The sequence below is a fragment of the Roseibium sp. FZY0029 genome (assembly GCF_036350355.1).
Taxonomy (GTDB): Bacteria; Pseudomonadota; Alphaproteobacteria; order Rhizobiales; family Stappiaceae; genus Roseibium.
Map to the genome: position 1 here is coordinate 459,040 of NZ_JAZDVZ010000003.1, position 114,460 is coordinate 573,499.

109 protein-coding genes and 2 tRNA genes (2 of these 111 running past the window's edge) are annotated in these 114,460 nt (G+C 58.1%); 53 read left to right on the forward strand and 58 right to left on the reverse strand.

Annotation, left to right across the window (positions count from 1 at the left end; genetic code table 11):
* Positions 1-165, forward strand: the 3' end of a protein-coding gene (locus V1T76_RS10460; RefSeq protein ID WP_442970105.1) for a TIGR00730 family Rossman fold protein. Its footprint begins 471 nt before the window's first position; 165 of the gene's 636 nt are visible here — the last part of the coding sequence; its start codon lies off the left edge, out of view; its stop codon occupies positions 163-165.
* A 125-nt stretch (positions 166-290) separates the two neighbouring features.
* A complete protein-coding gene (locus V1T76_RS10465) occupies positions 291-1,544 on the forward strand; it encodes a GGDEF domain-containing response regulator (protein WP_330560602.1) in 1,254 nt (417 codons plus the stop codon).
* Between the two features lie 45 nt (positions 1,545-1,589).
* Here V1T76_RS10465 and rarD read toward each other — a convergent pair whose 3' ends face one another.
* From rarD to cysS, 6 genes are all read right to left on the reverse strand, one after another.
* On the reverse strand, positions 1,590-2,513 hold the full coding sequence (gene rarD / locus V1T76_RS10470) for an EamA family transporter RarD (RefSeq protein WP_330560603.1): 924 nt from the start codon (positions 2,511-2,513) through the stop codon (positions 1,590-1,592).
* Positions 2,514-2,552: 39 nt separating this feature from the next.
* Positions 2,553-4,148, reverse strand: coding sequence for a citramalate synthase (gene cimA / locus V1T76_RS10475; protein WP_330560604.1), 1,596 nt, complete (start codon positions 4,146-4,148; stop codon positions 2,553-2,555).
* 31 nt (positions 4,149-4,179) lie between these two features.
* A complete protein-coding gene (locus V1T76_RS10480) occupies positions 4,180-4,677 on the reverse strand; it encodes a GFA family protein (protein ID WP_330560605.1) in 498 nt (165 codons plus the stop codon).
* Entirely contained in the window at positions 4,674-5,168 is a 495-nt protein-coding gene (locus V1T76_RS10485) for a GFA family protein (RefSeq protein ID WP_330560606.1), read from the reverse strand. Before V1T76_RS10485 ends, V1T76_RS10480 begins: the two co-directional genes overlap by 4 nt.
* A complete protein-coding gene (locus tag V1T76_RS10490; RefSeq protein ID WP_330560607.1) occupies positions 5,168-5,536 on the reverse strand; it encodes an endonuclease domain-containing protein in 369 nt (122 codons plus the stop codon). Before V1T76_RS10490 ends, V1T76_RS10485 begins: the two co-directional genes overlap by 1 nt.
* Positions 5,537-5,832: 296 nt before the next feature.
* Positions 5,833-7,248: a cysteine--tRNA ligase gene (cysS, locus tag V1T76_RS10495; RefSeq protein ID WP_330560608.1), complete on the reverse strand. Its 1,416-nt coding sequence runs from the start codon at positions 7,246-7,248 to the stop codon at positions 5,833-5,835.
* A gap of 379 nt (positions 7,249-7,627) precedes the next feature.
* Here cysS and V1T76_RS10500 point away from each other — a divergent pair, with 379 nt between their 5' ends.
* The 3 genes from V1T76_RS10500 (at position 7,628) to V1T76_RS10510 (ending at position 10,139) form a co-directional block, all read left to right on the forward strand.
* Positions 7,628-9,298, forward strand: a complete 1,671-nt coding sequence (locus tag V1T76_RS10500; protein ID WP_330560609.1) for a L,D-transpeptidase family protein — start codon at positions 7,628-7,630, stop codon at positions 9,296-9,298.
* A gap of 139 nt (positions 9,299-9,437) precedes the next feature.
* On the forward strand, positions 9,438-9,626 hold the full coding sequence (locus tag V1T76_RS10505; RefSeq protein WP_006931740.1) for a hypothetical protein: 189 nt from the start codon (positions 9,438-9,440) through the stop codon (positions 9,624-9,626).
* A gap of 171 nt (positions 9,627-9,797) precedes the next feature.
* Positions 9,798-10,139 carry an ArsR/SmtB family transcription factor gene (locus tag V1T76_RS10510; protein WP_330560610.1) on the forward strand — a complete coding sequence of 114 codons (342 nt, stop codon included), beginning with the start codon at positions 9,798-9,800 and terminating at the stop codon, positions 10,137-10,139.
* Between the two features lie 32 nt (positions 10,140-10,171).
* Here V1T76_RS10510 and V1T76_RS10515 read toward each other — a convergent pair whose 3' ends face one another.
* Together V1T76_RS10515 and V1T76_RS10520 are read right to left on the reverse strand one after the other, a co-directional pair.
* A complete protein-coding gene (locus V1T76_RS10515; protein ID WP_330560611.1) occupies positions 10,172-10,687 on the reverse strand; it encodes a CreA family protein in 516 nt (171 codons plus the stop codon).
* A gap of 134 nt (positions 10,688-10,821) precedes the next feature.
* Complete coding sequence (locus V1T76_RS10520) at positions 10,822-12,078, reverse strand: MBL fold metallo-hydrolase (RefSeq protein WP_330560612.1); 1,257 nt, start codon at positions 12,076-12,078, stop codon at positions 10,822-10,824.
* 370 nt (positions 12,079-12,448) lie between these two features.
* On the opposite strand from V1T76_RS10520, the gene V1T76_RS10525 reads away from it, so the two are divergent.
* Both V1T76_RS10525 and V1T76_RS10530 read left to right on the forward strand, forming a co-directional pair.
* Complete coding sequence (locus V1T76_RS10525; protein WP_330560613.1) at positions 12,449-12,949, forward strand: MarR family winged helix-turn-helix transcriptional regulator; 501 nt, start codon at positions 12,449-12,451, stop codon at positions 12,947-12,949.
* Between the two features lie 170 nt (positions 12,950-13,119).
* Positions 13,120-14,457, forward strand: a complete 1,338-nt coding sequence (locus V1T76_RS10530) for a DUF2865 domain-containing protein (protein WP_330560614.1) — start codon at positions 13,120-13,122, stop codon at positions 14,455-14,457.
* On the opposite strand, the gene gltX is transcribed toward V1T76_RS10530, so the two are convergent.
* From gltX to V1T76_RS10555, 5 genes are all read right to left on the reverse strand, one after another.
* Positions 14,420-15,781 carry a glutamate--tRNA ligase gene (gltX, locus tag V1T76_RS10535; protein ID WP_330560615.1) on the reverse strand — a complete coding sequence of 454 codons (1,362 nt, stop codon included), beginning with the start codon at positions 15,779-15,781 and terminating at the stop codon, positions 14,420-14,422. The two genes, V1T76_RS10530 and gltX, sit on opposite strands and share 38 nt — an antisense overlap.
* A gap of 52 nt (positions 15,782-15,833) precedes the next feature.
* Entirely contained in the window at positions 15,834-17,051 is a 1,218-nt protein-coding gene (locus V1T76_RS10540; RefSeq protein WP_330560616.1) for an MFS transporter, read from the reverse strand.
* A gap of 245 nt (positions 17,052-17,296) precedes the next feature.
* Positions 17,297-18,964 carry an NAD+ synthase gene (locus V1T76_RS10545; protein WP_330560617.1) on the reverse strand — a complete coding sequence of 556 codons (1,668 nt, stop codon included), beginning with the start codon at positions 18,962-18,964 and terminating at the stop codon, positions 17,297-17,299.
* 144 nt (positions 18,965-19,108) lie between these two features.
* A complete protein-coding gene (locus V1T76_RS10550) occupies positions 19,109-19,642 on the reverse strand; it encodes a response regulator (protein ID WP_330560618.1) in 534 nt (177 codons plus the stop codon).
* Positions 19,643-19,803: 161 nt separating this feature from the next.
* Positions 19,804-21,186: a class II 3-deoxy-7-phosphoheptulonate synthase gene (locus V1T76_RS10555; RefSeq protein WP_330560619.1), complete on the reverse strand. Its 1,383-nt coding sequence runs from the start codon at positions 21,184-21,186 to the stop codon at positions 19,804-19,806.
* 251 nt (positions 21,187-21,437) lie between these two features.
* On the opposite strand from V1T76_RS10555, the gene V1T76_RS10560 reads away from it, so the two are divergent.
* Positions 21,438-22,196: a VIT1/CCC1 transporter family protein gene (locus V1T76_RS10560; RefSeq protein ID WP_330560620.1), complete on the forward strand. Its 759-nt coding sequence runs from the start codon at positions 21,438-21,440 to the stop codon at positions 22,194-22,196.
* Between the two features lie 14 nt (positions 22,197-22,210).
* Here the strand turns inward: V1T76_RS10560 and V1T76_RS10565 are convergent, their stop codons facing one another.
* Complete coding sequence (locus tag V1T76_RS10565) at positions 22,211-22,807, reverse strand: gamma-glutamylcyclotransferase (RefSeq protein WP_330560621.1); 597 nt, start codon at positions 22,805-22,807, stop codon at positions 22,211-22,213.
* Positions 22,808-22,860: 53 nt separating this feature from the next.
* Between V1T76_RS10565 and V1T76_RS10570 the strand changes: the two genes are divergently transcribed.
* From V1T76_RS10570 to V1T76_RS10580, 3 genes are all read left to right on the forward strand, one after another.
* Positions 22,861-24,054 carry an aminotransferase class V-fold PLP-dependent enzyme gene (locus tag V1T76_RS10570; protein ID WP_330560622.1) on the forward strand — a complete coding sequence of 398 codons (1,194 nt, stop codon included), beginning with the start codon at positions 22,861-22,863 and terminating at the stop codon, positions 24,052-24,054.
* A gap of 136 nt (positions 24,055-24,190) precedes the next feature.
* Complete coding sequence (locus tag V1T76_RS10575; RefSeq protein WP_330560623.1) at positions 24,191-25,681, forward strand: sensor domain-containing diguanylate cyclase; 1,491 nt, start codon at positions 24,191-24,193, stop codon at positions 25,679-25,681.
* A gap of 198 nt (positions 25,682-25,879) precedes the next feature.
* On the forward strand, positions 25,880-27,427 hold the full coding sequence (locus V1T76_RS10580; protein ID WP_330560624.1) for a sensor domain-containing diguanylate cyclase: 1,548 nt from the start codon (positions 25,880-25,882) through the stop codon (positions 27,425-27,427).
* Between the two features lie 49 nt (positions 27,428-27,476).
* Here the strand turns inward: V1T76_RS10580 and gor are convergent, their stop codons facing one another.
* From gor to rpiA, 3 genes are all read right to left on the reverse strand, one after another.
* Positions 27,477-28,853 (reverse strand): glutathione-disulfide reductase, encoded by a 1,377-nt coding sequence (gene gor, locus V1T76_RS10585; protein WP_330560625.1) that lies wholly within the window; start codon positions 28,851-28,853, stop codon positions 27,477-27,479.
* Between the two features lie 257 nt (positions 28,854-29,110).
* Positions 29,111-29,626: a DUF2059 domain-containing protein gene (locus tag V1T76_RS10590; RefSeq protein WP_040438797.1), complete on the reverse strand. Its 516-nt coding sequence runs from the start codon at positions 29,624-29,626 to the stop codon at positions 29,111-29,113.
* Between the two features lie 54 nt (positions 29,627-29,680).
* Positions 29,681-30,373: a ribose-5-phosphate isomerase RpiA gene (rpiA, locus tag V1T76_RS10595; RefSeq protein ID WP_330560626.1), complete on the reverse strand. Its 693-nt coding sequence runs from the start codon at positions 30,371-30,373 to the stop codon at positions 29,681-29,683.
* A gap of 354 nt (positions 30,374-30,727) precedes the next feature.
* Between rpiA and V1T76_RS10600 the strand changes: the two genes are divergently transcribed.
* Together V1T76_RS10600 and V1T76_RS10605 are read left to right on the forward strand one after the other, a co-directional pair.
* Positions 30,728-32,371: a methyl-accepting chemotaxis protein gene (locus V1T76_RS10600; protein WP_330560627.1), complete on the forward strand. Its 1,644-nt coding sequence runs from the start codon at positions 30,728-30,730 to the stop codon at positions 32,369-32,371.
* A gap of 186 nt (positions 32,372-32,557) precedes the next feature.
* Positions 32,558-33,220, forward strand: coding sequence for an HAD hydrolase-like protein (locus V1T76_RS10605; protein WP_330560628.1), 663 nt, complete (start codon positions 32,558-32,560; stop codon positions 33,218-33,220).
* Between the two features lie 18 nt (positions 33,221-33,238).
* Here V1T76_RS10605 and V1T76_RS10610 read toward each other — a convergent pair whose 3' ends face one another.
* Positions 33,239-35,194: a DUF4139 domain-containing protein gene (locus V1T76_RS10610; protein ID WP_330560629.1), complete on the reverse strand. Its 1,956-nt coding sequence runs from the start codon at positions 35,192-35,194 to the stop codon at positions 33,239-33,241.
* A gap of 416 nt (positions 35,195-35,610) precedes the next feature.
* Between V1T76_RS10610 and V1T76_RS10615 the strand changes: the two genes are divergently transcribed.
* A tRNA-Val gene (locus V1T76_RS10615) sits at positions 35,611-35,685 on the forward strand.
* A gap of 208 nt (positions 35,686-35,893) precedes the next feature.
* Here V1T76_RS10615 and V1T76_RS10620 read toward each other — a convergent pair.
* Positions 35,894-36,679 carry an ATP-grasp domain-containing protein gene (locus tag V1T76_RS10620; RefSeq protein WP_330560630.1) on the reverse strand — a complete coding sequence of 262 codons (786 nt, stop codon included), beginning with the start codon at positions 36,677-36,679 and terminating at the stop codon, positions 35,894-35,896.
* A gap of 261 nt (positions 36,680-36,940) precedes the next feature.
* Between V1T76_RS10620 and V1T76_RS10625 the strand changes: the two genes are divergently transcribed.
* Positions 36,941-37,429 (forward strand): hypothetical protein, encoded by a 489-nt coding sequence (locus V1T76_RS10625; protein ID WP_330560631.1) that lies wholly within the window; start codon positions 36,941-36,943, stop codon positions 37,427-37,429.
* Positions 37,430-37,553: 124 nt separating this feature from the next.
* Positions 37,554-39,410, forward strand: a complete 1,857-nt coding sequence (locus V1T76_RS10630) for a tetratricopeptide repeat protein (protein WP_330560632.1) — start codon at positions 37,554-37,556, stop codon at positions 39,408-39,410.
* 86 nt (positions 39,411-39,496) lie between these two features.
* On the opposite strand, the gene V1T76_RS10635 is transcribed toward V1T76_RS10630, so the two are convergent.
* From V1T76_RS10635 to V1T76_RS10665, 7 genes are all read right to left on the reverse strand, one after another.
* Positions 39,497-40,399: a class I SAM-dependent methyltransferase gene (locus tag V1T76_RS10635; RefSeq protein WP_330560633.1), complete on the reverse strand. Its 903-nt coding sequence runs from the start codon at positions 40,397-40,399 to the stop codon at positions 39,497-39,499.
* 99 nt (positions 40,400-40,498) lie between these two features.
* On the reverse strand, positions 40,499-41,680 hold the full coding sequence (locus V1T76_RS10640; protein ID WP_330560634.1) for an acylneuraminate cytidylyltransferase: 1,182 nt from the start codon (positions 41,678-41,680) through the stop codon (positions 40,499-40,501).
* A 31-nt stretch (positions 41,681-41,711) separates the two neighbouring features.
* Entirely contained in the window at positions 41,712-42,461 is a 750-nt protein-coding gene (locus tag V1T76_RS10645; RefSeq protein ID WP_330560635.1) for a class I SAM-dependent methyltransferase, read from the reverse strand.
* A gap of 63 nt (positions 42,462-42,524) precedes the next feature.
* Positions 42,525-43,388: an N-acetylneuraminate synthase family protein gene (locus tag V1T76_RS10650; protein ID WP_006931682.1), complete on the reverse strand. Its 864-nt coding sequence runs from the start codon at positions 43,386-43,388 to the stop codon at positions 42,525-42,527.
* A gap of 243 nt (positions 43,389-43,631) precedes the next feature.
* Positions 43,632-44,444, reverse strand: a complete 813-nt coding sequence (locus V1T76_RS10655; RefSeq protein WP_330560636.1) for a ferredoxin--NADP reductase — start codon at positions 44,442-44,444, stop codon at positions 43,632-43,634.
* Between the two features lie 232 nt (positions 44,445-44,676).
* A complete protein-coding gene (locus V1T76_RS10660) occupies positions 44,677-45,417 on the reverse strand; it encodes a TylF/MycF/NovP-related O-methyltransferase (protein ID WP_330560637.1) in 741 nt (246 codons plus the stop codon).
* A gap of 169 nt (positions 45,418-45,586) precedes the next feature.
* Positions 45,587-46,027: a hypothetical protein gene (locus V1T76_RS10665; RefSeq protein WP_330560638.1), complete on the reverse strand. Its 441-nt coding sequence runs from the start codon at positions 46,025-46,027 to the stop codon at positions 45,587-45,589.
* Between the two features lie 108 nt (positions 46,028-46,135).
* On the opposite strand from V1T76_RS10665, the gene V1T76_RS10670 reads away from it, so the two are divergent.
* Together V1T76_RS10670 and V1T76_RS10675 are read left to right on the forward strand one after the other, a co-directional pair.
* The gene (locus V1T76_RS10670; protein WP_330560639.1) at positions 46,136-46,981 is read left to right on the forward strand and encodes a LysR family transcriptional regulator; all 846 of its coding nucleotides are present in this window, start codon (positions 46,136-46,138) and stop codon (positions 46,979-46,981) included.
* A 117-nt stretch (positions 46,982-47,098) separates the two neighbouring features.
* Positions 47,099-48,133 (forward strand): GlxA family transcriptional regulator, encoded by a 1,035-nt coding sequence (locus V1T76_RS10675; protein WP_330560640.1) that lies wholly within the window; start codon positions 47,099-47,101, stop codon positions 48,131-48,133.
* Between the two features lie 137 nt (positions 48,134-48,270).
* On the opposite strand, the gene V1T76_RS10680 is transcribed toward V1T76_RS10675, so the two are convergent.
* Both V1T76_RS10680 and V1T76_RS10685 read right to left on the reverse strand, forming a co-directional pair.
* Positions 48,271-49,038, reverse strand: a complete 768-nt coding sequence (locus V1T76_RS10680; protein WP_330560641.1) for a sulfite exporter TauE/SafE family protein — start codon at positions 49,036-49,038, stop codon at positions 48,271-48,273.
* 38 nt (positions 49,039-49,076) lie between these two features.
* Positions 49,077-49,853 (reverse strand): substrate-binding periplasmic protein, encoded by a 777-nt coding sequence (locus tag V1T76_RS10685; protein ID WP_330560642.1) that lies wholly within the window; start codon positions 49,851-49,853, stop codon positions 49,077-49,079.
* A 240-nt stretch (positions 49,854-50,093) separates the two neighbouring features.
* Between V1T76_RS10685 and V1T76_RS10690 the strand changes: the two genes are divergently transcribed.
* On the forward strand, positions 50,094-51,311 hold the full coding sequence (locus V1T76_RS10690; RefSeq protein ID WP_330560643.1) for a winged helix-turn-helix domain-containing protein: 1,218 nt from the start codon (positions 50,094-50,096) through the stop codon (positions 51,309-51,311).
* Positions 51,312-51,384: 73 nt separating this feature from the next.
* On the opposite strand, the gene V1T76_RS10695 is transcribed toward V1T76_RS10690, so the two are convergent.
* On the reverse strand, positions 51,385-52,791 hold the full coding sequence (locus tag V1T76_RS10695) for a nicotinate phosphoribosyltransferase (RefSeq protein ID WP_330560644.1): 1,407 nt from the start codon (positions 52,789-52,791) through the stop codon (positions 51,385-51,387).
* A 56-nt stretch (positions 52,792-52,847) separates the two neighbouring features.
* Entirely contained in the window at positions 52,848-53,912 is a 1,065-nt protein-coding gene (locus V1T76_RS10700; protein WP_330560645.1) for an NUDIX domain-containing protein, read from the reverse strand.
* Between the two features lie 254 nt (positions 53,913-54,166).
* Here V1T76_RS10700 and V1T76_RS10705 point away from each other — a divergent pair, with 254 nt between their 5' ends.
* Positions 54,167-54,370, forward strand: a complete 204-nt coding sequence (locus V1T76_RS10705) for a YgaP family membrane protein (protein ID WP_330560646.1) — start codon at positions 54,167-54,169, stop codon at positions 54,368-54,370.
* A 124-nt stretch (positions 54,371-54,494) separates the two neighbouring features.
* On the opposite strand, the gene tdh is transcribed toward V1T76_RS10705, so the two are convergent.
* The 3 genes from tdh to V1T76_RS10720 form a co-directional block, all read right to left on the reverse strand.
* Complete coding sequence (gene tdh / locus V1T76_RS10710) at positions 54,495-55,535, reverse strand: L-threonine 3-dehydrogenase (RefSeq protein WP_330560647.1); 1,041 nt, start codon at positions 55,533-55,535, stop codon at positions 54,495-54,497.
* Entirely contained in the window at positions 55,532-56,719 is a 1,188-nt protein-coding gene (locus V1T76_RS10715; RefSeq protein ID WP_330560648.1) for a glycine C-acetyltransferase, read from the reverse strand. The genes tdh and V1T76_RS10715 overlap by 4 nt, the downstream gene beginning before the upstream one ends.
* A 235-nt stretch (positions 56,720-56,954) precedes the next feature.
* The gene (locus V1T76_RS10720) at positions 56,955-57,515 is read right to left on the reverse strand and encodes a helix-turn-helix domain-containing protein (protein ID WP_330560649.1); all 561 of its coding nucleotides are present in this window, start codon (positions 57,513-57,515) and stop codon (positions 56,955-56,957) included.
* 132 nt (positions 57,516-57,647) lie between these two features.
* Here V1T76_RS10720 and V1T76_RS10725 point away from each other — a divergent pair, with 132 nt between their 5' ends.
* Complete coding sequence (locus tag V1T76_RS10725) at positions 57,648-58,016, forward strand: hypothetical protein (protein ID WP_330560650.1); 369 nt, start codon at positions 57,648-57,650, stop codon at positions 58,014-58,016.
* A 144-nt stretch (positions 58,017-58,160) separates the two neighbouring features.
* Positions 58,161-59,831: a formate--tetrahydrofolate ligase gene (locus tag V1T76_RS10730; RefSeq protein ID WP_330560651.1), complete on the forward strand. Its 1,671-nt coding sequence runs from the start codon at positions 58,161-58,163 to the stop codon at positions 59,829-59,831.
* Positions 59,832-60,092: 261 nt separating this feature from the next.
* On the opposite strand, the gene V1T76_RS10735 is transcribed toward V1T76_RS10730, so the two are convergent.
* Entirely contained in the window at positions 60,093-60,602 is a 510-nt protein-coding gene (locus V1T76_RS10735; RefSeq protein ID WP_330560652.1) for an anthrone oxygenase family protein, read from the reverse strand.
* A gap of 87 nt (positions 60,603-60,689) precedes the next feature.
* On the opposite strand from V1T76_RS10735, the gene V1T76_RS10740 reads away from it, so the two are divergent.
* The 7 genes from V1T76_RS10740 (at position 60,690) to V1T76_RS10770 (ending at position 67,437) form a co-directional block, all read left to right on the forward strand.
* A complete protein-coding gene (locus V1T76_RS10740; RefSeq protein ID WP_330560653.1) occupies positions 60,690-61,307 on the forward strand; it encodes a TetR/AcrR family transcriptional regulator in 618 nt (205 codons plus the stop codon).
* Positions 61,308-61,485: 178 nt separating this feature from the next.
* Positions 61,486-62,190: a corrinoid protein gene (locus V1T76_RS10745; RefSeq protein ID WP_330560654.1), complete on the forward strand. Its 705-nt coding sequence runs from the start codon at positions 61,486-61,488 to the stop codon at positions 62,188-62,190.
* A gap of 5 nt (positions 62,191-62,195) precedes the next feature.
* Entirely contained in the window at positions 62,196-62,864 is a 669-nt protein-coding gene (locus V1T76_RS10750; RefSeq protein ID WP_330560655.1) for a DUF1638 domain-containing protein, read from the forward strand.
* Positions 62,865-62,977: 113 nt separating this feature from the next.
* Positions 62,978-63,280: a virulence factor gene (locus tag V1T76_RS10755; RefSeq protein WP_040438943.1), complete on the forward strand. Its 303-nt coding sequence runs from the start codon at positions 62,978-62,980 to the stop codon at positions 63,278-63,280.
* The gene (locus V1T76_RS10760) at positions 63,273-64,166 is read left to right on the forward strand and encodes a methylenetetrahydrofolate reductase (protein WP_330560656.1); all 894 of its coding nucleotides are present in this window, start codon (positions 63,273-63,275) and stop codon (positions 64,164-64,166) included. The genes V1T76_RS10755 and V1T76_RS10760 overlap by 8 nt, the downstream gene beginning before the upstream one ends.
* Positions 64,167-65,123, forward strand: a complete 957-nt coding sequence (locus V1T76_RS10765) for a methyltetrahydrofolate cobalamin methyltransferase (protein ID WP_006931643.1) — start codon at positions 64,167-64,169, stop codon at positions 65,121-65,123.
* 277 nt (positions 65,124-65,400) lie between these two features.
* Positions 65,401-67,437 (forward strand): ASKHA domain-containing protein, encoded by a 2,037-nt coding sequence (locus V1T76_RS10770; protein WP_330560657.1) that lies wholly within the window; start codon positions 65,401-65,403, stop codon positions 67,435-67,437.
* A gap of 54 nt (positions 67,438-67,491) precedes the next feature.
* Here the strand turns inward: V1T76_RS10770 and V1T76_RS10775 are convergent, their stop codons facing one another.
* Positions 67,492-68,379: a DUF1194 domain-containing protein gene (locus V1T76_RS10775; protein ID WP_330560658.1), complete on the reverse strand. Its 888-nt coding sequence runs from the start codon at positions 68,377-68,379 to the stop codon at positions 67,492-67,494.
* Positions 68,380-68,475: 96 nt separating this feature from the next.
* Between V1T76_RS10775 and V1T76_RS10780 the strand changes: the two genes are divergently transcribed.
* Positions 68,476-69,297 carry an enoyl-CoA hydratase gene (locus V1T76_RS10780; protein ID WP_330560659.1) on the forward strand — a complete coding sequence of 274 codons (822 nt, stop codon included), beginning with the start codon at positions 68,476-68,478 and terminating at the stop codon, positions 69,295-69,297.
* A 35-nt stretch (positions 69,298-69,332) separates the two neighbouring features.
* On the forward strand, positions 69,333-69,767 hold the full coding sequence (locus V1T76_RS10785; RefSeq protein ID WP_330560660.1) for a hypothetical protein: 435 nt from the start codon (positions 69,333-69,335) through the stop codon (positions 69,765-69,767).
* Between the two features lie 53 nt (positions 69,768-69,820).
* Here the strand turns inward: V1T76_RS10785 and V1T76_RS10790 are convergent, their stop codons facing one another.
* Positions 69,821-70,693, reverse strand: a complete 873-nt coding sequence (locus V1T76_RS10790) for an AraC family transcriptional regulator (protein ID WP_330560661.1) — start codon at positions 70,691-70,693, stop codon at positions 69,821-69,823.
* 182 nt (positions 70,694-70,875) lie between these two features.
* Between V1T76_RS10790 and V1T76_RS10795 the strand changes: the two genes are divergently transcribed.
* The 5 genes from V1T76_RS10795 (at position 70,876) to V1T76_RS10815 (ending at position 73,662) form a co-directional block, all read left to right on the forward strand.
* Positions 70,876-71,406: a CoA-binding protein gene (locus V1T76_RS10795; protein WP_330560662.1), complete on the forward strand. Its 531-nt coding sequence runs from the start codon at positions 70,876-70,878 to the stop codon at positions 71,404-71,406.
* Positions 71,407-71,511: 105 nt separating this feature from the next.
* Positions 71,512-71,697: a hypothetical protein gene (locus V1T76_RS10800; RefSeq protein WP_330560663.1), complete on the forward strand. Its 186-nt coding sequence runs from the start codon at positions 71,512-71,514 to the stop codon at positions 71,695-71,697.
* Positions 71,698-71,831: 134 nt separating this feature from the next.
* Entirely contained in the window at positions 71,832-71,963 is a 132-nt protein-coding gene (locus V1T76_RS10805) for a hypothetical protein (RefSeq protein WP_330560664.1), read from the forward strand.
* 134 nt (positions 71,964-72,097) lie between these two features.
* Entirely contained in the window at positions 72,098-72,223 is a 126-nt protein-coding gene (locus V1T76_RS10810) for a hypothetical protein (protein WP_330560665.1), read from the forward strand.
* A gap of 158 nt (positions 72,224-72,381) precedes the next feature.
* Positions 72,382-73,662, forward strand: a complete 1,281-nt coding sequence (locus V1T76_RS10815; RefSeq protein WP_330560666.1) for an O-acetylhomoserine aminocarboxypropyltransferase — start codon at positions 72,382-72,384, stop codon at positions 73,660-73,662.
* Positions 73,663-73,931: 269 nt separating this feature from the next.
* On the opposite strand, the gene V1T76_RS10820 is transcribed toward V1T76_RS10815, so the two are convergent.
* Positions 73,932-75,026 (reverse strand): COX15/CtaA family protein, encoded by a 1,095-nt coding sequence (locus V1T76_RS10820; RefSeq protein WP_330560667.1) that lies wholly within the window; start codon positions 75,024-75,026, stop codon positions 73,932-73,934.
* A gap of 150 nt (positions 75,027-75,176) precedes the next feature.
* Here V1T76_RS10820 and V1T76_RS10825 point away from each other — a divergent pair, with 150 nt between their 5' ends.
* Complete coding sequence (locus tag V1T76_RS10825; RefSeq protein WP_006931629.1) at positions 75,177-75,392, forward strand: DUF2842 domain-containing protein; 216 nt, start codon at positions 75,177-75,179, stop codon at positions 75,390-75,392.
* On the opposite strand, the gene V1T76_RS10830 is transcribed toward V1T76_RS10825, so the two are convergent.
* On the reverse strand, positions 75,352-76,446 hold the full coding sequence (locus tag V1T76_RS10830) for a polysaccharide deacetylase family protein (RefSeq protein ID WP_330560668.1): 1,095 nt from the start codon (positions 76,444-76,446) through the stop codon (positions 75,352-75,354). The genes V1T76_RS10825 and V1T76_RS10830 overlap by 41 nt on opposite strands.
* Before the next feature lie 277 nt (positions 76,447-76,723).
* On the opposite strand from V1T76_RS10830, the gene V1T76_RS10835 reads away from it, so the two are divergent.
* The gene (locus V1T76_RS10835; protein ID WP_330560669.1) at positions 76,724-77,821 is read left to right on the forward strand and encodes a GNAT family N-acetyltransferase; all 1,098 of its coding nucleotides are present in this window, start codon (positions 76,724-76,726) and stop codon (positions 77,819-77,821) included.
* 28 nt (positions 77,822-77,849) lie between these two features.
* Here the strand turns inward: V1T76_RS10835 and V1T76_RS10840 are convergent, their stop codons facing one another.
* Positions 77,850-80,348, reverse strand: coding sequence for an exopolysaccharide transport family protein (locus V1T76_RS10840; RefSeq protein WP_330560670.1), 2,499 nt, complete (start codon positions 80,346-80,348; stop codon positions 77,850-77,852).
* Positions 80,349-80,545: 197 nt separating this feature from the next.
* On the opposite strand from V1T76_RS10840, the gene V1T76_RS10845 reads away from it, so the two are divergent.
* The 6 genes from V1T76_RS10845 to V1T76_RS10870 all read left to right on the forward strand — a co-directional run bounded on the left by V1T76_RS10845 (position 80,546) and on the right by V1T76_RS10870 (position 86,808).
* Positions 80,546-81,103, forward strand: a complete 558-nt coding sequence (locus tag V1T76_RS10845; RefSeq protein WP_330560671.1) for a polysaccharide biosynthesis/export family protein — start codon at positions 80,546-80,548, stop codon at positions 81,101-81,103.
* Between the two features lie 106 nt (positions 81,104-81,209).
* The gene (locus V1T76_RS10850) at positions 81,210-82,439 is read left to right on the forward strand and encodes a glycosyltransferase (protein WP_330560672.1); all 1,230 of its coding nucleotides are present in this window, start codon (positions 81,210-81,212) and stop codon (positions 82,437-82,439) included.
* Positions 82,439-84,046: an undecaprenyl-phosphate glucose phosphotransferase gene (locus V1T76_RS10855; protein WP_330560673.1), complete on the forward strand. Its 1,608-nt coding sequence runs from the start codon at positions 82,439-82,441 to the stop codon at positions 84,044-84,046. The genes V1T76_RS10850 and V1T76_RS10855 overlap by 1 nt, the downstream gene beginning before the upstream one ends.
* A complete protein-coding gene (locus tag V1T76_RS10860; protein ID WP_330560674.1) occupies positions 84,043-85,347 on the forward strand; it encodes an O-antigen ligase family protein in 1,305 nt (434 codons plus the stop codon). Before V1T76_RS10855 ends, V1T76_RS10860 begins: the two co-directional genes overlap by 4 nt.
* A 43-nt stretch (positions 85,348-85,390) precedes the next feature.
* A tRNA-Pro gene (locus V1T76_RS10865) sits at positions 85,391-85,467 on the forward strand.
* A 288-nt stretch (positions 85,468-85,755) separates the two neighbouring features.
* Positions 85,756-86,808: a hypothetical protein gene (locus V1T76_RS10870; RefSeq protein ID WP_330560675.1), complete on the forward strand. Its 1,053-nt coding sequence runs from the start codon at positions 85,756-85,758 to the stop codon at positions 86,806-86,808.
* An 11-nt stretch (positions 86,809-86,819) separates the two neighbouring features.
* Here the strand turns inward: V1T76_RS10870 and V1T76_RS10875 are convergent, their stop codons facing one another.
* The 9 genes from V1T76_RS10875 to V1T76_RS10915 form a co-directional block, all read right to left on the reverse strand.
* Complete coding sequence (locus tag V1T76_RS10875; RefSeq protein ID WP_330560676.1) at positions 86,820-87,467, reverse strand: hypothetical protein; 648 nt, start codon at positions 87,465-87,467, stop codon at positions 86,820-86,822.
* Between the two features lie 315 nt (positions 87,468-87,782).
* Entirely contained in the window at positions 87,783-89,633 is a 1,851-nt protein-coding gene (locus tag V1T76_RS10880; protein WP_330560677.1) for a glycosyltransferase family 2 protein, read from the reverse strand.
* Between the two features lie 83 nt (positions 89,634-89,716).
* A complete protein-coding gene (gene rfbA / locus V1T76_RS10885) occupies positions 89,717-90,586 on the reverse strand; it encodes a glucose-1-phosphate thymidylyltransferase RfbA (RefSeq protein WP_330560678.1) in 870 nt (289 codons plus the stop codon).
* 37 nt (positions 90,587-90,623) lie between these two features.
* Positions 90,624-91,514: a dTDP-4-dehydrorhamnose reductase gene (rfbD, locus tag V1T76_RS10890; protein WP_330560679.1), complete on the reverse strand. Its 891-nt coding sequence runs from the start codon at positions 91,512-91,514 to the stop codon at positions 90,624-90,626.
* On the reverse strand, positions 91,511-92,593 hold the full coding sequence (gene rfbB / locus V1T76_RS10895) for a dTDP-glucose 4,6-dehydratase (RefSeq protein WP_330560681.1): 1,083 nt from the start codon (positions 92,591-92,593) through the stop codon (positions 91,511-91,513). Before rfbB ends, rfbD begins: the two co-directional genes overlap by 4 nt.
* Complete coding sequence (gene rfbC / locus V1T76_RS10900) at positions 92,590-93,168, reverse strand: dTDP-4-dehydrorhamnose 3,5-epimerase (RefSeq protein ID WP_330560682.1); 579 nt, start codon at positions 93,166-93,168, stop codon at positions 92,590-92,592. The genes rfbB and rfbC overlap by 4 nt, the downstream gene beginning before the upstream one ends.
* A 158-nt stretch (positions 93,169-93,326) precedes the next feature.
* The gene (locus V1T76_RS10905; RefSeq protein ID WP_330560683.1) at positions 93,327-94,421 is read right to left on the reverse strand and encodes a M24 family metallopeptidase; all 1,095 of its coding nucleotides are present in this window, start codon (positions 94,419-94,421) and stop codon (positions 93,327-93,329) included.
* Between the two features lie 92 nt (positions 94,422-94,513).
* The gene (locus V1T76_RS10910) at positions 94,514-96,100 is read right to left on the reverse strand and encodes an ABC transporter substrate-binding protein (protein ID WP_330560684.1); all 1,587 of its coding nucleotides are present in this window, start codon (positions 96,098-96,100) and stop codon (positions 94,514-94,516) included.
* Between the two features lie 24 nt (positions 96,101-96,124).
* The gene (locus tag V1T76_RS10915) at positions 96,125-96,799 is read right to left on the reverse strand and encodes a cupin domain-containing protein (RefSeq protein ID WP_330560685.1); all 675 of its coding nucleotides are present in this window, start codon (positions 96,797-96,799) and stop codon (positions 96,125-96,127) included.
* A 223-nt stretch (positions 96,800-97,022) separates the two neighbouring features.
* Here V1T76_RS10915 and V1T76_RS10920 point away from each other — a divergent pair, with 223 nt between their 5' ends.
* From V1T76_RS10920 to V1T76_RS10940, 5 genes are read left to right on the forward strand one after another with little or no spacing between them, the layout of a single operon-like run.
* Positions 97,023-98,099, forward strand: a complete 1,077-nt coding sequence (locus V1T76_RS10920) for an ABC transporter permease (protein WP_330560687.1) — start codon at positions 97,023-97,025, stop codon at positions 98,097-98,099.
* The gene (locus V1T76_RS10925; RefSeq protein ID WP_330560688.1) at positions 98,096-98,992 is read left to right on the forward strand and encodes an ABC transporter permease; all 897 of its coding nucleotides are present in this window, start codon (positions 98,096-98,098) and stop codon (positions 98,990-98,992) included. Before V1T76_RS10920 ends, V1T76_RS10925 begins: the two co-directional genes overlap by 4 nt.
* On the forward strand, positions 98,989-99,834 hold the full coding sequence (locus V1T76_RS10930; protein ID WP_330560689.1) for an ABC transporter ATP-binding protein: 846 nt from the start codon (positions 98,989-98,991) through the stop codon (positions 99,832-99,834). Before V1T76_RS10925 ends, V1T76_RS10930 begins: the two co-directional genes overlap by 4 nt.
* Complete coding sequence (locus tag V1T76_RS10935; RefSeq protein WP_330560690.1) at positions 99,831-100,583, forward strand: ABC transporter ATP-binding protein; 753 nt, start codon at positions 99,831-99,833, stop codon at positions 100,581-100,583. Before V1T76_RS10930 ends, V1T76_RS10935 begins: the two co-directional genes overlap by 4 nt.
* A gap of 32 nt (positions 100,584-100,615) precedes the next feature.
* Positions 100,616-101,122 (forward strand): GAF domain-containing protein, encoded by a 507-nt coding sequence (locus V1T76_RS10940; RefSeq protein ID WP_330560691.1) that lies wholly within the window; start codon positions 100,616-100,618, stop codon positions 101,120-101,122.
* A 67-nt stretch (positions 101,123-101,189) separates the two neighbouring features.
* Here V1T76_RS10940 and V1T76_RS10945 read toward each other — a convergent pair whose 3' ends face one another.
* Both V1T76_RS10945 and V1T76_RS10950 read right to left on the reverse strand, forming a co-directional pair.
* Entirely contained in the window at positions 101,190-102,263 is a 1,074-nt protein-coding gene (locus V1T76_RS10945) for a DUF389 domain-containing protein (protein WP_330560693.1), read from the reverse strand.
* Between the two features lie 165 nt (positions 102,264-102,428).
* Positions 102,429-102,617 carry a hypothetical protein gene (locus V1T76_RS10950; protein ID WP_006931582.1) on the reverse strand — a complete coding sequence of 63 codons (189 nt, stop codon included), beginning with the start codon at positions 102,615-102,617 and terminating at the stop codon, positions 102,429-102,431.
* Between the two features lie 276 nt (positions 102,618-102,893).
* On the opposite strand from V1T76_RS10950, the gene V1T76_RS10955 reads away from it, so the two are divergent.
* From V1T76_RS10955 to V1T76_RS10965, 3 genes are all read left to right on the forward strand, one after another.
* Positions 102,894-104,129, forward strand: coding sequence for a cytochrome P450 (locus V1T76_RS10955; protein WP_330560695.1), 1,236 nt, complete (start codon positions 102,894-102,896; stop codon positions 104,127-104,129).
* 77 nt (positions 104,130-104,206) lie between these two features.
* Entirely contained in the window at positions 104,207-105,406 is a 1,200-nt protein-coding gene (locus V1T76_RS10960; protein ID WP_330560696.1) for a glycerophosphodiester phosphodiesterase family protein, read from the forward strand.
* Between the two features lie 107 nt (positions 105,407-105,513).
* Positions 105,514-106,893: a hypothetical protein gene (locus V1T76_RS10965; RefSeq protein ID WP_330560697.1), complete on the forward strand. Its 1,380-nt coding sequence runs from the start codon at positions 105,514-105,516 to the stop codon at positions 106,891-106,893.
* A gap of 12 nt (positions 106,894-106,905) precedes the next feature.
* On the opposite strand, the gene V1T76_RS10970 is transcribed toward V1T76_RS10965, so the two are convergent.
* From V1T76_RS10970 to V1T76_RS10995, 6 genes are all read right to left on the reverse strand, one after another.
* Positions 106,906-107,505: a MerR family transcriptional regulator gene (locus tag V1T76_RS10970; RefSeq protein ID WP_330560698.1), complete on the reverse strand. Its 600-nt coding sequence runs from the start codon at positions 107,503-107,505 to the stop codon at positions 106,906-106,908.
* Positions 107,506-107,525: 20 nt separating this feature from the next.
* Entirely contained in the window at positions 107,526-107,840 is a 315-nt protein-coding gene (locus V1T76_RS10975) for an integration host factor subunit alpha (protein WP_023003819.1), read from the reverse strand.
* Between the two features lie 141 nt (positions 107,841-107,981).
* Positions 107,982-108,959, reverse strand: a complete 978-nt coding sequence (locus V1T76_RS10980) for a beta-ketoacyl-ACP synthase III (RefSeq protein WP_330560701.1) — start codon at positions 108,957-108,959, stop codon at positions 107,982-107,984.
* Positions 108,956-110,020 (reverse strand): phosphate acyltransferase PlsX, encoded by a 1,065-nt coding sequence (gene plsX / locus V1T76_RS10985; RefSeq protein WP_023003817.1) that lies wholly within the window; start codon positions 110,018-110,020, stop codon positions 108,956-108,958. The genes V1T76_RS10980 and plsX overlap by 4 nt, the downstream gene beginning before the upstream one ends.
* 214 nt (positions 110,021-110,234) lie before the next feature.
* Positions 110,235-110,807: a YceD family protein gene (locus tag V1T76_RS10990; RefSeq protein WP_330560702.1), complete on the reverse strand. Its 573-nt coding sequence runs from the start codon at positions 110,805-110,807 to the stop codon at positions 110,235-110,237.
* Between the two features lie 55 nt (positions 110,808-110,862).
* Entirely contained in the window at positions 110,863-111,411 is a 549-nt protein-coding gene (locus tag V1T76_RS10995) for a ubiquinol-cytochrome C chaperone family protein (protein ID WP_330560703.1), read from the reverse strand.
* A 113-nt stretch (positions 111,412-111,524) separates the two neighbouring features.
* Here V1T76_RS10995 and V1T76_RS11000 point away from each other — a divergent pair, with 113 nt between their 5' ends.
* The gene (locus tag V1T76_RS11000) at positions 111,525-111,962 is read left to right on the forward strand and encodes an outer membrane protein assembly factor BamE (RefSeq protein WP_006931570.1); all 438 of its coding nucleotides are present in this window, start codon (positions 111,525-111,527) and stop codon (positions 111,960-111,962) included.
* Between the two features lie 64 nt (positions 111,963-112,026).
* On the opposite strand, the gene V1T76_RS11005 is transcribed toward V1T76_RS11000, so the two are convergent.
* Positions 112,027-114,162 carry a sodium-translocating pyrophosphatase gene (locus V1T76_RS11005; RefSeq protein WP_330560704.1) on the reverse strand — a complete coding sequence of 712 codons (2,136 nt, stop codon included), beginning with the start codon at positions 114,160-114,162 and terminating at the stop codon, positions 112,027-112,029.
* A gap of 219 nt (positions 114,163-114,381) precedes the next feature.
* Positions 114,382-114,460 carry the 3' end of an MFS transporter gene (locus V1T76_RS11010; RefSeq protein WP_330560705.1) on the reverse strand. Its footprint extends 1,145 nt past the window's final position, so 79 of the gene's 1,224 nt are visible here — the last part of the coding sequence; its start codon lies beyond the right edge, outside the window; it ends in the stop codon at positions 114,382-114,384.

The window sequence follows — 114,460 nt, forward strand, 5'->3', positions numbered from 1 at the left end:
GAACTTCTGGATCATATGCGGGCACAGGGATACATCCGGCCCGATACGGAAGTTCCCTATCTTGTCGCCCGGTCCGTCGACGACGTCCTGCCCATGCTGCGCCGGGTCATCAACGGCGAACCTCTGTCAACCGACGAAGCCTGCGCAACGGTAACCGATCTCTAAAGTTCTACCCTGTATAGAGTATTGCAAGATTTTCCCTCGACTGTGACTGTCGGAACCCGTTCTAGGTACAGTGCTCGAAGTTGAATGGGACCGTTGTATAAGGCGCTGACGGAACAGGCTACTCAATGCAAACTACCCTTCTTGTTGAAGATGCAGCGTTTTTCGAGAAGGCAATCGTCAAGAAACTGCATGAGGTTGGCCGTCACCAGATCATGGTGGCGCGAAGCTATGAAGAAGCTGAGAACTGCCTCAATCTGCCCATTGGCGAACCTGACCTTGCGCTTGTCGATCTGACCCTGCCGGACGCACCGGATGGGGAAATCGTCGATCTGTGCGAAAAGTGGAACATTCCCACCATCGTTTTCACCAGCCGGTTCGACCCGAAAACCCGCAGCAAGTTTCTGGAAAAGGGCGTCATCGACTATGTCCTGAAGGACTCGCCCGGCAGCTTGAACTATGTCGCGGACCTGATCCGAAAACTGGCCCAGAACCCGAAGATCGGCATCCTCGTGCTGGACGATTCAGCCGTCGAACGGGAGATGATTTCCCAGATCGTCGGCAAGCATCTTTACAAGATCTATCAAGCAGGCTCCACCGACGAAGCTCTCGAAACCCTGAAGCAGCACAAGGACATCAAACTGGTTTTGGCAGATTACTTCATGCCGGAAAAGGACGGCTTTGCCTTTCTGAAGGCGGTGCGCAGAGTGCACGACCCGGAAAAGGTCGGCGTTATCGGCATGTCGTCCTACGCCAATCCGGACAACCGGGTCCGGTTCCTGAAGTACGGCGCAGCGGATTTCGTCGACAAGAACTGCCCGCCGGAAGAACTGCTGCTGCGGGTGTCGCAGAACCTCGATTACATCTACCGGATCGAAGAACTCAACAACATGGCGATGCGGGATGCTCTTACGGGGCTCTATAACCGCCGCTATCTGCTGGAACAGGCGACAAAAGCGGTAGCAACCTGGCCGACTTCGGAAGGGCGGGCGCACTGGCTGGCCCTGCTGGACCTCGACTCCTTCAAGGCCATCAACGATTCACTCGGGCATGATTTCGGCGATGCGGTTCTGGTCAACTTTGCCCGGCACATGATGAAGCTCGCCAAGGAAGACGACATCGTCTCGCGGCTCGGCGGCGACGAATTCTGCATCGTCTTTAGGGACAAGAAAGAGACCGAGGTCATCGAAGGGCTGCAGAACCTTCTGGACTCCATTCTGGCCTCCCCTGTCCGGCAGGACGGTGACGAACACCTGATGAAGACCAGCATCGGTGTGGCACGGCTGGAAGGGGGTAAGTTCGGCGATGCCCTGAAGACCGCCGACCATAGACTTTATGGCGCCAAACGCAGCGGGCGCGGGCAATTGGTCTACTCCGACTAGGCACACGTGCGTTCCGCTTTAACCTGAAGGCCCGCGACACGCCCCTCAGCGCGCAACACGCTGGTTCAGCCGGTAACGGCGCCAGCTGTCGTAGGAAAACACTGCCAGCGCAGCCCAGATCATGCCAAAGGTCATCAGCTTTGTTGTGTCCAGCGGCTCACCCCAGATATAGACCGCCATTAGAAAGTGCATGGACGGAGCCATATATTGCATCAGCCCCAGCATGAAGAGCGGAAGACGCCTGGCGGCGGATGAAAAGCAGATCAGCGGCAAAGCCGTAACAATGCCCGTTCCCACGAGGGCAAGCAGCACCGGCGGATCGTTCAGCACCAATGCGTCGACACCCCAGCTCAGGCTCAAGAGCATGTAGCCGGCAGCAAGCGGAAACAAGACGATGGTCTCCACAAACAACCCCGGCGTTGCCTTCACCGGCACGACCTTGCGCACGTAGCCATAGCCGGCGAAGGAAAACGCCAGCACCAGCGATACCCAGGGAAGTCCGCCTGCCAGGATCGCCTGCAGCACGACCGCAAGGGCGGCAACACCAACGGCAATGCCCTGCCAGGTTGTCAGTTTTTCCCGCAACACGAACAGGCCAACCAGAATGCTGACCAGCGGGTTGATGAAATAACCGAGCGAAATATCCAGCACGTGGTTTTGTGCGATGGCCCAGACGAAGGTCAGCCAGTTGATGGCAATCAGGGTGGCCGACACCGTCAGTCCCATCAGCACCTTCGGCTGACGGAACACTTCGCGCACTTCCTGCCAGCGGCCACGCGCATACAGAAATACCCCGACAAACAGCACCGACCAGAGAATGCGATGCGACACCACCAGGTCTGCCGGCACGGTTTCCGTCAGCTTGTAGTAGGCCGGAAGAAAGCCCCACATGCCGTAAGCCGCCAGACCGAACAGGAGGCCGTGACGGAATTCGGTGCTCGCTTCGGTGCTTGTCACCGTCTGCGACATGGCATTGCCTTTCTGGCGCCTGAAGGCCCGTGACCAGGATTACGCCACGTCTGATTTCATCAGCGCGAATGTGATGGAGTCGACAAGGGCCTGGAAAGAGGCGTCGACGATGTTGGAGGACACCCCGATCGTGAACCAGCGCCGGTGCGTGACAGTGTCCTGACTTTCGATCAGAACGCGCGTGACTGCGCCTGTGCCACCATTGAGGATGCGCACCTTATAGTCGATCAGTTCCAGGCCGTCGATGGCCGACTGATATTTGCCGAGATCCTTTCGAAGCGCCATGTCGAGGGCATTGACCGGACCGTTGCCTTCGGAAACCGACATCCGTTTCTCGCCATCGACATCGACCTTGACGACCGCTTCCGAAACGGTGACCAGATCGCCGATTGCATTGAACCGGCGCTCCACCATCACGCGGAAGGATTCAACCGCGAAGTACCGCGGCACCTCGCCCAGTTCCCGGCGGGCGAGCAGTTCGAACGAGGCGTCGGCAGCTTCATAGGCATAGCCTTCGGCTTCCCGTTCCTTGACCTTTGCCAGCAGCAGATCAAGACGCGGGTCGGACTTGTCGACGTCGATGCCCACCCGGGCCAGTTCGCCCAGAAGATTGCTCTTGCCAGCCTGATCGGACACCAGCACCCGGCGCTGATTGCCGACGCTTTCCGGTGTCACATGTTCATAGGTCTGCGGATCCTTCAGGATCGCCGATGCATGAATGCCCGCCTTGGTGGCAAAGGCGGTCTCGCCCACATAGGGCGCTTGCCGGTCCGGCGACCGGTTGAGGATTTCGTCGAACGCATGGGAGATCGCAGTGATCTCCTTCAGCTGCGCCTCGCTGACACCGATCTCGAACCGGTCGGCGTATGCCGGTTTCAGTTTGAGGGTCGGGATCAGGGTAATCAGGTTGGCGTTGCCACAGCGCTCCCCCAGACCATTCAAGGTTCCCTGGATCTGGCGCACGCCGGCCTCAACAGCAGCCAGCGAATTGGCAACCGCATGGCCGGTGTCGTCATGGGTATGAATACCAAGATGCGTTCCGGGAACGACCTCCTGAACCTTGGTGACGATGTCGAAAATCTCGTCGGGCAACGTGCCGCCGTTGGTGTCGCACAGCACGATCCAGCGGGCTCCGGCATGATAGGCGGTGCGGGCACAATCGAGGGCGTATTCCGGATTGGCCTTGAAACCGTCAAAGAAGTGTTCGCAATCGATCATCGCTTCCTTGCCGGCAGCAACCGCCGCGGTAACGGTCTCGAAGATCGAATCCAGATTTTCCTCATTGCTGCAGCCAAGCGCGACCCGCACATGATAGTCCCAGGCCTTGGCCACGAAGCAGCAGGCATCTGAGCTGGCGGACAGTACTTCCTGAAGCCCCGGGTCGTTGGCGGCCGACCGGCCCGCGCGCTTGGTCATGCCGAAGGCGGTGAAGGTGGCTTTCCGCGTCCGCTTCTGGCTGAAGAACTCGCTGTCAGTCGGATTGGCGCCCGGGTAACCGCCTTCAATGTAGTCGACGCCAAGACGCTCCAGCAGTTCAGCGACCACAACTTTCTCGTGGACGGAGAAATCGACCCCGCTGGTCTGGGCGCCGTCCCGCAGCGTCGTGTCGAAAAGAAAAAGCCGTTCCTTGGTCATATCCATATCCTGAGCAGCGTCGGGCTGTCTTTTATTCGTTGTCGTTGGCCCCGGTGCGAACCGGTGGCCAGGTGTCCGTGTCGTGGTCGGGGTGCTGGAAAGAGACGAGCGATGCCAGAAACGGGGCTGCCTCCATATCGTCTTCCGTCACCCGTTCGGGAATTTGCCCCATGCGATCGGTGTAAGGCAGCTTCGCCTCGACCCCGAACTGAATGCCTGGCGGGATCTGCGAGGGATCATCGAAACTTCCGATGGCCAATGCGATGCCGTCCGGCGCTTCATAGGTCAGCGGCGTGCCGCACTCGGCACAAAAGCCCCGTGAGGCATGATTGGAACTTTGAAAATGCTTCAGCGATCCGCGTGTCCAGACAAGCCTGGAGGATGCCGGCACGCTGACCAGCGGTGCGTAAAAGCTGCCGAAGGCTTTCTGGCACATGCGGCAGTGACAGATGGAAGCCTCGCCCAAAGGCCCTTTAACCTTGAACCGCAAGGCTCCGCACTGACAGCCGCCTGAATGGATCTCCGTCATGCGCCCCTCACCTCCCATTGATCCGTGTCGTGATCCGGATGCTGATTGTTGGTTGTCGAGATATCAGCGATCCCGCCTGGCAAGTCATCCCGGTTGGACCGTGTTTCACTCAGTTCGAAAAGATGGCCGTAGAACGGCACGCGGCCCTCGACACCGGACTGTTCGACAGGCGTGACCGCAGCTACATCGTCCAGGCTGCCATGGGTAAAGGCAATGTGGTCATCGCCAACCGTATCGAAAGCGAGCGGCGTGCCGCAGGTTCCGCAGAAACCGCGGCGCACGGGTTTGGATGAGTGGAACCAGGCGGGCTCACCGCGCGTCCACTCGAAGTCTTTCTTCGCAGCACCGATCAAGGGCAGAAAGAAGTTCCCGGATGCCTTCTGGCACATGCGGCAATGGCACAGGTGCGGATGGCCGACCTCTCCCGTCACCTTGTAGCGCACCGCACCGCACTGGCAACCACCGCTCAGCTTTTGAACATCGCCTGCCATCAGAAGTGCTCCTTGCTAAAAGCGTTCAGAATCTTGCGGCAGACACCGCCAAGATCCTGCATGACCTCCGCATTCCAGAAGCGCAAGGTCGTCCAGCCGAGAGCCCGAAACTTGCGCTCGCGCGCGATGCCACGCGCCTGACCCTGCAGCTCTGCGTGCTGGGATCCATCCACTTCCACAATCAAGCGATGAGCTGGCACCGCAAAGTCGACAATGGCCCCTCCGATCGGCATCTGCCTGCGAAAGGAAATCCCCTCCAGCCGATGCGCCCGGATCACATGCCAGTGCCTCTTGTCGGTGTCCGTCATTCGCGAGCGCAGGCGTTTGGCTTTGGATCTAAGGTGCATGGAAACAGACTGGTGCGGCATGTAGAGACCGCCTTGCCGAGGCCGATACTCGGCATATGTCGCGAAGGTGGCATACCCCCTTCTGTCCCTTGCAGGGACATCTCCCCCACAAGGGGGGAGACAGGTATTTGAGGCACCTCGGAGCCAAACAGTAAGATCCTGACTCAGTCCGACTTTCAGAGGTTTCCCCGTCTGCCCCTTGGAGCGTCGAGTGCCAGACTGAAGTTGGGCGGCATACGCCCCTCTGCCGCCTTGCGGGGGAAATGTCCGCGCCAGCGGACAGAGGGGGGTATCCCGTCTTTCCGCCAGGCACCGTCTCACCGCTTTACCTCCCAGGTGGTCACGCGGGCGCCGGTTTCTGAGTCTTTTGAATCCTTTAGAAGAATTCCCTGAGACGTCAGATCATCGCGGATCGCGTCGGCTTCCGCCCAGTTCTTGGCATTGAGCGCTTCCAGGCGTTTTTCGATGGCTGCCTGAATGCCCGCCTCGTCAACGCCGGACAGATCCGCCTTGACCGGGTGAACACCGAGGAGCGCCGCGGAGGCAGAGTAAACGTCCAGCTTGGAGGGATCCTTGGATGCCTCGACAGCGAGCGCGTGGAGAGCCTGGATCGCGCCTGCTGTGTTCAGGTCGTCCAGAAGAGCGTCCAACACCTCGGCGGCGGGTGCCGCGTCCGTTTCGACGGGGTCCGGCCATCGGGCCAGCAGATTTTCCGCTTCTTCCAGCTTGCGCTTCGAGAAGTCGATCGGCTCGCGGTAGTTGGTCATCAGCATGGCAAGGCGCAGCACTTCGCCCGGCCACTTGCGTCCCCCGAAGCTGTCAGTTTCCAGAAGTTCCTGGATGGTGAAGAAGTTGCCCTCGGACTTGGACATCTTCCGGCCTTCCACCTGCAGGAAGCCGTTATGCATCCAGTAGTTGGCCATGACCTTGGTGCCATGCGCGCAACGGGACTGGGCTATTTCGTTTTCGTGGTGCGGGAAGATCAGATCCAGCCCACCACCATGAATATCGAAAACCTCGCCCAGATGCTGCGCACTCATGACCGAGCACTCGATGTGCCATCCGGGACGTCCCCTGCCCCATGGGCTGTCCCAGCCAGGTTCCTCGTCGGAAGACAGTTTCCAGAGCACAAAGTCACCGGGGTTCTTCTTGTGCGCATCCACCGCGATGCGGGCCCCGGCAAGCTGTTCATCCAGCTTGCGTTTTGACAGGCCGCCGTAGTCGGGCATGGATTGCGTGTCGAACAACACTTCACCGCCGGCCTGATAGGCGTGACCCTTCTCGATCAGTGCCGCAATCATCTCGACCATGCCGCCGATATGCTGGGTCGCACGCGGCTCGATGCTCGGCTCCAGAACACCAAGAGACTTGATGTCCTTGTGGAACTGGTCCGCCGTCTTTTGCGTCACCCGGGCAATGGCTTCATTGAGCGGCAAATCGGGGAAATCGCGCAGGGCCCGTGCGTTGATCTTGTCGTCAACGTCGGTGATGTTGCGTGCATAGGTAACGTGGTCTGCACCATAAAGATGACGCAGAAGCCGGAAGAGCACGTCGAAGACGATCACCGGACGGGCATTGCCGATATGGGCAAAGTCATAGACGGTCGGCCCGCAGACGTAGAGACGCACATTCCCGTCATCGATCGCCCGGAAATCCTCCTTCTGGCGCGTCAATGTGTTGGTGAGCTTCAAGCCCTTGAAAGTGCCGGATATCTCTGTCTCAGCGGCGCTCATGTCAAACGGTCTCCTGGCCGGCTGGCCGGGCGGTCCGTCTCAAAGGAAATTTTGCCAAGAGGGAACGGCCACAGCCAGCGGTGTCGCTAGCTGCAAATAATGGTGATCGAAATGATGTTCCGTGTGGCCGTCATCATGGTGCGCTTTATGGACTGGAAAACAGAAGCCGGTCAAGGCTGCTGTTGCCGTCGGAACGCCAATTTGCCTGCGTTGTGACCCAGTTGCTTCAGTCGGGGGATTATTTTCGGGAACGGCGCACACACTTCTGGAACGGAAAGAAATGTGATCGGTTTAACAAGAACAAGGTAGCTGAACAGAGTTCAATTACGCGCAAGATGCACTAGACTTTGCCAGCTGGGAATCAGAGGGGGTATTTCCGATGGGAATGATTTGCACGTGCCGTAACAGATATTTCGGTCTTCTTTTTGCGCTGGCGGCGTTTTTTTCAGGACCACTTGCAGCAGCATCCGCCCTGGCCCAGACCGAGGCACCTGCGGCCAGCGAGACGCAAGTAGTCCCGCCCCCTGCCTTCAAGGATCCGCAAACCCCGATTGCCCAGGCAATTCAGGCGCAGATGTCGGCGGAGATGCCCGAGGGCCTGACGCTTTACTACGGCGAACGCGCATTCGCGCCTGTCTGGTTCAATGAAAATGGCCTGACGGAGGACGCTCATCTGGCTATTGCCGCGATGGCGGCGGCGAACGACCACGCGCTCAACCCCAACAATTATGATCCCCTTGGCTTCATCAAGCGCTCGGAAACCGCCCAGAGCGAACAAGAATGGGCGCAGTTCGATCTGGACCTGTCCGTTCAGTTCCTTCGCTATGCAACGCATCTCTCCTCCGGCCGCGTCCAGCCGAACAAGGTCAACAAGGCACTGAACCTGTTTCCGCACCGGCCGGATCCCAAAACTCTGTTTGAAAACGCCGAGCAGGCCGTGGATTTTAGCGCCTTTCTGGAGAGCCTTGCACCGCAGACCGACAATTACGCCCGCCTGAAGCGTCGTCTTGCGCAATACCGGGAAAAGGCGGCCGCCGGCGGCTTTACGCAGGTGCCGGACGGTGAAGTTCTGAAACCAGGCATGAGCGATCCGCGCCTGGCCGTTTTGCGCACCCGGCTGGAGGAAGAGGACATTCCAGGTGCAGCCGACCATACCGGCGACATATACGACGGCGCCCTGGTGGAAGCCGTCAAACTTTTTCAGGAATATCACGGCCTTGAGACCGATGGCGTCATCGGCAAGGACACGATTGCCCAGCTCAATGTCCCCATTCAGGACAGACTCATCCAGATGGAGCTCAACATGGAGCGGCGGCGCTGGATGCCGGACGATCCGGGGGAGTTCTATGTGTTCGTCAATCTGGCAGACCAGAACCTGAAAGTGGTGCGTGACGACAAGACCATTCACACCGCAAGGGTCGTCGTCGGCAAGCCCTACCACGCAACGCCGGTGTTTTCAGACCGGCTGGAATATGTCGAGATCAACCCGTACTGGAACGTGCCTTACTCCATTGCCACCAAGGAGTATCTGCCGAAGCTCAAGCAGAACCCGACCGCACTGAGCAGCAAGCGCATTCGGGTTTTCCAGGAGAACAACGAAATCGCGCCGACGCAGGTAGCCTGGAACAGCTATTCCGGCGGCAACTTTCCGTTCCGCCTGCGTCAAGACCCGGGTGAAGACAATGCCCTGGGACGCATCAAGTTCATGTTTCCCAACCGTTTCAACATCTACATTCACGACACGCCTTCCAAATCCCTGTTCTCCAGGGCAGAGCGCGCCTTCAGTCACGGCTGCATTCGCGTCTCGGATCCTTTCGCGCTTGCGGATGTTCTCCTGGCAGATTCCGACGCGACGCCCGGCCACTGGGAAGCTATCCGCGACAGCGGCGAGCGCACTGTCGTCAAGCCCAAGGTCGAGATCGACGTCCATCTGACGTATCTGACAGCATGGATGAACAAAGACGGGTCGACCCATTTCAGAAAAGACATCTACGACCGCGACAAGGTGCTTCTGGAAGCATTGCGCACGGCGATGACACAGAACCTGTAACGGGATAAATAGCTGATAACATTGGATTTTATTTCCGTTTACGTATCTGAACGTTAGCTGAATACGGCACTCAGCATGGGTTCAAGCCGGCCCGACTAATCTCCAGTCAATCGATACGGATTGCCATCTGGAGTTTCCCATGCTGAACCGCCTTTTCGTCCTCATGTTCCTCGCCCTGATCCTGGGCGGCCCGTTTGCAGCCATCATCGCAATTACCGACGGCACCAAGGCTTTCGGTCAGGAAGCCCAGCAAAAAGGCATGTGCCTGACCACCGGCACCGGCTGTGGCAACGGAAATATCATTGTCACGGTGGCCAGTCGGATATAAAAGCGCGTTCGCGAGCATTGCAGAGACCGGTAAAAGTTGCTCAGGAACAGAGCACACCACTAAAGTTGAAGCGCCGTGAAAACAGTGGGAATCTTGCCCGCGACCATTCACGCAGAGGAAGTTCCAGCCTCTCTGCTTGCAGTTTACTCCGATGTTTGGCAAGGTCTTCCGATGGACTACAAAGCACTAGAAGATAAAGCACAATCTGCGGCTGATTTCTTGAAGATGATGGCATCCGCGCCGCGATTGCTGTTGATGTGTCTTGTCCTCGACAACGAACGTAGCGTTGGCGAGCTGGCCGAGAAGACCGGCATGCGCATGCCAACCGTTTCGCAACAGCTTGCTCTTCTGCGGGCACAGGGTCTTGTCACCACCCGCCGCGAAGGCACGACGATTTATTACCAGCTTGCCAGCGAACCGGTTCGGGACATCATGTCAGTGCTTTACAAAAACTTTTGCGCAGATGCCGAGCTGCCAGGACCCAAGCAACTTGAGCCGATGGACGCGGACTGATCCGCGCCCGAAATTCTATTCAGCGTCAAGCCTCAGTCTTTCAGGAAGTCAGCACATTTCGGCGGCGGCTGATCGCCCCAGGGCATCAGCGGCACGGTTGAGGTCGAGTTTTTCGGGCTGCCCTCAATCAGCTTGTCGGAATAGACAAGATACACAAGAACATTGCGCTTGGCGTCACAGCCACGGACGATACGCATTTTCTTGAAAATGAACGAACGCCGCTGGCGGAACATTTCCTCACCCTGCTCGAAGTTCTCCTTGATCGTGACTGGCCCCACCTGGCGACAGGCCAGCGAGACGTCCGAAACTTCTTCCGCAACGCCCAGCCACCCGGAGACACCACCCTTCTCCGGAACGGTGAAGTGGCAGGCAACACCTTCAACGATGGGGTCGTCTATCGCGTAGGTCGCCAGCTTGTGGTCGGGCGTGAGGAACTTCCAAACGGTCGACTTCTTGAAGATCAGATCAGGCTCATCTGCCGCGAGGGCAGTGCCCACGCCTTGCAGCAGCAAAGAAGCGCCAAGGGCGGCAGCAACCAGAAAACGCATTAGAAATCCTCCAGATTTTCGACCGCCAAAATGTGGGGTTCACGAAAGCGCGATCAAGCGTCGGGTCCAAAACAAAACGCGCGCCCGGATGGCGCGCGTCTCACGATTTTCATCAACCGGTTTTGAAAGCGCTGTTAGCGGGCGTCTTCCAGAACCTTGTTGGCAGAAGCCTTGTCCGAAGACGCGGTTTCATCAGTGTCTGACGGCTTGTCCTCTTCAACGATATCCTCCGCCGAAAGTTCCATGTCGTCGCGGTCTGCCTCTCGTTCTTCTTCAGAGCCGAGCGCAAGCGAAGCGGCAAAATCACTGTCCGACACGAGATCCGACGCCTTGGCGTCGGCGGCCTCAAGCGGTGCCTCAGCGGCTGCGTCCTTTGACGGTGCATCGGTCTCCACCGCGTCTTCTGCGGGCTGATCGGCGCCGGTATCAGACGCGGCCGAGGCCCCGGCCAGTGCATCGTAAAGATCGGCGATCCGTTCCCGCGTCCAAACCTGTGGCTGGTCGAGACCGAGCGCCTCGTCGTAAGCCCGTGCGACGCTGATGGGCAGATGGAATTCGAAGTCGACCTTCGATCCGAAGCGGCCCGCCAATGCGTCACGAACCGCCTGAAAAGTGTCTTTCAGCCCAAGGCTCTGCTCGACACATGCGGCAGCCGCGTCCCGGAGGGTGACGACAAAATCGCGGGTCGTTTCCACCGCCGTCGCAACCGCCTGCGGGCCGATGGCGGATTTTCCCCGACCCGGCATCAGCGCGGTTGGGCGGAAGGCCGTGATACGGTCGAGCGCCCGGGGCCAGTCGGCAAAGTGAGCGTCCCCGCAATAGGGAACGGCAGCTTTCTGCACCAGGTCGCCGGCAAAGATCACGCCGCTCTGCGGAACCCAGACAACCAGATCGCCCATCGTATGAGCCCGGCCCAGGTGCATCAGCCGAACGTCCAGCCCACCAAGGTCGATGGTCATCGATGAGGCTATGGTCATGGAGGGCATGCTTACGCCGGTGTTGCCGGGCAGATCGGCGAAAAGAGCGGCGTCCCGCTGTCGCGCCAGGCGGATCTCTTCGACACCGCGGATTTCCATCATCCGCTTGGTCAGATCGGACGAAATGATTTCTCCCGCCTCGAATGCCAGAGCGCCAAGCGTATTGTCTGCATGGAAGTGGGTCAGAACGACCTGCTTGACCGGCTTGTCCGTAAGTTCGCGAACCTTCTGCAGCACCTTTTCCGCAAGTGCCGGTGTCGCCTGTGCATCGACAATCAGAACGCCCTTTTCGCCGATGACAACACCGGTGTTCGAGCAGCCGTCGGCGCTATAGGCGTAACAGCCGCGTCCAAGCTCCTCGAACCGTTCGTTTTCGCCCGGAACAGCTTCGGATTTGTTTGTCATCTCTACCATAGCGGTCTCGCTTTCCTGTCAGATGTCTGACTGCCTTTATCGGCCTGCGCCAATTTTGCCGCGCTTTTTCCTGTTGACTGAAGCGTCTCAGTTTCAGTGGCTGATTCGCAATTTTTCACTCGCCAATTCCTTAACTATTCCTTCGTTATCAACAGATAGGTCAGCTCATTCGCTTTATTTTGACTGCACCTGATAAAGCTCTCCGTCGCGCTTGCTTTCAATCCTGCTACTTTTTCGTAGCTGGCCGGAGTGTCTTTCCAGGGTTCTTCAGTTGGATATACTTGCTAGTCACAGAAAATGGCCGGATAACGGCATTGTTCATCTGCCTGTTCAATCAGGCGTCACGAAGCTCCAAGGCGTCGACTTATTCATGTGCGATCAGCAACGGTCCAAATCCGCTGCCACCCCCGGCAAGGTACCTTCCCAACCTGTCCTGAAGCTGGGCGCCTTTCTGCCTTACAGGCTCGCTCATCTGGCGGAGACCGTCAGCCGGTCTCTTTCCAGAATCTATGCGGAAACCTATGGCATCAGCATTGCCGAATGGCGTGTTCTGGCAACCCTCGGCGAATGCAAGGCCATGACCGCGCGTGACATCAGCCAGGCGACCTCCATGCACAAGACCAAGGTCAGCCGGGCAGTCGCTGCACTTGATAAACGTGACCTGCTGCTACGCGACAAGAACAGAGCCGACCAACGGGAACAGAGCTTGAGCCTTTCTGAAAAAGGCAACGCCATGTACCAGGAAATCGTCCCCCGGGCGCTCGCCTACTCGAAAAACCTCGAGGACGCGCTGACGGACGACCAGAAAGTTGTGCTCGACGAGATTTTCGAACGTCTCCATGAGGCTGCCCATGCGGGGAAAAATGACTGAAACTTTCTGTGGTTCTGCCGTTTCACCATTAACCTAACGTGAGAGCTTTCGTTGCTATTGATAGGTCCGGCAGCGATAGTGCCGGTCGTCGGCCTGGAGCCGATACGGCGTGAAAAACACGCTGCAGGGGTTGGGTGATGAAACGTTGCTGGTCTGCCAGGTCGAAGGTTTTGGCACGCGCTGTCGCGTTTGGTGCCGGCCTTGTGCTGAGTGCAAACACGGCAAGCGCGGCCACTTGCTCCAGCCTGAAAGCCGAGCTTCAGCGGCTCGAACAACGCTCCGGCGTGCAGTCGCCCGCTGCCCAGAAGTGGAGCACCGCGAAATCGCAGCAGCAAAAAGCCATCAGTGCGGCGGAACGGGACGCGAGCTATTTCGGCTGCGGCTCGACCGCTTCGGACAAATGCAATGGTCTCAACGACAAGATCAAACGCATGAAAGCCAACCTCGCCGCAATTGATCGTCAGCTCGCAAAGTCAGGTGGCGGGTCGTCGAAAAACGCCAAACGCGTGCGGCAGATCAGGGCCTCGCTTGGGAAACAGAATTGCAACGCGCCTTCCCGCGACGCCCGGCAACATAATACCGACGGCGAAAACAAGCCGCAGTCACTTCTGGCCCGCATTTTCAGCCCGCAGCAGCGTGTTGAGCAACAGAGCGTGGAACAGCCGCGTGTCGAACGGACCTCCGCGACAACGGGCGACCGCGAAATTGCATCCGTGCGCCGCCAGATCGGCAGCGAAAGCAAACGGTATTCCCTCCCCTCCGGCGGAGCGTTCCGGACCGTTTGCGTCAGAACCTGCGACGGCTATTTCTTCCCCGTCAGTTTTTCGACAGGCAAGAACCATTTTGCCTACGACGAGGCACGCTGTTCGGAAATCTGTCCGGCAGCGGAAACCGAGCTATATGTTTACCGCAATCCGGGTGGGGACCAGTCCCAGATGATGTCCCTTGCTGGCCAGCTCTACTCAGAGCAGCCTTTCGCCTACCGTTACAAGAGCGAATTCGTGGAAGGCTGCAGTTGCCGCGCAACCCGCCAGTCGAAGGCACAGTCTGCCTGGACCGAGCTCAGCAGCAACTCCGGCAACAGGGTGTTTTTCACCGATATCAGCGCCGGTCTACCGCGCAAAACGCTTCAGCCGAGCCGTGGCGGAACCTACGAACACGAAGAGGACCTCCCCTCTCCGCTGGCCAGAACTCCGCTCGACAGAACTCAGCTACCGCGCTTTGAAGATCCCGATACGCTGATGAACATGGAAAAGGGATTCGACGTTTCCGCCCGACTTGACCTCGCCGCCACACGGTTAGAGAGCGGCGACAACGAAGTGGCGTCAAGTTCCGGTTTCAAGGACGGTTTCCCTGTCCTGTCGATCCGTTCCCGCGAGAAAGCGGACGAGGAGGACCTGACGGCCTTTTCGCCCGTCTTCAAGGCGGATGACGACGGCTACCGCGAGGCGCCGGACCGGAAGGCCCCAGTCAGGGTAGTCGGTCCAGAATATTTTGTCGCCCAATAAGCGGCAGCAACGCCTTCATGTCCGGACCATGATCCATGCCGGTGAGCACCCGGCGCAGCGGCATGAACAGCCCCCTGCCCTTGCGGCCGGTTTCCGCCTTCAGGGCAGAAGTCCACTCGCCCCAGGTTTCCCCGGTAATTTCGCCTTCCGGCAAAAGGGCCTTCGCGCCTGAAACGAAATCCCGGTCCTCATCCTCGATGCGGCTTTCCACCGGGCCGGTGACGATCTGCCAATAAGACCGTGCATCGCCGACGGTCTCACAGTTTCCGCGCACGGTTTCCCAGAATTCAGCACCTGCATCAATGCCCATGTCGACAAGGCGTTTTTCGACCGCCTCGAAGGGCAAGTCGTGCACCAGACGTGCATTGAGGGATTTCAGTTCTTCCGGATCGAACTTCGCGGAGGACCGCGAGACGCTGGTTAGATCGAATTTCTCGATCAGGGCATCCATGGTCGCCACCGGCTCGACCGCCTGGCTTGTGCCGGTCAGAACGGCCAGGGAAGCGACCGCCATCGGCTCCAGTCCGGCTTCGCGCAGCGACCCAATGGACAAGGCTCCCTTGCGCTTCGACAGGCCTTCGCCGTCGATCGTCGTCAGCAGGTTGTGATGGCCGAACACCGGCGGTTTCGCCCCCATCGCCTCGAAGATGGCGATCTGGACACCAGTGTTGGATACGTGATCCTCGCCGCGGATGATGTGGGTCACGTCCATGTCGATGTCATCGACGATGGAAGTGAACGTGTAGAGATATGAACCATCCGCGCGGATCAGGACCGGATCGGACATGGAGGCCAGATCAATGGTCTGGCCGCCCCGGCACAGATCCGACCAGGCAACATCCGTACGCCGCGTTTCAAACGGATTGCCGTCGTGGTTCGGCAGGACAAACCGCCAATGCGGCTTGCGGCCTTCGGCTTCGAAGGCCGCGCGTTCTTCCGCAGTCTGTTTCAGACCTGCACGATCATAGACCGGGGGTCTGCCAAGCGCACGCTGGCGTGACCGGCGGCGCTCCAGTTCATCCGGAGTTTCGTAACACGGATAAAGCAGGCCAGCGTCCTTCAACTTCTGGGCCGCCGCATCGTAATTCGCGATCCGGTCCGACTGCCGTTCCTTCAGGTCCGGCTCGATGCCAAGCCAATGCAGGTCGGTCTCGATGGAATCGGCATATTCCTGCTTCGAGCGGACAAGGTCCGTATCATCGAAACGCAGGATGAACCTGCCGCCCATCTTCTTGGCAAAAAGCCAGTTGTAGAGCGCGGGACGGATGTTGCCGATGTGGATGTGGCCGGTCGGCGACGGCGCGAAGCGTACGGTGACAGTCATGGCGATGAGTTAGCCGGGGTTGAACCGGACGGCAACCCCAAACTATCGGACCTTACGAAGAATGTTCGTCAGACCGGTAGGTCCGCGACACAAAGCCGAGAACACCACAGAAAACGAGGCAATAGAGTCCCATTGCCATGACCTGAAGATCGAACGAGACGCCCTTGTCGATGAGCCAGCCGACCAAACCGGGCCCTGCCGCGGAAGCAAACACCATCACGGAGAAGGCCACGGATCGAATGGCCCCCATGTGTCTGGTTCCGTAGACCTCCGGCCACAACGCCCCGACCAGCGTGCTGTTGAACCCGTTCGAGATACCGACAAGCAGCATGAAGACAAAAGCGGCTGCCGGCGCGTGGAAATTGGCGAGCACGAAGCAGGCCAGTGTCAGCGGAACCAAAGCAAAGGGTAACAACTGGCGCGCGGAAAACCGGTCGATCAACGGGCCGATCACCAGCGAGGCGCAAACCACGCCGGAGGCCATCAGCAGGAAGGCGCTCGCGAAAAGCTCCAGCGTCCAGCCCCTCAAATCCACCAGATAGACCTGATGAAAAAAGATCGCCGTGCCGATGAAGGCCGGCGCGTTGACGCCGCAATTGACCAGCCAGAAACGGACATCGCGCAGCGCTTCCCCCCGTGTCCACTGACGGCCTTCCGGTTTGGCTGAGGCGGTTTCCAGCGCAGACGGAACGCGGTCCTTTGCAAGGAGCGTCAGCAAAACCGGCATGGCGACGACTGCCAGCACGATGGCCGATACCGTCCATGCGCCCCGCCAGCCAAAGGCATTGGCCAGGACGACGAAACAGAGCGGAAAGAGGGCTTCGGCGGTCGGAAAGCCCAGAACCGCGAGTGAAACCGCCCGGCCACGTTTTGCGGAAAACCAGCGGCCGGCCGCAGTCAACGAGGTGTGGGTCATCATGCCCTGCCCGCACAGGCGGAGACCGTAAAAGGTGAGCCCGATCATCCAGACGGAAAACGTGTTGGCCATCGCCAGGCAGAACAGGGCCAGGCCTGTCATCACCACCGCTGCGATTCTCTGTACCGGAAAGTGATCGAGGCTTCGCCCGACGTACGGCAGGGTCAGCGCACTACCGAGCGTCGCGACCATATAGAGCAGGCCGATATCGCCATGACTGAGGTCGAACTCCGCCCGGAGATCGCCTGCCGACAGCGAGATGAAAAACGTCTGCCCAAAGCCGGAAAAAACCGCCAGCAGATAACTGGCGGCAAGCCAGCGGGCGTTTTCACGCAGGAAGGAAAAATAGGTCATCGAGGCAAAAGCACACTTTCAACAAACAACTGACGCCCCTCACAACATCCTCATCGTGAGGAAGCACGTAACGCCGTCTTGAAGGATGGACCAATTCCGGCTGAACGAGCCCCCCACCCTTTGGGACCAACCTGAACGGTCCTCCTCAGGATGTGGGCAATTGCTCCTACCGCGCCCATGCATTTTTCAATCGGTCAGATTCTGCGAAACGTTCGCCTGGCAAGCGCCCATCAAGCGCCCTTCCCTCAGGAGCGGTCTCGGAACCTGTTGGTGATGGGATATCGCCGGTCCTTGCCGAAATTGCGCTCGGTGATCTTCACACCTGGAGGCGCCTGCCGGCGTTTGTATTCGGCAATATAGAGAAGATGCTCGATCCGGTGGATCAGCGCTCGATCATGGCCGCGTTTTTCAATGTCGCCCACCGACATCTCGTCTTCCACAAGACATTCCAGAATATCGTCGAGCACATCGTAAGGCGGCAGGGAATCCTGGTCGGTCTGGTTTTCACGCAGTTCGGCTGTCGGCACTTTGGTGATGATGTTGGAGGGGATCACCTCTCCGCTCGGCCCCAGCAGACCTTCCGGCTGGTTGTTGTTCCGCCATTCGGCCAGGTGATAAACCTGGGTCTTGTAGAGATCCTTGATCGGGTTGTAGCCGCCGTTCATGTCGCCATAAAGCGTAGCGTAACCGACCGACATTTCCGACTTGTTGCCGGTTGTCATGACCATGTGGCCAAACTTGTTGGACACCGCCATCAGGATCACACCACGTGCACGCGACTGAAGGTTTTCTTCGGTCGTATCTTCCTTGGTGCCGGCAAACAGATTGCTGAGCGCCGACCGGAACCCTTCGACCGGTTCGGAAATCGGCACCGTGTCATAGCGGATGCCAAGAGCCTTGGCGCAAGCGGCCGCATCGGTGATGCTTTCTTCCGACGTATAGCGGTACGGCAGCATGATCGCGTGCACCTTGTCGGCTCCAAGCGCATCAACCGCCATGGCCGCGCAAATGGCGGAGTCGATGCCGCCGGAAAGCCCCAATACCACACCGGGGAAGCCGTTCTTGGTCACATAGTCCCCGAGGCCCATGACACAGGCCCGCCAATTGGCCTCATCGAGATCCGGCAGCTTTGCCACAGAACCGTTCTCGCAGACCCAGGTGTCGCCGTCCCGTTTCCAGTCGCTGATGCCGAGAGCGGTTTCGAACTGAGGCATCTGGAACGCCAGCGAACGGTCGGCATGAAGCGCGAAAGAGCCGCCATCGAAGACGAGCTCGTCCTGCCCGCCAAGCTGGTTGCAGTAGATCAGCGGCAAGCCGGTCTGCACCACCCGTGAGACGACCACCTGAAGGCGGTGCTCTGCCCTGTGTTCCCAATAAGGAGAGCCGTTGGGAACCAGAAGAAGCTCCGCACCGGTTTCCTCCAGACACTCGCAAACCTCGTCGTTCCAGATGTCCTCGCAGATCGGAAGACCGATACGCACGCCGCGAAAGTCGACAGGCCCGGGCAAGGGACCAGCTGCAAACACCCGCTTTTCGTCAAAGACGCTGTAGTTCGGCAGGTCGTATTTGTAGCGAACAGCCTTGATCTCGCCCTGGTCCAGAAGCAGGGCTGCGTTATAGACCTTGCCTTCCTCACTCCGCCACGGAGACCCCAGGATGAGCCCCGGACCGCCGTCGGCGGTTTCCCTCGCCAGTGTTTCGGCTGCTTCCATGCAGCGCCTGACGAAGGCCGGTTTCAAGACAAGATCTTCCGGCAGATACCCTGCGAGCACCAATTCGGAGGTCAGGACAAGGTCCGCCCCTTGCGCGGCGGCTTCCTGCCGGGCCTTGCGAACCAGGTCTGCGTTCCCGGCCACATCGCCAACGGTCGGGTTTAGCTGCGCGACAGCCAGTCTGAAACGGTCTGAAATCATCGGAGAATTACCAGGAAGTGACATTGCTTTCTGGTGTAGCCGCTAGATCGGTGAACGTCCAATCGGAATTTGCGCCCGTCCAGAAGATGCTTTGCCGACAAATCGCAAATGCCTGGCCGGAAACGGTTCTACCCGGCGTTTGCGTCAGAGCAAGGCGAGGCCGGTCAGATCGTCCGTCGGATCCGGCGCTGACACAGGCTCGGTGCCGGCGATGTTCAGCTTGCGCAGCGGAGACTGTTGACCAGGCCCCTGGATGCCCTTGGACCGCCCATGGATTTCCTGACGCTCAAGGATTTCGCCGATATGGCGATACAGAATGGCGGGAGCTATGGGTTTGGCGACAAATCCATGGATGCCGATCTCGATGCCTTCCAGGATCGTCGCTCTCTTGGCATGAGCCGTCACGATCAGCACAGGCGTGGTGCTGATCACCAGATCCCGGTCGGAGCGCAGGATGCGAAGAAATTCGTTTCCACCAAAAGGGTTCATGACCCAGTCGCACAAGACAATGTCCGGCTTGCGGTCGACAACCATTTCCAGGGCTTCCGCACCGTCGGTGGCCTCATAGGCCGAGCGGATGCCAAAGCCCGTCAGGACCGAGCGGAGAATGGAGCGCATGTGGGGATTGTCTTCCGCAATCAGACAGGAAATCCTCGATAGATCCCACTTCTCACGCAACTCTCAGTCTCCCCACTTCACCCGTTTCCCTAACGGGAATGTATGCGCTGCGAGCGTTAAGCGAGACTTACCTTCGGGCATTTTCGCCCGGAAAAATGCGGAAAAAATGAGAAAGGGCGGCACTTGCCGCCCTTTCAATCAACTCTCCTAAGCGCCACGTTTCAGGCGTTTGCCACAAGCGGCTCGGCCTGACGACCGTCGCGTTCCTTCTTCAGGTTTTCCGCGATCAGGAACGCCAGCTCCAGCGCCTGATCCGCATTGAGGCGCGGGTCGCAATGGGTGTGGTAGCGATCGCCGAGCTGGTCTTCGGTCAGGGCGCGTGCCCCGCCCGTGCACTCGGTCACATTTCGGCCGGTCATCTCGATATGAACACCGCCTGCATGTGTGCCTTCGGCCCGGTGAACCGCGAAGAAGGCTTCCACTTCCTTGAGGATCCGGTCGAACGGCCGGGTCTTGTAGCCACCGGCGGAGATGGTGTTGCCATGCATCGGGTCACAGGACCAGACCACCGACTTGCCTTCCCGCTGAACAGCGCGAACGAGCTGCGGCAGGTGGTCGAACACCTTGTCGGCTCCGAAACGGGCGATCAGCGTCAGCCGGCCCGGTTCGTTTTCCGGGTTCAGGATGTCGATCAGCTCAAGCAGGCCATCCGGAGAAAGCGACGGACCGCACTTGAGTCCGATCGGGTTCTTGATGCCGCGGAAGAATTCCACGTGGGCATGATCCGGCTGACGCGTCCGGTCGCCGATCCAGATCATGTGGCCGGAGGTCGCATACCAGTCACCCGATGTGGAATCGACACGCGTCAGGGCTTCTTCATAGCCCAGCAACAGAGCTTCGTGGCTGGTGAAGAAATCTGTCGACCGCAGCTGAGGCACGCTGTCGGCGTTGATGCCGCAGGCCTTCATGAAGTTGAGGGATTCTGAAATCCGGTCGGCAAGTTCCTTGTAACGATGACCTTGCGGGCTGTCGGAAATGAAGCCGAGCATCCAGCGATGAACCTGGTCGAGGTTCGCAAACCCGCCCTGCGCAAACGCACGCAGAAGGTTCAGCGTTGCAGCGGACTGACGGTAAGCCATGGCCATGCGGCCCGGATCCGGGATACGGCTTTCCGGTGTGAAGTTGATGTCGTTGATGATGTCGCCGCGGTAGCTCGGCAGCTCGACATCGCCCTTCTTCTCGAAATTGGAAGAACGGGGCTTGGCGAACTGGCCTGCAATCCGGCCGACTTTCACGACCGGCTGGCTGGCAGCATAGGTCAGCACGACAGCCATTTGCAGGAAGACGCGGAAGAAGTCACGAATGTGGTCGGGATGGTGTTCGGCAAAGCTTTCGGCGCAGTCCCCACCCTGAAGCAGAAAACCGTTGCCCTGCGCGACATTTGCAAGCTGGCTCTTCAGCGCGCGCGCTTCACCTGCAAAAACCAGCGGCGGATAAGTCGACAGGCGCTGTTCAACATCCGCCAAAGCCTCTTGATCCGGGTATTCCGGCACCTGCAAGATCGGCTTCGATCTCCAGCTGTCCGGGCTCCACTTCTCCGCCATACTTCCTACTCCTCACTGGACCCGCGGGTAAATTTAGCACCCCTGATCGCGCGGTCCGCGACATTTTCGTTCGTCAGGGCCTGCCATTTCAAGGCAAACGTGCGGCCTTATACACTTCATGGGCCGCCAAGGCCACAGGTCAATCCTCCAAATTTGACGCAGTTTTCAGGATGATTTTCGCGTCCCTGCACCAGAAGCGAAAACCGCGCCTTTGAGACGGATCATTGCTGGTATGGTTCAGGGGCTGCATCGTGGGTGAAACCATAGAGGAAGACTTCATGCCGACACCTCGTCTGGAGCATAGTCACAGACCCGACGACATCGCGAACCGGCTCGCTTCAGGACCGAACGCCAGTTACCTCAGAGACTGGGTCTATGGCGGCATAGATGGCACCGTGACGACCTTTGCCATCGTCGCAGGCTCAATCGGTGCGGACCTTTCGGCAACGATCATCCTGATCCTGGGAGCTGCCAACCTGTTTGCCGATGGCTTTTCCATGGCGGCGGCCAACTACAGCGGCTCCAAGTCCGAAATCGAAGATTATGCCCGTCTGAAGGCCGTAGAAGAAAAGCACATCGCGGTGGCACCCGAAGGCGAACGAGAGGAAATCCGGCAGATATTTCATGCCAAAGGGTATGATGGACGCGATCTGGACACGCTGGTCGACCTGGTTTCTTCCAACAAGTCCATCTGGATCGAAACCATGATGCAGGCGGAATACGGTCTGACGGATTCAGCGCGGTTGCCGCTCAAGGCAGCTCTCTACACCTTTGCCGCCTTCGTTCTTTTCGGCTCAATCCCGCTGCTGCCGTTTGTCTTTCCGGTCCCCGCCAGTGCGGCAACTGCGACGGTTCTGACGATCCTTGCTTTTTTCACCATCGGCTCGCTGAGAGCGCGCTGGTCGCAGCGCCACTGGGTTTCCTGCGGACTGGAAACGACCGCAATCGGAACCTTTGCCGCCGGCATCGCCTTCGGTGTCGGCTACGGACTGCAGGCGCTGCTTGGCTGACGCCTTCCAGGCGGTTAGCCGACAGGTGGAAGATAGCGGACGCCGAGCGCTTTGACCTTGCTGTCGATCAGGTCAGCGAGTTCCGGATCCAGCATGATCTTGCGCGGATATTGCGGCCGCGCCCGGTCCGGCAACACCGGCACATGCCAGCCATCGGTTGTTTCCAGAAAATGATCGATCCCCGCCTCGCCCCAGAACCGGAAGAACCCGGCAAGAACGCAGTCCAGATAGCTTTGCAGAATGGGGTGCGTGTCTGTGCCCCATCGGCAGTGTTCGGGAGCTGCCCGGAAAAGAAACAGTTCGTCGGGCCCCGGCTGCATCGCCGCATCGCATCGAAACGCGTTGCCGACCGCTTCGACCTTCAGATAGCGTTTCTCACGAAGCTCCAGCTCCGCAAGGCGCGTCTTCGGTTCACGTGCCATCACACCCATGATGCGCATGCCTTCCTGCTCGCGAACCGTCAGCGCGCAACGTCCCTGGCCGTTCTCGCCCTCGCCGCATACCTTCCACTCCCGCACCCAGCCGTGAAGGACGCCAGGTGTCACTTCGACACCCGGGGGAATGGTGTCAACATTGACGAGGGAGCCATAACCAAAATAAGTGATCGTCATCTGGTGCTTGTCTGGTGCCTGGTTGTTTTTCTTATACTGTTCCCGAGGGTGTCATGAACGTTCCATCTCTTACCCAGCAGGATGTCGACCTCTTGAGGGACGATACTCCGGGTGTACGTCAGCTTATTCACTTTAACAATGCCGGAACGGGCCTCGCCCCAACCCCGGTTCTGGAGGCCGTCAAGCAGCACCTTGACCTTGAAGCCACCCTCGGCGGCTACGAGGCGGCAGCGGCTGCCAAGACCGCCATGGACACGTTTTATACCTCCGTTGCAGCGTTGATCTGCAGCAAACCACATGAGATTGCCTATGTCGAAAATGCCACCCGGGCCTGGGACATGGCCTTTTACGGGATCGACTTCCGGGAGGGAGATCGCGTCGTTACCGGACGCGCCGAATATGTCTCCAACTACGTCGCCCTGCTGCAGATGAAGCGGCGCAAGGGGATCGAGATCGACATTGTGGAGGATGATGCCTTCGGACAAATCGACCTCAAGGCCCTGAAGGCAGCCATTGGTCCGAAAACAAGGCTCATCGCGTTGACCCACATCCCGACGTTTTCCGGGCTGATCAACCCGGCTGAAGATGTTGGAGAGATCGCGCGGCAGACCGGTGTGCTCTACCTGCTGGACGCCTGTCAGTCCGCCGGGCAAATCCCGCTGAACGTCGACGATATCGGTTGCCACATGCTGTCCGGAACCGGCCGCAAATATCTGCGTGGCCCGCGTGGAACCGGTTTTCTCTACGTCAGCGACGCCGTTCTGGACCAGGTGGAACCACCGTTTGTGGATCTCCAGGCTGCCGAATGGATCGATGAGGATCGCTACGAACTCGTCCCCCACGCCCGACGGTTCGAGACCTGGGAACGCTACGTTGCCGGCCAGATCGGTCTCGGCGTTGGCGTCAGTTATGCCATCGGCTTTGGAATGGCGCGGCTGGGTAAACGGATCTGCGAACTCGGTGACCATTTGCGGTCGGAGCTGTCTGCTCGTCCCGAGGCGACCTTGCACGACAAGGGACAACGCAAGGGGGGCATCGTCACGTTTACATGGCAGGGTGAGACCCCGGAACAGACCAAACAAAGGCTCAGTCAGGCAGGGATCAACGTTTCAGTCAGCCAGGCCAGCTCATCGCGCATCGACCTGCCGCTGCGAGGTCTTGACGCTGTGGTGCGCGCTTCGGTTCATGCATTCAACTGCGAAGACGAAATTGAACGCTTTGTTAAGTGTCTCGGTAGTTTTCGTTAGGGAACGGCCTGAAAACAACCTTCCCCCCACCCGGTGTTAAAGTTCTTCCACTAGACAGCCCTCACATCCGGGAAAGAGGGGATGACTGTTCTTGTTCCAAATGACAAAAAAGACATCGGCTGCAGCGCCTCCGGGGATGGCGCCTCCACAAGCCGGCCGGCGGATCACTGTCTGGATCTACGGCTTTGCCGCTCTGCTGATTGTCCTGTCGACAGCCTCCCTCACCTTCATCGCCCAGATGGCCTGGGGCGAGGCCGACAGGCGCGCTCTTGAAGCCGAGCAACTGCATCTGACCCGCACCCTGAATGACATTCATCGGCAGGTCGCCCGGGATCAGATGACGGTGGCCCAGTGGGACAGGACTTTCAACGCCCTTCAGGCCCCGCTCGACCGCGCGTTCATCGAAGACGATCTGGTCGGCGACCTGTGGGAAGATTTCAATCTCGACCGGACATTTTTGGTGACACCGGACGGGACCTTGATCGCACAGGCAATCAAGGACGATGTTCTGTTTGAAAACAAGCCGCTGCAGTCCGGCAATCCGATCCGGAAACTTGCCGAACAGACCGCAGCCGTATTCCGGACACACAAGAACGGTTCGAACTCCCTTTTGGCGGATTGGTACATGCCTCAGTCCGCCCTTCTGGAAACGTCTCAAGCCGCCTTTGCCGTGATCGACGGAACCCGGGCGTTTGTCAGTGCCATACCGATCCTTCCCGACGAAGGTCAGGTCCGCCTTGAAGGCCCCTACCCGGCAATTCTGGTCAATGCCGTCTACATTGACGATGACTGGCTCAACGGGTTGAGAGATCAACTCGGCTACAGGGATTTCAGATTTTATCTCGGCGAACCTGAACGCAGGCACCCGACGAACTATCTGGTGCAGGCGGCGGACGGTTCCACATTCGGCTACTTCCGCTGGGACCATTCCAAACCCGGACGCGAAATCTGGATAATGGCCATGCCGCTGATCGTCCTGCTGGCTTCCTTCATCGCCATCGTGGCTTTCGCTCTGGCCACAAAGATCAGCCGCCTGTCGGCTACGCTGGAGGAGAGCGAACGAAAGAACCGGTATTTCGCACGGCACGATGCCCTGACGGGACTGGCGAACCGGCATCACTTCTCCGACTGTCTGGCCTTTTCGCTGGACGGCCTGCCGGATCGCGGTTTTGCGATTTTTGCCTGCGATCTCGACCGCTTCAAACCTGTGAACGACACCTACGGCCATGAAGCCGGAGACAGGGTCATCTGCACCGTCGCCGACCGGTTGAAAGTTCTGGTGGGCGAGAATGGTGTTGTCAGCCGCATTGGCGGAGACGAATTCCTTGTCCTTCTGACCCATCAAACGGACCGGGACGGTCTTGCCGCCCTGGCCGGGGACATCTGCCGGTCGATCGCCGAACCCATCGACATCGGCGGCGGGCATAAAGTCGGTATCGGTGTCAGCATCGGTATCGCCAGCGCGCCGGAGGCGGGTATGCGCGAGCAGGACCTCATACGTATGGCCGATATGGCGCTCTACCGGGCCAAGGAAACCGGCCGCAATGGGTTTGAATTCGCGGGCCCTCACAGCCTTGAAGCGGCCCAGATCCGCAAGCCGATAGCACAGCAAGCCTACGAGGCTTGACGCTGAAAGGCGCGCACTACAGCCTCAAATAACATTGTAATTAATACTATTACCAAGAAATCATCAGAGACAAATCCTCGTAAAAATTGAAAGATTTAATATTATTCCTCCCCATCCATGTATTCGTCATTACACTCACTTTACTCTTGGCTGTTAAAAATACAAGATAACGTAGGAAGACCCAATCGGGATCGCAACTTGACCGAGTTCCGGCGCAGATACAGCGACCAAAACGCGAAGATTCCCCGGCAGCATATTTCCAGGCTGGCATTTCTGCTTGCCGGTTTGCTGATTGCCGTGACTTCCGTTTCGCTGCTGTTCGTCGGCTATGTCGCCTCCCAAGCCTCCAGACAACAGGCGATTGCCAACGAAGAACGCCTGTTTCGCAGCGCCCTGGCTGATCACCTGCGCACCATTGTTCGCGAACAGATCGTCGTCGCCTCATCGGACCAGTCGGTGCACAAGCTCGTGCGCAATTTCGATCCTGCTTATGTCCGGAGCAGCTTCGACACCCTTTGGTCGACCTATCGCCACAGCAAGGTGATGCTGATATCCGGAGAAGGCGACGTTCTGGCAGAATCCTTTGCCGACTACACCCATGTCATCCGGCGCCCGATCTCCGAAACGCCGGAGCTTGAGGTCGTCCATGAAAAAATCAAGGCGCTTTACCTGCAGAACCGGGTGCGGGTGCCCGGCGGTTTCGGCCACAAATCCCTTCAAGGGGCAGACCCCGGCGAATACGCCGTCATGGGCTTTGTCCATATTGACGGCAAACCGGCCATCTTCGGTGCGATGCCGATCATTCCGGACGATTATCAGGAGACATTGCCGGATGGACCGCCGACGGTGCTGCTGTCGGCGCATTACGTCGATGCCTTTCTGCTCGGTCAGCTCAATGCGCAGCTGAATTTCGCGAATTTCGGATTTGACGCCGAGACTGGCACGACTGGAAGCGGCCCGCATCATATCGTCACCGGCCCAGACGGAGATCCGCTGGGAGTGTTTCGCTGGGACAGCCAGACGGTCGGGGAATCCCTCTGGCCAACCATCGTCCCTGTTATCGTGATCTTGAGCCTCGCTCTCGGCACCCTCGCCTTCGGCATTGCCTGGCGCATCGGCCAACTGACAACCTCGCTTCAGGCAAGCGAACACCAGAACCGATATCTGGCGCTGCATGACACCCTGACAGGGCTCGCAAACCGTTTGCAATTCAACCGCGTTCTGGAATCGTCGGTCAAGAACCTGCCGGACAAACCCTTTGCCGTTATTCACTGTGACCTGGACAAGTTCAAGGCAGTGAACGACACCTTTGGCCATTCGGCCGGAGATCTCGTCATCAAGGCCATGGCCGAACGCCTGACCACAGCGGTCGGCAAACCCGGCCTGGTCTGCCGCATCGGCGGTGACGAATTCATGGTGATTTATCGGGGCAGCGTTGCCCGGGAAGGCTTGAGCGATCTGTGCCAGGCACTGGTTGCTGCCGGTGAACTGCCCGTGCCGATCTCAAACGGTGAAATTGCGCAGATCGGACTGAGCGTCGGGATCGCGGTTGCCCCCAAGGACGGAAGCACGGCAGAACTGCTGGTCACCCGATCGGACGCAGCTCTCTACCAGTCTAAGAAACTGGGCCGGGGCCGGTATTGCTTTTACGCGGACGTCCAGGAAATGGAGGTCGGGCCGGATGGCGTCTTGCCCCTTACCAGCGACGTGCGACGACCGCGCGCTGCATCCGGTCCTGCGAAATAAAAACGCCGCGGGACACTCGCCCCGCGGGAGCTCTTTCCGACAGGCGAGATTACCCGCGCAGACGCTCGGTTGGTTCGCGCATGGTGACGAGTTCTTCCGCAGCTGTCGGATGAACGGCAATCGTCCTGTCGAAATCGGCCTTGGTCGCGCCCATCTGCAAGGTGACACCGAGGATCTGCGCCAGTTCACCTGCATCCGGCCCCATGATGTGAACGCCGAGAACCTTCTGCGTATCCGCGTCGACGATCATTTTCATGAGCATCTTCTCGTCCCGTCCGGACAAGGTGTGTTTCATCGGGCGGAAGCTGGACTTGTAGATGTCGAGATTGGGCGTGCGCTGCAGCGCTTCTTCCTGTGTGAGGCCGACAGTGCCCATCTCCGGCTGCGAGAATACCGCCGTGGCAATCAGGCTGTGATCGACGGTCCAGGGATTGTTGCCGAAAACGGTGTCGGCAAAGGCATGGCCTTCCCGGATCGCAACCGGCGTCAGGTTGGCCCGATTGGTTACATCACCAACGGCATAGATGGATTCAACGTTGGTACGGCTATCTGCCTCAACCTTGATGGCGCCCGAGCTGTCCATTTCGACACCGGCCTTTTCCAGGCCGAGGTCTGTGGTATGCGGATTGCGGCCGATGGCAAACATGATCTGCCCCGCTTCCAGCTTGAGCCCGCCACTGGTGTGACCGATCAAAGTGCCGTCAGACGACTTTTCGATTTTCGAGAAGGTATCGTTGAGCACCACCTTGATGCCCTTCTTTTCCATTTCCTGCCGCACCGCCGTGCGAAGTTCGCGGTCGAAACCACGCAGGATCTCCTCGCCGCGATAGATCAGCGTCGTGTCGACCCCGAGGCCATTGAATATGCCCGCAAACTCGACCGCAATATATCCGCCGCCGGCAACCACGATCTTGCTCGGCAGTTCTGCAAGGTGGAAGGCTTCGTTGGAGGTGATGACATGCTCGACGCCCGGCAGGTCCTTGTCGACATTCGGCGAAGCGCCGACCGCCACCAAAATGTATTTCGCAGTCAAGGTCTGTCCAGTGGAGAGCAGGCGCACGGTGTGGGCATCTTCAATTACCGCGCGGCTGTCATGGACTTCAACATCGGTCCGCTCGAGATTGCGCCGATAAATGCCCTCGAGGCGGGTGATTTCCTGATCCTTTGCCGCGACGAGCTTTTCCCAAGAAAACGCGCGTTCGCCGACCGTCCAGCCGAAGCCTTCCGCATCTTCGAATTCCTCGGAGAACTTGGAAGCATAGACAAACAGCTTCTTGGGAACGCAGCCGCGGATGACGCAGGTGCCACCGTAGCGGTACTCCTCGGCGATACCGACCCGGGCCCCGTGCGTCGCTGCAATTCTGGCAGCACGGACGCCGCCGGAGCCGCCGCCAATAACAAAAAGATCGTAATCGTAGTCGGTCATCTATGCCTCATCGTGATCAGAAGTCCGCCTGCCGCTCTCGGACAAAGTTTTGCCAGCCCCGCAGATAGGCAACGAAAGCCGCGGTACAAGTGTGCAAGCCTGCCTGGATAGGACACCCCGGCCCGGCAGGCCGAGGCTCGTCCCAAAAGAATTGGGCCGCTTGCGCGGCCCAACAGCCGGTCATGAAGCCGGCCTCACTTATTCGTGTGAAAAGCGTGTTCCCTGCCATTGGCATGGCCAATGGGGAACCTCTGCCCTCACTGAGCAGCGTTAAGCTTGGCCAGTTCTTCCTGAACCATGGTCACCATTTCGGTGGAGATCTTGTCCTGCCACTCACGGGCAGCACCAACGGAATACTGCGTGATGGTCGGGATCTTTTCGGTCAACTTCTGGCCGAGGTCGGTGCTGTAGAATTCAGCAAGCTGTTTCAGCTCTTCCTCGGTGAAGTTGTCGGCCCAGGCCTTGTAAACCAGATTGTTGAGCTCGACCCGCTTCGGAGCCAGCGTCAGCGCAACATTCTGCACGACTTCCGAGATCTCTTCTGCGCGAGTCGGTTCGGACTGGATGAAAGCGGTCCGGGTCTGTTCGGCAAGGATCGGCAGGATGTCGTCGAACGGCTCCAGAACCTTGGTCACAACGGCAACCTGTTTGGCTGCGGCAAGGTGGCTCTCGGAAACAGCTTCCTGTGCAGCCGCACCGGAGGCGACGAAACCCGCGGCCATCATGGCTGCGCCCAATACAGCTCCCCGCGGGAAAGATTTGATAAGCTTCATTTTTCTACTCCTAGGCGGCTTTCATCTTAGTCTGGAAAGCCAAATCCACACCACTTAGATGGGCAAGACGGTCTTTACCCCATCTGTGCCAGCCACGTAAGCTTTTGTTGCAAGTTCAATGAAGAGGCCGTGTTCGACAACCCCCGGAATGGCGACCAGCCGGTCGCCCAGGGTCCGGACCTCAGGTATGCTTTCAAGCTGCGCATCCAGGATGAAGTGCCCGCCGTCCGTGACGAAAGGCTCGGTCGATCCGCCGCGCAGTGCCAGGTTCTGCGGCAGGCCCAGGTCCTTGAACACTTTCAGGATAGCGCGCCGCGTTGCTTCGAGACCGAAAGGAACAACCTCGATCGGCAAGGGAAAGCGGCCAAGCGTGGCAACTTCCTTGCTACCATCCGCAATGACGATCATGCTGGCCGAAGCCGACGCGACAATCTTTTCGCGCAGCAATGCGCCCCCGCCGCCCTTGATGAGCGACAGATGGGGGTCCAGTTCATCGGCGCCATCAATCGTCAGATCCAGTTCCGGCAACTCGTCGAGAGTGGTCAGGCGAATGCCGAGGCTCGAGGCCAGTTCCCGAGTGCGCTCCGACGTCGGCACACCAATAACGTCCAGACCGTCTTGCACCCGGCGGGCAAGCGCGTGGACGAAAAACTCGGCAGTCGAACCGGTCCCAATTCCAAGACGCATTCCGGATGTAACATCGTCGGCAGCGCGTTCCGCCGCCAGTTTTTTGTACTGGTCGCTCATATACCGTTCCTAGGGCCAACCTGATGGGCGGAGAAGACTGTCAGATCATCTCCATCCGGCCGCCGGGTGCTTAACATGGCCGGTATCCGCCGGTCCAGTGACATTCCCCCTCTTCAACGGCTAAACGGCCAACCTCCGCCGATATCCGTGTTTTATTAACCATCATTTCAGATGAACAATAGATAATGCATTCAATTGTCTAGGGTGTGGAAAGCACAAAATCCGATGAACATTCTTCGACTTAAGCCACGGCAGAAATACGAATACAATAATTCAAACAAAGAGATACCTACCCCTGAGGAAACTGACAATGTTTCCGAAACCCAGACGGAAACACCGCTGGTAGCCAGCCAGATGAGCTTCGTTCTCGATAGTCTGGAAGATGATCTGCAGGTTGCGGCCAAGACCATCAACGCTGCGGCTGAAAAGGTTCAGGACCGGCTGATCAGTCAGATGGACAAGCTGGAAACCATCCGCAGCGACAGCCAGTCGCTTGCGGATCAGTCGGCCGTTGCCAATGAAAACGCTTCCGGCCTGGCGGCTTCCATTCAGGACCTGTCCAGTTCCAGCAGCGAAATCGGAGCACAGGTCGGTGTCTCCAATCAGCTGGCCCAGGAAGCGCGCGACGTTGCGGCCGAGGTCAACCAGGGTGTGTTGGAGCTCAAACACGCCATCGACGACATCGCAAATGTCGTCAGCCTGATTTCGGATATTGCCAAACAAACCAACCTGCTGGCCCTCAATGCCACCATCGAAGCGGCCCGTGCCGGAGAAGCCGGACGCGGATTTTCCGTCGTCGCCAACGAGGTGAAGGCACTTTCGGTGGAAACCCAATCGGCGACGGAACAGATCGTAGCCAATATCGACCGCCTCAATCAGTCTGCGGAACACAGTCTCGGATCGGTCAACCAGATCATCGAGGTCATTGGCAAGATCCGTCCGAGCTTCGCCGCCGTCGAGGATGCGGTTCAGACCCAGGTGGAAACCACAAGCAGAATTGGGGATCAGGCGCAGCAGACGGCAGACTTCGTTCAGGAAGTGTTGCGGACCGCGCGCACGATTACTGATTCTGCCGCCGAAGCAGAAGAAGGCGGCATGCTGGCGCGCGAAACCGGAGCGGAAATGAGCACGGCGTCCAAGGCGCTGCAATCCCGCTTCACCATGATGATCCGGCAGACGGAAATCGGCGACCGGCGCCAGCACGACCGGCTGCCGATCAAGCTGTCCGGAACAGTGACGGCAGGCGGGACGACAGCACGGATCGAGACCCATGATATCTCCGAAGGTGGCACGTTGTTCCGGCCGGAAGACGGCGCTAACCTGAAGCCGGGCATGAATGCACATCTGGATATTGCCGGCGTAGGCCAGGTGGACGTACGCATCGTCGCTGTTTCCGAACACGGTTGCCACGGCTGCTTTGTCAACAAGGACGAAGAGTTCCAGGCTGCGCTGGAGCGCAAGATTGCCGACATTCATGCCAGCCACGCCGTTGAAGTGGAACGCGTCCAGACAGGCGCTTCACGAATTGCCGCTGCGATGGAAGATCTCATCGCGCAGCGTCAGCTCAGCTTGGACGACCTGTTCGACACGAACTACCAACATATCGCCGGAACCAATCCGCCGCAGGTTTCCACGCGCGCACTCGGCCATCTTGAAAAGATCCTTCCCACGATCCAGGAAGAGATCCTCGGCAAGTCAGAGGGCATGGCCTTTTGCGCCTCGGTCGACCGCAACGGCTACCTGCCGGTGCACAATCTGATCTACTCCAAGCCTCAAAAACCGGACGATGTGGCCTGGAACACCGCCAATTGCCGGAACAAGCGGATCTTTGACGACCGCGCAGGCCTTAGCGCCGCACGCAACACACGCCCCTTCCTGATCCAGTCCTATGCCCGGGACATGGGCGGCGGCAATATCGTCTGGATGAAGGAGATCGATGCGCCGATCATCGTTCAGGGCCGACACTGGGGCGGGTTCCGCACCGCGTATAAACTCTAGAACAAGCCAGCCTCGCCGATCGCACCCTTGCAGTGGATCGGCGATACCGTTAGGCATTGAAGGTGCCCTGCATTTGGGCAAATGCAGGCCGTTCCCACATTTCCGGGCCGGCTGTCCTGCCCGCAGTCATGCGGGCCGGCATGAAAGCGTCAATGCTGTACCGTTCCTGCTTTTTCAGAGGGTCACATGTCCGTTCTGGTTTTCGATCTGGATGGCACGCTTGTGTCTTCCATGGAAGATCTCGTCGCCACCTTGAATGTTGTACTGACGTCCGCCGGGCATTCGGCCATTCCCCAGGACAACGTCGCCAACATGGTTGGTCTGGGCGCGAAGGTGCTGATCCAGCGCGGTCTGGAGTTCAACGGCATATCCTGGACAGACGAGACAGTCGCTCCGCTCTTCGCGCATTTTCTGGAACATTATGCCGCCAACATCGCCGTTCACACGCGGCCCTTCGACGGTGTTGTTACGGCGCTTGAAACCTTCCGGAAGGACGGATGGAAACTGGCGGTCTGCACCAACAAGGTCGAACGCCTGACGCATCCGCTTCTGGCAACGCTTGATCTTGCAAGGCATTTCGACGCGGTCGTCGGCGGCGATACCTTCCACGTCGCCAAACCTCATGCAGAACCCGTGCATGGTGCCATTCACCGGGCGGGTGGCCAGATCGGCGGCTCCATCATGATCGGGGACAGCGGCACTGATATCGACGCCGCACGCAACGCCGGTATTCCGGTGATCGCGGTCGATTTCGGATATACGACCGTTCCGGTCCGGGAGCTTTCTCCGGACCGGGTGATTTCGCATTTTGACGAGCTGGCGGGTGCCGTCGCGTCTCTCAAGTCCTGAGACCGATGCAGCGTACGTTCAGAACGTTCTGATGGCATCGCCCAGGGTTTCGCGGATTTCTTCCCGGCGCACGGAAAGGTCCGCGATCTGCGTGTCGACAGCCTCGATCCGCGTTTCACTTTCCTCGAGCTTGCGCGCGGCGCGCTTGTAGAGATCGGCCCCTGGCTCTAGAGCTGCCAGATTGGCCCGATGCCGTTCCTGGTCGCGGGTCTCTTCATCCTTTTCCAGCCGCAGGCGCTGGAGCTGACGCTCGATCTGGGCGATCTCGTTCTGAAGTTCCGACAGTTCGTGCAACTTTTCGGCGGTTTCCTTGTCCGGCGAGCGTTTGGAGAGGTAAAGCAACTGGCCGGCATCCGTGGACATCAGCGAATAGGTCTCCGACAAGGTCCGTTCCTGCAGCGCCGAAACCGTCTCGGTCTTGCCGGCGGGCACTTCGACCTTCAGACGATGATGGGTGACTGTGCTGTCCAGTTCCTGGACGGAAGAAAACGTCCAGCCGGGACGTTTGGCCTGCTCGATGACAATCGTCCGGTCACCGTCCGGGGCTCCCTTGATTGCATATTGCGTTGACGATTGCTCGCGCACCGTGGCGTTCAAAACGCCATCGCTGACCTTGATCGAGACGATCTGGCTGTCGGCCGTCGTCGACTGCGCAATCCTGACCTTCTTGTCGGTCGCAAAGCTTGCCATGCGGCTTTCGCCCGAGGGCATGCCGCTGATCTGCGCATCGCCAACATAGCCTTCCTTCTCGTCATAGACCGTCAGAATGCCCTGCGGCAGGCTGGTTTCGGTCTCGTTCTTGATCAGGATGGCTGCAATCGGATGCTGCAGACCGCTTTCCGGCCGGAACACGGACACCGTTTCGGCAGAAACGACCTTGTCGACGATCGGCGCCGACAGGGTTTCCCCGCTTTCAAGATCGACCGGCCATGGAATTGTGAACGAGGCCGTCACCGCGCCCTCGCTTACCTCGCCCACATTGGCGGCCGCCATGTTGAGAACCATTTCCGGCGCGACGGCGGATGCGATGAAACTGGACCGCGGAACCCCCGGCATGCGGGCCTCGCTTTCGGCAACATCGAATTGTGGCTCCGCCCCCATGTCGACAGGTGGGACATATCCGCTGGACACGTCCACCGGCACTTCCTGCCGCTGCTTCCAGTAGAGGTCATGGAGCCGTTGTTTCAGCGTCACCGGAGCGCCGGACGACAGCGTGATCCTGACACCGTCCCAGTCTTCCCCGCTGGCGTTTTCGAGCACCGCCCAGGCCTGCAGCCGAGCCTTGTCGTCCGCCATGGTCACCACCCGGTAGGCCGTCTTCCAGATGGGGGCCGGCACAACATAGGAAACGGCAACTTCTCGCTCCCCCTCACCTGCCACCTTCAGCGCGACCGTGCGTGCACCGTCCGACTTGCCGTTGCCCACTGCCGACAAGGCCTTGGCGACCTTCTGCTGAATGTCTTCATCGAGAAACGTAACTTCGGTGTCAGCGGACAGTCCAACACCGGTGATGCGGCCATCACTGAGAACCGAGACGACATGGGACTGCCCCTTGTCTCCATCGTCCTGCACCGACACCCCGAGAACAAGCCCTTCGACCGTGGAGCCGGCCTTTTCCAGGCGCACCTGCGTGCCCTGCAATTTTGCCAGAAGGCGTGCTGGCGACTGCAGGTCTTCCACGGTGAACGGCAGGTTCTTGAAGGTTTCCGCCAGCGGATTCGGGCCCGGCAGCGTGATGCCTTCGACAACGCCCGCCTCATCGAACACGACAATGCTCTTCAGTACATCGTTGACCTGTTCGAGCGGCACGGTCATGTTGATAAGGCCGCTGCTATCAATGTCCGCCTTGCGCACCACTTCGGCGAGACCGCCGGAGGAAAGCGTAATGCTTGTAATGGGCCCGTTATCCGCAGCAAATGCCGCTGAGGGCAGAAACAGGCACACGAGCGTGAAGGAAGAAACGCGCGTAATCATTTAAAAACACTCCAAAAAACAATCGGTGGCGATGATCGTCTGCCTTAAATACGGCCTTTTCGGGAAGCAGAGGGCCGCCTCCTGACATAATCTGACGAGGCAAACCCCTGCCCCCCTATTATCCGGGATCTTTCCACGTCTCTCGTCCAGTCGCGGAGCACTCAAGCACAGAAAATCCGACAGCGTACTTCCCCGTTTGAACGCACGCTCGGTAGTCAAATCGTCCCGACTCATTCCCCGGGCTTCTTCCTCATTTTGGCGTGCTATTTCCTCCAGTCTCGCAAGCGAGGGCCGTAATCGCTGGTCAACAAGCCTAAAGGACTGCAAAGCACTGAAACCAGAAACAGGTTCGGCAAAAAGAGTGTTGCGCAAGCAGCAGATTTGCCCTAGATACGCGCCACCAGCCGCCAAGGCATGGGCGATTAGCTCAGCGGGAGAGCGTTCCGTTCACACCGGAAAGGTCACTGGTTCAATCCCAGTATCGCCCACCATTCTCAAAGAATAAAAGATTCAGTCTGTCGGATACTATTGCGGGAAACTTAGGCTCGTTTTGCGTGTGCGCGAAGCTTTGGAGATTCGTGGCCCATTGGGCTTTGCGCAAAATTGTTTTACTCCCGCCTTCACAAGATCCCCGGGTGACTGAGTATTCTGTTTTTACCAGGCTGATGCGAGACACCCCTACGAACTTCGGCGAGCTATTTATGTGCGCCCCAGTTGATCAATAGCAGACGCGAGCTTCACCAGGTCGGCGGCGTAAAATCCAGCAGCATTAATGCAGTTGGCTTCAAGCAGTTTCAGTCCATCCCCAGTGCGACACACGTCGATTACGTAGGCTTGAGCGTAGCCTGGGTTCACGTCCACCATGTGTTGGGCGAATTCCAGCGCATCCTCATCGATCTCGTGCCGGTAAACGACGCGTTGCCCTTCCTTGTAAAGTGACCACGTTACAACCTGCTCATCCACGACCCAGATGCGCCACTCTTTCAAGATTTGGACGGGCTCGGTGAGCATAAGACGAGTGTCGTGTCGCAAGGAGCCGTTCGGTATTTCTGCTTCGTTCAGCAGAAGCACCTGTTCAGCCAACCAGATTAGCTCGCTGCTTGTCTTTACGTTGCCAGGCTCTTCCTTGCTGTCCCCCACGGGACGCACAAACCATTGTCGTTCTTCATCTGCAAGCTTCTCCGGCACCTCTTGAAGGGTAAGGAAAAGCGCATCCGCCCCATTGAGAAGAAAGGGATGCCAATCTTGCTCGTGAACGAATGGCCGCAGCTTGAATACACCTGGCCGATACCCTTTGGAACCGGCATACCTCCATAGGGAATAAGAGCCGAACAGAACAACACGATCAGGATCTGCAACAACAGGTTCAGGGACAAGATCCCCAACAAAGGGAACGACCTTGTGCCATGTGTATGAGATGCCGAGCTGGTCCAGCGCCTCGCCCAGCTTGCAGGTATCCTCGAATCTTTGAAGTATCCATTGCATCGCGTTGACCAATTGGGCTGGTTAAAAATATCTTTTCAATTGAGCGGACTTTCCAGTATCAAACTCGCCCACGATTTTCTTTATCTAGTTTCAAATCAAGCACTACCATTTTTACGACTTTGGAGTGACCTGGTTCACGACAATTGCAAGTCTTGCGAGAAAGCTGGGCAAATTTGGCTGAAGATCAGCCCCGGAAATGGTGAGTGTGTATACTGGCGGTGTCCGTTCCGTTGAGCGGATCCTGATGATCGGGTGAGCCGGATGTTGTCCGGTGCCATGCTGCCCGCCAACGAAGCCCCTGCTCCGGCATTGGGCATGGAAGACATGTTACGCTCCACGACCAACACAGCTTTGGCATTTTTGGTATTTGCTGCGGCCTTTGCGTTCGCACTCTTTGCATTTGCGCAAACAGTGCAAGATCCGCAGTTTCCAGATGCGTCCTTGCTGACCGAGGAGCAACAGCAGATCAACCAGTCGCTGCTGCAGCAGCAGATGCTTATTTTGGAGCTCGAGCGACAACGGCTGGCACAGGAAAGACGTAAACTGGAAGAGGCTCAACGCATTCAGCAACTGCGTGAGGAAAGAGTTCGCCTGCTGCAACTCGAAAGACAGCGGCGCTTCGGTCTGCCGCAGAATAGGTCTTACTACCAGCGCCAGCAATTTCAGCGCGAAGACTACAGGCCGCAACGGGGACAACCGCAACAATACCAGCGCCAGCAATTTCAATCGCAGCAGTTTCGCCGGCAGTAAACGCGCTCCGGCAAGATTTCGGTTTCAATCCCCAAGGTAATCCTGGTTGTCTGGCCTGCGTGCCTGCCTTTCTGAACCCTTCCTGTTATTCTGGCTGAAGTGATTCCCAAAGAGCAGATAGAATATGGCCACGCAAACCGCTCAAAATCCTTTACGTGAAAAGCTCGTCAAGGGACTGTCCTATCATCAGTCCGGAGAGATCGAAAAGGCACAGCGGTGCTACAAGCTGGTTCTGAAAAAGGCGCCGACCAATCCCGATGCGCTCAACCTGCTGGGCGTTACCTACCGGCAATTGGGATCCCCCCAGAAAGCTGTCGAATATATCCAGAAGGCGATTGCGCAGAACCCGAAGCAGGCTTCGTTCTATGCCAACCTTGCCCGCGCGATGATGGACATCGGCACGGATTCGGAAAGCATGCTCGCCGTTTCGGAAAAGGCCCTTTCGCTCAATCCGGCGGAGCGCGAGGCGCTCAACATCAAGGCAATCGCGCTGACAGGTCTGAAGCAGTTTGAAGCGGCCGAAGAGATCTTCAAAGGCCTGATCGTGGCCCACCCGAACTACGGCGAAATCTTCACCAATTATGGCCTGTTGCTGCGCAAGAGCAAGCGGTACGAAGACGCGCTCAAGTTCTTCCAGCGGGCGGAGTTACTTGCACCGGATAATGTCGAGAACTGCATCGAGCAGGCCCGGTGCCGGCTGGAACTGAAGCAATTCGATGCTTCGCTGGAGGCGATCGACAAGGCTCTGAAACGCTTCCAGGACAATCCGCTGCTGATCCATGAAAAGGCTCGCGTTCTGTTCTCGCTTTCAAGAACGCACGAAGGCCTGAAATATGCAGAAGAAGCGGTGAAGGGCACGCCGGGCAACTACCATTGCAAGGTAACGCTCGGTGTTCACTATCTCATGCTCGGCCGTAGCCAGGACAGCATCGACATGTTGAAACAGGCCAAGGCAGAAGCGCCCGGCGGCGTGATTTCCGGCCTCGACTGGAACCTGTCTCTTGCCTATCTGTCCAAGGGGGATCTGGAAACAGGCTGGGATATTCACGCTGCGCGTTTTGAAGACAAGAAAGCTACGTCACAGCGACGCGAATTTCCGAAGCCGGAATGGCAAGGCGAGGACATCTCGGACAAGACAGTCCTTTTGTGGGGCGACCAGGGGCTGGGTGACGCTTTGAAATGCGGCACGATGTTTCTCGACATTCAGGCGCGGGCGAAAAAGCTTATTCTGGAAGTCTCCGCAAAGTCCGTTCCCTTCTTCCAGAATTCATTTCCGGAAATCCTTGTCAGACCCGGCACATCGAAGGAAGACCAGGCGCCGGAGGATGCAGACTACGACATCACCGCCAACATAGTCGATCTTGCGCGCTATTTCCGGCGAAGCTTCGAAGCCTACGAAAAGGCTCCCTACCCGGTCTATAAATTCAACCAGCAGAGGGCCCGGGACTATCTCAGCCTGTTGCCGGGCGCTGACAAGAAGCCGGTTATCGGCGTCTCCTGGCGCTCGCGCAACCTGGAGAAATACCGGGCACGCTACTACCTGTCCGCTCCGGACTTTGCGCCGATCCTGGATGCTGAAGATGCGATTTACATCAATCTTCAGTATTTGGCCTTGCAGAAGGAACTCGATTTTCTGGTGGCCCGCTCAGAGGGACGGTTCACCTTCTTTCGGGACATCGATCTGTTCAACGACCTGCTTGCGGCAGCAGACCTGACCGCAATTTGCGATGTCGTCGTCTCGGCCAATACCAGCGTCGCGGACATGGCAGGCGTTCTCGGCGTTCCGTGTGTGCGGTTCGGTCCGGTTGAGCCTGCCTTGTTGCTCGGCCAGGCCAATCCGCCCTGGTATCCGAGCATGAAGTACATCCACATCGACGAAACGAAGCCAATAGTTGACATGGTGCCGCAAGTCATCGAGACCATACGCGAAGAACTGGCGGCAGGCTATCCAGACAAGCGGAAGGAGCGGCTGGAGCTGTAACTGGTCAGCGCCTGAACTCATGTCTGTTTCAACAGGCTGAGCACATACGCACAAGCGGTGTGTTTGAAGCTTTTTAGATTGATCCTTTACCGAATCTTCCTGGCAATTGCTACGAGCGTATCTGTCGCGTCGATCTTGCGAAGCGCTGCCTCGTAAGCAGACCTCAGTTCCGGCGTCTCCAGAGCAGACAGGCTCGACTTGTGGCCACCGGGCTTGCCGTTGGCAAGCCAGCCGAGATGGTTGGAAAGTGGATAGCGCTGCACACCTTCAATCACGATATTCTCAAAGCCGACTGCCGCGAGCAGACGCTTCAGGCTTTCGCGTGTATGAAGAACAAGATGCTGGCTCCAGAGGGTGAAATCCCTGAAGGCTGCGTTTTGAAGTATGGAGAGCAGAAAATCGGAAGCATGCGGTACCTCGACAACAAGTGTTCCGTTGTCGGTCAGGAGAGCCCGCAAGTCCCGCAAAGTGGATAGCGGATCGGGAAGATGCTCCAGAACGTGAAAGGCAAAGACCGCGTCCTGTGTGCCCGGTGCGATCTGATTGGCATTGTCGACGCAGCGATAGCCATCGGAGACGAGCGCTTCGATATACCCCTTGTGAAGCTCGATCCCGGTCACATTGGCGCCACGGCTTGCCGCTTCCCGCAGGAAAAGCCCCTTCCAGCACCCGAACTCGGTGATTGTCTTGCCCGTATAGAACTGCGTATAGGCATCCAGACGCCGAAACTGGTCCTGCCGATATTCATAGTCCCAGTCAATGCGCTTGTAGAAATCATCCTTGCGGTGTTCAGCGCCTTCATAGGTTTCGTCGCCGACATAATAGTCGTTGATGTATATGACACCGGAAACCGTGTCGCGATAGACGGTCAACCCGTCTTTGTCGCGAGTCTTCGGCGAAAAAATGCTTTGCGTTTCCAAGGAGGCAAGGCCGAGCTGCTGCAGTGTATCGAATACCGAAACGTTTTGATTCAGGGGATCAACGGCCATTATTCACCTTTTCAATCATGAACCGCCCGGCAGGCTTTCACGTGAGCTTCTTTCACGCTCGCCGGGGCTAGGTTCTTCGACGACACCACCGGAACGAGGTCAGCCTGCGATCATCCCGCGTGCGATCAGCAGTTCGGCGACTTCGTTCAGGACACCCGCACCGCCAGCGCTTTCCAGAACGACGGTTGCCGTCGCCTTCACCTCGGCCGGCGCGTTGCGCGGGGCAATGCTGAGGCCGCAGGCTTTCATGCAATCCAGATCCGCAATGTCTGCGCCGATATAAGCAATCTCGGACCAGTCCAGTCCCTTTTTTGCGCGCCAGTCCGACAGGGTTTCCATCTTGTCGAACAGGTGGTGCTTGTAGTCCATGGCAAGCTTGCGCGCGCGCTGGGCCGCCAGGCTATCCTCTTCCCGGTCCAGCATCAGCAGCATCATGCCCCGGCCAAGCAGCCGGTCGAGACCGATCTCGTCATAGCGGTTGCAAACAATGGACTCGGTGCCATCCCGATTGACGAAAATCGTGTTATCGGTGTGGACACCGGCAAAGGCGGTCACCAGAGCCCGCAAGGGCGGTGTTTCGGTCTCGGTCAGGAAGCCGGTGAAGGGTTCAGAACGGATAAAAGCCTCCGCCATATCCCAGTCCTGTGAAGTGTCTATTTCGATCCAGGTCGAATCCACCGGCACCAGGACCGTTTTCCCGCAATAACGGTTTCCAGCTTCCAGGAACTCCGGCACACGCATGGCATAGACCGCGCCATTTTCGCGGTATCTTGCGGAAATATCCTGCCGCCGGACGCGCTGCTTGCTGGGGTCGTGGTTCAGGCCCACGCCTTCGCCGTTGGGGCCGACTTCCCAGTAGAAGCCGTGATCGTCAACAACCGAGATAGCGCTTGTCGCTTCCTTGGCAAGCAGGGCTTCCACCACATGATCGACGTGATGCGCCTGTGTGAAAGGCGCCGTGCACTGAAGGAAAACCAAGATGTCCGGTGGTTCGCTGACCAGGCTTGGTTCGTTCTGGAGAAGATGGATCAGCGCGGACTCCGAACTCGCGGTCGGTCCGGAAAGTTCCGCCGGGCGCAGAACGGATTTTGCACCGTATTTCTCGCCGACGGTCAGGATCTCCGCTGAATCGCTTGAAACGAACACCTCGGACACGAAGCGTGATCCGCGTGCGGCACGCACTGTCCGCCCGACAAGCGGAATACCGTTCAAGGGACGGATGTTCTTTCCCGGTAGCCCAACGGAACCGCCTCTGGCAGGTATGGCCGCTACAATTTTCATTTTCTGCTCAACCACCTCGGGAAAGCTGTGATTACTCGGGCTTGCGCGCGAAGACCGTTACGAAGGATCCCCAAAATGCAGGCGACACATCCGCATCAGCCCGCACCATGCTGTCGAACGTTTCGCGGGTGGCAAAACGCGTTCCGAAATAGGGATATTCGACCATTTCGACGCGGAAGCCCGTGTCACGCAGCAGCCTGACAAGAGAATCGTCCGAAAACAGGCTCACATGAGTTGGGTCGTGCAGCAACCTGAAACGGTCCCCATAGACGCGCGCGGCCGCAGAGGCAAAGTTCGGCGTGCCGCAGATGAAGTCCCCGCCGGGCTTCAGGATCTCGAAGATGGTTTCAACAAAGGGGATCGGTTCATCGACATGTTCGATGACATGGTTGGCGGTCACCACATCGAACATGCTCGCCGGAAACGTGTCCTTCTCCAGAACGCCGTGCCGAAGGTCGGCGGAGCACCATTGCCGGGCGACCTCGACAGCCTTCTGAGATGGGTCCAGACCGAAACAGTCGTTCTGCCCGGTCACCTGTTCCAGCAACTCGCCGAGGCCAAAACCGATATCCAGCACCCGGCCGGGTGCCCGCGCGTTGACGTAGTCAGCGATGTAGCGCACGTCTTCCTTGCGCTGGTCCCGCTCGGCTTCAATATCCCTGACCCTGCCGTCCGGATCCTTCTTCGCTTCCCAATAGTCCTGGGGAAGCGGCCGGGCCGGATACGCCACGTAGTAGCTCTCCCCCCGGTAGAGATTCAGGCAGCTATCAATGATGGACATGTAAAGCTCTTGAACAAAAAAGGGCCGACCGGTTCCGGTCAGCCCACAAATACATCTGCCGTCTCACGCCGCCTGCAGCGTGACTTTCCGGCGCAGTTTTTCCGCGATCGGCTTCTCGTCTTCATAAAAACGCAGAACACCGTCGCCGCGCACAATCTCTACCCGCCGGATCTGCGAGACCATATCGGCGACTTCCGGCATTTCGAGCGACGCCTTCTGGTCGGAGCCCCAATCGGAACGGTCAAGCGTGACATGGCGCTCTATCGAGCATGCGCCAAGAGCGGCCGCACAGACGCTTGGCAGAATGCCTTCCTCGTGACCGGAGAACCCGATCTTCAAATGGGGGAAAGCTTCCTTCAGGGTCGAGATGCCGCGCAGATTGATCTCGTCATCACGGGTCGGATACGTGGAGGTGCAGTGATAGAGACATGCGATCTCACCGCCGGAGCGCTCGATCACGTCGACAAAGCTCTTGACCATCGCCATGTCGCTCATGCCGGTCGAAACCAGCAAAGGGCGGCCACTGCGCGCGCAGTATTCAAGGAAGTCACGATCCGTGACCATGGCAGAGGCAACCTTGATATAGGGCGTGTCGTAGTCCAGCAGGAAGTCCACGGACCCTTCGTCCCAGGGGGAAGCGAACCAATCGATGCCAAGCTCCTTGCACAGCTTGTCGATACGATCGTAATCGGCCTTGCCGAATTCCAAACCGCGTTTCAGATCGCCGTTCGTCGTGCCGAAGACGTTTTCACGCGGACGTGCCAACTCTTCCGCCGAATAGACGACATCAACCGTGCGCTTCTGAAATTTGACAGCGTCGCACCCGGCCTCCTTCGATTTGCGGATCATTTCGAGGGCCTGATCGATATCGCCATTATGGTTGATACCGATTTCGGCAATCACATAGGTTCGACTGTCGGAAATCATGGCTCAGTACCTTGATGTTTGGCCTGCAGCGTTCAAGTGGCCCTGCTGACTTGCCATTTTTTAACAGATTCTTGCCACCCACCATCAGGTCTGTCCACCCGCGAACCCCATATTAGGAGCCATCGGCTCTGCTTTCTTTGGAAAACCCACAATAGACCCTTAATAAAGCTACGGGGGCACGTGCTAAACACGCGCCCCCGGCCGAAGATCTAAGCATTATTAACAAATTAGGTTGTCGCCGACTCAGCCGACAAAAGCACGTTCGACAACGAACTCTGCAGGCTTGTTGTTGGCCCCTTCGGTGAGACCAGCTTCTTCCAGAAGAGCCTTGGTGTCCTTCAGCATTTCCATGGAACCGCAGATCATGCCGCGGTCGACCGCCGGATCGAGCGGCGGCACGCCGAGATCCTCGAACAATTTGCCGGACTTGATCAGGTCCGTGATCCGGCCCTGACGGGGAAAATCTTCGCGGGTCACGGAGGTGTAATGCACCAGCTTGTCCTTCGCGAATTCACCGATCAGCGGATCGTTGATGGTTTCCTGCACAAGGTCCTCACCGTATTTCAGCTCGGCAACTTCGCGGCAGGTATGTGTCAGGATAACCTGGTCGAATTTTTCGTAGGTATCCGGGTCGCGGATCAGGCTAGCGAACGGTGCAATGCCGGTTCCGGTGGAGAACATATAGACGCGCTTGCCGGGAATGAGGGCATCGTTCACCAGCGTGCCGGTCGGCTTCTTCTTCATCAGCACCGCATCACCGGGCTGGATCTTCTGAAGATGCGACGTCAGCGGGCCGTCCGGAACCTTGATCGAAAAGAATTCGAGCTCTTCGTCCCAAGCCGGGCTGGCGATGGAATAGGCGCGGTACAGCGGCTTGCCATCGATCATCAGGCCGATCATGACGAATTCCCCGGACCGGAAACGGAAGCTCGCCGGACGCGTCATGCGAAAGCGGAACAGGTGGTCCGTGTAATGCTGGACGAATTTTACTTCCTCGACGAAAGCGCCGGCCGGTGCGGCGGCTTCGAGATCGGCGGGTTTGGCAAGTACATTCATGTCAGTTGAGGTCCATGGATCTGTGCACATTCGTATTGTGTCTCCTTTAGCCCAGTCCTGCCTTGACTTGAAGCAAGCGCGAACCACGAAAGCGCTAAACGACAAAAAAAAATTCTTATTGCAGTACCGATTACCCGATTTTCGCAATCTGATGCGGCTGACACGCCAAGCTCAGGGCCGAACTGACCGGTAAAGTCCGGTAAAAGCCCCGCAGACCAGGCCACACACGGATTCATTCGACTTCGTAGTAACTGACCCAGGGATCGTAGTAGAACTTCTTCAGTGATACAGATCCTATCTTCACCTGCTCTTTAAGCGCGATGGTCTCACCCTGCCATTTCTTGCTGTTGATTTCGTCGAGACCGACAATGCCACCTTTCGGCACAAGCGGCAGAAGATGCTCCAGCGCGACACGTGTCGGTTCATATATGTCGAAGTCGAGATATAGAAGCGCAATGATCAAGTGTGGGTTTTCAGCGACATAAGCCGGTATCGTTACCGTTGCATCCCCTTTCACCAGATCGATCTTCGGAATGTGCGGCAAGGCTCTATTCTGGTCCTGAAGACTGGTCCAGCTTTGAAGACGGTCGAAGCTCGTGTCCGCGAAATCCGTTTCCTTCAGCTCCGCAGCGTCGTTTTCCGACAGGCTGCGAAAGCCCTCGAATGTATCGAAACCGACGATTTTCCGGTTGAAGTTGTAAGGTTCAAGGATGGTCGAGAGGTGGTAATAAAGGAACAGGGAGTTGGCTCGATGAACACCACACTCAACAATCGCGCCCTGAACCTCGAGAACTTTCTTGAAGAGGTCGATGCGTGTCAGCACAGAGGTGACAAGCTGCCTTTCCGCAAATACGAAGGGCGCCGCGGCCACTTCCTGCGACGTGACACCGCCCAGCAACTCCTCTCTTTGCTTTGCGTAGTCCTTTTCGGTATCCGACCAATTCGAACTGGTCAGCACTGTTTTTGACTTCATCTGGCCCTCGCAGGAATCTGTTCCTTTCCTACCCTCTTATCAAATATGCCCACATGATCCCATTGTCGGTTTCCGAGCCCATTGTTGAGGGCGCCCTCTTTCGGCACGCTGTCTCCCGCCTGCAAATTCGGCGGGAGACAGTGACGGCCTGAGGCTTAAGCCTTACTTGTCAGGTTGTCGCCGCCACGTAGGTCACGTTTTCCCGGAAGAAATCGAGCTTTCCGTCGCTTTCGTGGCTGACGATATAAGTGACACTTTCGCACTCGCAGTCCTTGACGGGATAGAAAAAACGCTGTTCGAAGCGGGTGAAAAACCACCCCTGCCCCAAGGCTTGGGAAGCCAGCCCGAGCACATGTGTCCCTTTCGGAAACACTTCCCGTGCAAGGCGCTGCAGCACATTTGATATCTCCGCCGGGCCCGAGGCGACCTGCCAGGAAACATCGGTTTCATCACGGTAATGATCGATACGGAAATCGAGCTGATCCGACAGTTCTGCGAACAATTCGGAAGAGCCCTTTTCGAAAAGGTCTAGCACGCGGTGAATAGCGATCCGCTCCGTGCGTGCAAGCGGAAAGGTTTCCGAGTGAGATAGAGGGAGTGTGGAATTCATGCGCGGGTTCCTTCAATACCGGACGATGTGATTGACAGGCAAAGTTGTGCACTCCCGCATTTTCATAGTATAGACCTATACTACTTATCCTTGATATAGGTTTAGCCTATGCTTGAAGTAACCCCACTCCGCTACTTCGTCAGCGCCTTTGAACTGGGAACGATCAGTTCAGCAGCGTCCGGGCATGGCATTTCCCAACCTTCCCTGTCGCAAGCCTTGCAGAAACTCGAAGACACATTGGGAACGCCTCTATTTGTTCGTTCGCGCATGGGGTTACGCCCGACACCGGCCGGCAGGGATCTTTATCACCATGCCCAGTCGATCCTTCGTGCTGTCGGGGACGCGGAACGCCGGTTCCTCAAAGAGCCCCCACTGCATCTCAGCCTCTACACGGCTCCCGATGTTCTGCTGTCCGCCTATCAAGGCGCGTTTCATGCCTTGCGCACCTCCTGCCCCACGCTGGAATTGCGTTTCGAGCAGGCGGCGGCGGATGCGGAACTCGCAATTGTCGACCAGGTCTGCGCCCCGAAAGGGCACAGGTATACGGAACTTTACACAGAGCCCTATGTCCTTGCCGTCACAAGGTCTCATCCGCTGGCGGGACGGAACAGGATTACGATCGAAGACTTGCGATCGGTTACACTGGTCTCCCGCAGATATTGCCCCAGGCACGATGCAATGCTGGCCGAATTCGCCCTCGCAGACGCCCCCTTAAAAATATCCGCAGAAGCCGTGAACGATCAGCAGGTGCTGGAACTGACCGGCCTGGGGTTTGGTGCCGCCATTTTGCCGGCCGGTCATCTGAAGTTGAAAAGCACTCTTGCGGGGATTCCACTGGACCATGAGGGCCTTGAGCGCCGCAGCGTTGGCGTCGCGGTTAAAAAGACGACATTTGCCGATGAAATGTTCCGCATCTGGATGACAGGCTGGGCAACATCGCCAATTCGTTTATGACATTTGCGATAATATCAGTTTTGTAAGCGTTTTTTATTTGACAGATAAATACAAACTGCAAAACTTGCTGAAAACCAAAGACAAACAGCAATAATACCTTCCACTGAGGCACAGTAAATGTCCGGACGCGCGCACGAAGAAACAGGCCAGAAAATAGCATTCGTGCTCATGGATCGGTTTTCCATGAACGCTTTCGCGAGCGTTATCGAGCCTGTGAGAATAGCAAACCGCCTTCTGGGGAGAGAATACTACCAGTGGACGACTTATTCGCTTGACGGAAATCCAGTCACGGCAAGCAATGGCTGCGAGGTCGCGGTCAAAAAATCTGTTCGCGACCTGCACGATGCCGATATTACACTTTTGTGCACCGGCATCGACGTTGAACGCCTGCCGCTGGACGCGGAACTCGGCAACAGGCTGCGTCGTCTGAATGCCATGGGCCGCACTTTCGGCGCCATCTGCACCGGGGCTTATCTGCTTGCCCGGTATCATCTGCTGGACGGCCGCCGTTGCACCATCCATTGGGAGAACCTGAGGTCCCTGCGGGAAGAGTTTCCGGATGTCGAAGTGACCTCCGACATCTTCGCGATCGACCGCAACTGCATCACCTGCGCCGGCGGCATGGCTTCGCTCGACATGATGCTCCGCCTGATCGCCATCCAACATGGCGCCTATCTGGCCCATGAGGTCGCGGAAGTTGCGCTCTACCAGAACATGCGTTCGGGCGAATCTGCACAGCGCCACGACATCGAAGCCCGGACCGGCATCTCGAATGCCAAGATCCTCGACGCGATCCGGATCATGGATCTGCATATCGAAGATCCGCTGAGCTGCCAGCAGCTCGCCATGACGGTCAACCTGTCGCCCCGCCAGTTGGAGCGTCTGTTCCGCCGGCATTTCAATTGCACACCGGGACAGTACTATTTGCGTCTGCGCCTGGAAACAGCGCGGGACCTGTTGCGCCGGACCAGCCGGCCGGTGCTGGACGTTGCGCTTGCCTGCGGTTTCGCGTCAACGTCTCATTTCACCAAGTGCTACCGTGAGCGCTTCTTGTGCACACCGACGGAAGAGCGCCAGTCCTACCAGTGGGCCAACACCAAGCCGACCTCCGGTGTCGGCACGGCCACACCCATGCGGCTGATCGCAAAGTAAGACAAATTCGCCAACGTCATGGGAGTGTGAGCGCCGCGGGTTCCGCGGCGTTTCAGCGTTTAGCTCCAAAATGCCTCTTCATTGTCATCCCGGCCAAACGGGAGATCGTCACCCAGCCTCCCCATCTACTGGAAAAGCTAGAACAGCCGCCAGAGGCCGAGAGGAATGAGATAGAGGCCAAGCGCAAGGATGGCGGCGAGCACGAGGCGGCGGAAGCCTGCCTCAGACACTCTGCGCCGCGTGAATTGTCCGGCCCAGACGCCGGAGAGTGCCGGAACGACCAGCGCTGCAGAGGCCAGCGCTTCCTGTCCCCCCATCAGCCCGAAGCCACCAAGCGATACACCAAGCGCAATCGTCGACAACAGGAACAGGAGACCCATCGCCTGGATCAACTCGTCCCGCTTGAGCCCAAGTGCCTGCAGATACATGACCCCGGGCACCGTATAGGACCCTGTCAGGCCTGACATGACACCGTTGACCAGCCCGATGGCCACACCCACCGGGATGACCCGGTGTTCCGGAATACGCAGCACAAGACCCGCCAGCATCGGTACCGCATAGAAAACCATCAGAAGTCCGAGCAGAAGATCGGCGGCCCCGTCCGGCAACTGTGTGAGGATGAAGGTTCCGCCAGCAAGCGTTGCGACGGCGGAAACCAGAAATGGCCAGAGGCGAGGCACAAGAACGCGCAGGTAGCCTCCGGACACGCTTTGCCAAAGGTTGGTCAGAAATGCCGGCCACAGAATGAGGACCATCGCCTTTTCGACACCGACAAATACGGTCATCAGGCCAAGCCCGATTGTTGGTAGCCCGAACCCGACGAGCCCCTTGACGAACCCGGCACCGAGGAACACCGCGACGGCAACGAAAACCAACCCAAGGCCGGATGCTCCCAGATCCGTCACGCGCTTACCTGATTTTGCATGTGGGTCTCTTGTTTCTGCTACCCGTCGCCAGTTGGCAGAGTGTAGTCTTCGATGAGCTCTTCCAACTGGCCGGTCTCCCGGCGGCGAAGCAGTTCTTCGTCAAACGCTTCCAGCATCTTTATACACGGCGTCGCCCTGGAGAACAGGAAATGAAGCGTGTTGACTGAAGCAACCCACGGCAAGACCTCGACCTTGCCTTCCACCCCCGCCTCCTTGATCATCATCAGGCCTTCCTGGCGAGCAATTATCAGGTAGTCGGCCTTCTCCTCCGCCACAAGAAGAACATTGGTTTTGAAGTCCTCGAACGGCTGTCTTTCGATTGCTAGATTGGCTGCGGCAAAGTTCTCGAATTCCTCGCCGAACGTCGCTCCAAACGGCGCAACGCCTCTCAGTCCCGCAAGGTCTTTCAAAGATTGTGGACGGACAGCGAGATTGGAACGGACAATGACGCTAACTTCTTCCTCCATCACCGGCAGGCTAACACCATATTTTGCAAGCCTCTCATCGGTCAGATATGCCCCGGCGAGAACGTCGATCTGCCCATGCTCCAGCAATGTCAAAAGCCGCTTCCAGGGAAGTTCCGATCCGACCATCAACGGCACGCCCAGGGCGGTAAAGACATCCAGGGCAAGGTCCGGAAACACGCCCTTGAGACTGCCGTCAGCCTGCTGACGCATCGAGACCGGGTACCAGACGCTTGATCCGTTCAGCTTGACCGTTGAGCAGCCATCTGTCTCCGCAGAGCTCGCAGGCGCCAGCGACAAAGCCGCATACGCCAGAGCCGTGATGCACAATCTCCTTCCTAATCGATTGAAAACACTCATTTTGACCGCTCGAACAACGCCTCGATTGAAGTCAGGCACTCAAGTGAAACTTCTTTTGACTAACCGGTCAATCAAAAAAGCACGTTTTACGTGTATCTGCGTTGTATTTATCTATCGCTCTTTGCCAACCGCATTATCCACACCGATAAAAGTGACAATGCCTGATTGGCGATCGTTTTGTTGAGCCGAGGAAGATGCTAGCGTCGTTTCATGAATGCCTTCTCCCTGACCCGGCTGCCGAATCGTCTCGCGCGGCACCTTTTCCTGGAAAGACACGGCCTTGCCTCCGCCCCCAAGGGAAGCGGAAAAGGGGACGATCTTGCGGCCGTCATTGACCAGCTCGGTTTCGTCCAGATCGACAGCATCAACACCGTCGCCCGTGCCCACCACATGATCCTGGCCGCCAGACGACCTGCCTACAAGGAGAAGAACCTCAAACTTCTCACCGAGCGTGACCGGCATCTTTTCGAGCATTGGACCCACGATGCGTCCGTCATACCGACCGAGTTCTTCCCGCATTGGCGCTTGCGGTTCAGCCGGGACAAGGAAAACCTCATCAACAGGTGGCGCAACTGGCACCAGAACGAATTTGAGCGGAAATTCGACGAGATACTCAAACGGATCAGCGACGATGGCCCGGTCACGTCGGCAACTGTCGGTGAAGACGAAAAACGCAGCAGTGGCGGCTGGTGGGAATGGCACCCCTCGAAGGCCGCCCTCGAGTTTCTCTGGCGCACTGGTGAATTGTCGGTTTCCGGCCGGAATGGATTTCAGAAAGTCTATGACCTCACGGAACGGGTCATTCCGGCCCACCATCTTAACGCCGCACATGATTTCGGTGAAACGACGGATTGGGCAGCACGCTCCGCCCTCGACCGGCTGGGTTTCGCGACCTCCGGCGAGATTGCGGCCTTCTGGGAGCTGATCACGCCCCAGGAAGCCAAGGACTGGTGCACGGCGGCATTGGCCGAGGGTACGATTGCCGAGATTGAGGTTGAGTCTGTCGACGGATCCTGGCGAAAGGTCTTCGCCTATCCGGAAACGCTCAACAGCCTTGATGCGCTTCCCGAGCCACCTTCGCGCGTGCGCATCCTGTCCCCCTTCGACCCGGCGCTACGCGACCGCAAGCGTGCCGAACGGCTTTTCGGCTTCTTCTACCGGATAGAGATCTTCGTTCCGGAGCCAAAGCGCCAATACGGCTATTATGTCTTCCCTGTCCTGGAGGGAGACCGTTTGATCGGCCGGATCGATATGAAGGCGCTGAGAAGCGAGGACAGGCTTCACGTTCGGGCCTATTGGCCGGAGCAAGGCATCAGAGCCTCGAAGGGCCGTGAGGCGAAGCTTCAGGCGGAGCTTGAACGCACTGCCCGCTTTGCCGGCGTTTCCCACATCACCTACGAGCCGGACTGGCAACGGACGGCCCTTTAGGGGGTAACCGTCGGCGTCTTTGGCTCAAGGACTGGCCGAGTTCCCCCGGCCAGCCCCATTGGCAATCAAGAGGTCAACTTGCGACCCGCTCCAGCAGATGCTGATGGGACCGCTCGCGGACCTCATCAAAGGTCCAGTCCTTCACCAGTGCACCATCGCGGTAGACCGTCTGCAACCGGTCGGTTCTGCTGCCGAGCTCCTCGAGACGAACTGCAGTCAGCACGCCGTTTTCTAGAACCGTCGCCTGCCGCCCGGCCTTGGAGGTCTTGCCGGGATCGGTGACCGGGGTCTTGGAGACATCACGCCAGGCGCCGTCCACGGTTTTCATGGCATTTGCCTTCATGGCAAAGCGCATCGTGTCCCGGTTGACCTGTTGCAACAGACCGCCGCCCATGCCGACGGCAATGTTGTCGACAGACCATTTGCGACGCACCAGCTCTTCCACCAGTTGCCTGATGGTATCGAGCTTCATGCCATCCCCCTGAATGACACGTACCGAGGGATGCAACACACGTGCGCCCTTGCTGTTTTCCGAACCGCCGTAGTGCTGCCAAAGGGTCTCCATGACCTTCAGCGGCATTTCGACCGGATCTCCGGAATCCGGGCGGATGACGACCGTCGCGCCTGAGGCGAGCACCTCATCCTTCAACCGCCCGCACCAAAGGTTCTCGACAGCGTTGCCGAGGTCGTAGCTGTCGGAAACGACCGCCACCAACGCATCAGGTCGGCCAAATTGCACCAGCATGTTCCGGTAGGCGTCGACTTCACGTTCCTGTCCCCAACTGGTCATGGTCGAGTGTTCCGCGGCTGGGATCGAATAACCCGCCACATCCGCGCCGTACCGGGTCATGGCCGCTTCCAGAGCTTCCATGGTGTCGGTGCCCGAGAAATTCACCAGATGGGCCATGCCGCCAAGTGCGGCGCTTTCGGCAGAGGAAACCCCGCGCGCGCCGAAATCATGCAGCTTGAACGGGATCTGTCCGGCTGGATCCTCAGAGGTTTCCAGAAGACCGCGATACAGGATCTCCTTGCATTTGAAGGAGAGTGTCGCGACCGTCGACGGATACCAGACCGACCGCAACAAGGCGGTTTCCACCCAGGTGGTCAGCCAGGGCATGCGCTCGTCGGTGTTTTCCACCTGCACCAAGGGCACACCGCTCGGTGCCAGCGTTCCTTCCGGCAGAGCCTTGATCTCCAGCGGAAACAGACCGCCGTGATCCGTCAGGATCTGTTCCCAGCCGTCCCGGTTGAAAGGAACGCCATGGGCCGCACAGATGCGTGCTGCCGCTTCGATGTCCGAGGCGGTGATCGGCTTCAGGAGGACGTCCTTGAGGTAGGATTGCAGCCCGAAGAACAGGACGCTATCCGAAAAGGGATTGGGCCTTGCTTCCAGATAGGCCGAGATCCTGCGAGCCTCGGGCGGATATTGCTTGAAGTGCGACTGCTTGTAGCTATCGGTCGCCAGAAGTGGATTTGTCATTGTGAACTCCTCACGTGACAGATGCGATTGTCTGCGGGCCTCCCCCGCAGGCGCTGTTACAGGTCCGCCATCAATTGGATGATGGACCAGTGATCTTCGAAGAACTGCTCGGGCTCCAGATCTCCCAGGCGATGCCAATTGGCTGACCGGGCATCGTCCCCACCGGTAACGGAAAACAGTTCGCGCCGTTCCGGCAGGCGAAACAGAAATGCGTGGGTGACGATGCGACCACGCAGCGACCGGTCGGGATGGTCGAAGACCCTTGTCTTGGTGCCGTCGATGAAGGATGCCAGCATCGCAGGGGGAATTTCGCCCTTGTGGTCGCTGATGGCGGTTTCCTCCTTCAACTCGCGGATTGCGGCATCCTTGATGCTTTCGCTGGGATCAAGAAACCCACCGGGCAGAGCCAACAATCCCTTGCCCGGTGCCTGACCGCGCTCGACCAGAAGAATGTTGCCGGACTGGATGACAACAGCATCGACCGTCACGAACGGCCCCCTGCCCCATTGCCGGGGGTAGGCTTCCAGATACTCGGCCTCTTCCAGAAGCGCGCGAAAGGTTTCCGTCATGACGAAAGTTTCCAGCCATTCCGCTACGCCGTCAGACAGAACCGACCGGGAGATTACCGGGATGCGCTGGAACAACTGCCTGCGCACGTCTGTCGACGAGAAAGTGCCGTATTGGCTGGCCAACTGCACATTGCCCCACTCGGGGAACAGCTTCAGATAATAGCTCGTGCGGTCCTTGCCGTAGCCTGCAAGCGCTATCCTGATGTCCTGCAAGCCATGCAAAACGACACCGCACTTGTTGAAATGGGCGAGCACGGTTTCGTTGACGGCCCGCTGGACCTCGGCGCACCACGCCGCGTCCGAATAGGGATGGTCCGAAACGGGCTTCAGGATCAGCCGGCCAGTGGTCAGTTCGTGCTTGAACACCTTGGCGAACATCTCTTCACGCTCGGTGTAGGTAAAAGGGTTTCGGGGGGTCCGTGCCTGACCGGAAGATCCGATCAGCACGATCAGCGTATCGACTTCGTTCAGCGCGGCTCTGATGACGGCCTCATGGCCCGTATGCAGCGGCTGAAAACGGCCGACAAAAACGCCGTAGTGATATTTGGACATTCGAGACTCCCTCGAATTATTGGAATGCAGCCGAACTCCTCGGCTACGCAACACCTAATACTCATTTAGAGCATTAGCAAGGGGAATAATGCTCTAAATGAGTATTATTCTTTCTCCTGTCTTGAAAGTGCAGCGATTGCACAAGCGAAACCTGCGCTCAGCAATCTGTTTCACCGGAACCGAACACCTGTTCAACCAGGTGAAAAGCGCGCATAATTTTCCCGTTTCGAATGAATGAAACATGGGAGAGCACAATGACCGTCGAACGCGCCATTCTTCTCGTGGTCGGCCTGCTGATCGTCGCGTCGGTTTTGCTGGCTGTCTACGTCAATCTCAACTGGTTGTGGCTTACCGGAATTCTTGGAGCCCATCTCGTTCAGGCCTCATTCACCGGCCTTTGTCCGGTGGTGATGATCCTGAAGAAGCTGGGTTTGCCGCAGAAATCCGGGTTCGCCTGACTCAACACGACGCCCGCGGAAGGTATAACGCACACGAAAAGATCGCCCTCGACCTGATCGAGAGCGATCCAGTATCACGCGATTGCAATTGAACCGGATGAAGTGCGCTTCGTCCGCAAGCTCCTCACGTCCAGCTAAGCACAACCTTGCCGGCTTCGCCGGACTTCATGGCAGCAAACCCCTTTTCGAAATCATCGACACCAAAGCGGTGCGTGATGACATTGCGCACGTCGAGCCCATTCTGCAGCATGGCAATCATCTTGTACCAGGTTTCGAAGATCTCGCGGCCGTAGACGCCCTTGATGGTGATTGCCTTGAAGACGATGCGTGACCAGTCCACCGGCGATTTTCCGGGAGGTATGCCAAGCAGCGCAATCCGCCCCCCCATCACGAGGTTCTCGACCATCTGATCGAGCGCCACCTGGCTACCCGACATTTCCAGGCCAACATCGAAGCCCTCCTTCATGCCGAGCTTCTTTTCAATGCCTTTCAGATCTTGCCTGGCCACATTGACCGGCACCACATCGGCCACCTTTGTCGCCAGGTCGAGACGAGCCTGATTGATATCGGTAATGACGACATTGCGCGCACCGACATGGCGGGCAACGGCTGCGGCCATGATGCCGATCGGCCCTGCCCCGGTGATCAGTACGTCCTCTCCGACCAGATCGAAACTGAGCGCGGTATGAACCGCGTTGCCGAGCGGGTCGAGAATGGCCCCTATCTCATCGTCGATCTCATCCGGCAACAGCACGACGTTGAAAGCAGGCAGGCGCAGGTACTCGGCAAAGGCCCCCTGCTCGTTGACGCCTATGCCGCGGGTTTCCGGATCGAGGTGAAACTTGCCCGATCGAGACTGCCGGGAGTGCCGTCCGATCAGGTGCCCCTCGCCGGAACAGCGCTGGCCGATTTCAAGGTCGGTGACATTCTTGCCGATCTCGACAATCTCGCCGGCGAATTCGTGACCAGTGATCATCGGAACGGGAACAGTCTTCGCCGCCCATTCATCCCAGTTCCAGATATGAATATCGGTGCCGCAAATTCCGGTCTTGTGGATCTTTATGAGGACGTCGTCCGGACCGATTTCCGGCACCGGCGCACGGGTCATCCAGAGACCTTCCCTGGGCTCCGACTTCGACAGTGCCTTCATTTCGTTGCTGCTCATGACAGGACCCCCGTCGCCTTGCCGGCCTTTTCAAAGGCTTCAAGTGCGCGGTCCAGATCGGACCGGGTCAGGGCCGCATTCATCTGCGTACGGATGCGGGCCTGACCGCGCGGCACGACAGGAAAGAAGAAACCGGAGACATAGACGCCTTCTTCAAACAGCTTAGCCGCCATTTCCTGAGCCAGTTTTGCTTCGCCCAGCATCACCGGAATGATGGGATGCTCACCCGGCAGAAGCGTGAAGCCGAGCGCTTCGAGGCCTGCTCGCCAATAGCTGGCGTTTTCGAAGAGGTTCCTGCGCAGCTCGTCGCCTTCTTCCACCAGACGTATGGCTTCCAGCCCGCTCATGACCACAGCCGGTGGCAGCGAGTTGGAAAAGAGATAGGGCCTTGCCCGCTGGCGCAGCAGATCGATGACTGGCTGAGGCCCGGCAATATAGCCGCCGATGCCGCCGCCCAGCGCCTTGCCGAGTGTTCCAGTCAGGATGTCGACATCGACCCCGAAGTGCGCCGGTGTGCCCTTGCCCTTCGGCCCCATGAAACCGGTGGCATGGCAATCGTCAACCATCACGACGGCATCATATTGCCTGGCAAGTTCGGTCACTCCCGGCAGGTCGGCCAGATAGCCGTCCATCGAGAAGACGCCGTCGGTCGCGATCATGATATGGCGGGCACCGGCGGCCCGGGCTTCTTTCAGCTTCGCTTCCAGATCCGCCATATCGGAATTGGCGTAGCGATAGCGCTGGGCCTTGCACAGGCGAATGCCGTCAATGATCGAGGCGTGATTGAGCGCGTCCGATATGATCGCATCCTCCGGCCCGAGCAATGGCTCAAAAAGACCGCCGTTTGCATCAAAACAGGCCGCGAACAGAATGGAGTCGTCCTTACCGAGAAACTCGGCCAGACGCTGTTCAAGCTGGCGGTGAATGTCCTGCGTTCCGCAAATGAAGCGCACGGACGCCATGCCGTAACCCTTTGGCTCAAGTGCCTTGCGAGCAGCTTCCTCAAGAGCTGGATCATCGGCCAAACCCAGATAATTGTTTGCGCAAAGGTTGATGACCTGACGTCCGCCAACCGTGATCACACCGCCCTGCGGCGAGGTGATCAATCGCTCGCGTTTGTAGAGCCCTTCGGCCTCGATTTCTCTAAGCGTCTCGGAAATATGCGACAGAAAGGCATCGGACACGGGGCTCCCTCCGGTAAAATGGATATTTCCTCCACTATGCCGGATATTCGTTCTGAATAAAAGATACAGATTCCGGTATCACGGATTTTTGCAGCTAGACCTTTGCGAGATCCAGGCAGCTACCTCAGCCTTTCCGGCCAGGAAATATCCGATGATACTAACGCATCTCGGTGACGCCCGCCATGCGGAAACCGGCATAAAGCAAGGCAGCGCCAGCGCATGCGGCACGCCACCCTCAGAACTTAACCACCATCAGGATCGCCCGCGCCGGGCCGCCAACAGCAGCAATGCAGTGGGGCACGTCCGCGGCGTAACGGGCCGTGTCGCCCTTACCGATGACGCCTTTGGCGACACCCGAGGTGACTTCAAGCTGGCCGTCTTCCGCTATCAGTTGTTCCCGCGTTCCGCGCTCGTGGGGTTTACTCTCCAGCTTGCCGCCTTCGGTGAAGATCAATTCATAGATCTCGAACCGGCCCGTGTCCTGCGGCGGCGAAAGGATGCGGATCCTGCAGCCGTCCCCCGCCCTGTCGAGCGCCGGCGTCTGATGCTCATGCACGATCTCGACCCGATCCTCAGCGGTTTCCTCTCCCAGCAGACCTGCGAAATCGACATTCAGTGCTCTGGTCAGATTGAGAAGGGTCGCGACGGTCGGGTTGGATTCACCACGCTCGATCTGGCTGACCATGGAGCGGGAAACGCCCGAAAGCTTTTCAACGGCTTCCAGCGACAGGCCCTGGGCCCGCCGCGCTTTCTTGAGGCGGGCCGGCAAGCGGGAAAGAATGTCTGAATCTGTCATGACGGAACTAAAATCCGTTTCGCCAGATATTGCAATTTTCTTTTCCGGTCATCCAACTGTCACAAATCGTGTTAGCGTCGCGTCGGCCAGTTAAAAAAAGCAAAAATGGCCATTGTCTTCCGGGGGGAACACATGAAAGCGATACCGCGTCTTTATTTCGCAACGGCCGCACTCTTTGCCCTGATCGGCATGGCGTGGGGCATCCATATGTCAGCAACCACAGATCACACTCTGTCACCTGCACATGGGCATCTGAACCTCATCGGTTTCGTAATGATGTCCGTCTTCGGAGCTTACTATGCTCTTGCCCCAAAAGCGGCCGCCGCGCCCCTTGCTCTCATTCACTACGGTTTGTCGGTTCTCACCGTCATCGTGCTTGTGCCGGGGATCGTCTTTGCGATCAACGCAGAAGGGGAAGTGATGGCCAAGGCCGGCTCCGTTCTGGCGGTCCTGACCATGCTTGTTTTTCTGGTAACAGTGCTGCGCAACCGCGCCGATTAAGCTGCCGTCGCTTCCGGGGCGCATCCTGTCGCTTTCGGAACATTTGCTGCACCGCCCTCTCCCATAGCGTTCCCGCATAAGCTGGGGCGGTGCATAGCCGCATCCGGAAAACAAGAATTCGGAAACGCTTCGGAGAGAAACCCCATGGCCAGCGATATTGAAATTGCCCGTGCAGCCAAGATGAAACCTATTCAGGAAATCGGCTCACGGCTAAATATTCCTGAAGAGTCTCTCCTGCCCTACGGGCGCACCAAGGCCAAGATTTCCGCCGAGTACATCGCCAATCTCAACGGCCGCAAGAACGGCAAGCTGATCCTGGTGACGGCGATCAACCCGACCCCGGCCGGCGAAGGCAAGACGACCACAACTGTCGGCCTTGGCGACGGTCTCAACAGGATCGGCAAGAACGCAATGATCTGTCTGCGCGAACCGTCGCTCGGCCCCTGCTTCGGCATGAAGGGCGGTGCTGCCGGTGGCGGCTATGCGCAGGTCGTTCCCATGGAAGACATCAACCTGCACTTCACCGGCGATTTTCACGCCATCACCTCTGCGCACAACCTGCTCTCCGCCCTTATCGAGAACCACATCTACTGGGGCAACGAACTGGGCATCGACATCCGCCGCGTGACCTGGCGGCGGGTGATGGACATGAACGACCGGGCGCTGCGCTCCATCGTCTGCTCGCTAGGCGGCATTGCCAACGGCTTCCCGCGCGAAGCAGGGTTCGACATCACGGTTGCCTCCGAGATCATGGCGATCCTCTGCCTGGCCACCGATCTTGACGATCTGCAAAAGCGGCTCGGCGACATCATCGTTGCTTACAGACGCGACCGGACGGCGATCACCGCGCGCGAGCTGGAAGCGGACGGTGCCATGACCGTGCTGCTGAAAGAAGCAATGCAGCCGAACCTCGTTCAGACGCTGGAAAACAACCCGGCCTTCATCCACGGCGGTCCCTTCGCCAACATCGCACACGGCTGCAATTCCGTGGTTGCCACCCAGACAGCCCTGAAGCTGGCTGACTATGTGGTGACGGAAGCAGGCTTTGGAGCCGATCTCGGCGCCGAGAAATTCTTCGACATCAAATGCCGCAAGGCGGGCCTTACCCCGGACGCCGTGGTGATCGTCGCCACCATCAAGGCTTTGAAAATGAACGGCGGCGTCGCCAAGGAAGACCTCGGCATCGAAAACGTCCAGGCCGTCAAAAAGGGCTGCGCAAACCTCGGCCGCCACATCGAGAACGTCAAGCAATTCGGCGTTCCTGCGGTTGTTGCCATCAACCATTTTACGGCGGATACGGACGCGGAAGTTCAGGCGGTCAAGGATTACTGCGCCGAGTATCGTGTCGATGCGATCCTGGCGACCCATTGGGCCAATGGGTCAGCCGGAACGGAGGAGCTTGCCAACCGGGTGGCGGCTCTGGCCGAAAGCGGCGCCGCCCAGTTCGCCCCGCTTTACGACGACAGCCTATCGCTCTTCGAGAAGATCGAAACGGTCGCGAAGCGCATCTACCGAGCCGACGAAGTGCTGGCGGACAAGTCGGTGCGCGACCAACTCAGACGCTGGGAGGCGGACGGCTTCGGTCACCTGCCGGTCTGCATGGCCAAGACCCAGTATTCCTTCACGACCGACCCTCAGCTTCGCGGTGCACCAACCGGCCACAGCCTGCCGGTCCGCGAGGTCCGTCTGTCGGCTGGGGCCGGTTTCATCGTGGTGATCTGCGGGGAAATCATGACCATGCCCGGCTTGCCGCGCGTGCCGTCAGCCAACCAGATCAAGCTGGACGAAAACGGGCAGATCGAAGGCCTGTTCTGATCCGTCACGAGCGATGATTACCCTCATGACAAGGCGGGGTGAACGACCCCGCCTTTTTCTTGTGAATTTGCCTGTCGCGGCCCCCTGTCAAAGAAAACCAACAGCCCCTCTCTTCCGGTCTTTGCAGGGCACGACCCCGCAATCCATCCCGTTCCAGTGCCTTAAGCGGGAGCCTCACGTGCGGAAGCGAAGCGGAGTGGATGCCATGGTCGAGCCATGGCAGGACGAAGGGGGTGGAGATTGGGCTGGGAGTTTGCAGCGCTAAGCGCGGTGCTGGTTTCGTCCCAGCAAGACAAGTCCAGTTGCTGCCAGTAGGAGTGAAAGACCCGAAAAGACCGCCCGGGTCTGGTTCCACATTTGCCACGGTTCGGAATAGGACCGCCAGAGCGTTGCCGCTTCCTTCAGGTCCTCCGGAACCGGTATCCCGGCAAGTTCCTGGTTCATCGGCACATTGACCAGAAATGTCAGCACCATACCGCCGAGGGCGTAGGTAAGGGCAGCCACGAAAAAGGACACTCCCGCTGCGCGCTGCGCCGACATCAGGCTGAACACCCCGGCAAGCGCGAGAACGAGGGGCGTGCCGAAGAAGGCGGGGGCAAAGACCGCGTTTCGAACCGAGGCGTTCATCGCCTGCATTGCCGCAATCGCGATCCTGGGATCAGCAGCATCAAGGCCCCACATGGTTGAGCAGATCCAGGCGTAAAAGAAACCGAAAATGGCCCCGGCAAACAGCACAGTCAGAAGACCGGTACCAAGCGCAAGTCTATACATCGCAGCCTCCAAAACCGTAATTTAGTGTACGGATTGTATTTTCCGTAACATTGATTACGGTTTCAGGCAAGCAACGGAGAGACCGGCATGCGGGCGGAAGCCAGAGAAAGACGGAAAACGGCCATTGAAACAGCGGCGGTCGAGCTGCTGCTTGAGGAAGGCTATGAAAACATGTCGATGCTGGCGGTCGCCAGAAAAGCAAAGGCCTCCAATGAAACGCTTTACCGTTGGTATGGCGACAAGACCGGATTGTTCGCGGCGCTGGTAGACCGCAACGCTGAGGACATCCGCAAGGCGCTGAAAAACTGTTCCGGCAACGCCTCCTCCGCGGAGCAAGCGCTGAAAACCTTTGGTCGAAGTCTTCTGGGCGTCCTGACGAACCCCGCCGCGATCGCTCTCAACCGCGCAGCGGCTGCCGATACCACGGGCACGCTCGGGGCAGCGCTTGCAAGAAGCGGCCGCAACGCGGTCCTGCCGCTCGTGCAGGATCTTATCGCGCAGGTGCAGGACCAGGGATTTCTGGCAGACATTGAAACGGCGGCAGCCGCCGAACTCTACCTGTCCCTTCTGATCGGGGATCTTCAAATCCGGCTAGTGACCAGAGCGCTACCACAGTTGCCGGAAACCGACATCAACGCCCGCGCGGACAACGCGTGGAAGGCGGTGCGGCTGCTTTCAAACGGTAATACTGCCAACGCCTCGTAAGTTCAGACAGCTACAAACATTTCCCGTCGGTGCGCAAAATCGGCGTTGAAGGGCCAGGCTTGATTTACCTGTCGCGTAAACGACTAGCCGTGTCGCTTTGGAGATATCGGCGAATCCGGCTTGAGGCATAAGGTTTTACACTAAGTTGATGGCCTGTTGCGCCTGGTTGGAGCTACCCATGTCTGACGAAGACGATATCGATCTCGCCTCCCTCTCTGACGACGAACTCGTCGAGCAGATGCATGATGACCTTTATGACGGTCTTCAGGATGAAATCGTGGAGGCCGTGAACATTCTTCTGGAACGCGGCTGGGTTCCCTACGACATCCTGACAAAGGCTCTGGTCGAAGGCATGCGGATCGTCGGCGTCGACTTCCGTGATGGCATCCTGTTCGTTCCTGAAGTGCTTCTTTCTGCCAACGCCATGAAAGCCGGCATGGGCATCCTGCGTCCGCTGCTGGCAGAGACCGGTGCACCGAAGGTCGGCAAGATGGTCATCGGCACAGTGAAGGGCGACATCCACGACATCGGCAAGAACCTCGTCTCGATGATGATGGAAGGCGCCGGCTTTGAAGTGATCGACATCGGCATCAACAACCCTGTCGAAAACTATCTGGCTGCCATAGAAGAGCACCAGCCGGACATTCTCGGCATGTCGGCCCTGCTGACCACCACGATGCCTTACATGAAGGTCGTCATCGACGAAATGAAGGCCAAGGGCATTCGGGATGATTATATCGTGCTCGTCGGCGGCGCACCGCTGAACGAGGAATTCGGTGAAGCTGTCGGTGCGGACGGCTATTGCCGCGACGCGGCCGTTGCTGTGGAAATGGCGAAAGATCTGATCGCACGCCGCCACAACATGCTTGCCAACAAGGGCTGACGACAATGTTCAAGGAGGCTGCCGAAATGCTGGTGGGCGAGCCTCTCTTTCCGGTCGAGACGGATGGGAGCGCGGACGACAAGGTCGGCCGCGTTCTTGTCATTGCCTGCGGCGCACTTGCGCGCGAGATCGTCGCCATTCGCGAGAAGAACCGCCTAGATCATCTCGACATCACCTGCCTTCCGGCGAAGCTGCATAACACCCCGGACAAGATCCCGGATGAAGTCCGCCGGACCATCCTGAAGAACGCGGACACCTACTCCGACATTCTGGTGGCCTATGGCGATTGCGGCACTGGCGGCCTGCTCGACAGGGTGCTGGAAGAAACCGGTACGCGGCGCATCGAGGGTGCGCACTGTTATGCCTTTTTCACCGGCATAGACGAATTCGACCAGATGGAAGACGACCAGCTCGGTACTTTCTATCTGACCGATTTCCTGGCCCGGCATTTCCAGACGATGGTCATCGAGCCGCTGGGCCTCGACTGGCACCCGCACCTGCGGGACATGTATTTCGCCCATTACACCCGCGTTCTCTACCTCGCCCAGACCGACGACCCGGCACTTGAGGATGCGGCACGTCGCGCTGCGGACAGGCTCGGCCTGCCGTTTGAAATGCGCCGGACGGGCTATGGATTGCTCAAGCCGTTTCTGGGCAAGGGCCCGGCGGACTAAGCGTCGCAAATTAGCATCCGGACAAGTCGGTTTTTCACGTGATGATGCCGGTATCAGGCGTCCTGGGTAAGCCAGCTTCCGGCAATTATGTTTCTCAGGAGGAAGTTCCGAGAATGGCGCAGAAAATCATCGTTTATTGGCGGGATATCCCGGCACAGATCCTGGTGAAACAGGGGCGTAAATCCGCCCGACGGGAGTTGCCGGCAATGTTCATGGAAGCCATTGACGCCTGCGCGATGCGGATCGGTGCGAAGGACAGCGACGCCTACATGGCGGAGTGGCGCCGGACCGACCCGGTGTCCGTCTCGGACGACCTTGAAACGGAAGCGGACGCGGCCCTGACCGATCTGGTCTCTGCCTATCCGAAAGAGAGACTGAAAACCCTGCTCGCAAATGGAGGCTCGGAACATGACTGATCAGCGCCTGTTGGCCAATGGGCGGCTTCCCGCCTCCACCGAAATGTCTCCCAAGCAGGTGGTCGAAAAGACCGAGCTTCTGGAATTTATTCCGGCCGGCACGCAGATCTATGTCACCGACCTGGGCAATTGCTCGGAAGACATGATCATCGATGCCGCCCGCACCCTGCGCGACAACAGGCTGACCGCCGTTCCGCATATGGCAGCCCGCCGCTATGCCAGCCGCGACGACTTCGAGCGCCGCATCACGCGCCTGACCCAGGAAGCCGGTGTGACCGAGGTTCTGGCCATTGCGGGCGAAGCCGAAAAGGCAGGCCCCCTCACCTCGTCCGTTGCCCTTCTGGAGACAGGCCTCTTCGACAAGCTCGGCATCAGGAAGATCGCCGTTGCAGGGCACCCTGAAGGCGCTCCGGACATCAAGCCGGAGGTGATCAAAAGCTTCCTGCAGCGCAAGCATGAACTCGCCCGCGAAAGCGATGCCGAGTTCCGGATTGTCACCCAGTTCGGTTTCGATCCGCACCGGGTCAGCCTGTGGCTGGACGAGCTGCGCGAATGGGGTAACGAGTTTCCGGTTCATGTCGGCGTTGCCGGTCCGGCCAAGATGACGACCCTGTTGAAATACGCCGCTTTTGCAGGTGTTGAAAACTCCTTCAACTTCCTGAAAAAACGCGGCGGTGCGGTTGTCTCCATGCTTTCGGGCTACGACCCGGACACGATGGTCGATCCGCTGGAGACCCGCGTCACCAGCCAGCCCGATACCCAGTTGGCCCAGATTCACGCCTATCCCTTCGGCGGCATCCAGAAAACCGCTGAGTGGCTGCTAAGCCGCGGGAGTTGGTCTTTTCAGACCTCGTCTTCAATCCTGACTGCCAATGAGAGCGCATAAATGACCCGCACTGTTGTCGCCTCCGCCACCAAGGAAATCATCATTGGTTTCGACCAGCCCTTCTGCGTGATCGGCGAGCGGATCAACCCGACCGGCCGCAAGAAGCTGGCGGCGGAAATGGCCGAAGGCAACTTCGAAACCGTCAAGGCCGACGCCCTGGCCCAGGTGGCCGCGGGCGCGACCATGCTCGACGTCAACGCCGGTGTCACCGCGGTCAATCCGAACGAGACCGAACCGCCACTGCTCGTCAAAACTCTTGAGATAGTTCAAGAGCTTGTCGACGTTCCCTTGTCTATCGATTCATCCGTGACCGCCGCCATCGAGGCCGGTCTTGCGGTTGCCAAGGGCCGTCCGCTGGTCAACTCCGTGACCGGTGAAGAAGAAAAGCTGGAAGCGATCCTGCCGCTCATCAAGAAATACAACGTGCCGGTGGTGGCGATCTCCAACGACGAGACCGGCATTTCGGAAGACCCGGACGTACGCTTCGAGGTGGCCAGGAAGATTGTCCAGCGCGCGGCCGACTACGGCATTCCCGCACACGATATTGTCGTGGACCCGCTGGTCATGCCGATCGGTGCCATGGGAACGGCCGGTCAGCAGGTATTTCGTCTGCTGCGCCGTCTGCGTGAGGAGCTGAAGGTCAACACCACCTGTGGTCTTTCCAACATTTCCTTTGGCCTGCCGCATCGCCACGGCATCAATGCCGGCTTCATCCCGATGGTCATCGGTGCCGGCATGACGTCCGCGATCATGAACCCTTGCCGCCCGCAGGAAATGGAAGCCGTACGTGCTGCCAACGTGCTCAACGGTGCCGACCCGAACTGCCAGGAATGGATCATGGCCTACCGCGACCACCAACCGGCGGCTCCCGGTGCTGTCGCAGCACCGTCCGAAGGCGGAGCGTCCGCCGGCGGCCGGCGCCGCGGAGGCCGCGCAGCCCGCCGCTCGGCAGGCTGACCTTCCAGACAAACAGTTTGCGGTTCTTTCCTCGCCGCAAACGGGGTGGCTTTTCACCAAATTTAGGATGGGACCCCCACCCCAATCCCCTCCCCACAAGGGGGAGGGGTTTTGCGTGTCAAGGGGCACGTTTCAAATCGCGAGACTTGAAGTCGTCGTCAGGATGACTTCGTCACGGCAGGTACAGCCCAAATCCTCCTCCCTTTAACGGGAGAGGTTACGGGTCGGGGAATATCCCCGCAGAGTTTACAAAACTGATAGCGCAAGAACCGCAACCATGACCGAAACAGTCAAACACGCCAAAGTCGTTTTCCAGCCAAGCGGGCGCCGGGGAACCTTTCCCGTCGGCACGCCCCTGCTGGATGCAGCCCGTTCCCTCGGGGTCTATGTGGAATCGGTCTGTGGCGGACGCGGCATCTGCGGCCGGTGCCAGATCACGATTTCCGAGGGCACTTTCGCGAAGGAAAACCTGACCAGCGCAGCAGAGAACCTGGAAGGCGCCACCGAAGCGGAAACCCGTTATGCGACCTTGCGCAAACTGCCTGGGGACAGGCGGCTTTCCTGCCAGGCAAAGATCCTGGGCGATCTTGTGGTCGATGTTCCGACGGACGCTCAGACCAACCGACAGGTCGTACGCAAACGCGCCGAGGCTCGCAACATCGAAGCCGATAGCGCGATCTCTCTGGTGTCCGTTGCGATTGCCGAACCTGATATGGAAACGCCGCGCGGCGACATTGACCGGCTGCGCGAAGCCCTGATTGCCAAGACCGGAATTGCCGATCTCACAATCGACCCGGTCCTGCTGCCGAGCGTGCAGACGACGCTGCGCAAGGGCAACTGGCAGGTTACTGCCGCCATCCACGAGGACAGGGGCGTCCTGCCGACGCTGGTGGCGCTCTGGCCTGAAGAAAAACCCGCGGTCTACGGTCTTGCGGTCGATATCGGTTCCACCACCATCGCGGCCCATCTGTGCAACCTGCAAAACGGCCGCACGGTTTCCTCCGCCGGCACATCCAACCCACAGATCCGCTTCGGCGAAGACTTGATGTCGCGGGTGTCCTATGTGCAAATGAACCCGTCGAAACTGCCGGATCTGACGAAGGCCGTGCGCGATGCCATCAACGCGCTGATCGGCAAGCTGGTCGGCGATGTCGGTGCGGAACGCTCCGATGTGCTCGACGCGACCTTTGTCGGCAACCCGGTGATGCATCATCTGTTCCTCGGCATCGATCCTGTGGAGCTTGGCGGCGCTCCCTTCGCGCTGGCGGCCTCCGATGCCATGGTGCTGAACGCGCGCGATCTGGGCCTGGAGCTGAACCCGGGAGCCCGTGTCTACATGTTACCCTGCATCGCCGGACATGTCGGCGCCGACGCGGCGGCTGCAACGCTTGCGGAAAGCCCCTACAAGCTTGACGAGATAACCCTGCTTGTGGATGTCGGCACCAATGCGGAAATCGTGCTGGGCAACAAGGACCGCCTGCTGGCGGCCTCCTCCCCCACCGGCCCCGCATTCGAAGGCGCTGAGATCTCCTCCGGCCAGCGCGCTGCACCCGGTGCCATCGAACGCATTCGCATCGACAAGGAAACGCTCGAGCCGCGCTTCAAGGTGATCGGCGTCGACGAATGGTCCGACGAAGAAGGCTTTGCCGAGAAGATCGACAGTGTTGGCGTCACCGGCATCTGCGGCTCTGGTATTATCGAGGCAGTTGCCGAGATGTATCTGGCCGGGCTGATCACCGAAGATGGCGTGATCAATGGCGCGATGGCGGAGCGAACGTCGCGCGTTCAATCCACCGGCCGGACCTTCTCCTATCTGATTGCCAGCGATGGCGTCGAAATCTCGATCCTGCAGACCGACATTCGTGCGATCCAGTTGGCCAAGGGCGCGCTTTATGCCGGTGTCAAACTGCTGCAGGACAAACTTGGCACCTATGATCTGGACCGCATTCGCCTGGCCGGTGCCTTCGGCAGCTATATCGACCCCAAGTACGCCATGATCCTGGGGCTCATTCCCGATTGCCCGCTGGAGGGCGTCTCCGGCGTCGGCAATGCCGCCGGCACGGGCGCGCGCATGGCGCTTCTCAACCGGGGCTACAGACGCGAGATTGAACAGACGGTGCGGGATATCGAGAAGATCGAGACGGCGCTGGAGCCGAAGTTCCAGGAGCATTTCGTCAATGCCATGGCCCTGCCCAACAAGGTCGATCCCTTCCCCTACCTCCGGGCGGCCGTCGAATTGCCGGAGCGCAAGGAGGCCGACGCCGGTTCGGATGCAGCCGGGGGAGAACGCAGGCGGAGGCGGCGCCGGGGCTGAGGACCTAAACGCAAGAGCCGGCAGGCAAGAAAAGGCGGCAGACCGGCTCTGCCACTACTGATCCCAGAAGTACTGCTCTCGCATGCGCCGCCAGATCTTTTCGCCCACGAGGCAATCGTAAGGTTCCTCGACAGTGAATTGCGCCGGAATGACTGTCGGTTCGGGCGGCTTCACCCCGCCGATCTCCAGGATGAGCTTGCGACGGACAGCTTCAGGAAACTGTTCCCAGTCGTTCACCGGAATGACGAAGCTGGCGGGCCCGCCGATGACACAGCGTTGATAGTAGACGTCGAGATCCGGAATATTGAACTGGAAGCCCATGCCACCGGTGGTCATCAGCGGCAATCCGTTGATCACCAACCCGGCCTCCACCGCATCATCGCGGGCCTGCACCACAGGCGAGCCCTGGTTATTGGGACCATCCCCGGAAATATCGATCACCCGCCGGTCCGCCTTGAAGGGGGCGTCGGCAAGCAAGGCCGAAGCATGCCGGATTGCGCCGGAAATAGAGGTTCGGCGCTGCCCGTAGGTGCTATCGGCCAGAACCTTTTCGGCAAACGCCTCAGCGTCCTGCCCATTCTCGATCACCGACCATCCGACGATCTCTCGTGCGTGGCTTTCGTTGGCCCATTCGAACATCATGAGAGCGATCCGACCGTGGGCACCATAGCCGATTGCCCGAACGACCTCCGGGCTGGCGATGGCGGCGGCATAGCCGCGCCGCTGGATCTGGAGTTCTTCCGGAGACATGGAGCGCGACACGTCGACCGCCAGAACCAGAGCGACGTCGACCTGTTCCTGCGCGAGCGCGGGGCCGAAAGACGCCAGCAGCAAAGCGGCTGCGCCAGCAAGCGAGCGGACCTGGGGGAGCCTCCACATGCCGAAAGGATAGCCGAAACGAGAGGAACCGCCAGCAACTTGACGCTTCGTCAGATAAACCATCTGTGATCGGACGCCGTCACCAGCCGAAGGGACACTTTCGCCGCCCCGCCCGCCTCGGCTATAACAACAGCAAAGCCAACCCTGGAGGAGCGTTCCATGTCTGAAACCGCCGCAAATGACGAGATCCAGAAACCGATGCTTGCAACGCTTCTTCATGAAGGCGTCTACCGGATCGTGATGCAGCGGCCGGAGCGGATGAATGCACTGTCGAGCGAGATGATGACCGCTCTTGCCGGTGAGTTGCGCAAAGCCGGGGAAGACCCTGCCGTGCGTGTTGTCCTGCTTGGCGCGGAGGGCAAGGTATTCTGCGCAGGCCACGACCTGAAGGAACTGACCGCAGCCCGCGCGGAAGCCGACGGCGGCAAGGCCACCTATGAGCGGATCATGCGCCAGTGTTCAGACCTGATGCAGCAGATCGTACGCCTGCCCAAGCCGGTGATTGCCGTGGTGACGGGTGTTGCGACCGCAGCCGGTTGCCAGCTTGTTGCCTCCTGCGACCTAGCCATTGCCACCGACACGGCCACCTTCTGCACCCCTGGTGTCAATATCGGCCTCTTCTGCTCAACGCCCATGGTCGCGCTGTCGCGCAATGTCGCGCCGAAACAGGCCATGGAAATGCTTTTGACCGGCGAAAGCATCGATGCGTCCACGGCCAAGGATTTCGGCCTGATCAACCGCATCGTCCCGCGCGACTACCTGGAACAGGTCGTCCAGAAATACGCGGAATCGATTGCTTCCAAGTCCTCCAAGACGCTGAAGATCGGCAAGGAAGCCTTCTATCGTCAGTTGGAAATGCCACTGTCGAATGCCTATGATTTTGCAGCACAAACCATGGTGGCGAACATGATGGCCCGGGATGCGGAAGAAGGCATCAACGCCTTCCTGCAAAAACGCAAACCCGAATGGACAGACAGCTGATCCGGCCTGCCGATTCGAACCACCAGGGATAGGCCATGCCTGAAGCCGGCTACTCCGGACGCCCTCTTTCCGCAAAACTCGGACTGAAACCCGGGATGATTTGCTGGCGTCACCAGATGCCGGACAGCATTGCCGACCTTTTGAAAGAGCAGGACCCCGGCACGGTGCCAATCCCCGCGCCGGAGCCTGCTATTGATTGCGCACATGTGTTTGTCACCGAGCGGGCGGATCTCGGCGGCCATCTGGCAGCCCTTCGGGACTTGCTGGCCCCGAACGGCATGATCTGGGTGTCCTGGCCGAAAAAGGCCAGCAAGGTTCCAACGAATATCACCGAGGATACCATTCGCGAACTCTGCCTGCCGATGGGCCTTGTGGACGTCAAGGTGTGTGCGGTCGACGAAATCTGGTCCGGGTTGAAGCTGATGATCCGCAAGGAACTCAGGAAGGAACAGGCGGCAAAGCTGGCCTGAGGCTCCGCCGTAAGCACACCGAGTTGTCAGCGCGTTTCTGGCGAGCTTCCAGCTTACTTCAACGGCAGGAAAATATCGGATTGCGCTTCGTGCTCCGGAACATCGGGAAAGAAGCTGAGGCGTTGGACGAACAGCGGAAAGTCCCGCAGATCTTCCCCTGATTGCGGCAGCCAGTCTCGATAAAGAGCACGGATCATTTCTTCGGCAAAGTCGAGTGGGCCGGCATGCCGGATAACGGCGCAGCGCCCAGCCGGTATCGATGCGGATACGACACCCTCGGCATTTTCTTTGACCGGCCCCGTCACTGCACAGCAAACGGCGAACCGGTAGTCTTCGGGCAGTGCCGTCTTGGGATCGTCATAGAGAATATTGAAGGTCGCGCTTCTGGACGGTGGGCTTGCGTATGCTTTTCGCCAGGCGATGAAGCGTCTGACAGATGCGGGCACCTCTTGCGGCGGGCCGCAATGCTCAAGGACAGCGACGGGTGTTTCAGGAAAATCGACGATCCGGACGGCCGTGACATCAAGGTGCTGATCTGACATGAACTGACCTTTCAAATCCAGTAAGGGGTCGTAGGTTTCAAGCCAGACAGACCAGTCGGGCGTTGACCGGAAAGTCGTTGGGCTCTGCCCGAAAACGCGTTTGAACGCACGCGAGAAGCTTTCCAGATTTTCGTAGCCCGCGTCGAAGGCGATCTCGGTGACCGGCAGCTCGGCTCTGAACGCGAGCTGCTGTCCGGCACGTTTGAGCCTCAGGAGCCGCCGGTAGTCGGCAACTGCCAGGCCGAAGAAGGCCGAGAACTGGCGCTGAAAGTGAAACTTCGAATAGGCCGCAACATCCGCAAGCGCAGAAACGTCAAGCGGACCGTCCAGTGTCTGGTCGATTGTCTCCAGGACCTTCCGGAACCGCCTTTTCAACTCACCCATGCAGCGCACCTTGCCTTTGCCTGTCTGACGTCTCCGGTTTACCGGTGACCGGCGCATCACGCCTGACCGTCTCTGCGCAATTTCACAATTCTTCGAGGAAGACCGGAATGCGGCAGATGGCCCCTTGCGGCCCGGCGGCATTTCGCATTGGATAGCCCGGCAAATCTAAGGATCTCCATTCGATGAATCACGACACTTATGCGGACGCCTATATCAAGGGCATTCTCGACGAAGTGAAAACTGTCGCCATGGTCGGTGCGAGTGCCAACAACGTCCGGCCGTCCTATTTTGTGCTGAAGTATCTCTTGTCCAAGGGATACGAAGTGTGGCCCATCAATCCGGGTCAGGCTGGCAAGGAGATCCTGGGACAGAAGGTCTATGCGTCGCTGGACGAACTGCCTGCGGTGCCGGACATGATCGATATCTTTCGCAATTCCGAAGCTGCCGGTACAATCGTTGACGAAGTGATTGCCAGCGGAAAGCTGCCCAAGGTCATCTGGATGCAGCTGACCGTCCGCCATGACGAAGCCGCGACCCGGGCGGAAGCTGCCGGCATCAAGATGGTGATGGACCGCTGTCCGAAGATTGAATACGGACGGTTGTCCGGTGAAATCGGCTGGGCAGGCGTGAATTCCAGAACCCTTTCCTCAAAGCGCCCTGCCCTGAAGTCCGGGTTCCAGCATCGAGGTCTTTCCGGCAAAAAGGAAAGCTGATTTCCCCGGCGCATCAGCTTCGCACAATGCTCGCCCGGTAGCTCGTTGATCGAGATCCGGGCATCCCGGATAATCGATCGGATGGCATCAGCAGCGTGAGGCAGCATGACCCAGGATCCTACCTTGTTCACAGCATTCGAATGGGTCCTCATGGCCATGGCGGGTCTGGTCGCCCTGCTGCTGTTTGCCTTCGTGCACAGAGCCGAACACGGCTCGCCCTTCGCCCATCGCGACGAAACCTGGACACGCGAACAAGCCCGCTCCGGCGAGCGGGAACAAAGTGGCGGTTAAGCCGGGGGGGGGCAATGCATGCACTCTTGCTGCAAAGCCCTGCATGTTTCTGCTATGGTCGCCCGATCGGGGTGAGGTTTTGGTCTGCTTTCCGGCGCGTATCCGCCTTTGAGGGCAGCTTCAAGAGGGCATGGGTGATGATATTCGGGCTGGCGACTGTCGCTTTCGTCGTCTGTATCGCGGTGCTGATTTATCTGCAGAAAACGGCTGCGGACAAAGCGCGCGATACCAAACGCACCAATGGTGTTCCGTCCGACGAAATCTGAAAATTTTAGTTTCTATTTATAAGAGCTTTCACTCAATTTGCCCCGAATACCGAAGAATTTCTTTGCGCTTCGTCCATAAGACATCGTTAACTTTCTTGCTCTGATAGGCATTTTGAAGCGCGAGGGAGGCCGCTTTGTTTGCTGTCCTCGGAGATATGACCTTTCTGGCCTGGAGCCTGCCGCTTCTTGCGACCGCTCTGCTGTTCGGTGTCTACTTCGGCGTAAAGCTGGAGAACCGCAACACTCGCTCCCACCATTAGGGACTTTCGCCCAGGTGCGGCTGGTGTCGACCCGGGCCAATTCAGTCTAAAGCTTTGACAAACTTAATTTCCTTTAGCTCACAAAACCGCAAAATCGTTCTTTGACCTGTCCAGCGGCTTCGGTCAAACTGGCCGCCAATCCAACAGGGAGGTCTTTTATGAGCGAAAATATTCCGGGTTTTTCCACTCTTGCGATTCACGCTGGCGCAGCGCCGGATCCATCGACAGGCGCACGGGCGACGCCGATTTACCAGACGACTTCGTTCGTCTTCGATGATGTCGATCATGCCGCTTCCCTGTTCGGTCTGCAGGCGTTCGGAAACATCTACACCCGGATCACCAACCCGACGACGGCTGTTCTGGAAGAGCGCGTTGCGGCACTTGAAGGCGGCACCGCCGCACTTGCGACGGCTTCCGGTCATTCGGCGCAGCTCCTGTGCTTCCACAGCTTGATGCAGCCGGGCGACAACATCGTAGCTGCCAACAAGCTCTATGGCGGATCGATCAACCAGCTCAATCATTCTTTCAAAAGCTTCGGTTGGGGCGTGAAGTGGGCCGACCCGGCCGACATGTCGTCCTTTGAAGCTGCCATTGACGACCGCACACGCGCGATCTTCATCGAAAGCCTCGCCAATCCGGGCGGCATCGTTGTCGACATCGAGGCAATTGCGAAAATCGCAAAGGCCAAGGGCGTGCCGCTGGTGGTCGATAACACCATGGCAACGCCTTACCTGTGCCGCCCGATCGAACACGGTGCGGATATCGTCCTGCACTCACTGACCAAGTTCATGGGTGGTCACGGCAACTCCATGGGCGGCATCATCGTCGACGGCGGCAGCTTCGACTGGTCTGCCAGCGGCAACTATCCGCTGCTGTCCCAGCCACGGCCGGAGTACCAGGGTATCGTCCTTCACGAGACCTTCGGCAACTTTGCCTTTGCCATCGCCTGCCGTGTGCTTGGCCTGCGCGATCTCGGACCGGCAATTTCGCCCTTCAACGCCTTCATGATCCTGACGGGTATCGAAACCCTGCCCCTGCGCATGCAGCGTCATTCGGACAATGCCAAGAAAGTCGCGCTTCACCTTGCTGCCCATGACAAGGTGAAATGGGTGTCCTACGCAGCCCTGCCGGAAGACAAGCACCACGACTTGCAGCAGAAGTACATGCCCAAGGGTGCCGGCGCGGTCTTCACCTTCGGCGTGGAAGGCGGGTATGACACGGGTGTCGCACTTGTCAGCAAGGTAGAGCTGTTCTCGCACCTCGCCAATATCGGCGACACGCGCAGCCTCATCATCCATCCCGCGTCCACCACGCACCGCCAGCTCTCGGACGAACAAAAAACCGCTGCCGGTGCCGGCCCGGATGTGGTGCGTATCTCGGTCGGGCTGGAAGACGTCGATGACATCATCGCCGATCTCGACCAGGCCCTCGCCGGATAAGAAGTAACGGCCGAACAAATGAAAAGCCCGGCTCCGGCCGGGCTTTTTTAGTCTTCTCTCTGTCAGCCCTCAAGGCCATGTGCGCAGCGAATATCCGGGATCGGGAGGCCACTGCGACTCGACTGGTTCCACGAAAACATTCGGCACCGTGCCTCCCCGATCCCGGCTCAAGCTTCGCTTAAATGGGACGGAAATGGAGGAACATTATTTGTGGGTTAGGCGTTTCCTCACCCTAAGCCGTTGCCGCGTGAAGGTACCTTTTCCGGAGCCTAGGTGCGGATGGCAAATGGGCCTTTCAGCACGGCCACATAGTCGACTGCAGCCGCCAGAACGATAACCGCGAAGCCCTGATGCACCAGGGCAATGGACAGCGGCACGTGCCAAAGCAGTGTCAGAATGCCGAAGAGTGCCTGAAGCAGCACAAACCCACCGACATGGGCGCCTGCCCTGCGCAATTCCTTGCGCCGGCTCACCCGGAACGTCGCCCAGGCAAGTGCAACGCCGGTGAACACCAGCACGTAGGCCGTCATGCGATGCTGGAACTGGACCGTCATAACGTTTTCGAAGAAGTTCAACCAGATCGGCTGAATGGCCAGCATGCCGCGCGGGATGAATTGGCCATCCATCAACGGCCAGGTGTTGAAGGTCAAACCGGCATTCAACCCTGCGACGAGACCGCCCAGGAAAATCTGGACAAAGACCAGGCAAAGGACCAGTTTCCCCAGCCCGGCGAGACGCTCCTGTTCTACGCTCTCAGGTTCTGGAAGCGGTGTCAGCCGCCGTGCGATCCAGAAAAGATAGGCGAAAATGAACAGTGCGAGCGTCAGATGGGTTGCCAGCCGGTACTGGCTGACATCCACTCGCTCGACCAGGCCGGACGCCACCATCCACCAGCCGACGACCCCCTGCAGACCGCCAAGGGCGAGACCGACAAGCAATCTTGGTTTCAGCCAGGGCTCGATCCGCCCCGTTGCCCAGAATGCCACCATCGGCACAAAGAACGCGACACCGATGAAGCGGCCCAGCAGCCGATGTGCCCATTCCCACCAGAAGATGAATTTGAATTCCTCCAGGCTCATGCCCTTGTTGATGAGCTGGTATTCAGGAATTTGCCGGTATTTTTCCAGCTCCTCTTCCCACTCGGCTTCGCTAAGCGGGGGAATGACACCGTGAATTGGCTTCCACTCGGTAATCGACAGACCGGATTCGGTCAGCCGCGTTGCTCCACCGACAACGACCATGGCCAGGATCAGCGCACACACGCAATAGAGCCACCATCGGATGAGAGCCCTGTTCTGCCTCACCTTTTGCAATCTGGCCGGAAGCATCTGTTCGCTTTTCACACCTTCTGCAACTGCAATCATGACCCGCTTCCGGAAATGTTTATCGTGAGTTTGACCTTTGGCTTGCGGAGATATAGGTGCAGAAGCAAGACGGCAAGCGGTCCGGGACGTTTTGCGGCAAAAGGTCCCTCATCGCGGCTCCACACACACGCAATACGGAAACGCCTGACAATGGTTCCCTCGTTTCGCAAGTTTATCGGCATGGTGCTGCTGGTTGTTTTCGTGGTGGTCTACGCTCTCATCGCTATGGTGATCGGCGACATGACCCTGCAGCAGTCCTCTAACACGGTCCGCTTCATCTACTTCGGCATTGCCGGCCTCGCCTGGGTGATCCCGGCAGGTGCGATTATCTGGTGGATGGAAAGAGGCGGGAAAAACCGGACCTGACACCAAAACCGTTGGCAGCCCACCGCGCAGCGCGGTAGAGCGCGAAAGGTGCGCCTGTCAGATACTGGTCGACGACGGTGGGGTCCTGAAAACGGCCGTTGAGCGAGACACGCGGCAGCATCATCGGGTCACGGGCGTTGATGGATTGCAGCACTCCGGGGAGCGTCGTTACAGACGAAGCAAAACCGATCTCCCGCAAAATATCCGCATCGCGCTGGGAGACAGCGTGTGATTTTCCATACGGATAGGCAAAATGCTTTGGTCGGCGACCCAGCTCTTCCTCGAGCCGTTCCAACCCTTTCGTCACGTCTTTCAAGGCGGCCTCCGCGTCCAGCCGTGCCATGGCGAAATGATTGTGGCTGTGCGCACCGATGGTCACCAGCGGATCGCCTGCCAGTTGGCGCGTCTCGTCCCAGGTCATCATCTGCTCGTCCGCCAGCGCTTGCAGATCAACACCGTATCTCTCGGCAAGCGCGCGAATGATCGTGCGTTGATCCTGCTCGCCGACCTCCAGCGTCAGATAGTCGACGATCTTCTCGAAACACGCGTTCTTTTCCGTCAGATTTCTGCACGGGATACCGGCAGCACCGTCAGTTTCGGTGAAGGCAACTTCTTCATTTTCCGCGATGATCTGCTCCAGGGCGAGCCACCACAGCTCGCTCGTGCGGTCGATCAGTCCGGAGGTGACGAAAACCGTGAATGGGGCTTCCAGATCCTTCAGGACGGGATAGGCAACAGTCAGATTGTCCCGGTAGCCATCGTCGAAGGTCAAGACCGCATACCGGCGATGCCCGTAACCGGACTTGAGCAGGTCAACGGCTTCGTCCATGGAGATGATTTCGTAGCCGTTGGCGCGGATCCGTTCGACTGCAAGTTTCAGAAACTCGGGCGTGATTTCCAGATGACGGTTCGGCTGAAAGCCATCAGGGCGTGGCGGTCGGACGTGGTGCATCATAAACACCGCACCGCAGCCCTGCGTAAACGGCGCCAGCATACGGCCAAGCCCCGTTCCCTTCAGAACACTGAATGCGCGTGAAATCGTTTTTTGCCGCATGCCCATGTGGCCGAGATGTCCACCTTGCTAGAATGTGCCAGTTAGGCACGGTTTCTTTAACAATTATTGCTAAATCTATCGAGACTTAGCTTGATCTGCTACCGCGGCGTCCAGTGTGTCCTTTATGTTCGTTCAAAATGGTTTATCCAATTTTCAAAAGCCGTTTCAGCCTGTTCACCATGCGCGCGGTTGTAAGGTAAGCACCATGGTCAGCGCCGATCTGGGATTGTCTATATTTACGAGGCTTAGCGAAGCACACGCCGACTGGCAACAACTAATGAGTGTGCCGCACAGTAATCCGTACCAGTCCCCCTCCTGGCTCTGCTGCTGGTTCGAAACGATTGGCAGAAGCCTGAATTGCACCCCGGTCATCGTCGTTGCCAGGCGTCAGGGCGAGCCCGTGGTCATTCTGCCTCTGCAACTGGAAACCTCCGCCGGCACATCCACCTTGACATTCCTCGGTCATCAGAACGGCAATCAGAATACCGGGCTCTGGAATGCCGATTTCTATGGCAAGGTCACCCCGGCAGAGATGAAGGACATGCTATCTACCGTCTGCCGGCAGACAGGGGCAGATCTCGTGAAGCTGCAAAACGTTCCAGACAACTGGCACGGCCGCAGCCACCCGCTGGTCCTGGAGGGTGCAACACCAAGTCCGAGCCCTGTCTTTGCCTGTGCCCTGCCCGCCGATTTCGGGAAACTGTTCAACACCACACACAGCAAGTCGGCACGCAAGAACCTTCTGCGGAAGGAGCGGCATCTGCGCGACGCTGGAAACTACCGGGTTGCCAAAGCCGTCGACCTTGCCGAAAGGCAACGCGGCCTGGACGCCTTTTTCGAACAACGTGCCGTCAGAGCGAGGGTAGCGGGCATCCCCAATGTCTTTTCGCAGGCTCCTGCCAGGGCGTTTCTCTCCAGCGCACTCGGGCTCCAGGCGACCTTTGACAGGCAGGCCAATGCTCCTGCTCCGCTCGATCTCTGGTACCTGGAAACAGGAGGCCACATCCGTGCGACTTACCTGTGCGCCGAGCATGGAAAGACGCTTTACGCGTACAGCAACAGCGTTGCCCACGACGACATGCTGGCCAACAGCCCCGGTCTGGTGCTGATTAAGGAAATCATCGAACGGGCCTGTGTGAACCCAAGGTTCGACACACTGGACCTCGGCCTTGGCGAAGAACGCTACAAGACCGGCTGGGCGGAGCCTGTACTGTTGAAGGACAGTCTGCTCGCGATGAGCTGGAAGGGCACGTTACGCCTGCGCGTAGAGGCCGCGCGGTTGCAAACCAAGACCCGTCTGCGCAATTCAGCGACCCTCTGGCCGCTGATCCGTCGTTTGAGAAAGTGGAAAGCAGGCATCGGCCGGGGTGGCTGATCCCCCCCTGCCGGTGCGGGTTTCATCTTCAGGCGGCGTGGCCGTCACCGTTTTGACGGGGCCCGGGACCGGTGCCACCTGCTATCACAACTTCCACCCTGGCTCCGGTGTTATGCGCCAGAAGGTTCGCCGCGCTTTGCAGCTCGTGACTGTGATCGGGAGCGGACGCTGCGATCAGCACCCTGTCGGCGAAGCTCAACATGCGGGCGCTTGCCAGAGATCCATCAATCGCGCCGAGATCAACGACGACCGTTTCATAGGTCGACTTGATCGCTTCAAGGGCCAGTTTGAAGCGCTCGGAATTCACCATCTCGTCGGTGATTTCGACCCTGCCCGCCTCGATGATATGCGCCTTCGACCCTGCATCCCTGTAGACCACCTTGGCGAATGGAGCAGACCCGGCGACGATATCCGAAAATCCTTCCGCCCCCTTCGGGTTGGACTGGTCCGGGAAGACTTCCATGATGAGTGAGGACTTGCCGCGTCCGGCGGCCTTGCGGATCAGGTCGAATGCGAGTTCGTGAGACAGGGCTTCATCGTCAACACTCAGAACAACGACGCGTCCTGCCGCTTCGACATCGTCCGCATGCGTCGTCTTCAGCGGCTCTTCCCGCTTGCTTCGTCTGCCGGTTCCGGTTGCCGCGACAGCAGCAACTGGCGTCACGTCCGCTCCCGGGGCCTCACCATCAGGGTCGTTTGCCCCCCTCATGTCACCCACCCGATCCGGATTGCCCTCCTGATCATCGCCGGTCTTTGTTTTGCGCTTGAGAAACTTGCTGGACAGAAGCCCGACGCGTCTTTTTGATCGCACGGATTTTTCCGATGGCTCGGAGTGTGGCCCGGTTTGTGACTCCGGCGTTTGCTCAGAAACCGGTTCTTCGGCAGGTTCCTGGATGCCTTCGATACTTTCCGTGTTTTCTGTGCTCTCAGGCAGGTCCGGTTCTGCTACGTGAAGCGTATCGGATTTGCTCCATTCACTGGGTTCAATCCTGTAACTGGCGACGGTCTGACCATAGCCGCCTCCCCAGCCAGGGTTTTCACCTCGCATGAACTCCTCAGGTACGGTCTCTGGCCGGTCTTCCATGCGCGGCGCGACACGCTGCTCGGTTGAGGCGCCCTCCTGCATCCGGTAGAGCGCGTTTCCGTTCAGGAATTCACGCATGAGCACGAAGGCGCACCCGAGAATAAAGGTCACAAGCGCGGCGATGATGGTGCTGGCCACAATCTTGGGAGAAGCCGGTTCGACCGGCACGCTGGCCCGGGAGATGATCCTGGCGTCGGCGGGCAGAACCTGTGCGCGCAGGCGGGAATCGGCTTCCTGATAACTTAGAAGCAACTGATCAAGCTGGGCCGCCTTGGCATTGGCTTCCCGTTCCAGTTCCGCCAGCCGCGCTTGATCGGCGTTGGATTTTGCCGCGGCTGTTTTCAACTCGTCGAGGCGTTCCCCCAACGCCCTTGCGCGCTGGTCCGCCACCTTGGCATCGTTTTCAAGCCCCTGCAGGATCTTGCGCGCTTCCGACCGGAGTTGCCGGTCATAGTCGCCAAGCTGAGACTGCAAGGCCTTCAGTTGCGGATGGTTGGGCAGCAGCGTGATGGAGAGTTCGGCGATGTTCGACTGAATTTCAACCTGGCGCTCTCGCAGGCGCTGAATGAGTGCGGAATTCAGAACATCGCTGGCGGTTTCAAGCGAGCCGCCCGAATTCAACAGTTCGCGAATGAGGTCGGCCTTTGCCTGGGCTTCGGCCTTGGCGGACTGGGCATCGGAGTAAGCCGTGCTCGTTTCGGCAAGCTGCTGCTGGTTGAGCGGGATGTTGTCGGCACCAATCAGAAGATCGGCTCTGGCTCGGAAATCGGAAACTGCCTGCCGGGCGGCCTGAACCTCCCGGCGCAATTCGACAATCTGAGGCTCCAGAGCGGCGGAGGCCTGCTCGGTCGTCTGACGTTTTGCGCTGGACTGGACTGACAGATATTCATCGACAATCGTATTGGCCACCTTGGCAGCCAGAACCGGGCTTTCGGCCGTGTAGTCGACCGCGATGACGCGGGACCCTTCCAGCCGGTAGATTTCCAGGTTCTTGTAATAATGCTTGAGGACCCGTTCCTCCTGGCTGTTTCCTTCCGTCTCCGTGCCGAGCCCGACCAGAGACAACAGAAGGTTCACCAGGCTGCCATCGTCGTTGGCATCGAACTCGGGTATTGCCGCAAGGTTGAGCTTGCTTGCAACGCGCCGTGCCAGATCAGCGGACTTGAGAAGCTGCACCTGGCTGACAACACCTTCGCTGTCCAGCAGGGCCCGCTCCTCCTCCTGCCCGCGCGAGGCACCGGGCAAATTGTCCGTGCTTTCAATAATGAGACGCGCTTCGCCCTTGTATTTGGGCGCAACAAACTGGAGCCCCAGAAAGACGGCAACGGTGACGAAAAGCGTGAGCGGCAGCAGCCACCCCAGGGAACGTGCGATCGTTCGCAACAGACCACCCAGATCCAGCGCCATATCGTCTTCGGAATGTGTCTGCCGTTCAGCATTCATCGTTTGAGACTCCAAAATACCGGCAAACTATGTCGAATTATGGTAAGCGTTCGGTTAAGCCCGGTACAGTCTCCCAGGCAGCCATGTTAATTAATGCATGCGCAAATTTGACAGGGGCTCCAGCATGTCTTTTGTGCTCTTCACCCTCAATTAACCATAAAGCGCGATCCTGTCTCCGAATTGTAGGAGAGTCGTTGATGCGAACGAGAGCGCTTGTTGTCCTGGGCCTGTGCCTGGGCCTTGCTGCATGCAGCGGGTACAGACAGCCGCCGACAGCGTTTCACGAAACACTGACCCAGCCTTACCGCTTGGACTCAAGCGATAAGCTGCGCATTATTGTGTTCGGCCAGGATGACCTGTCCAATACCTATGTCGTTGATCAAGCAGGATATATTTCCTTCCCGCTGGTCGGCAGCGTTGCTGCGCGCGGCAAGACCCAGCAAGGATTGGCAGCCGAAATTTCAGCCAAGCTGCGCCAGGGGTATATCCGCGATCCGGACGTCTCTGTTGAGGTCGACACCTATCGCCCGATCTTCGTCATGGGCGAAGTGCAAAATGCGGGCCAGTACAACTACGTTGCCGGCATGACCGTTCAAAATGCCATCGCAACAGCGGGTGGATTCAGTTCTCGGGCCCTTCAATCGAATGTGGATATCACCCGCCAGCTCAACGGTGAAATTCTAAACGGCCGTGTTCCTATTTCGGACCCGGTGCGCCCGGGTGACACAATTTACGTCCGTGAGCGTTATTTTTAGGGTGCCGCCAAGTTAACAGTGGACTCACCACCCTTTGTTAGGATGCAGTCTCAGGGCCCCACAGGTTCAAAAAGAAACCTGGGGGTGGAAACAGGGATAATGCATCATGACAACGCCCCCTATGCGGATCGTGCATTGCGTACGCTCGCCTATCGGCGGTATTTTCCGCCACATTCGTGATCTGGCCATCTGCCAGTCCGAAGCGGGACACGATGTCGGGCTCGTTTGCGACAGCAACACGGGCAGTGCGTTCGACAATCAACTTCTTGAAGAACTGAAGCCGAAGCTTTCTCTCGGCGTTGCGCGCTTTCCCATGCAACGTCAGCTAACCGTGCAGGATCTGACGGCGACAGTCTCCCTCTACAGGCACATCCGGGATCTCAAACCCGACATCCTGCATGGGCATGGCGCCAAAGGCGGGGCCTATGCCCGCCTGATCGGCACCGTTCTGCGGATGCAGGGCCAGAAAGCCGCCCGGGTGTATTGTCCGCACGGCGGCAGCCTGCATTACGATCCCAACCGGTTCGAAGGCCGCGTCTATCACATTCTGGAACGACTTCTCGGCCGCATGACCGACGGGTTGATCTTCGTTTCCGACTATGAAGCCGCGGCTTACGAGAGCAAGGTCGGTCACCCGACCGCGCGGTCCCGGATCGTTTACAACGGGCTGACGGCAGAGGAATTTCAACCGGTTTCCGTCGATCATGACGCCGCTGATTTTCTGTATATCGGCATGCTGCGGGATCTGAAGGGGCCAGACCTGTTCATTGAGGCGCTTTACAACATTCGCCTGAAAACCGGTATCGCGCCAAAGGCTCATATCGTCGGCGAAGGCCCGGACGAAGAGCGTTATCGAAACATTGTCAAAAAGCTGGGGCTGGAAGGTTCAATTACGTTCCACGGTGCCCTGCCCGCCCGGGAGGCTTTCAAACTTGCGAGAACCGTTGTCGTTCCCTCGCGTGCCGAAGCCATGCCCTACATCATTCTGGAGACCGTGGCCGCCGAGCGGCCGCTGATCGCAACACGGGTCGGCGGTATTCCGGAAATATTCGGCCGCTATGCCAATCGCCTGGTGGCGCCAGGCCATATCGGCAAACTGACCATTGCCATGGAAGAAGCCCTGGCCGATCCGGCAGAGATGGCGAAGCAGGCGAAAAAGCTGCGTAGCTGTCTTGCCGAAACATTCTCGGTCGACCTGATGAACGACAGAATTACGACCCTCTATCAGGAAATCCAGGGCATCGCTCCGACCGACAGCTCGACATCCGCCAAGGTTGAAAGTGTCTCTGCCGCAAGCCGCGCGCAGGCTGTTCTTGCCAGATCGAGCAATCAATAATGAGAAGTCCAGTTTTAAAACCTACAGATCCATTTGAACCGAAGCCTGTTCCTGGCGGTGTATCCGGTCTTGGCAACCGGCTGGAACAGCATCTCAGACACTCAGTTCAAGGCACGACTGGACAAAGCAACATCAAGGTTCTGTCTGCCGCAAACAGCAGCCTTTCAGCTGAAGCCTTTGAAATTGCACAGGGTCTTGGCGGGAAAGGCGTGTCCGCAACCGTTCTGACGGGCATGGTGCGCCTGTCGGACGTATTGCTGGTTGCCGGGACAGCCCTTGTTGTGAGCTTCAGCGGTCCGGATGCCGCCGGCTTCGGGCTTGCCAATCTTTTTATCACCAGTGCCGCCATCCTGTTCGCGCTCGCTTTTTTTCAGGCGGCCGATCTCTATCAGGTACCGGTCATGCGCCAGGGCCTGTCGCAGATCGGGCGTATCGCCGCCGGCTGGACCCTTGTATTCGCGATGTTCGCGCTTCTGCGCACCACGACAGGTGTCGGGGCAGAGCTTTCAGAAGCCTGGATCGGTGCGTGGTTCGCCACAAGTCTGACAGGTCTTTGCCTGTCGCGGTTTGCTGTCTTCCGGCTGGTGCGCCACTGGATGAAATCGGGACGCCTGGAAAGGCGTGCGATCATTGTCGGCGGCGGCACGGCCGCACAGGAACTGATCCACGATCTGGAAGCACAGCCGGACAACGACATCCGTATTTGCGGCATTTTCGACGACCGGAACAACGAGCGTTCACCACCGGTCGTCGCCGGATATCCGAAACTCGGCAACATCAGCGCCCTTGTGGAATTCGCAAGGCTTGCACGCATTGACATGCTCATTGTCTGTATTCCCTTGCGCGCAGAAAAAAGGGTGCTCGAGCTTTTGAAAAAGCTTTGGGTCCTGCCGGTGGACATCCGGCTTTCGGCCCACACGGACAAGGTGCGCTTCAGGAACCGTGGGTCCAGCTTCATCGGCACGGTTCCCTTCGTCGATGTGGTCGAAAAGCCGATTGCCGACTGGGACATGGTCGCCAAACGCATCTTCGACCTGGTCTTCGCATCGCTTGCCCTCATCGTGTTGCTCCCGGTCATGATCGCCGCAGCCATCGCCGTGAAGCTGGACAGCAAGGGGCCGGTGCTCTTCAGGCAGAAGCGCTATGGGTTCAACAACGAGATCATCGACGTTCTGAAATTCCGGTCCATGTATACGGACATGGCTGATCCGGACGCAAAAAAGGTGGTCACGAAGGGCGATCCGCGCGTCACCCGGGTCGGGCGGTTCATCCGCAAGACCTCGATTGACGAACTGCCTCAGCTTTTCAACGTTCTGGGCGGCAGCCTGTCGCTTGTCGGCCCTCGCCCGCATGCGGTCAACGCCCACACCGACAACAAGACCTGGGACGACGTCGTCGACGGTTATTTCGCGCGGCACAAGGTGAAGCCAGGCGTGACCGGCTATGCCCAGATCAACGGCTGGCGCGGCGAAGTCGACACGCCGGAAAAAATCCAGAAGCGCGTCGAGTGCGACGTCTATTATATCGAGAACTGGTCGATCCTGTTCGATCTGAAGATCCTTCTTCAAACGCCATTTCGACTGTTCAATACGGAGAACGCTTATTGAGCCTTGCGACCGAACCTTTCGGCGGCACGCCCCACGCGCGCGCGCCCATTGGTCTTCAGGCAAAAAGCCTGGGAAACGGTTCGCTTTGGCTTGCAGCCTTCCTCTCTGGGTTCGTGATCGAGGAACCGGCGCCTTACGAACTTTACATGGCGCTTCTTCTGGTCGTCTGGCTTGCCTGCGGCCTCAGGCTTCGGCGTGAGTTCGGTCCGCTGATCATCTGCCTGATGCTTTACATCGCCGGTGGCATTGCCTCCATTCCGATGGCCAAGGAAATGGGCGATGCGGTCATGTATATCGCCGTTTCCGGGTTTCTGGCGGTCACAGCGATTTTTTATGCCGCCATCATAGCAGAGGATCCCGGGCGGTTCCGGGTCATCCAGAGCGGGTATATCGCCAGCGCCGTCTTGGTGGCAGCCATCGGGATCGCCGGATATTTCCACCTCTTCCCGGGGGCATCCTATTTCACGCTTTACGATCGGGCTCGCGGCACCTTCCAGGACCCCAACGTCTTCGGTCCGTTTCTTGTGCTGCCAACCGTGCTCCTGATCCAGAAGTTGCTGCGCAAGTCTGTCTTGCGCAACCTGCATCTGCTGGTGCCGCTCGCCATTTTGATGCTTGGCGTCTTCTTGAGTTTTTCTCGCGGTGCATGGGGTGTGCTGCTGGCATCGGTTCTGCTGGTCTATTTCCTGGCGCTCGTCACCGAAAAGCCCGGCCCTCGACGGGCACGCCTCGTGCTGCTCGGCGCAATTGGCGTTCTTGCCGGCCTGGCACTCATCGGCGCAGCGCTGTCCGTTGATACGGTCGCCGACATGTTCGCCGAACGCGCGAAGCTCGTGCAATCCTACGACGGTGCCCGTCTTGGCCGTTTCGCCCGTTATTCGCTTGGGTTTCAAATGGTGATGGACCATCCACTCGGCCTTGGTCCGCTGGAATTCAACAAGTATTTCCCGGAAGACGAGCACAACGTCTATCTGAAGGGCTACACCACCTACGGCTGGCTTGGCGGCTCCATCTATATTCTGATGGCGCTTTGGACGTTCTGCGCGCTGGTGCCGCTTCTGTTCAAATCACGCCCGTGGACAGCCTTCACACAGAGCGTCTTTGCCGTTTTGACAGCGCATTTAATCCTCTCCGCGATTATCGACACGGATCACTGGCGGCATATGTATATGCTCTACGGCCTCGCGTGGGGGCTGATTGCCGCGGAAAAGCTGGGCCACGGCCGCCCTGCGACGTCCGGCGGCGCGGTCTTTGGCCGGAAGTTACAGAAGTCTGGAAAAGCCCCTGCCCAAGCGCAATAACCTGCTTGCGCTTGTCATGCGAACAAGCTAGGTAGGGTCCGTTCGGGCAGTAGCGCAGCCTGGTAGCGCACTTCACTGGGGGTGAAGGGGTCGTCGGTTCAAATCCGGCCTGCCCGACCAACACTTACTTCCCCAAATCAATGTTATTTGCAGACCGAGTTGCGGCTGTTTTTCAGCCTCGCCTTGGGCGTATCGGTTCTGGATCAAGTTATTCGCGCATAAGTTTTGCCGTGGAAAGCTTTCGCTTCCCGGAGTTGCTTGCGGTGCACGGCTCACCATGAGTAAACTTACCTATAGTGATATTGAATTTCATCTTGCGGCGCCCGAAAAAAATCAGCGACAATCTGTGAAGTCTCGCGCGATATTGAGCCATAATATTTCAACCCGATCTTTCGAGTAATTTTCTTTATGAAAATATCCGAGAAAATACCGATAAGGTCTTCTGAAGATTTATATTATTGCTACAGCCTCTTTGCGCGCAATATGCACTCCTCATTCCAAACCATTCCGACAACAGACATCTATTTCCTGAACTCAAATCGTGAAAGCGGCTTGCGCCGTGAGGGCATCAACTCGTTTTCAACCCGCAAGGCCATCGTCGTTTGCCGGCGGGATCATCCAGCCGTCGTCCAGCGTCTATTGGGCGAGAAGAACAAGCGGCTCTACTATGTGATCGATGACAATCTCTGGGCCGCAGAGCACGACCTGTCGCTTCCCGAAAATTACCGGGAGCGGTTGCTTGGCCTTCGCAATGGACAGCACAAGAAGCTGTCAACGGCGGCCGAAACCATCGTAGTCGCCTCACAAGCGTTGTACGAGATCTATGATCGTCACGGTTTCCGGGTCAAACTGCTCGATCCGTATTGGTCTGAGGCTCTTTCTTCGGACTGGAGCTTCCAAACGCTCCCGGATAAAGCGCCGCTCAGGATCGGTTACCTGGGAACTGCGAGCCACGCCGCGGATCGAAAGTTTGTGCTGGAAGTGTTCGAAAAGCTGCTGGCGACAGGCGCGAACGTCGAGCTGACAATTGTCGGCGAAGACAACGTCCCTCCACATCTACTCCGGCATCCCAAGCTTCGCATCCTGAAACATCTTGCCTGGTATTTTTACCGTAGACGGCTCTTCAAGCACAGGTTCGACGTTCTTCTCTACCCGCTCCTGCCTTCCAGCTTTAACGATGCCAGATCCGCCAACAAGCTGGCAGAACATGCTGTATGTGGAGGCGTCGGTGTTTACAGTGATAGCTGGGCTTATTCAGACTTCGTCCGCGCCAATCGCGTTGGTTTTGTCTGGAAAAACGATGTTGGTACGTGGACGGACAACCTTTTGTCGTTATCGCATGAACGAAACTTTCAGGATCTCGTCGGACCGATCAGCCCTGTTCACGAACGCAACGCCCAAGCCGGAATAGAGCAGAAAGCCTTCTGGTCGAAGTGCTTGCATGCTCCGAGCATTTATTGAACACATGCGCCTTATCCGACACCATCCGCGGGAAGTTTCTTATAGCCTGGAGTCGCCAACTCTTTGGCCAGTTGCGGCCTGACGTCATCTGAAAAGCTGACACCAATTTCTTCAAGCCAACTGACAAACTGGTCTGGTTGCGCTTTCATCTTTTCGAAAGAAATGAGGTAGATCGGTTGCTCGATCTCACCAACAACGTTGGCCATTGCGGAGTAGAAACGAAATGAATGCAGAATTCCAATACGCAAGTCTGATGTATTGAGACTATGTGATGGACTTCTAGTCATGATAGTAGTTGATACATCCAATGGATTTCGTAAAATATATAGATAAACTGAATCTGGATACTGATTTGTGAGCCATTTTAGGTGAAATGAAAAGTTTGGAAGTTTCGCTCCAGCAATGTTTTGTTCATTTAATAATTTGTCGATTGCCGATCTAATTTTTTCTTCAGTCAAGTCAGGAGACATCAGCTCCGGCAACTCGTGATTGTTAGCATCAACATTACCAAAGTGTACGGATGCACGCCTCAGCGCATAAGCCAGCGCTGATGTTCCCCCACGGCTCGAACCAGAAACAACATACAATCTCTTTTCTTTTGAGCTTATGCTCTCAATTTTTTCATCGTTAATAGAAACCCCGAACTCAAATATCTTCATATCACTTCACCAAATAATTTGATCGGCATTTCGAATCTAAATTTTGTTTACTCATGACGAAACCGCTTTCAACAATATTATTTTATACCTAGAACTGCTGACTTCAATCACACTGGGGTTAAGTGCTTCTGCGCTAACAGCAACCGAGATCAGCACGATTATTCTTCGCCGAGCTACCGTATAAAATAGTTGAATACCTTTTCGAATTCGAATTAAATCTCTATTTTATAATATTAAAAAAATTTTAATTATCTACTTAACCATCTTGGTATTCGAATAAAATAATTTTCCAATTCTCCCAAGAATAAAATTTATCTAAATTATTTTAAATCTAAAGCACCCGTTTTCATTCGAGAAATTCACGCTATAATATTTATCGAACAAAATCTCATCACCCCAGCGCTCTTGCATCACCTTCCCTTCACGTTCCAATCTCGCCGCTTTTTCAACAGAGGTATCCTTGCCCCGTGAGATCGACTCGTGGTGAATGAGAGTTGCATAAGGCGTGTATACGTTGTGCAGACCTGAGGCTGAAAGTTTCAGGCAGAAATCCACGTCGTTATAGGCGACCTTGAGGTCCTGTTCATCGAGACCGCCAACCGCCAGATATTTCTTCTTGGCGACCACCAGACACGCCCCTGTCACTGCGGAAACATATTGGGGAAGCTGAAGCCGGGCCTGGTAGCCACTATCGGTGACGTGATAGCCGTGAAAAGCGTGATTGGCGATGCCACCTGCACCGAGAATAACGCCTGCATGCTGCACCAAGCCGTTTGCGTAAAGCAGCCTCGCGCCAACAGCGCCAATGCGCGGCAGTACCGCATAGCAAACCATTTCGCGAAGCCATTCTGAGGAAATCACCTCAACATCATTGTTCAGCAGCGCAACAATGTCTCCTTGTGCCTGAGCAACCGCGATGTTGTTCAGAGCTGAATAATTGAACTCTCCCGGTACTGAAATGACAGAGACCGGATGCCTCTCAGATATGTCGTCAAAGAAGGCAAGCGTTTCTTTTTCGGCGCTTTCGTTGTCGACGATGAGCACGTCAAAGGAAGGATAGGCTGTCTTGCCGAAAATGGTTTCAAGACACCGTTTCAGATAAGAATGCTGGTCACGAGTAGGTATTATCAGCGTGACGTGCGGAGCGGGATCGGGCAGTTCACGGTGAAGCCTGTTGCATCCGTATGGTCCCTCAACAATTGAGACCCTGTCTTCCGGATAATTCGTCGCCAGATAATCACGAACAGCGCGTTGGCGCGCATCAATTGCTTGCGCCAGCGCTCGATCCGAGAATGTCCCCGACCCTCGAAACGCACGCCAGTGGTACAATAGTCTGGGAATGTGGCGGATGCGGTCAACACTGGTTTTCGCAACGATCCGCAGCGCAAGATCATGATCCTGACTGCCTTCGAAACCTTCACGTAAACCGCCAACCTGCCGCAGCAATGACGTTCTATAGACACTGAGGTGGTTGAGATAATTCTGGGCGAGAAACAGTTCCTCGTTCCAATCCGGCTTGAAATGAGGGCCGTCAAGCCTCCCGTCTTCTCTGATCTTGTCCTCGTCCGTGTAGATCAAATCCACATCAGGATGCTGCACAATTTCCTTCGCGATGTGAAAAAGAGCATGGATTGGCAGGACGTCGTCATGATCCATGAAGGCAACAAATGAGCCCGTCGCAAGTTCAAGAGCGGAGTTCGATGCCGCGCAGATGTGCCCGTTTTGGTTTCTGAAGACGAGTTTGATGCGCTTGTCATCAGCCGCAAGAGCTTCAAGGATCGCGCGGACATGAGGCACGGTCGAACAGTCGTCCGCTATGCAGAGTTCCCAATCCTGATAGATCTGATGTCTGACGGATTCAATTGCTGCTCCAAGCTGCTCACCGTCAGTATTATAGACCGGCATGACGATGGAAATCAGAGGCTTGTCGCCCCACCCCTCAATCTCCTTCCGAAAGCCCGCAATTTCCTCATCAGTCAGCTTTGCCTGAGCCTCGCAGACGGCATTCGCAATGCGATCATTGTATGCCTGGACGATATTGCTGCTGAAGACTGCACGAAATCTGTTCTGTGCACGTACCCTCTTGCCCAAAAGATACCACCAGCAAGCAGCTCCGAAAGTATAAGGAGAGGCAAAAACCTGACTAACCCGGCGAAGGACTTTCATAAATATTAATCCTTCAAATTCCGTAAGAAACTAATCTAATTGGTGCACCGAGCCGGCGAAAGAAGAAGCCCGATCTGGTGCCGCTATATTGCCTGCGCGATCTTCAGCAAATAACTGCCATATCCGCTGTTGGAATAGTCTTCGCTCAGGCGCTCCAGATCGCTCACAGTAATCCAGCCGTTCTTGAATGCAATTTCTTCCGGCACGGCGATGCGATGCCCCTGTCTTTTTTCGATGGCCTGGACGAAGGTTGCGGACTCAATAAGGCTGTCGTGCGTTCCCATATCGAACCAGGCAAACCCGCGGCCGAGTTGTTCGACATGGAGGTCGCCACGTTTCAGATACCGGGCATTCACATCCGTGATTTCCAGTTCACCCCGTGCACTTGGACGAATGTCGGAGGCGATGGCGGCAACGTCCTTGTCGTAAAAGTAAAGTCCTGTCACAGCCCAGGAAGAGCGCGGGGATTTCGGCTTTTCTTCTATCGAAGACGGTTTTCCGGAGGGGTCAAGCGCAATGACGCCGTATCGTTCCGGCTGGGCGACTTCATAGGCGAACAGGGTCGCTCCGGACTTACGTTCAGACGCCCGCGCGAGAATGTCCGTCAGGCCATGGCCATAGTAGAGATTGTCCCCCAGGATGAGGGCACACTCCTGCCCCGCGAGAAAGTCTTCAGCGATCAGGAACGCCTGTGCGATGCCGGCCGGCTCGGGTTGGACGGTATAACTGATATTGACGCCCCATTGCGCACCGTCTTCCAGAAGGCTCTGAAAGGAAGCTGCATCCCGTGGTGTCGTGATGATCAAGAGATCTCTTATTCCGGCGAGCATCAGGACGCTCAATGGATAATAGATCATCGGTTTATCGTAGACGGGCAGCAGTTGCTTGGAGATGCATCTGGTAACCGGGAAAAGGCGCGTTCCGCTTCCCCCTGCGAGCACGATGCCTTTCATTTGCCAACTCCAATTCCGTCCAAGTGTCTAAGTAAAATCAGGCATTTCGATCCAAACGGTCCAGCATGTCCGACAGTGCTTCTTGCCACTGTCTCAAGGCAAGCCCGTGAACCCTCGCCAGTTTTGAGCAATCCAGTGCAGAGTTTGCCGGCCGCCTTGCGGGTGTGGGAAATTCAGACGCCGGAATGGCGATCAGCTCCGGCTTTTTGCAGAAGCGCTCGCCGGCAAGCTCGAATATTTTGTCCGCAAACCCATGCCAGGTCACCTCGCCCTGACCGGCACAGTGAAACGTTCCGTACCCGTCTTGTTGAAGCTGTTCGGTCAAAATCCGTTCGGCCAATCGCAAAACGACTTCAGCAAGATCCGCAGTATAGGTCGGGCATCCGCGCTGGTCGTCGACGACGCTAATTTGCCCCCTCTCCTGCGCGAGCTTCAGCATCGTCCGGACAAAGTTGGCGCCGTGAACGCCGTAGACCCAGGAGGTGCGCAGGATCATGTGACTGTCGGTCGCCGCGCGGATAGCCGTTTCACCTGCTTCCTTGCTTTCGCCGTAAACACTGACGGGGCCAACGTCGTCCTGTTCGACATAACCATGCTGATGTGACCCGTCGAAGACGTAGTCCGTGGAAAAATGTATCAGCACCGATCCGTGCTTTTGCGCGGCTTCCGCAAGATTGCGCGCTCCATCGCGATTGACCGCAAAGGCGGCCTGCCGGTCGGTTTCCGCGCGATCAACAGCAGTGTAGGCGGCCGTATTGACGATCAGATCGGGGGCAAGCTGCCCGACAACCTCCGCAACAGAAGTGCGGTCCGTAATATCCAATTGCGATCTGTCGAGTGCCGCCAGATCGAGCCCCTTTTCCAGGCCTTGCCTGGCGACTTCATAGCCAAGCTGACCGTTTGCGCCGGTGAGCAGTATGCGCGTCATGGAGCACCAGCAGGTGCAGTTGAAACCCCATTGGCACCAAGCCCCAGCCTGTTGCCGGCGTAGCGGCCGGTGCGAACTGCTTCCCACCAGTTGCGATTGCCCAGATACCAGTCGACCGTCTGACGCAACCCGCTTTCAAAAGAATGCCGAGGCCTCCAACCCAGTTCACCAGAAATCCGGGAAATATCCATGGCGTAACGCGCATCGTGGCCGGGACGATCGGTTACGAAGGTGATCAATTCGTGCCTTGATTTGCCAGACGGCACCAAGTCATCAAGCAAATCGCAGATGAGGCGAACAACGTCGATGTTCCGCCGTTCGGCATCGCCGCCGATGTTGTAGACCTGCCCCGGCATGCCGCGCGTCAGCACCAGCCACAGGGCGTCCGCATGATCCTCGACATGCAGCCAGTCCCGAATGTTCGCGCCCGCGCCGTAAACCGGCAGCGGTTTGTCCTCAAGCCCGTTCAGGATCATCAAGGGGATCAGCTTTTCCGGAAACTGGTAAGGCCCGTAGTTGTTGGAGCAGTTGGTGGTGACCACCGGCAGCCCATAAGTATGGTGCCAGGCCCTGACCAGATGATCCGATGCAGCCTTTGAAGCGGAATAAGGCGAATTCGGCGCGTATGCGGTTGTTTCCTTGAAGGCGCCCGACGGGCCGAGACTGCCATAGACCTCATCCGTGGACACATGATGAAACCGGAACGCTTCCTTGCGCGGCAGTGGCAAGCCGGACCAATACCCTCGCACCGCTTCCAGCAAGGTGTAGGTGCCCACGATGTTTGTATCGATAAAGGCAGCCGGGCCGTCGATTGACCGGTCGACATGGCTTTCGGCGGCCAGATGCATCACCGCGTCAGGCGCTTCCTTTTCCAGGAGACTGGCCATTGCGGCACCGTCGCGTATGTCGGCCCGCACAAAGCGGTGCTGAGGCGCTTCCATGACTGGCGCGAGAGAGGCCATGTTGCCAGCATAGGTCAGGGCATCGACTGTTACGACATCCGCAAGCTGCTGCGACACCAGCTTTCGCACGACTGCGGATCCGATAAAGCCGGCGCCACCCGTAACGAGGACCTTCATGCTTGCGCTGCCTCCGGATAAGAAAAACAGGCGGCGACTTCGGCAAGCCTTGGCAGTTTTCGGTCTTTTGGCGAGAGAATGGCATCGGCTTCAGCCAGACCCCAATCGATGGCAAGTTCGGGATCGTTCCACAAGATACCCCGGTCATGCTCCGGGGCGTAATATTGCGACACCTTGTAGAGAACCTCGGTGTGCGGCTCCAGCGTCACCAGTCCGTGGGCAAATCCTGCGGGAACCAGGATCTGCTTGCCATTTTCAGCCGAGATGACCGAAGACACATGCTGGCCGTAGGTCGAAGACCCAACTCGCAGATCGACAGCGATATCCAGGATCGCACCGCGCACCACCCGCACCAGCTTGTCCTGTGCGAAAGGCGGCATCTGGTAATGCAGCCCGCGTACCGTTCCCTTTTCCGCGGAATAGGCGTGATTGTCCTGTACGAAATCGATGTCTATTCCAGCGTCGCTCAGCAGTGCCTTGTTGTAAGTTTCAGAAAAGAAACCACGGTCATCGCCATGCCGCTTTGGACAGAGAATTCTGACCTCGGGAATGTCCAATTCAATTACTTCAAGCATGAATCCATTTCGGTCTTCGCGGTCAGGCTTCGGGAAAGTCCCACTTCAAAGCAGGCCTCCCGCGAACCCTTACAAGATTTTCGTGCCCCTTCCCTGACGAAGGAGCGGCAATCCGACCCCGTACCCGAAACCACTTCATGCCTTCTATTGAAGGGCCTTCACCTCACCACCGCGGTGCGCGGCAAGTCCGAGAGGATCTCCGGTCCATCGGCGCGTAGGATGACGATTTCCTCAAGACGCAGACCGAATTGACCGGGAAGGTAAATTCCAGGTTCGATTGAAAACACCATACCTTCATCCAGTACGGTTTCGGAAGTCGCCGTCAGATATGGAGGCTCATGTATGTCTATTCCAAGGCCGTGGCCTGTGCGGTGAGTAAAAAACTCACCATAGCCTGCCTCTGAAATGACATCCCGGGCTGCCTTGTCGATTGATTTCGCGGTAACACCCGGCTTTGCCGCCGCAAGAGCTGCCTCTACGGCCTTTTCCACAATCGCGTGGACCTTTTCAAATTCCGCTGTCGGTGTACCGAAGAAACCGACCCGGGTCATGTCGGACGGGTAGTCCTCAAGACGGCCGCCGGTGTCGATCAGCACGGCATCGCCGTCTTTCAGTTGCGTTTCGCCGGTATGATGATGCGGGAAGGCCCCATTGCCGCCGAAGCAGACCGAGGTGAAAACCGGTGTCGCGCCAGCCTGCTTGTACACATCGCGGATGACGGCGGCGATCTCAAGTTCGGTGATGCCCGGTTTCAGAGCATCGAAACCGGCCATGGCAGCAGCGTCATTCAGAACGGCACTGGCTTTGAGACGCCGGTATTCGTCCTCTTCCTTTCGAGCGCGCAGGAAACCGACCGTGTCGCCGGTAAATCGGCGCGAAGCGCCTGGAAGGGCGTCCAGCAACAGCAAGGCGAAATCAGCACGCATGGTCTCGTCGATAACGATACTCGGCGTCTCGGGAAGACCGGAAGCTGCCAGAAGCATGGCGAGCGCGGCGTCTGGGCCGTCGTCGTCGCGCCAGGGGAAGAACGGCAGGTGGGTCTTCCGGCGCGAGCTGTCGACATTGAGCGCCGGCATCAGGAAACCGGCACGGCTTTTCGAAACCAGAAGCATCACCGGCCGTTCGTCGCCATGGGGGTCGAGACCGGCCAGATACATCATGTGACTGGAAGGACCAATGGCCACAAGGTCGGTCTCGGTCGCGGACATGCGACCGCGCAGGGCGGCAAGGCGCTGATCGAAAAGGGAAGACATTTCAGGAAACTCCGGAAGGATTGGTCACTCGGTGGCCGTCTGCAACAAACAAAAAAGCCGCCCCGGAGACCGGGACGGCTTGATCCATTGCGTCAGTTCTTCGTCACAAGACGATAGTAAACAAAGTCAGAAGTGGCACCATTGACGTAGCCTTCGACCTTCTGGTCCATGGCGACCTGATAGGCTGCCTGGAACATGATGACGATCGGCGACTTGGCCTGAACTTCCTTCTGCAATTCGACATACATCTCGTTGCGTTTTTCCGGATCGCTCTCGGCCAGTGCTGCCTTGGTCATCTCGTTCATCTCCCCCGGAACAGCCCAGGCATTCCGCCACGTGGTGGTTGCCTGATAGTTGTCGTCGGAGTTGTCGCTGTTATACGCAAAGGCCTTGGCGTTTGAATGCGGGTCCATGAAGTCCGGGCCCCAGTACAGCAGCATCGCCTCGTGGCTGCGCTCACGGTACTTGGTGATGACCTGTGAGCCCGTGCCCGGGATGATGTCGAAGTTGATGCCGGCTTCGGCAAAGCTTGCCTGCAGCGACTGGGCCATATCCGTGAAAGGCGTGGAGTTGATCACGTCGAGGGTTACCGTGATCGGCGTCTCGATGCCGGCATCCGCCAGGATCTGCTTGGCCTTTTCAGGATCGTAGGTGTAAGGCGTCTCGTCATAGGAGCCCGGGAAGCCCTTCGGCCAGAAAGCCTGATGAATTTCCATCTGACCTTTCAGAAAGCTGTCAGTCATGCCCTTGTAGTTGACGAGGTAACGGGCAGCGTCCCACACCGCTTCAGGCTGCAACACATCCTTTTTCTGGTTGAAGGACAGGAAGTGGACTGCGGCCTGCGGATAGGTTTCGACCTTGATGGTGTCGCCTTCCATGCCGGCGATCTGGTCCGGCGTCAGATTGCGGGCCATGTCGACATCGCCGGACTGAAGCAGCAGCTGCTGGGTGGCAGCCTCGGCAACGTGACGGATGATGACGCCTTCAACCTTCGGAGCACCCTTGAAGTAGTCGGCATTGGATTTGTACCGCACCAATTCGCTCGGGCGGTAGGTCTGCAGTTCGAACGGGCCGGAACCGGCAGAGTTGGCGTTGAGCCACTTGTTGCCCATGTCGCCGTCTTCTTCATGTTCCATCACCGTCTTTTCATCGACGATGGACGCCGGGCGGGCTGCCAGTACGTTGAGCGCGAAAGCCGGCGAGAAATCACCTTCGTATTTGACGATGACCTTGTTGCCGTCCGCCGTAACCATGTCCGCGACATTTTCAGCCGTCCAGCCGAGCTGGGCCAGGATGAAAGCCGGAGTGAGGTTCAGCTTGATGACGCGTGCAAAGGAAAACACCACGTCTTCCGCACGAACCGGATTGCCGGAATGGAACGTTGCACCGTCGCGCAGGGTGAAGGTGATGGTCTTGGCATCAGCGTCGGCCTGCCATTCGGCTGCAAGGCCCGGTGCCAGCACCGTCGGGTCTTCGGCATCATATTGCACCAGCCGGTCGTAGACATTGGTCACGAGTTCGCCCGAGGAAAACTCGTAGGCCTGCGCCGGATCAATAGCCACGATGTCATCGATATTCTGCGCCACGACCAGAATGTTGTCCGGCGTTGCGGCACCGGCAGGTTGTGCAATCGGCAGTGCCAGGGCGGCCGCCAGAAGTGCGGTCCTTAAAAGCTTCATTCCTTCGTCTCCGTCTGTCAGGGGTTAGGATTTATTCTTGTTTTTGGTGCGGTCGGATGATGTGTTCACCGCACTCTTGTCCGGCGACACCAGTTCGATACGGCTGGTTTTCTCGTCACCGGCGTTGAAAATCGTCAGGGTGCCAGTCCACAGGAGCTTTGCCGGCTCGTCATTTGGGTTCGACCAGGCATGGGGGGTGTTTCCCCGGTAATGCAGACTGTCGCCAGCGGTCATCACCATCGCCTCCCCGTCGAGATACTGGGTGATGGACCCTTCCAGAATGTAGATCAGCTCCTCACCCTCATGACTCACCGTTTCCGAGGCATATCCTGGCGGCACGGTGAGAATGAAGGAGGAGAGCTGATTTCCCGGAAACTCTGCGCCCAGCCGCTCGTAGCTGACCGCGGAACCGGAAATGGAGAAATTCGGCCGTGTCGCAGCGCGGGTCAGCGCGTCCTGGGCACGCGGCTGCGCGACGAAATAGTCCAGCCCGACACCGAGCGCCCGGGCAATGCCCGCCAGAGACCCGAGTGTCGGTGTCGCGTGGTCCCGCTCAACCTGGCTGAGATAGCCGACCGAAAGGTTCGAAGCGTCGCTCAGCTGTTGCAGGGTGAACCCCAATTGCCGCCGCCGCGCCCGGATCAGCGCACCAACCTTTGTATCGACATCGGAGGCGGCACGCGCCGTCGAACTGCTCAAAGAATTTTACTCCCATCAAAATTTTTTTGATGTAACCAGATTTTTTTGTATGCTCCAAGAACTTTTTTAGGCAGCTTTGAAACGAACCCTCCTGAGGAGCTTTCTCAAAACTGTTTAAAAACAACAACCTGAAAGCCCAGCTTCAGAAATTGAGTCACACAAGCGTGGAGAGCCGACTTGAAGAAACCGGTTGAACAGGGAACGGCGATACGCCGATACCGGCATGTCTTTTGAGCCCTCCGAAAGTGCGACCGACGCGCGGGAAGGCCTGTTAACGAGCCAGCTTCTGGGCAGCGCCGCCGCAGTGCTGCGCTTTTGCCTCGTGACGGCTGCAACGTTTCTCGGCCTGCTTGCGATCACGTTTTTCATCGGCCGCGTGGTGCCGATCGATCCGGTGCTGGCGGTTGTCGGCGACAGGGCTTCGAACGAGGTTTATGAGGCCGCGCGGCAGGCGATGGGACTCGACCGTCCGCTGATCATCCAGTTTTTCTCCTATGTGGGTGATGTCTTCACCGGAAATCTCGGCATGTCGATTTCCACCGGCCGGCCGGTTGCTGAGGATCTGGCGCGGTTCTTCCCTGCCACCCTGGAAATGGCAACCATCGGTATCCTGATCGGTGTTCTGCTTGGTGTGCCCATGGGTGTATTGGCAGCGACGCGTCAGGGAAGCTGGGTCGACCAGTTGATCCGCGTGCTTGGACTTCTGGGTTATTCCGTTCCCGCTTTCTGGCTTGGTCTGGTTGGTCTGGCGGTGTTCTACGCGGGGCTTGGCTGGGTTGCCGGCCCGGGCCGCATCGACATCTTCTATGACGGCATTGTCGAACCTGTCACCGGGCTTTACCTGATCGATAGTCTCGTCGCCGGGGAGTGGGACATCTTCTGGAACGCGCTCGATCACCTCATGCTGCCGGCATCGATCCTCGGGTTCTTCAGCCTGGCATACATTGCCCGCATGACCCGCTCCTTCATGCTTGACCAGCTTGGCCATGAGTATGTCACCACGGCGCGGGTGAAAGGCGTGCCGGAACGTCGTGTCATCTGGCGCCACGCGTTCTACCCGATCCGAATTCAGCTGATCACCGTGATCGGCCTGTCCTATGCCGCGCTTCTGGAAGGATCGGTGATGATCGAAACCGTGTTTTCCTGGCCCGGGATCGGAAACTATCTGACCAATGCCCTGCTCAATGCCGACATGAACGCCGTGCTTGGCGCGACCCTGGTCATTGGTGCCGTCTTCATCCTCATCAACAAAATATCCGACGTGCTCTACCGCATTCTCGATCCGAGGGCCCGCAAATGATCGACTGGCTTCTCGACGATAGCCCCTCTTCACGCCTGCAGGCAAACCTTGGCCGTGCCTGGCGGGTGTTTGCTGCGCTGTTGCGCAATCCCCTTGCCGTGGTGGGTGGCTTCATCATCCTGGTGCTGATCGTGATGGCGGTCTTCGCGTCCCTGCTCGCCCCCTATTCTCCCATCGGCCAGGATCTGGCCAACCGCCTGATGCCGCCGTCCGCGGCCCACTGGATGGGCACTGACGAGCTGGGCCGGGACATCTATTCCCGGGTGGTCTACGGGGCACGCATCACGCTGATGATCGTCACCATGGTGGCCGTCATTGCTGCTCCCATCGGCCTCGTTGTCGGTGCGGTCTCAGGATATTTCGGCGGCTGGACAGACCGGGTGCTCATGGGCGTGACCGATATCTTCCTGTCGATGCCGAAACTGATCCTTGCCCTTGCCTTCGTGGCGGCCCTTGGACCCGGCATCGAAAACGCAATCATCGCCATCGCGATCACAGCGTGGCCTGCCTATGCGCGTATCGCCCGTGCGGAGACAATCACGTTCCGCGATGCGGAGTTCATTGCCGCCGTGCGCCTGCAGGGGGCGTCATCCGCGCGTGTCATCCTGCGCCACGTGCTGCCGCTCTGCGCATCCTCAACGATCATCCGCGTCACACTGGACATGGCCGGCATCATCCTGACGGCAGCAGGTCTCGGCTTTCTCGGCCTGGGCGCGCAACCGCCCTTGCCGGAATGGGGCGCAATGATCTCGCGTGGACGCAATTTCATTCTCGACCAATGGTGGGTCGCCACCATGCCGGGCTTTGCCATCATCCTGGTGAGCCTCGGTTTCTGTTTACTCGGTGACGGCCTGCGCGACGTGCTCGATCCCAAACAGGGAGACAAGCAATGAGCGGTCCCCTTCTCGAGATTGATGGCCTGACTGTCACCTTCCCGACAGCGCGCGGCCCGGTCGATGTGGTCAAGGGCATCTCGTTCACGCTCGGCCGGGAACGGCTGGGGATCGTGGGTGAATCCGGCTCCGGCAAATCCATGACCGGCCGGTCGATCCTGCGTCTGATCCGCAAACCCGGCAAGGTCACCGCCCGACGCATGACCTTCGACGGCATCGACCTGCTCAGCCGCAGCGAACGCCAGATGCGCGATCTGCGCGGGGCCCGCATTTCCATGGTCATGCAGGACCCGAAATTCTCGCTGAACCCGGTCATGACCGTCGGCGAGCAGATCGCCGAAGCCCTCGTCACCCACAAGAAGCTGCCACGCCGGGAGCTGAAGGAGCGGGTGCTGGCAATGCTGGAAGCGGTTCGCATCAACGAACCGTCCCGTGTCGCCGATCTTTATCCGCATGAGGTTTCCGGCGGGATGGGCCAGCGCATCATGATCGCCATGATGCTGATCCCCGAACCGGATCTGCTGATCGCCGACGAACCGACCTCCGCGCTTGATGTCTCGGTGCAGGCCCAGGTGCTCGACATCATCGACGATCTGGTCACCGGCAAGGGCATGGGGCTGATCCTGATCAGTCACGACCTTAATCTGGTGTCCCGCTATTGCGACCGCATCCTGGTGATGAACAGCGGCGAAATCGTCGAGCAATGCAAGGCGAGCGAGTTGCACAAGGCAAAGCACCCCTACACCCGCGGCCTGATCGCGGCGATGCCGCGCATGGATGAAGATCGCGATGAGCTGCCCGTTCTGGACCGCAGCACCTGGACCACGGGAGCCGGAACATGACCAATGCCGCCATCCATCTGGAAAATCTCTCCATCAGCTATGGCGACACGGCCGTGGTTCATGATGTCACCTTTGATGTTGCCGAAGGGGAGAGCTTTGCACTTGTCGGGGAATCCGGCTCCGGCAAATCGACGATCCTGAAAGCCATTTCCGGACTGGCTCCGGACTGGACAGGAACCATCTGCGTTGAAGGCAAGGCCCGCGGCCATTCGCCGGACCGGGCCTTCGCCGAAACCTGCCAGATGGTGTTTCAGGATCCCTATGGCTCGCTGCATCCGCGCAAGACCGTGGATACCTGCCTTGCCGAACCGCTGGCCATTCATGGCATCGGTGGGCGGGACAGCCGGGTCAAGGATATGCTGGCCGCGGTGGGCCTCGATCAGCGCTTCCGTTTCCGTTTTCCGCATCAGCTTTCCGGCGGTCAGCGCCAACGCGTTGCCATTGCGCGCGCCTTGATGCTGGAACCACGGGTGCTGCTGCTGGACGAACCAACGTCCGCGCTGGACGTTTCCGTGCAGGCGGAAATCCTGAACCTCTTGAAGAAACTGCGGCGCGAACAGGGGCTGACCTATCTTATGGTCACCCACAACCTGCCCGTGGTCTCCTTCCTGTGCGACCGGCTGGCCGTCATGCGCTATGGCCGCGTGGTGGAGATTGCCGGTGTCGACGCCCTCAAGTCGGGCCCGCTGTCCGAGCCTTATTCCCGCGAACTCTATGCCGCCAGCGGCGGTACTCTGCAATCCGCCTGACCCTCAACCATATTTGCTCGAGAATTCGATAGATGACCGATTTTACCGGACCTTTGGCCACGTTTGACCATGCCTTGTCCATCGCGACCACTTCCGATGCCCCATTTGATGCACTCATGAGCCTGACACGGGCAACCATCGGCGCGAAGCTGTTCACCTTCATGACGGCAGACATGACAACCGAGCTGGCACAGCGCTCCTACACCTCGCATCCGGAAGACTATCCGGTTTCCGGAACCAAGCCGCTTACCTATGATCGCTGGTTCGAAACCGTGCACAAGGACCGGCAGTGCTTCGTTGCCAATACGCTTGCCGACATCGCGAGCGTGTTTCCGGACTACGAACTGATCGGCCGGCTCGGCTGCGGCTCGGTCATCAACCTGCCTGTCGTTCTGGGCGATACACTGGTGGGCACCCTCAACATGCTTGATGAAGAGCATCACTATACGCCCGAACGCGTTGCCCAGGCGAAGGCCTGGCTTTCGGTGCCGGCCAAAGCTGCCTATCTCGCCAGCCGGACACTGCCGGCACCCGCATAGGACCGAACGGGACACGCAGTTGTTCAAAACCCCGCCTTTTCGGCGGGGTTTTATTTTGCAGTGCTCGTCAATCCTCCTGCACGGCATCGACCGAAGGCGCGACATCAATCGCTTCCGTCGCGAGGTCCACCAGCCAGGCGATACGTGTCTGATACCTGACGACCACCTTGTAGTCTTCTCCCAGAACTTCACGAGCGGTTTCCCTGAAGGGACGCTCCTTCATCGCTGCCGGCAGGAAGTCATCAAGAGAACCGATCTTGTACTGGGCGTCCGATGGCAGATCGAGAAGAACCCAGATCTCCGCAATCTTGGTGCGCGCGTGCACATCCACCCGGATGATTTCGACCGGGGTGTCCCCTGCCCATTCCTTGGTTCGTTGTGCCAGGATGGCCTCTGTTCCGGTTTCGATGTAGCGCAGGTAAGTCGCTGCCAGCAGCTGGACCAGAACGACGGTCAGGAAGGCCAGCGTGACCGCCATGCCAAGGGTAAACTTGACGCCCCGATGCGCCTTGCGGAAGACCCGCTCCCGTGGGCCAAGGACAATATAGACAATGCTGGCAGAGAAGATGATCGCACCGAAGTTGGTAGCAAAGAGCAGCGTTGCCTCATAGGCCGCTTCGTGTTCGCCGAAGTAAAGCAGGATACCGGCCGCCGCAAGCGGCGGAACCAGCGAAACGCCGATGGCCGCGCCAGGCAGAAGACTGATTTCCGACTTCCGTATCTGGACATAGGCACCTGCTATACCGGCCGCCAGCGCGACGACCATGTCTTCCGCTCCGGGGTTGCTCCGGCTCAGCACTTCATCTGGAAGCAGCAATGTCGAAGGGGCATCGGCTATCCAGACAATCAGCCATGAGATGATGATACTGGCCCCCGCCGCCAGCCAGACCGTGAGTATAAGGAACAGCGCTCTGCCGACCCATCCCATGACGATAGATGAGGCAATACCGAGGATCGGAGTCATCAGGGGAGCGACAAGCATGGCCGCAATCACCACGGCGCCTGAATTTCGCAGAAGTCCCATCGTAGCGATGATCACGGCAAGCGACAGCAACAGGGCGAATTTTCGCCAGTAGGCCGCTTTGTTGGCGCCCTCGAACTTCAGGATTTCCCTGGTGGTGGAGAACTGACTGATGGACATGACACAGCTGCTCCGCACGGTATACCGTCAGAGTATGCTTCAAGCCGTGACGCTCGTCATCAAAATTGCACGAGCCACGCTTACAATCTCCAGTCGGGATTGCTGGCATTTGTGAAGTAGGTGCCGAGACGGTGGAAACGACAGAACCCGGTCAGGCCCTTGTCATCACGCCGCAGCCTTTTTCGCGCGCTCGATCTTGCCGATAAACTCGGAAAGCCAGGCGATTTCCTTCAGGTAGACTTCCATCGAAAGCGAGGCAAGTTCCATGAGGAGAGCTTGCGGATTGGGGTTGTCCAGGCCCGTTTCCCGCAAGAAGGTTTGATACTCGTCATTGAAAGCCTTTGGCACACGCATTACGGCCTCACGCACACACTGTTCTGCTGGTTTGTGCAAGCAAGCCTCCCGGCCCGCGTTTAGAAATTGTTAAGATTTCGAACCGTCTGCCGATATCGTCAGAAATGTCATTTCCTCACAATCCCCAAGAGCTAAAGGTCTTGCTTGGGATAACTTTCCCAAAGACAACAAAATGGCCCATAGCTCCCGCTTTTCGCTTGCACTTGGCCAGCCAAATCTTCGACCCTGCCAAGAATCACAATTCTACCCCATCCAAACCGACCTCAAGAGCCCTTCATGAGCCCGTCCACAGACCTTTCCTTCGCCCCATTGTCGGATGCCTTCGCGCAAAACCCCTACCCGTTCTACGCTGCACTGCGCGGACGCAAGGGTTTGACATATTTCGAGGATTTCGACATCTGGCTGGCAGCGCGGTTCGATGACGTTTCGGAAATCGTGCAAAACGGCAAGATGGTCAGGTCCATGGACCACATTGCCGATGCGGAAGAAATCGAGGCCATGAAACGGGCCCAGAACTGGCACGACATGCCGCATCATTCTCGCTTCGTGCAGTTCTCGCTGCTGGACAGCGACGGAGAGGTTCATGACCGGTTGCGCAAGCAGGTTTTCAAGCTGTTTACGCCGGTGATGGTCGGCAAGCTGCGTGACGACATCCAGGCTTATGTCGACCGTCTGTTCGACAGTCTGGCGGACCGGAGCGAAATCGACTTTATCGAAGATCTCTCAGCTCATGTTCCAGGACATATCATCGGCCGCGTTCTCGGCGTTCCCGACGAGGACTGCCCGCAATTGCGTGTCTGGTCGGAAAACATCGTTCAGTATTTCGACATCGACCGGACGGACGCGCGCAAGGAACTGGCCGAAAGCAATACGACCGAGTTCTATTATTATTTGCAAAGTCTGAAGGCAGAGCGCGAACGGGCACCGAAGGACGACCTTCTGTCGCTGATGATCGAGGCCGAACGGGCCGGTCAGATGAACGAGGACGAATTCATTTCGACCGCCATGCTGATCCTGATGGCCGGTCACGGCTCGACCATCGACGTTCTCGGCAGCGGCATGCATGCGCTTTTGAAATTCCCGGATGAGCTGCAGCGTCTGCGCCAGGACCCGTCGCTGATGAAAACGGCGGTCCAGGAGATGTTCCGGTATGAATCGCCCCTTCCCTTCTTCCATCGCTACTCCACCGAAGACATGACGGTTTGCGGCGACGACTATCCGCGCGGCACGAAATTCGGCGTTCTCTATGGGTCAGCCAACCGCGATCCAGCCCAGTTTCCAGACGCTGATCGCTTCGATGCCGGCAGGTCGCCCAATTGGCACATTGCCTTCGGCCGCGGTGCGCATTTCTGCCTCGGCAACCACCTTGCACGGCTGGATATGGACATCATTTTTTCAACGCTGCTCAGAAGGTTCAAGTCGATTGACCTTGCACAAGAAAACGTCTCCTACAAACGCGGCCTGTCGGTGAGAGGCCCGGAAGCGCTCAGACTTACCTGGCAGCCCGCGTAGTTGGCGGTTCTGCACTTGTTCCAGCCCTGCGTGCCGCTAGTTACTTCCCTTCTTTCCTCAAAGCCATTGGATACCTCATGCGCCTCAAATCAGTTCTTTTCTGCCTGACCGGGCTGTGTGCCGCCTTGCCTGCCCAGGCGGAAACGGTCGAGCTTGGACCGCGTCCAGCCTATCTGGTTTCCCAGATGGCGGACGGTGCGTTGAAGGACACCTTGATGGCCTGCATCGGCAAACCTGCGAAGCGCACGCAGTTTTCGATCAGCCATCGCGGTGCACCCCTGCAGTTTCCCGAGCATACGGAGGAAGGCTACCGCGCCGCTGCGCTGATGGGAGCCGGCATCCTGGAATGCGACGTCACCTTTACCAAGGACAAGGAACTGGTCTGCCGTCATTCCCAGAACGATCTGCATACGACCACCAACATTCTGACGACCGATCTTGCCGGCAAATGCACACGGACCTTCACGGCGGCCTCCGGCGAAACCCCCGCATCAGCTGACTGCCGGACAAGCGATCTGACCCTTGCCGAATTCAATTCGCTGCAGGGCAAGATGGACAGCGCCGACAAGTCTGCAACCACTCCCGAAGCCTATCAAAAGGGCACAGCCCCCTGGCGCACCGAACTGTATGCAGGCACGGGAACGCTGATGACCCACGAAGCCTCGATCCGTCTTTTCAAGGATCTTGGCGTGAAGTTCACTCCTGAACTGAAATCTCCCGAAGTCGAGATGCCGTTCGACGGCTTCACCCAGGCTGCCTACGCCCAGAAGCTGATCGATGACTACAAGGCCGCAGGCATTCCGCCGGAAGACGTCTATCCTCAATCCTTCAACCTCAAGGACGTTCTCTACTGGATCGAAAACGAACCGGACTACGGCAAGCAGGCCATTTACCTGGAAGGCCGCCGCGATATCGATCCCGCAGACCCGGAAACCTTCTCCCCTTCCATGGCCGAGTTGAAAGCGATGGGCGTCAACTATCTTGCGCCGCCACTCTTCGCTCTCCTCGCGCAGGAAGACGGCAAGATCGTTCCCTCAGCCTATGCCAAGGCGGCCAGGGAAGCAGGTCTCGAGCTGATTGCCTGGAGCCTGGAACGATCCGGCCCGTTGTCGTCCGGTGGAGGCTGGTACTATCAGACCGTCAACGACGCCATAGACGGCGACGGCAAGCTTTATGAGGTTGTCGACGTGCTGGCACGTCAGGTCGGAGTCAAGGGCATCTTCTCCGATTGGCCCGCAACGACCAGCTTCTACGCATCCTGCCTTGGAATGGAGTGAACAGAAGCCCCGGTTACGGCAACTGAAATGGCATGGGCGATAATGCCTTTTTCACCAAAGTTGCCTAACCTGTGGTCCGTTTCCGCCAATCACGTGTGGTCTAACAATTGAAAACGCACCCGCTTCCAAGTGTCGATTCCCTGGTCCTCTACAAGCGCTATCAACCGCTTGACGGTGAAGAGATCAAGGCTGTCATTTTGGCAGTCGCAGAGAAAGCGGGTGTGCCGCAGAGCGCCTGCCAGGTACTGAACACGTCGGACGAGATCGACAAACGCTTCTTGTGCGGCAAGTTCCATATCCTGGTCACACAGTCCGGACCTTTCGAACACACACCGCTGATAGACGTTGCTCTCGAAACCTACTATGCGCGAACCGCCTTTCCGGAGGCGACCGACTTGCTCTTCGATATTGCAGCCTGTACGCAGATTTCGGTCCGGAAGAGCGTCATTCCAACGGATTCGCTGCCCGAAAACCTGAAGACATTTTCCGGTGCGGAAAACATCGCCTTCTGTGAGCTTGAAGAAACCTTGCAGGCGATGGAGATCGCCAGATTGATCACGGCGATCATCGTGGAAAGATCACAGCCGGATGCTGTGCTTTGGGTGCCTAGCCGCTTCTTGCTGAAACCGGACGCCTTTTCCGCGCTCGCCCGTGCTTCGAATTACGACGATCTTTATCTTCTGCCCAACCCGGTCGGGCAGCAGGATCCGGAGACCGGCGAGCGGCTATTCGGCATGGAGGGAATCGGAGCCGAGTGGCTGACCGGTTACCGGGTGAAAGTCCTGCCTTGCAGATTGCCTCCCGAATATCTTGCCGAAATCATTGTTGCCTTTGCGAAGGTCACACGGAAAAGCGGCGACATGATTGAAGACGGCGACGTCTTTGGTCGCGATGAAAACGAAAAGATCCAGGTGATCTACCACGAAGAGGACGATGACGGGCTGAACACCATCGAACTCAAGGTCGTCCACAATCCCAACTACGGCATTATCCGCGAATACGTGCCAGCCATGTACGAGTATCGCGATGGTGAGAGCGAGGAGAGCAGCCACTCCACTATGAGCCGCGGAGACGCAGGGCTGGACCCAAATGACCCGGTGGACGCGGCTATTCTGGAACGCTTGCAGGAAATGAAGGAAGAAACACCGGCTTCTAAGACGGCCGAGGTTCGGGATGAAGAAACTCTCGAACAGGAGATGTGGGAACTGGATCAGCCTCAGCAATCAGAGATACCGGATCACACCGAAGCTTCTAAGACCGTTCCGCCTTCAGCCGTGCCGCATGTAGACGAGACCTTCAGCACGCCCCCCTTTCGTCCAGACGACAGCGGAGCTGCCCGAAAGCCGGTGACCTCGACAAAACGGATGTCGATTGCAGAATTGCGCGAATTCGCGAAGCAGGCGCAGGTTTCGAACGATACAGCGGGAACGGCAGGCAAGGGACAAGGCTTCCTGGCAAAGCTCTTCAAGCGCAGGGCAGACCGGTAAGGCGTTCAGCCGTCAGCGCGCCTGATCCAGGGTGCGCTTGCATTCCAGCAACTCAAAAAGGGTCGCTTGCAGACGGCGAATGTCTTCCTTGGTCACGGACGAATGAGACCCAGCGCCCTGCGCCGGTTTTTCTCCGCGCAGACGGCCGAGGATACTGAAGTGACCATGACCGTGGCCTGAAGCAGGCTCGGGTGCATCATCGGCCAGAACGCCATTCGGCAGCGGGCCGTTGTGATTTTCCTGCTGGCCGTTGTGGGATACTGAGACCGGCACTGGAGCCGGCTCGGCAGGAACCGGTTCAGATGCTGTCACCGCCTGCAGGGCCGTCATGTCCTCATGCCTGATCTGCATGACGAAGCGCGGTCCCTGCTCCTTCAGGATGCGCTGAACGCCCTTGATCGTGTAGCCTTCACCGTAGAGCAGATGACGGATGCCTTTCAGAAGCTCGACATCGTCCGGACGGTAGTACCGCCGGCCACCACCCCGCTTCAGCGGTTTGATCTGCGAGAAGCGTGTTTCCCAGAACCGCAGCACGTGCTGCGGCAGATCCAGATCTTCTGCGACTTCGCTGATGGTACGAAAGGCGTCGGGGCTTTTTTCCTGCGAGCTCATCCGGTCTTATTGTTTTCTTACTATTTGCTGGCCTGCCCTGTCAGCGCATCATTGATCCGCTGTTTCAAGACGTTGGACGGTTTGAACACCATCACACGGCGCGGTGAAATAGGTACTTCCTCGCCAGTCTTTGGATTGCGGCCGATACGCTCCCCCTTGGAGCGGACCACGAAAGACCCAAAGCTTGATAATTTTACTGATTCTCCTGTCACAAGACAGTCGGAAATTTCAGAAAGAACACGTTCGACCAGTTCGGAAGATTCGGTCCTGGACAGACCTACCTTCTGATAAACGGCCTCACACAGATCAGCGCGGGTAATAGTCCGATTGCCCATAACCCCTCCTCAACGACGCCATCATCTGGCTGATTTTGCACAAGAACTCAGATGCAAGGCCATACGGTACGGCGTTGCGGCGAGCCGGTCAACCGGAAGTCTTGGTCGAACTCAGATTTGTCGTACGAAGTTTGGCGAGGCTTACCAGCGCAGAAGGACCGAGCCCCAGGTGAATCCACCGCCCATTGCTTCAAGCAAGACGAGATCGCTCTTTTTGACACGCCCGTCCCTGACGGCTGTGTCCAGGGCAAGCGGAATGGACGCTGCGGAGGTGTTGCCGTGAAGCTGGACGGTTGTCACGACCTTCTCTGGCGCGATCCCGAGCTTCTTCGCGCTGGCATCGATGATGCGTTTGTTGGCCTGGTGCGGAATGAACCAGTCGAGGTCGTCCGAAGTGGTGCCTGTGGCCTTGTAGGCATCTTCAATCACGTCGGTGATCATGCCGACTGCGTGCTTGTAGACTTCCCGGCCTTCCATCCTGAGATGACCGACGGTCTGGGTCGCGGACGGTCCGCCGTCAACGAAGAGCTTTTCCTTGTGGCGGCCGTCTGAGCGCAGATGAGAGGTCAGAACCCCCCGGTCGGCAGTGGTGCCCTCACCCTCACCGGCTTCAACCACGACAGCTCCTGCGCCATCGCCGAACAGAACGCAGGTCGTCCGGTCGGTCCAGTCGAGAATGCGCGAGAACGTCTCCGCACCGATGACCAGGCACCGCTTGGAAAGGCCGGCGCGGATATAGGCATCTGCGGTCGTCAGCGCGTAGACGAAGCCGGAGCAGACGGCATGCACATCGAATGCGGCACCGTGATAGATGCCCAGATTGGCCTGAACGGTGACAGCCGTTGCCGGAAAGGTGTTGTCCGGTGTGGCGGTCGCCAGAATGATGGTGTCGATCTCCTGAGCATCCCTGCCGGCGCTTTCCAGAGCCCGCTTGGCGGCTTCCAGCGCGAGGTCCGAGGTCACCTGACCTTCGGCGGCAACGTGGCGCTGCTGGATACCAGTACGCTGAACGATCCATTCGTCAGACGTATCGACCATCTTGGAAAGATCGTCATTGGTCAGGATTTTTTCCGGCAGGAAACTTCCGCAGCCGGTTACGGTGGAACGGATTACGCTCACAAATCACCTTCCGATGTCGGCGCGGCTTCAGCGAAGCGGCCGCGATGATAATGCACAAGATCCTGGGCGATCTTGTGTGTCAGTTCGTTTTTGACCATGTCGTAGGCAAGGTCGATGGCCGAGGCATAACCCTCGGCATCAGTCCCGCCGTGACTCTTGATCACGATGCCGTTCAGTCCCAGGAACACGCCGCCGTTGACCTTGCGCGGATCCATTTTCTCGCGCAGCAGATCAAAGGCGCCTTTGGCGAAGAGATAGCCGATTTTGGACATAAAGGTCCGATTCATGGCCGAACGCAAGTAACTGCCGATCTGTTTGGCCGTTCCTTCCGCGGTTTTGAGCGCAATGTTACCGGCAAAGCCTTCGGTTACCACCACATCGACCGTGCCTTTGCCAAGGTCGTCACCTTCCACGAAACCGGCGTAATGCAGCGAACGCAGCGGCGTTTCGCGCAGAAGCCGGCCGGCGGTACGCACCTCTTCCAGACCCTTGACCTCTTCAACGCCAATGTTAAGCAGGCCGACGCTTGGCTTTTGAACACCAAACAGGGCCCGCGCCATGGCACCGCCAAGAATGGCGAAGTCGATAAGCTGCTGCGCGTCGGCACCAATCGTCGCACCGACATCAAGCACGACGGACTCGCCGCGCATGGTCGGCCAGATGGCCGCGATGGCCGGTCGTTCGATATTGGCCATCGTCCGCAGGCAAAACTTCGACATGGCCATGAGTGCGCCGGTGTTCCCGGCGGAAACTGCCACGGAAGCATCGCCCGTCTTCACGGCTTCGATGGACCGCCACATGGACGAACGCCAGCGCCCCTGGCGCAGCGCCTGGCTTGGCTTTGTGTCCATGGCAATGGAGACGTCGCAATGGTGGAAGGTCGAAGCATCGCGAACCCGTGGATACTTCTCCAGAAGGGGCAGCACGACCTTTTCGTTACCGAACAACAGAAAGCGGATGTCGGGATGACGGACAAGCGCGATTTCCGCCCCGGGAATGACGACGTCAGCCCCATGATCGCCACCCATGGCATCCAGAGAAATCGGAATAGTTTTCGCCATCTAGAAGGTCTTTTGACGTTTCGCTACCAAGAACAGCACCGAGCGGTGCTTCCAGACAAAGTCCTGCAGGTCCGGCAAGGGCCTAGAACGGGCGCGAACATAACGGTTTTGGCAAGACTGACAACCGTTTTCCTGTTCGCGAAGAGTTCTGACGTTGAAAACCTGCATGAAGACCCAGTCCATATCGTTCGGGCAACTGTAAATACAATGGATATCAGCTATCCGTCTTGTCCTTGAGCGCCTGGAGTGCGGCAAAAGGCGACGGTTTGGCCTCGGGCTCCTCGCCGGCGCTCTCGTCCTCGCCATCGCCGCCCTCGAACTCGACGCCCGGCTTGCGCGGGAACGGGTCAAGCGTCAGCGCCAGTTCCTCGCAGATCACGGCGCCCAGATCGAGAACACCGTCCAGAATGACATCAGGCGGGTCGAGGGTTTCCAGATCGATTTCAATCTCGCCGTCTTCGTTGAGATCGCTGACCTTGCGCGGGCGGCTGGACTGGGGTTCGAAAGTGCGGTCGACATCAATCTTCAGCTTGCTTTCGAAAGGCTCCAGCGACACCACACAGGTCTGTTCCAGCGTCGCCGTCAGCGGGCCGACGACACGCAGTCCCGCCTTGCGATACGGCTTCAGCAGGAAATCCGCCTTGAGGTCGCGAATGCCATCGAGCTCATAGGTCTTTGCGATGGCCTTGAGCGATGCCTCATCCGGAGTGACTGTGACGCGTTCATCCTTGTCGACAACGCGAGCGGCGTTGACCTTGTAGGAATAGGGGAAAGTTTCTTTTGTCATTCTTGTTCTTACCTTGGCACCTTTGTCGCGGCCTCTTACACCGCCGGCTTGGGTCTCAGACCGGCAATGCCTTGAATTTTTCAGGGTCGGGCCACACGATGCTCCCATTCATCAGTGCTTCAACCGTCTGCCCCTCGAGGCTTTCGGCTGTTTCAAGCATATAATACGCCAAACGCTTCTGTGCGACCGGTTCCGGCACATCGGGGTAGATGTTGCGACCGATTGCCTCCGCCAGCTCATCAACACTTTTTGTTTCGATCGCCGGAATATAGGCATCGGCGCGGCCGTAAAAAGCTTCGCCCATGACTTTCACCTTCTTGGGAACGCGCGTGTCGCTGACGCCCATTTCGCGCAACGAGGCATCCATGTCCTGAAAGAACAGGTCGAAGACGTTCTGCGTGAATTCAGAGACCCGCTTGCCCTCCCCGCGCATCCGGCGGAAATACAGCACTGCATGGGCCACGATCATGTCAAAACGGCCATCGACACTATCGGGCACGTGAAAGTCGGTGTAAAAGACTGGCTGCCGTGCTTGAGCCACGATTTCACAATAGACCTTGTGCTCGGCATCGCGGGTCCGACGGCGGAACAGGCCAAACAGCATGGCATCTCCTTTTAAGTCAGGTGTTGCCTTGTGCCCTATCCCACGATAGTGACTTTGCCAAGCAACGAAATTCAAGAGCAGCCAGACCGGTCTGGCGAAACGGGAATTCTTAGATGAACTTCAAGGCAAGCGCCCTGATCCTTCCGCTTCTGGTCACCTTACCGCTCGGCGGCTGTTTTACGTCCACTTATACGCACGGTCATGTCATCACCAGCGACATGCTGAACCAGGTTCAGGTCGGCTCCAGCCGCGAGCAGGTTGAGCTCGTTCTGGGAACCCCGTCGACCACGTCCAGCCTCAACGGCGACGCCTACTATTATATCTCTCAGAAAACCGCCACGACCGCCTTCATGGCTCCGGATATCGTCGAGCAGCGTGTTGTCGCGGTTTACTTCGACAAAGACGGTTACGTGCAGGATCTCGGCAACTACTCGCTGGAAGACGGCAAGATCGTCGACATCGTCACGCGCAAGACCCGCACCGGCGGCGCCGACTACGGCTTCCTGACGCAGATCCTGCGCGGTGCGACCAATCCGAGCCTCGGCCTCTAGGCCAGAAGCTGCAGTCAAATGCAAAAGCCCCGGCCACTGGCCGGGGCTTTGTTTTTTTGCAGCGTCAATGCGCCAGGATCGCCAGCAGCAGCAAGGCCACGATGTTGGTGATCTTGATCATCGGGTTCACGGCCGGACCGGCGGTGTCCTTGTAGGGATCGCCCACCGTATCGCCCGTCACCGAGGCCTTGTGCGCCTCGCTGCCCTTCTGGTGGGTCACGCCGTCCTTATCGGTGAAACCGTCTTCGAAGGACTTCTTGGCGTTGTCCCAGGCCCCGCCACCGGCGGTCATTGAAATCGCCACGAAGAGCCCCGTCACGATGACACCGAGCAGCATCGCACCGAGCGCCGCGAAGGCGTCCGCAGGTGTTGCCACGGCCTTGACCAGGAAGAACACCACGATGGGCGACAGCACCGGCAGCAGCGAGGGGATGATCATCTCCCGGATCGCGGCTTTTGTGAGCATGTCCACTGCCCGGCCATAATCCGGCCGTTCCGTGCCCTGCATGATACCCGGCTTTTCCTTGAACTGGCGGCGGACTTCTTCCACCACCGCACCGGCCGCCCTGCCAACGGCGGTCATAGAGATCCCGCCGAAGAGATAGGGCAACAGGCCGCCGAACAGGAGACCCGCCACCACATAGGGGTTGGACAGTGTGAACAAGGTGCTGACGTCGATACCGTAGAAGATCGACCCTTCTTCAGCGTTGCTGGAGAAGAATTTCAGGTCTTCCGTATAGGCGGCGAAGAGCACCAGCGCCCCGAGGCCCGCGGAACCGATGGCATACCCCTTGGTGACTGCCTTGGTGGTGTTGCCGACCGCATCAAGCGCATCCGTGGTGGTACGCACTTCGGCCGGAAGATCCGCCATTTCGGCAATGCCGCCGGCGTTGTCCGTGACAGGACCGAAGGCATCAAGCGCCACAACCATGCCTGCAAGGGCCAGCATGGTGGTCACCGCAATCGCAATGCCGAAGAGGCCCGCGAAGGCGTGGGTCACCAGGATGCCGGCGATGATAATGAGCGCCGGCAAGGCCGTTGCTTCCAGCGAGACGGCCAGACCCTGGATGACGTTCGTGCCATGGCCGGTGACCGACGCCTGGGCGATGGACCTCACCGGACGATACTCCGTACCGGTGTAATATTCGGTCACCCAGATGATCAGCCCTGTCACCACCAGCCCCACGAGCCCGCAGACGAACAGATCGAAGCCGGTGAAGGTCGTTCCGCCCGACGTGGTGAACTCGGTGCCGGCACCGATCCAGCCGAAGATGATGATCGCAAGCGCAACAGCGGACAGGACCGCCGTTGCTATGAAGCCTTTGTAGAGCGCCCCCATGATCGAGTTATTGCTGCCGAGCTTGACGAAAAACGTGCCGATGATGGACGTCACCACGCAGCTTGCACCGATCAACAACGGCAGATGCATCAGGTCGATGGCCTGGCTGCTGGTGAAGAAGATTGATGCCAGAACCATGGTGGCGACGACCGTCACCGCGTAGGTTTCGAACAGGTCGGCCGCCATGCCCGCACAGTCGCCGACATTGTCACCGACGTTATCGGCGATGGTGGCCGGGTTGCGCGGATCGTCCTCCGGAATTCCGGCTTCGACCTTGCCGACCAGGTCGCCGCCGACATCTGCCCCCTTGGTGAAGATACCGCCGCCGAGGCGGGCGAAGATGGAAATGAGAGACGCCCCGAAGCCGAGCGCGACCAGCGCGTCCATCACGGTCCGGTCTGTCGGGCCATAGCCCATCATTCCGGTGAGGACGGCGAAATAGACGGCAACGCCAAGCAAGGCCAGGCCGGCAACCAAAAGGCCGGTGACAGCACCGGCCTTGAACGCAATCTCCAGCCCTGCCCCGAGGCTTTGGCTGGCCGCCTGGGCGGTGCGTACGTTGGCCCGGACGGAAACCATCATACCGATGTAACCGGCAGCTCCCGAGAGGATGGCGCCGATGGCAAATCCGATTGCCGCGGTGCCGGACAGCAGTAGCCAGGCGAGCACGAAAACAACGGCCCCCACAATGGCGATAGTCGTATATTGACGATTGAGATAAGCGCTAGCCCCTTCCTGGATCGCCTCGGCGATCTCCTGCATACGCGCGTTCCCTGCATCCGCTGCCATAACGGACTGGATAGCCCACGCCCCATAGGCAATGGACAAGAGGCCACAAATGATGACGACAAGCTCGATCATACTTCCTCCCAAAGCTGCGGCGGACTGATTTTCTTGTCGTTTTTTGCCGCCTGACGGCCCTACACACCAATTCCTCGACGTGAGGGAAGGTCACGATAGCAGCAAAGCGGAGCGCCTCGTCAAGCTCTCACATGGTTTAATTATAAACTTCCGTTGCGTTATTTTTTGATGCAACGCAGTATTTATGCTGCGCTGACGAAATGGATTTTCGAAGGTACTTTAAGAGGTTGTATCTGCTCTTCTTTCCGCAACTGTGAGCCATACAAGCAAGCCGATGCACAGCACCACGAACGGAAAC

Bases quoted from the DNA above. Each gene is read 5' to 3' on its own strand.
- V1T76_RS10465 (WP_330560602.1), top strand. From the start codon at position 291: ATGCAAACTACCCTTCTTGTTGAAGATGCAGCGTTTTTCGAGAAGGCA.
- rarD (WP_330560603.1), bottom strand. From the start codon at position 2,513: ATGTCGCAGACGGTGACAAGCACCGAAGCGAGCACCGAATTCCGTCAC.
- cimA (WP_330560604.1), bottom strand. From the start codon at position 4,148: ATGACCAAGGAACGGCTTTTTCTTTTCGACACGACGCTGCGGGACGGC.
- V1T76_RS10480 (WP_330560605.1), bottom strand. From the start codon at position 4,677: ATGACGGAGATCCATTCAGGCGGCTGTCAGTGCGGAGCCTTGCGGTTC.
- V1T76_RS10485 (WP_330560606.1), bottom strand. From the start codon at position 5,168: ATGGCAGGCGATGTTCAAAAGCTGAGCGGTGGTTGCCAGTGCGGTGCG.
- V1T76_RS10490 (WP_330560607.1), bottom strand. From the start codon at position 5,536: ATGCCGCACCAGTCTGTTTCCATGCACCTTAGATCCAAAGCCAAACGC.
- cysS (WP_330560608.1), bottom strand. From the start codon at position 7,248: ATGAGCGCCGCTGAGACAGAGATATCCGGCACTTTCAAGGGCTTGAAG.
- V1T76_RS10500 (WP_330560609.1), top strand. From the start codon at position 7,628: ATGGGAATGATTTGCACGTGCCGTAACAGATATTTCGGTCTTCTTTTT.
- V1T76_RS10505 (WP_006931740.1), top strand. From the start codon at position 9,438: ATGCTGAACCGCCTTTTCGTCCTCATGTTCCTCGCCCTGATCCTGGGC.
- V1T76_RS10510 (WP_330560610.1), top strand. From the start codon at position 9,798: ATGGACTACAAAGCACTAGAAGATAAAGCACAATCTGCGGCTGATTTC.
- V1T76_RS10515 (WP_330560611.1), bottom strand. From the start codon at position 10,687: ATGCGTTTTCTGGTTGCTGCCGCCCTTGGCGCTTCTTTGCTGCTGCAA.
- V1T76_RS10520 (WP_330560612.1), bottom strand. From the start codon at position 12,078: ATGGTAGAGATGACAAACAAATCCGAAGCTGTTCCGGGCGAAAACGAA.
- V1T76_RS10525 (WP_330560613.1), top strand. From the start codon at position 12,449: ATGTGCGATCAGCAACGGTCCAAATCCGCTGCCACCCCCGGCAAGGTA.
- gltX (WP_330560615.1), bottom strand. From the start codon at position 15,781: ATGACTGTCACCGTACGCTTCGCGCCGTCGCCGACCGGCCACATCCAC.
- V1T76_RS10540 (WP_330560616.1), bottom strand. From the start codon at position 17,051: ATGACCTATTTTTCCTTCCTGCGTGAAAACGCCCGCTGGCTTGCCGCC.
- V1T76_RS10545 (WP_330560617.1), bottom strand. From the start codon at position 18,964: ATGATTTCAGACCGTTTCAGACTGGCTGTCGCGCAGCTAAACCCGACC.
- V1T76_RS10555 (WP_330560619.1), bottom strand. From the start codon at position 21,186: ATGGCGGAGAAGTGGAGCCCGGACAGCTGGAGATCGAAGCCGATCTTG.
- V1T76_RS10565 (WP_330560621.1), bottom strand. From the start codon at position 22,807: ATGACGATCACTTATTTTGGTTATGGCTCCCTCGTCAATGTTGACACC.
- V1T76_RS10570 (WP_330560622.1), top strand. From the start codon at position 22,861: ATGAACGTTCCATCTCTTACCCAGCAGGATGTCGACCTCTTGAGGGAC.
- V1T76_RS10575 (WP_330560623.1), top strand. From the start codon at position 24,191: ATGGCGCCTCCACAAGCCGGCCGGCGGATCACTGTCTGGATCTACGGC.
- gor (WP_330560625.1), bottom strand. From the start codon at position 28,853: ATGACCGACTACGATTACGATCTTTTTGTTATTGGCGGCGGCTCCGGC.
- V1T76_RS10590 (WP_040438797.1), bottom strand. From the start codon at position 29,626: ATGAAGCTTATCAAATCTTTCCCGCGGGGAGCTGTATTGGGCGCAGCC.
- rpiA (WP_330560626.1), bottom strand. From the start codon at position 30,373: ATGAGCGACCAGTACAAAAAACTGGCGGCGGAACGCGCTGCCGACGAT.
- V1T76_RS10600 (WP_330560627.1), top strand. From the start codon at position 30,728: ATGAGCTTCGTTCTCGATAGTCTGGAAGATGATCTGCAGGTTGCGGCC.
- V1T76_RS10605 (WP_330560628.1), top strand. From the start codon at position 32,558: ATGTCCGTTCTGGTTTTCGATCTGGATGGCACGCTTGTGTCTTCCATG.
- V1T76_RS10610 (WP_330560629.1), bottom strand. From the start codon at position 35,194: ATGATTACGCGCGTTTCTTCCTTCACGCTCGTGTGCCTGTTTCTGCCC.
- V1T76_RS10620 (WP_330560630.1), bottom strand. From the start codon at position 36,679: ATGCAATGGATACTTCAAAGATTCGAGGATACCTGCAAGCTGGGCGAG.
- V1T76_RS10625 (WP_330560631.1), top strand. From the start codon at position 36,941: ATGTTGTCCGGTGCCATGCTGCCCGCCAACGAAGCCCCTGCTCCGGCA.
- V1T76_RS10630 (WP_330560632.1), top strand. From the start codon at position 37,554: ATGGCCACGCAAACCGCTCAAAATCCTTTACGTGAAAAGCTCGTCAAG.
- V1T76_RS10635 (WP_330560633.1), bottom strand. From the start codon at position 40,399: ATGGCCGTTGATCCCCTGAATCAAAACGTTTCGGTATTCGATACACTG.
- V1T76_RS10640 (WP_330560634.1), bottom strand. From the start codon at position 41,680: ATGAAAATTGTAGCGGCCATACCTGCCAGAGGCGGTTCCGTTGGGCTA.
- V1T76_RS10645 (WP_330560635.1), bottom strand. From the start codon at position 42,461: ATGTCCATCATTGATAGCTGCCTGAATCTCTACCGGGGGGAGAGCTAC.
- V1T76_RS10650 (WP_006931682.1), bottom strand. From the start codon at position 43,388: ATGATTTCCGACAGTCGAACCTATGTGATTGCCGAAATCGGTATCAAC.
- V1T76_RS10655 (WP_330560636.1), bottom strand. From the start codon at position 44,444: ATGAATGTACTTGCCAAACCCGCCGATCTCGAAGCCGCCGCACCGGCC.
- V1T76_RS10660 (WP_330560637.1), bottom strand. From the start codon at position 45,417: ATGAAGTCAAAAACAGTGCTGACCAGTTCGAATTGGTCGGATACCGAA.
- V1T76_RS10665 (WP_330560638.1), bottom strand. From the start codon at position 46,027: ATGAATTCCACACTCCCTCTATCTCACTCGGAAACCTTTCCGCTTGCA.
- V1T76_RS10670 (WP_330560639.1), top strand. From the start codon at position 46,136: ATGCTTGAAGTAACCCCACTCCGCTACTTCGTCAGCGCCTTTGAACTG.
- V1T76_RS10675 (WP_330560640.1), top strand. From the start codon at position 47,099: ATGTCCGGACGCGCGCACGAAGAAACAGGCCAGAAAATAGCATTCGTG.
- V1T76_RS10690 (WP_330560643.1), top strand. From the start codon at position 50,094: ATGAATGCCTTCTCCCTGACCCGGCTGCCGAATCGTCTCGCGCGGCAC.
- V1T76_RS10695 (WP_330560644.1), bottom strand. From the start codon at position 52,791: ATGACAAATCCACTTCTGGCGACCGATAGCTACAAGCAGTCGCACTTC.
- V1T76_RS10700 (WP_330560645.1), bottom strand. From the start codon at position 53,912: ATGTCCAAATATCACTACGGCGTTTTTGTCGGCCGTTTTCAGCCGCTG.
- V1T76_RS10705 (WP_330560646.1), top strand. From the start codon at position 54,167: ATGACCGTCGAACGCGCCATTCTTCTCGTGGTCGGCCTGCTGATCGTC.
- tdh (WP_330560647.1), bottom strand. From the start codon at position 55,535: ATGAGCAGCAACGAAATGAAGGCACTGTCGAAGTCGGAGCCCAGGGAA.
- V1T76_RS10720 (WP_330560649.1), bottom strand. From the start codon at position 57,515: ATGACAGATTCAGACATTCTTTCCCGCTTGCCGGCCCGCCTCAAGAAA.
- V1T76_RS10725 (WP_330560650.1), top strand. From the start codon at position 57,648: ATGAAAGCGATACCGCGTCTTTATTTCGCAACGGCCGCACTCTTTGCC.
- V1T76_RS10730 (WP_330560651.1), top strand. From the start codon at position 58,161: ATGGCCAGCGATATTGAAATTGCCCGTGCAGCCAAGATGAAACCTATT.
- V1T76_RS10735 (WP_330560652.1), bottom strand. From the start codon at position 60,602: ATGTATAGACTTGCGCTTGGTACCGGTCTTCTGACTGTGCTGTTTGCC.
- V1T76_RS10740 (WP_330560653.1), top strand. From the start codon at position 60,690: ATGCGGGCGGAAGCCAGAGAAAGACGGAAAACGGCCATTGAAACAGCG.
- V1T76_RS10745 (WP_330560654.1), top strand. From the start codon at position 61,486: ATGTCTGACGAAGACGATATCGATCTCGCCTCCCTCTCTGACGACGAA.
- V1T76_RS10750 (WP_330560655.1), top strand. From the start codon at position 62,196: ATGTTCAAGGAGGCTGCCGAAATGCTGGTGGGCGAGCCTCTCTTTCCG.
- V1T76_RS10755 (WP_040438943.1), top strand. From the start codon at position 62,978: ATGGCGCAGAAAATCATCGTTTATTGGCGGGATATCCCGGCACAGATC.
- V1T76_RS10760 (WP_330560656.1), top strand. From the start codon at position 63,273: ATGACTGATCAGCGCCTGTTGGCCAATGGGCGGCTTCCCGCCTCCACC.
- V1T76_RS10765 (WP_006931643.1), top strand. From the start codon at position 64,167: ATGACCCGCACTGTTGTCGCCTCCGCCACCAAGGAAATCATCATTGGT.
- V1T76_RS10770 (WP_330560657.1), top strand. From the start codon at position 65,401: ATGACCGAAACAGTCAAACACGCCAAAGTCGTTTTCCAGCCAAGCGGG.
- V1T76_RS10775 (WP_330560658.1), bottom strand. From the start codon at position 68,379: ATGGTTTATCTGACGAAGCGTCAAGTTGCTGGCGGTTCCTCTCGTTTC.
- V1T76_RS10780 (WP_330560659.1), top strand. From the start codon at position 68,476: ATGTCTGAAACCGCCGCAAATGACGAGATCCAGAAACCGATGCTTGCA.
- V1T76_RS10785 (WP_330560660.1), top strand. From the start codon at position 69,333: ATGCCTGAAGCCGGCTACTCCGGACGCCCTCTTTCCGCAAAACTCGGA.
- V1T76_RS10790 (WP_330560661.1), bottom strand. From the start codon at position 70,693: ATGGGTGAGTTGAAAAGGCGGTTCCGGAAGGTCCTGGAGACAATCGAC.
- V1T76_RS10795 (WP_330560662.1), top strand. From the start codon at position 70,876: ATGAATCACGACACTTATGCGGACGCCTATATCAAGGGCATTCTCGAC.
- V1T76_RS10800 (WP_330560663.1), top strand. From the start codon at position 71,512: ATGACCCAGGATCCTACCTTGTTCACAGCATTCGAATGGGTCCTCATG.
- V1T76_RS10815 (WP_330560666.1), top strand. From the start codon at position 72,382: ATGAGCGAAAATATTCCGGGTTTTTCCACTCTTGCGATTCACGCTGGC.
- V1T76_RS10820 (WP_330560667.1), bottom strand. From the start codon at position 75,026: ATGATTGCAGTTGCAGAAGGTGTGAAAAGCGAACAGATGCTTCCGGCC.
- V1T76_RS10825 (WP_006931629.1), top strand. From the start codon at position 75,177: ATGGTTCCCTCGTTTCGCAAGTTTATCGGCATGGTGCTGCTGGTTGTT.
- V1T76_RS10830 (WP_330560668.1), bottom strand. From the start codon at position 76,446: ATGCGGCAAAAAACGATTTCACGCGCATTCAGTGTTCTGAAGGGAACG.
- V1T76_RS10835 (WP_330560669.1), top strand. From the start codon at position 76,724: ATGAGTGTGCCGCACAGTAATCCGTACCAGTCCCCCTCCTGGCTCTGC.
- V1T76_RS10840 (WP_330560670.1), bottom strand. From the start codon at position 80,348: ATGAATGCTGAACGGCAGACACATTCCGAAGACGATATGGCGCTGGAT.
- V1T76_RS10845 (WP_330560671.1), top strand. From the start codon at position 80,546: ATGCGAACGAGAGCGCTTGTTGTCCTGGGCCTGTGCCTGGGCCTTGCT.
- V1T76_RS10850 (WP_330560672.1), top strand. From the start codon at position 81,210: ATGACAACGCCCCCTATGCGGATCGTGCATTGCGTACGCTCGCCTATC.
- V1T76_RS10855 (WP_330560673.1), top strand. From the start codon at position 82,439: ATGAGAAGTCCAGTTTTAAAACCTACAGATCCATTTGAACCGAAGCCT.
- V1T76_RS10870 (WP_330560675.1), top strand. From the start codon at position 85,756: ATGAAAATATCCGAGAAAATACCGATAAGGTCTTCTGAAGATTTATAT.
- V1T76_RS10875 (WP_330560676.1), bottom strand. From the start codon at position 87,467: ATGAAGATATTTGAGTTCGGGGTTTCTATTAACGATGAAAAAATTGAG.
- V1T76_RS10880 (WP_330560677.1), bottom strand. From the start codon at position 89,633: ATGAAAGTCCTTCGCCGGGTTAGTCAGGTTTTTGCCTCTCCTTATACT.
- rfbA (WP_330560678.1), bottom strand. From the start codon at position 90,586: ATGAAAGGCATCGTGCTCGCAGGGGGAAGCGGAACGCGCCTTTTCCCG.
- rfbD (WP_330560679.1), bottom strand. From the start codon at position 91,514: ATGACGCGCATACTGCTCACCGGCGCAAACGGTCAGCTTGGCTATGAA.
- rfbB (WP_330560681.1), bottom strand. From the start codon at position 92,593: ATGAAGGTCCTCGTTACGGGTGGCGCCGGCTTTATCGGATCCGCAGTC.
- rfbC (WP_330560682.1), bottom strand. From the start codon at position 93,168: ATGCTTGAAGTAATTGAATTGGACATTCCCGAGGTCAGAATTCTCTGT.
- V1T76_RS10905 (WP_330560683.1), bottom strand. From the start codon at position 94,421: ATGTCTTCCCTTTTCGATCAGCGCCTTGCCGCCCTGCGCGGTCGCATG.
- V1T76_RS10910 (WP_330560684.1), bottom strand. From the start codon at position 96,100: ATGAAGCTTTTAAGGACCGCACTTCTGGCGGCCGCCCTGGCACTGCCG.
- V1T76_RS10920 (WP_330560687.1), top strand. From the start codon at position 97,023: ATGTCTTTTGAGCCCTCCGAAAGTGCGACCGACGCGCGGGAAGGCCTG.
- V1T76_RS10925 (WP_330560688.1), top strand. From the start codon at position 98,096: ATGATCGACTGGCTTCTCGACGATAGCCCCTCTTCACGCCTGCAGGCA.
- V1T76_RS10930 (WP_330560689.1), top strand. From the start codon at position 98,989: ATGAGCGGTCCCCTTCTCGAGATTGATGGCCTGACTGTCACCTTCCCG.
- V1T76_RS10935 (WP_330560690.1), top strand. From the start codon at position 99,831: ATGACCAATGCCGCCATCCATCTGGAAAATCTCTCCATCAGCTATGGC.
- V1T76_RS10940 (WP_330560691.1), top strand. From the start codon at position 100,616: ATGACCGATTTTACCGGACCTTTGGCCACGTTTGACCATGCCTTGTCC.
- V1T76_RS10945 (WP_330560693.1), bottom strand. From the start codon at position 102,263: ATGTCCATCAGTCAGTTCTCCACCACCAGGGAAATCCTGAAGTTCGAG.
- V1T76_RS10950 (WP_006931582.1), bottom strand. From the start codon at position 102,617: ATGCGTGTGCCAAAGGCTTTCAATGACGAGTATCAAACCTTCTTGCGG.
- V1T76_RS10955 (WP_330560695.1), top strand. From the start codon at position 102,894: ATGAGCCCGTCCACAGACCTTTCCTTCGCCCCATTGTCGGATGCCTTC.
- V1T76_RS10960 (WP_330560696.1), top strand. From the start codon at position 104,207: ATGCGCCTCAAATCAGTTCTTTTCTGCCTGACCGGGCTGTGTGCCGCC.
- V1T76_RS10970 (WP_330560698.1), bottom strand. From the start codon at position 107,505: ATGAGCTCGCAGGAAAAAAGCCCCGACGCCTTTCGTACCATCAGCGAA.
- V1T76_RS10975 (WP_023003819.1), bottom strand. From the start codon at position 107,840: ATGGGCAATCGGACTATTACCCGCGCTGATCTGTGTGAGGCCGTTTAT.
- plsX (WP_023003817.1), bottom strand. From the start codon at position 110,020: ATGGCGAAAACTATTCCGATTTCTCTGGATGCCATGGGTGGCGATCAT.
- V1T76_RS10990 (WP_330560702.1), bottom strand. From the start codon at position 110,807: ATGACAAAAGAAACTTTCCCCTATTCCTACAAGGTCAACGCCGCTCGC.
- V1T76_RS10995 (WP_330560703.1), bottom strand. From the start codon at position 111,411: ATGCTGTTTGGCCTGTTCCGCCGTCGGACCCGCGATGCCGAGCACAAG.
- V1T76_RS11000 (WP_006931570.1), top strand. From the start codon at position 111,525: ATGAACTTCAAGGCAAGCGCCCTGATCCTTCCGCTTCTGGTCACCTTA.
- V1T76_RS11005 (WP_330560704.1), bottom strand. From the start codon at position 114,162: ATGATCGAGCTTGTCGTCATCATTTGTGGCCTCTTGTCCATTGCCTAT.